Source organism: Pseudomonas sp. Sample_23 (genome assembly GCF_004307595.1).
In the GTDB taxonomy this organism is placed as follows: Bacteria; Pseudomonadota; Gammaproteobacteria; order Pseudomonadales; family Pseudomonadaceae; genus Aquipseudomonas; species Aquipseudomonas atacamensis.
Genome location: NZ_RCNX01000009.1, coordinates 1 through 115,343 on the forward strand (window position 1 = coordinate 1; position 115,343 = coordinate 115,343).

Here is a 115,343-nt window from a genome sequence, read left to right on the forward strand (position 1 = left end):
GCGCCAACGACCACCTCACCGTCGGCGTCAACCAGCACATCAAGATCGGCACCGGTCAGTTCATCGACGCCGGCCAGGAAATCCACCTGAGCAGCGGCATGAAAGTGGTGATGGAAGCGGGTGCGGAGCTGACCCTGGTCGGCGGCGGCAGCTTCATCAAGATCGACGCCGGCGGCGTGACCATGAGCGGGCCGGTGATCAACATGAATTCCGGCGGCAGCCCCGGCGTTGGTACGGGCGCCGCGCCATTGATGCCCGGCGTGCTGAAACAGGCGGATGCCGACAAGGCTGGCCAGGTCCTGACCCCGGCGCAAATCAACACCCTAAAACGTAACGCGCCGTTCTGTGAAGAATGCGAAAAATGCAAGGCAGGTGCCTGTGCCATCTGAACCAATCTCCCCCAAGGACTGGCTGGCGCAACAGCCGCTGCAAAGCGGCGAGCGCCTGTACCTGATCGTCAGCGCCGCCAGCGATGCCGACGCCCTGAAAACCCTGTACCTCACCGAACCCACCGCCCAGCTCATCCCGATCTGGGGCGGCACGCCCTACTCCACCTGGCAACCGGTGATGCCCTACCTCACCGAACTCAAAGCCAACTCCGCCTTCCTGCCATGGATCGCCGAAACCGACGCCCTCGACTGGGGCTGGCTGGCGGTATCGCGTTCAGAACCGAACGAAGTGTTCGAGCATCTGCGCAGCCTGACGCAGGTGAAAATGCCGGATGGCACCGAGGTGTTTTTCCGGTTTTGGGATGGGCGGCATATTCATCCGATTTTGCGGGGGCTTGGGGAGAAGGCTGGTGAAGTGCTGCCGGTGTTTGAGCGGTATCTGATCAATGGGCAGGCGCTGGAAGTGGGCACGCGGGTGGTGCCGAAGGTCAAGGACTGGCCGTGGTGGGAGGTGCCGAAGGGGTTGTTGGAAGAATTGATGGCAGAAAATCCATCAACCGTTATCGGCAACATGATGCAGTGGTTGCAGGAGGAACACGCCGATCTGTATTTCTCCTTTCCCGAATCGAACCTGAAACAAAAAGTGGCGCGCTTTGTTAAACGCACGCCACTCACGGAAGAAAACTTTACCGGGCTGTTGAAGGCCTATCTGGAAAAAGAGGTGGTGGTATGAGCGTTTTAATGGGCGGGATCGTTGGCGGTCTCACAGCAAAACAACCCGATGCTCAGGCCATCATCAACGACTTCAAGAAGTGCCTGAAGGATTACCGCGAGCATGCCGAAGCCTGGTACGGCGGCATTCTGGATGCGGAGCAGCAATTCAAAGTCGGTGACGAAGTTGGCACGGCTGACAAGGACAGCAAGAAGGAAAATACCCTTTATGCCAACTGTCCTGCGAACGGCAAGCTGGTGCTGATCCATAGTTTCGAGTCCGCGCGCTTTGTGCCGATCGGCAATACGCCAGTTCAACTGACACCGGTCGTCAATGCCCGCTTCATCGGCAAAAACGAAGTTGGCCCGACCATCAATAAAACCATTGACGCATCAGGGATTCTTGAAGTCTCAGGCCTTACTCCCAATCAGCAGTACAAAATCACCTTCTTCCCGAATCCTACGCGTGCCCAGATCGACAGTTTGTTCAATTCCTACCAAGGCGTGATCGGCGAGTTGGGCGGCTGGCTACAAACCGAATGGAGCACCAGCTTCCTCCCGCTCTGGCAAGCTCACACCGATGCCTCCCTTGGAGGTCGCGCCTTGCAGGAGCTGGAAGCGGCTTGGGAAGGGTTCATGAAAGCGATTATGGGATTGTGGGGCGATATCAAAAGTCTCTACGACCTCATCGCCCATCCTCGCGAAAACTACGAGAAGCTGAAAAACTTTTTCACTGAAGAACAGATCAAGAAAATTTACGACGCCTCTGCCGACGCTATTCACACTGCTTTATTGATCGCGAGCGATGAGCCGTTGATGTGGATATACGTCGCGGCCATCGTGGCCTGGGTGAAAATGCTGCCGCCGCAGACTTGTACCGAAGTGCTGGCGCAAATGTCGACAGAGTTCCTGCTCAACATTTTGATCGGCGTTGTCTTGACTGGTGGTCTTGGCTTGGCCGTACGCGTGGGTACAAAAGCCGTCAAAGGGGTACAAAGCAGCGGCAAAGTCATAAAGCTGATTGAAGACTTCACCGGCATGTTGATGAAAGTCAGCAAGTCCAAAGCGACGCCCCATACCGAAGCATCGAAGCCGTTGCTACTCAATGGTGATTCGAAATTCAATCCGGCACGCAAAGCGGATGTTTAGATCGCCGCTCCCAAACCTGCCGAAACCGCGACAGCTCCGAAGAGCAAGCCACCGATCACTGGCGGAAAAGCGGAATCCGATGCGCAGATTCAAACCCGTAAAAAAGATGAGCCAGCCTCACGGATCGAGCAGGTAGAGGCCGTCGACAACGCCCCCGAACAGCCGAAGAACCCAGCGAAAAAACCAGCACAATGCGTCGACGACACATGCTCAGACGGCGAACCAGTATCGATGGTGACCGGTGAAGAGTTACTGACGCTCACCGATGGGGAACTGGGTGGCCTGCTGCCTTTTGAGTGGACACGCCTATACCGAAGCAGTGCAGTCGAAATTGATAGCCGCCTCGGCTATGGCTGGAGTCATTCACTGTCTCATCGCTTGCAGATCGACGATGAGGGTGTGCTGTGGACGGACAACGAGAACCGGCAAACCCGTTTCCCGATGCCCACGGAACAGCGGCCGGCCATCACTAACAGTCTGGCTCAGGCAGCAATTTATCTAGGCAATGAACCCGGCGAACTCATTTTGACCCAGGCCGGGGCAAAAACACGCTTTTACCATTTCCGTGCCGGTCGACTGACCGCGATCAGCGATGCGTACGAAAATCGTCTGCACATCAGTTATGACTTCGTTGATCGTATCCAGCGCATAGATAACGGCGCAGGGCGCGCCCTTTTTCTGCGCTACGAAGACAGACACATCGTTGCTGTCGACCAACAGCAACAACGCCCCGAATACAATGAACGCGGCGAACGCCAAGACCCATGGCTGACGATTCATACCCTCGTCACCTACCGATACAACGCACTCAATCAACTGGTTTCTTCCACCAATGCGATGGGCGAAACCGAGCATTACCGCTACAACGATCAGCACGTCATCCTTGAGCGACAAATGGCCGGAGGGGCTAGCTTCTTCTGGGAGTGGGAGCGTGAAGGCAAGCTGTCCCGATGCGTACGTCATTGGGCCAATTACGCGCAGATGGAAGCACGTTACGAGTGGGATGATAAAGGCTCGGTCATTGTTCATAACGCTGACGGCAGTGAGCTGGTCTATGTGCATGACGAAAATGCACGCCTGGTCAGTGAGACCGCACCCGACGGTGGTGAGACGCAGAACGCTTATGACGATAACGGCCGATTGATCGCCGTTAAAGACCCGATGGGAGCGATCACCGAGTATCAGTACAGCGATGCCGGACGCTTGATTGCGGTGATCCCCCCGGAAGGTGTTCCGACGCGTTACAACTACTTCAACGGTCAACTTATTGATGTCCAGCGCGGCAAGGCCCGCTGGAAATACGAACGCAACCGCCAGGGCGATATTACCCAACAAACCGATCCTGACGGCAACGAGACCTTCTACAGCTATGACCGTCAGGGACGCTTGCTTGAGATCCGCCACCCCGACGGCAGTCGTCATCAACTGGGCTGGAACAACCTCGGCCAATTGCTGGAAGAACGCCTGCCGGACGGCGGTCAACGAAAATACCGCTACGATGCCCTCGGCCGGCAAATCACTCGCCAGGACGAATTCGGCGCGATCACCCAATATCAATGGGACGCCGTCGACCGCCTCACTCAGGTCACCCTGCCCGGCGGCGCCACACGTGCGTTTACCTACAACCCGTATGGCCGCGTCATCGCCGAACGCGACGAGCTCGGCCGGATCACCCGCTACGAATACGCCGACAACCTGCATCTGGTCAGCCGCCGCATCAACCCCGACGGCAGCCAACTGCGCTACCGCTACGACAACTCGCAACTCAACCTCACCGAGATCGAAAACGAGCGCGGCGAACGCTACCAACTCGATTACTACCCGAACGGCCTGATCCAGCAGGAAACCGGTTTCGATGGTCGACGCACCGCGTATGAGTACGACCTCAACGGCCAACTGCTGAAGAAAACCGAGTTCGGTGACGACGGTAGTGAACTGGTTACCGAATACCAGCGCGATGCCGCAGGCCGTTTGCTGGTCAAGACGCTGCCCGATGGCGAAGAGATTCATTACAGCTACGACGCACTCGGTCGCCTGGTAAACGTCGACGACGGCCATTGGCCGCTCGCTTATGAATACGACGTGCAAGATCGCTTGATCACCGAACATCAGGGCTGGGGCACCACGCGTTACGCTTACGACAAAGTCGGTCAGCTCAGCCACTGCCGTCTGCCCGATGGCTGCACGCTCGATTACCGTCATTTGTCCGGTGGACGGCTGAACAGCATCGACCTCAACGGCTCTCGCCTGACCAGCCACCAGTTCAACGCCGGTCGCGAGCAACAACGCCAACAAGGCTTGCTGCTTAGCCAATACCAATACGATGAACAGGGCCGACTAAAGGCCCACAGCGTCAGCCAACGGGACAAGCACCTGTTCCAGCGTCGCTACAACTACGATGCCAACGGCAACCTCGCCGGTATTAACGACAGCCGCAAAGGCAACCGCAGCTATCACTACGATCCACTCGACCGACTGATCAGCGTACGCGGCGCCATGCCAGAGAGCTTCGCTCACGACCCGGCAGGCAACCTCCTCGGACAAAATGACCTGCCCGTTGCGAACCTCGCAAACGTCAAAGGCAACCGCCTACTGATGCAAGGCGACCGCCATTACGATTACGACGCCTACGGCAACTTGATCCGCGAGCGTCGCGGAACCGGCCAAAAGCTCGTCACCGAATACCGCTACGACTGCCAACACCGCCTGATCGGCGTCAGCCTGCCGGGTGGCAGCACTGCAACCTACAAATACGACGCCTTCGGTCGCCGCTTCGAAAAAACCGTCGACGGCCACACCACTGAATTCCTCTGGCAAGGCGAGCGATTGATCGCCGAAAGCGCAGAAAATCGCTATCGCAGCTACATCTACGAGCCGGGCAGCTTCCGCCCGTTGGCGATGCTCGACGGCGAAGGCCCGCTAAAAGCGGCCCCGTTCTATTACCAACTCGACCACCTCGGCACACCGCAGGAACTCACCGACTACAGCGGCGAAATCATGTGGTCGGCAAAATACCGCGCCTACGGCAACCTCGCGGCGCTGGATGTCAGCGAAATTGATAACCCGTTGCGCTTCCAGGGTCAGTATTTCGACGCCGAGACAGGCTTACATTACAACCGCCACCGCTACTACAATCCGGGAACTGGACGGTTCTTGACGCCTGATCCGATCAAGCTTGCGGGTGGTTTGAATAGCTACCAATACGTGCCTAACCCTACGGGGTGGGTGGATCCGTTGGGGCTGGTGTGTAAACAGACAAACGGTGCCACTCCGAAAAAGCCTCCGCAAAAAACGACCCCGCCCGAGGTTGGCGAGACACTTAATTTTGAGCATTTCGAGCAAGCTCGCAATAAGGCACTTGAATGGCTTGAAAGCAATGGATTCAAAGCAGAAAAGCCAACCATTGGGAAGTTTGGTACGAATGCCGGGAAGGTTGTAGGCATGCAAACCGCTGACGGCAAGACTGGCTATCGAATCGAATATGATGAAAGAAGCGGCGCACATATAAACGTTTGGTCAGGAAAAAAGCCAGCACCACATTACCTTTTCAATGCAAGCGAAAAAACCGTATTAAAATTACTAAAGGCATTTAAAAAATGAGCTACTTCGACGAAGAACTTGAGAAAGAATTGTTAGAATCCAGCATTAACTACATGAAACTTGACAATGATGCACATGACAACGCCGTCTCACATATCAATAGAAATTTTCCGTTTATTGGATCAAAAATCGCTTGGAGCTCACTTCCCAACAGCACATCGCATTCAAAAAACACTATAAACAAAGCCATTGAAGAAATTTCAGAAAAAGCAAAAGATCTCAAAATAACTGAGATTACCTTTATCGGCGACTCGCTCACAGAGAATGCTTATAGATTCCACACCGCCGATCTTAAAAAAATAATAATGACATTTTCTGAAATACCGCAACACACCTATTTTTTCTCCGAGCAGTTTAGTTTGATAGGTTGCATAAGCAGCGAGGGCGAAATCAATTTTAGTGCGACCACTTAAACATGACACATAGCAGAAAAATAGGGAAAATCGATTTTCTATTGAAATAAATCCGCCCCCATTTGCGCCATTCAATCAGAGAAAACAAATATAAAAACAGGATATTCACACTCATCATCGAAGATACTCTGAAAGCACTCGCAAACATTGAATTTACCTTGATTTCTCTATAAAAAATGGGAAGTTACTATAGCGACAAACCGGTTAAAGAATATCAAAAACTTCAACCGAGCTCATTAACGATGATACGTCACTCAGCGACCAATCCAAGATCAAAAAATCATCAGCAAAAAATTTGCCCCAATTCCTGGTGAGGATTCACATGAATGACATAGAGCGTCATGTGGAGGGAATTGAATTCTGGAAGCCTTGAATGATTAGCTGTACGAAGAAATCTGCTGGGCCGCCTGATATGCGTGAAAAACACGTCACTGAAACCTTCAAGGCGACTGTCAACTTAAACTCTCCATTCAAGAATAATGAAAAACAGAAAACTTATGCTCAACGCATAATCACCAGATCAAATCTCTGCGACCACTCTCACGGATTAAATAATCAAAGGACTGTTATCTTGAAACACTTGAGCCGCACTCTCTCCTTGCTTCTAGCCTTTACCTTCTCCCTAAGCGCAAGCGCGCTGTCACTACGATCCGAACAACATCCCGACGGCACAACTGTCTTGTTGCTTACAAACGAAGCCAGTCCAGAACGGGCTCACAAGCTCAACCAAGACCCGGCGGTTCGCTCTGCACTCGTTGATTTTCTTGGCTACCAAACCGGAAGCTACACCAATGACAATACGATGATCGTGCAGCAGGTTCTTGAAGCGCTCGATTCGGAAATGGCGACGTTTGTTGATGGAGTGCCTCCCGGCAGAAAAATGATCACCGCCATGGACGACGGTAACAACGGATTCGAGCGCGGCGCATTGCTGCTGGACGACAAGGGGCAGTTGCTCGCCGTAGGACTGGTCAATGGCCATTGCTCCGTCAAGTCTCGTGACGAGCCATTGACTTGTAACGATGCTCCGGAAACCGTGCTGACCATTTTCCAGCCAGAAGGCGCTAGTGAGGGTGACGCCGACGCTTTGATCACTTGGAGTAAGCAACTGCCTCCTATGATGGCGCTGTGGGCGGAGAGTGACGATCCAGAACGCCGAGCCGCTGCGCAGAAGATTGCCCACGTTGAGTACATCGTGACTCAGCCGAAACAGGGAGCTTGGACTGCGGCTCAATTACCGTCCGATTTTCCAAAAGCGATGCTGCCGTTGCTTCCGCAGCGAGCTCACTTGATTGGCGCCGGCGCTCACGGTGTCTTTACGACACCGGGTATGGAGGGCACGTCAATTGACGGTGACTGGGACAAAATAGCCGGACGCCCTCAGCATGAATATGAGGTCATTCTCAGGACTTTTACCGAATACGCGGATGTTATCGACTTCTATCAGCAACATGCAAAGGACGCCGAAGTCAGCGGCAACGAGCGCAAAGCGCTCGTTGAAGGCCGCATCAATGGTGGTACCTATAAAGTAGAAATCACCAATAGAAAAGAAGCCGGCACAGTGATCACGTTTTCCGCTTGGCGGCAGGAGGTCTAATTCATCTCTGAAGACAGAGCGATCATGTGGTCGCTTTGTCTTCTGAGCAAAAGGGACTGAGTAAAAGAGGACAGTTTTCTTTCTTCAAACTGAATATAAATCTGTCCCCTTTTCTTACTCGCAATTAAAAGCAAAAAAACATGAAATTTGAAAAAATAATACGTCTCGGCGGAAAAGTAATTTTCGACGAACTATCCAACCTAATCGATTACGACATAGCACTCATCTCAGAGAACCTGAAAGAGGATCTCTTACAGGCAGCATTCCCAAACGAACAAATATTAGACATCGGATGGTATCCTGAATTTGACAAAAATGGTGCCTTTAGAATTTCATTAATTGCAGATCGAGATTGGGAATCTCCGATATACACCGACACCGCCAAAACCTGGAGCGACCTTGACAAAATCTTAGATCACACGCTGCATAAAGTTAAACAAATCTGATGCAGGCTTTACATATTAGGAGTATGGGGAAAGCAGTGGACCTGACATTGGCTAAGCCATAGGGTGTAGCGGCGCTGCCAATCGATGACAAAATTTGTTAGAGCAACCCACTACGCTAAAGCAGCGCAGCCGATGCCGATGCCGATGCCGATGCAATTAATTTGGGAAAAGCCTCAGACCTGTAGTACAAGGGAGTTTTCTTTCGGTAAAAAAATCTCGACAACCAAACCTATAACAGCGAAAGCAAAACCATGATATTTAAGTGCTCGGGCAACGCAGTCAATCCAAGTACCGTATCTTATAGAAGCTTGGGATTCGGAGAGGCGGTCACGATCAAGACTCAGCCCTACATACTGCAAATCAAACCCGGAGACTTTCCAAGAAAGTTCGAAATTATTGCAGATACGTTTATTTCGGAATGCAGGATTGACGATACCGTGCAAGGCTATGCGGACATCCCCGAGCTTGCGACAGTTGATTACCCGACTTTCAATGAACTTCTGAACATCCATTCAAACCTAGCAGCAAGTTTGATCGAAGATTATCTTTACTTCGAACTCTTCTATCATCTTTTTCAAAACCCAACCAACCTACAGCTGGTTATCAACAACATCAACAACGTATATACAGAAAAAGATTCAATAATAATCACGGGAGACACATATCCATTCAAATACTTCTAGCAGAAGGAAACTTGCTCGACGGCAGGCCCGCCGACTCATACCTCAACGGTCGACTGTTGAATAACACCGATCTGGCGACGAAGTCAGTGCGCTAATCACCGATTGCTAGTGATCTATTTGCCAGCTCTATTACGCGGCTAGTACCAAAAATATGCAGAGCCAGCCGCAAGAGCAATGTCCGCCATCGGGACAAAGGTCGATTCAACGCCGTTACGGAAACTACTGAAACGCAGAAAGTCTAGCTAACGTAAAAGGGCAACCGCCTGCTGATGCCCGGCGATCGCCACTACGATTACACGCTATCCGCCCCGGCCAACCGCACCTGCCTCTCCAACTCCACCTTCAACCCCGGCTCCAATTTCAACTGCCGTGCCAGTTCATCCAGATAGCTCTTCTCCATAAAATTCTCCTCATCCACCAGCATCACACTGGCGATGTACATCTCCGCCGCCATTTCCGGCGTGCTCGCCGCGCGGGCGACGTCGGTGGGGTCGAGGGGTTTGTTGAGTTCGGCGTGGAGCCAGTGTTGCAGTTCCTGATCGTTGTCGAGCTTTGTGAATTCGCCCTCGATCAGTTCGCGCTCGCGCTCGTCGATGTGGCCGTCGGCTTTGGCGGCGGCGACCAGGGCTTTGAGGATGGCCTGGCTGTGCTCCTCGACTTGCGCGGGTGGCAGGCGGTCGAGGGTTTGCGGTTCGCGTTGTGGTGCGCTGCCTTTTTGGGCGTTGTAGTTGCCGTAGGCCTTGTAAGCCAGTACGCCCAGCGCGGCGAGGCCGCCGTAGAGGGCGACTTTGCCGCCGACCTTGCGGACCTTTTTATTGCCGAGCAGCAGGCCCATCGCGCCTGCGGCCAATGCGCCGCCACCCGCGCCGGAGAGCAGACCGCCGAGGCCGCTGGAGCCAGACGAGCCACCGAGCAAGCCGCCAAGTCCGCTGGCAGCCGATTTGCTGGAAGCGCCGCCGTCCTTGTTCTGCAGCATTTCCTGCCCGGACTTGAGCAGTTGATCGAGCAATCCACGGGTGTTCATGTTCCGTCTCCAAACAAGGGTTATCCGGATCTAAGGCCCTCAGCCTAGTTCGAAAGTGCCCGGACCCGCCCCGCGAGTGTGCTTCGAGATGTTGCTCGCCACTCAAAAGGGCTCGTTCCGAGCGTTACCCAATGAAAAGGGGCGGGCCTTTCGACCTGCCCCCTTCTCCCCTCCTCTTTAAAACCGCGAAACACTCCGCATCGCATCCACCAGATAGCGCATGGCGATCCGGTCGCTTTCCGATAGCTCTCGATAACGTTCCACCAGTTTCAATTCCTCGGAATTGAGACGGCGTCTTCTGCGCCCGCCGCCCAAGCAAGGGAAGATGCCCAACATTTCGGTGATGCCTTGTATTTTTGCCATGGACGATGTCCTTCTCTATTGAGTCAAGAAACTGCTGAACCTCACATCGCCCTGCCTCTTCGAGCAGCGTCGTGTGCCCCGCCGGCACGAAGGCTTGTATCCGGTCTTGCTCATAGAATAGGAATTAAATCGGCGTTGAAAAGTGGTTTTTAGAGTAATTAATCGAAAAAAGCAGATATGCCCTCTAAATCAGAGGGCCCTGTCAGAAAAATTACAGACATGTCTTGTTTCATTGCCAGATGGCGCAACGCAAACAAGCGTTTTTGCCCGACAATCGAACCGATTAAGCTAGCGGGCATCTGTTTATAGTCCGTTGCGTTTGGCCGAAGGCATGACCGAACCGTAATTTCCGATCCGATACGTGCCAGGAACGGCGCGGGATTGCACACGACAGGTTGTATTTATGCACCGCAGGAATTTGCTCAAAGCGTCCATGGCCATTGCGGCCTATACCGGTCTTTCCGCGTCGGGTCTGTTGGCCGCTCGCGCCTGGGCGGCCAATGGTGGCGCCGCCGATGGCGAGGCCCAGGCTTTCGATTTCGAGGCGTTGAAGCGCCAGGCCAAGCAGCTCGCCGGCAATGCCTATCAGGATACGAAACAGGTGTTGCCGCCAACCCTGGCGACCATGACTCCGCAGAATTTCAACGCGATCCGCTACGACGGCGAGCATTCCTTGTGGAAGGAAAACAAAGGTCAGCTGGACGTGCAGTTTTTCCACGTCGGCATGGGTTTCCGTCAGCCGGTGCGCATGTACAGCGTTGATCCGAAGACGCGCATGGCGCGCGAGGTGCATTTCCGCCCGGCGCTGTTCAATTACGAGAACACTTCGGTCGACACCCAGCAGCTCAAGGGCGATCTGGGTTTTGCCGGCTTCAAACTGTTCAAGGCACCGGAGCTGGATCGGCATGATGTGGTGTCGTTTCTCGGCGCCAGCTATTTCCGTGCGGTCGATGCTACTGGCCAATATGGCCTCTCCGCGCGCGGCCTGGCCATTGATACCTACGCGAAGAAGCGCGAAGAGTTTCCCGACTTCACCAAGTTCTGGTTCGAGACGCCGGACAAGAACGCCACGCGTTTTGTGGTCTACGCCCTGCTCGACTCGCCGAGCGCGACCGGCGCCTATCGCTTCGACATCGATTGCCAGGCCGAGCGCGTGGTGATGGAAATCGACGCGCACATCAACGCACGCACCACTATCGAACAGTTGGGCGTTGCGCCAATGACGAGCATGTTCAGCTGCGGCACCCACGAACGGCGCATGTGCGACACCATTCACCCGCAGATTCACGACTCCGACCGTCTGGCCATGTGGCGCGGCAATGGCGAGTGGATCTGCCGTCCGTTGAACAACCCGGCGACGCTGCAATTCAACGCATTTGCCGACAAGGACCCGAAAGGTTTTGGCCTGGTGCAGACCGACCACGAATTCGCCAACTATCAGGACACCGTCGACTGGTACAGCAAGCGCCCGAGCCTGTGGGTAGAACCGACAACCGCCTGGGGCGAAGGCTCTATTGATCTGCTGGAAATTCCTACAACCGGCGAGACGCTGGATAACATCGTCGCGTTCTGGACGCCGAAGAAACCCGTGGCTGCCGGTGATTCGCTGAACTACGGGTACAAGCTGTACTGGAGCGCCCTGCCACCGGTCGGCACGCCACTGGCACGGGTGCACGCGACGCGTTCGGGCATGGGCGGCTTCACCGAAGGTTGGGCGCCGGGTGAGCATTACCCGCCAGTCTGGGCGCGGCGCTTTGCGGTGGACTTCACCGGTGGCGGCCTTGAGCGCCTGCCACAGGGCACCGGGATCGAGCCGGTGATTACCTGTTCCAACGGCAAGGTGCAGGACTTCAGCGTGCTGGTGCTGGATGACATCAAGGGTTATCGGATCCTGTTCGACTGGTATCCGACCAATGACAGTGTCGAGCCAGTGGAACTGCGCCTGTTCATTCGCACCAACGACCGCACGCTGAGCGAAACCTGGTTGTACCAGTACTTCCCGCCGGCGCCGGACAAGCGTAAATACCCTTGAGGTTCTAAGGCGGCGGTTCTGGCGTCATTCGCGAGCAGGCTCGCTCCCACAGGGGTCCGCATTCCTAATGTGGGAGCGAGCCTGCTCGCGAAGAGGCCCGCCTGGATAACGCAAACTTCTGCCGAATAGAAAAGCCCCGGCCATCACTGGTTCGGGGCTTTTGCTTTCCAGCCTTCAATCAATCGCGCAAATCCGATTCATGAATCGGCTGATCCCGATGGGTCGCGCGCTGATACTGCGCGGGCCACACTGCTTTGCGTCCGCCCAGATCATCGTCGGCATGCAGCGGCCAGTACGGATCGCGCAGCAGCTCTCGGGCGAGGAAAATGATATCGGCCTGACAGGTGCGCAGAATGTGCTCAGCCTGGGCAGGCTCGGTAATCATTCCGACAGTACCGGTGGCGATGCCTGACTCTTTGCGTACCCGCTCGGCAAAGCGCGTCTGATAACCCGGCCCGACCGGAATTTCCGCGTTTGCAGCTGTCCCTCCTGAAGACACGTCAATGAGATCGGCGCCCAGCGTGTGAAGGCGACGCGCCAGTTCCACGGTCTCATCCGGATTCCAGCCGTCTTCGACCCAATCAGTCGCCGAGACGCGGACAAACACCGGCAATTCCTCTGGCCATACCGCCCTCACCGCTTCAGTGACTTGCAGCACCAGACGGATACGATTCTCGAACGAACCACCGTACTGATCGCGGCGTTGATTGCTCAGCGGCGAGAGAAACTGATGCAGCAGATAGCCATGCGCGGCATGCACCTCGACCACGCTGAACCCCGCCGTCAGCGCGCGCTTGGCCGCGTCGACAAAGGCCTGGATCACTTCGGCGATCTGCCCCTCATCCAGCTGCTTCGGTTGAGTGTGTTGCGGATCGAAAGCAATCGGCGATGGCCCGACCGGGGTCCAGCCGCCATCCTCGGGTTTGACGCTGCCATGCTTGCCGATCCACGGCCGGTGGGTGCTGGCCTTGCGCCCGGCGTGGGCCAGCTGAATGCCGGCGACCGCGCCCTGGGCGGTGATGAAACGAGTGATGCGTTGCAGCGGTTCGATCTGTTCGTCGTTCCAGAGGCCAAGGTCTTCGGCGGTGATGCGCCCGTCGGCGGTCACCGCCGTGGCTTCGGTGAAAACCAGACCGGCACCGCCCACCGCGCGGCTGCCCAGGTGCACCAGGTGCCAGTCGTTGGCCAGGCCGTCGACGCTGGAGTACTGGCACATCGGCGACACGGCGATGCGGTTGGGCAGGGTCAGTTGGCGCAGGGTAAAGGGTTCAAGCAGCAGACTCATGGGGCACCTCTCGAATCAGTGGGCAGGCTCCAGGGTTCTGTTTGAAAAGTCGACGAGTGACAGAAAAAGGGTGTAGCACCCGCCCCCGCGGGCAAGAATTCGACAAGACGTCACAAGGCCAATCAAGCAGTGCTTAGAGCCTAGTCGACAACCGGAGATGACGGAGGGTTCAGAGTAATTCAGTGTGTGAAAGGACGCTTTCGCGAGCAGGCTCGCTCCCACAAGGCAGCACCGTACCTGTGGGAGCGAGCCTGCTCGCGAATGGCTTAACGCGGTTCGATATGAGCAATCATCAACTGCACAGTCTCGTTGCCACGAAACTCGTTGACGTCGAGCTTGTAAGCCAGTTCAACCCATTGAATCGTCGGGTTCGGCCACACATCGCGATCAATGCCAAACGCGATGCCATCGAGCTTCACCGAACCGCATTCGCTTTTCAGCACCACTTTCAAATGCCGTTCGCCAACCACGCGCTGCTCGACCAACTGGAACACGCCATGAAACAGCGGCTCCGGAAAGTGCTGACCCCATGGCCCGGCGTGGCGCAAGGCGCGGGCCAGTTCGAGGTGGAACTCTTCGACGGCCAGCGTGCCGTCCGACAACATTCGCCCAGTGAGGTCTTCTTCGCGAAGTTGCCTACGTACTTCAGCGTCGAATGCCTCGGCGAACAGCGGAAAATTCTCCTGCGGCAAGGTCAGACCAGCGGCCATCGCGTGGCCACCGTACTTGGCGATCAGGTTCGGATGCTGCGCCGCGACCACGCTCAGCGCATCGCGAATATGGAAGCCCTGCACCGAGCGACCGGAGCCCTTGAGCAGACCATCACCGGCATCGGCGAAGGCAATGGTCGGGCGGAAATAGCGCTCTTTCATCCGCGAGGCGAGGATGCCGATCACGCCCTGATGCCACTCCGGATCGAACAGGCACAGACCGAACGGCATCGACTCGACCGGCAGATCCTTGAGCTGCGCCAGCGCTTCACGCTGCATGCCCTGCTCGATGGATTTGCGATCCTGGTTCATGCCGTCCAGTTGCGCAGCCATTTCCCGCGCCAGATTGGCGTCGGCGGTGAGCAGGCATTCGATGCCCAGGCTCATGTCGTCCAGACGCCCGGCGGCGTTCAGGCGAGGGCCGACAATAAAACCCAAGTCGGTGGAAGTGATCCGCGCAGCCTCTCGCTTGGCGACTTCGAGAATCGCCTTGATCCCCGGCCGCGCCCGGCCGGCACGAATCCGCTCCAGCCCTTGATGCACGAGAATGCGGTTGTTGGCATCCAGCGGCACCACGTCGGCGACGCTGCCCAGCGCCACCAGATCGAGCAGTTCGCCGATGTTCGGTTGCGGTTTGCTCTCGTACCAGCCAAGGCTGCGCAGGCGTGCGCGCAAGGCCATCAACACATAAAAAATCACCCCGACGCCGGCCAGCGCTTTGCTCGGAAACTCGCAGCCCGGCTGGTTCGGATTGACCAGCGCATCGGCCTGCGGCAGTTCATCGCCGGGCAAGTGGTGGTCGGTGATCAATACCTTCAGTCCGGCGCGCTTGGCCGCCGCGACGCCTTCGACGCTGGAGATGCCGTTATCGACGGTGATCAATAGTTGCGGTTCACGGGTCAGCGCGACTTCGACGATTTCCGGCGTCAGGCCATAGCCGTATTCGAAACGGTTCGGCACCAGATAATCGACATGCGCAGCGCCCAGCAGGCGCAGGCCGAGCACACCGACGGTGCTGGCGGTGGCGCCGTCCGCATCGAAGTCGCCGACGATCAAAATGCGCTGGCGTTGCTCCAATGCCGTCACCAGCAGGTCAACCGCCGCATCGATGCCTTTGAGCTGCTGGAACGGGATCAAGCGCGCCAGACTTTTGTCCAGCTCCGCCTCCGACTGCACGCCCCGCGCCGCGTACAGGCGAGTCAGCAGTGGCGGCAGATCACCGAGGAAAGGCAACGTGGCAGGCAATTGACGAGGTTCGATACGCATGGGGCGACGGAGGCTTCTCTTTGATTCGTGGGAAATATCAGCGATCTCGCGACCTCAGCCGCGCTCACCTTGCAGCCATTGCAACTGGACTTCGTGCTGACCGCGGTCGTCGGTGACGAAGATCGTGCCTTCGCTGATCATCACGTCCCACTTGATGACGCGCGGCATGTCCTTGGCCAGGGTCTCCAGCACTTCCTGCGGGACGGCGGCGATGTTGACGTTTTTCAGGTTCTTGATCGCCGGGATCACCTTGGTTTCCCAGACACGCAGGCTGCCGTAGGCCAGCAGGCTGGTGCGTTCGGTGCGGCGCGAGCACCAGGTCAGGCGATCGGCATCCGGCTGGCCGACTTCGATCCAGTGCAGGACACGGTCGTCCAGGCTCTTTTCCCACAAGGCCGGTTCATCCACGTCTGACAGACCACGGCCGAACGACAGCTGCTCGTTGTACCAGAGCGCGTAGGCCAGCAGCCGCACAGTCATGCGTTCTTCGGTCTCCGAAGGATGACGGGCGATGGTCTGCTTGACGCTTTCGTAGACGCTGCGGTCGAGGTCGGTGAGGTTCAGTTCGAATTTGTAGGTAGTGGACGGCTGGGCCATGAACGGGCTTCTTGATACGAGGAAAGTCGGCAAGTCTAACCGATGCCACAGGCAATCATCGAATTGATGGCGATCCAGCTGCGGCGTCTGACAGCCGGCTATGTTAAAACCCTGTATCCGTTCAGCCTTGTCCTACAGGATTTCGCATGCCGTTCACCAGCAAACCGCTCTCGGGTCTAAAAGTCATTGAATTGGGTACGCTGATCGCCGGGCCGTTTGCCTCGCGCATTTGCGGCGAATTCGGCGCCGAGGTGATCAAGATCGAGTCGCCGGACGGCGGCGATCCCCTGCGCAAGTGGCGCAAATTGTACGAAGGCACCTCGTTGTGGTGGTTCGTCCAGGCGCGCAACAAGAAGTCGCTGACCCTCAATCTGAAACACCCGGACGGTTTGGCGATCCTGAACCAGCTGCTGGGCGAAGCCGACATCCTCATCGAGAATTTCCGCCCCGGCGTCCTGGAAAAACTTGGTCTGAGCTGGGAAACCCTGCACGCACTGAACCCGAAACTGGTGATGGTGCGCCTGTCCGGTTTTGGTCAGACCGGGCCGATGAAGGACCAGCCGGGTTTCGGCGCGGTCGGCGAATCCATGGGCGGCCTGCGGTACATCACCGGTTTCGAAGATCGGCCACCGGTGCGTACCGGGATTTCCATCGGTGATTCGATTGCCGCGCTGTGGGGCGTGATCGGTGCGCTGATGGCGCTGCGTCATCGCGAGGTCAATGGCGGGCTGGGCCAAGTGGTCGACGTTGCGCTGTATGAAGCTATCTTCGCGATGATGGAAAGCATGGTGCCGGAGTTCGACGTGTTCGGTTTCATCCGCGAGCGCAGCGGCAACATCATGCCGGGCATCACGCCCTCTTCGATCCACACCAGCGCCGACGGCAAGCATGTGCAGATCGGTGCCAATGGTGATGCGATCTTCAAACGCTTCATGCTCGTGATTGGCCGCGAAGATCTTGCCAACGACCCACTGCTGGCCAGTAATGACGGGCGTGACAGTCGCCGGGACGAGTTGTATGGCGTGATTGATCGCTGGGTCAATTCCTTACCACTGCAGACTGTTCTCGACTTGCTCAATCAGGCCGACGTACCGGTCAGCCGGATCTTCAGCGCCGAGGACATGTTCAACGATCCGCAATATCTGGCGCGAGAGATGTTCCTGCACGCCAAGCTGCCGGACGGCAAGGACTTCAAGATGCCCGGCATCGTGCCGAAACTTTCCGAAACCCCAGGTTCATCCGAATGGGTCGGGCCGCAGTTGGGCGAACACAATGCGCAGGTGCTTGGCGATCTGGGCTACGACGCGGCGCAAATCGCTCGGCTGCGCGAAGACGGGGCCATCTGAGCAGCGCCGGGCGCTTCGGTTTTTCAAGCAACAAGCCGCGCACTGGGCAAACGCCGGGCAAAAGAAACCCCGAGAAGTGGGGAGACGACTCGGGGTTAAACGGGGTCTGCTTCGAGACCCGTAGCAGCAAGCGACAAGCACCGGAGCACAATGCTTGATCTCGCTGTTATGGGGTCTGACTGACAGGGATGCGGGAAGGTTCCCACAAAAAATATTTCATCTTTACAGGGCCGGACGCTTATCCAGAGCTGCATTGCGCAACGCCGCAATCACGCAGGGTTCCAGCCGCCCTTCGGCGATCATCACGTCACGGTGCAGGCCGTCCACCACGTCGGTCAGCAAGCGCTTGTCGCTCAACTGGGCCTGATTGAATTCGCGTTCCACCACAATGGCGCCGCTGCTGTTCTTCAGCGTCACCAGACATTCACCATGGCTGCCGCGAGGGGTCAGCGTCACCTGATACGGGCTCAGAGCCTCACCGAGCAATAGACTGATACTTTCCATCTCGATCTCCACTCAATAGTCCGAAAACACAGTGCCTGGGGCGTGTTCACATTAAATGACCACCGGCCCGAGAAGAAAGTTCTGCCTGTCGCGTCCCGACCTTGCGGGTCCGCGTCTGACAGAGCATGCACGGCGAAGATGACAGAAAAATATTCGCCGGTTTCAGGCCTCGATGAGCTCCTGCGGGGTGATCAGATAACTGTCCAGCAGACCTCTCATCAACACCGCCGAAACCGGCGTTTGCAGCCGTCCCAGCAGGCGCAGGCGTTGCTGGCGGAGCAGCGGCTCCAGATCACTCATCAAACTCTGCGCGACCGAGCCCAGCAGAATCAGGGCACGCGCCTCATGGTGCGCCGCCAGGTGATGAATCAAAGCCAGCCCATCGCCACCCTTGAGCTGCGGATCGCAGATGGCGATATCGACCGCGCCGCGATGCCCCAGTGAACTCAAGGCTGACGCCAGCGAAGGCGCGGTCAATACATCGTAGATGCCGATGGCATTGAGCATTTGATGCAATGCCATCAGCTGGAACGGGTTGGGTTCAAGAATCAGGACTTTAAGCGAGCGCATGGGCGACCTCTGGAGCGATCATCGCGGACTCTCACCGCAGTTGTCGTTCACTCTAGGGCAGGCGTCTTAAGCCTCCCATCAGAAAAGTAGCCGCGTCTTGCAGGACATTTCCCTTCTTTACTGCAGACAGCGACACCCGCTCTCGGTCCTGCGCTGAGTGATATCGGTCCAGCCACCCAACAGGCCGCGCAATTTACCGTCACCGCTGTAAAACGGCACGGTCCACTGATAAACCTCGCGAGACCCGCCCTTGAACAGCAGCTGTCGTTTGCTGAAGCGCGACTTGCGGGTCTGCAACTGGGCGATGAATTCATCGTGGAGCATGCGCGCGGTGGTTTCCGGAAACGCATCGACTTCGATCAGCAGGCGCCCCTGCATCTGGTCCAAGCGCACCGACAGCGCTTCCTCGTAACTGCGATTGCAGATGATCAACCGCCCGTGCAGATCACGGACAAACACCGGATCCGGCATCGAATCGATCAGGGCGTGCTGAAAGGCCAGTTGATCGCCCAACTCCTTTTCCGCCGCGCAGCGCAACTTGATCACGGCCGCTAGGCGTCTGTTCCACACCAGCGACAGCATTCCGAAAACGCCGATTACCCCCATCGCCCAACATGCCCACTCGACCAGCCGTTCCCAGACGGAGGGCACGGGCGGCGGCGAAACGCCTGCCAGCCACTTGAGACGCATCGCCCGCAACTCCGCCGCAGGGAACGCTTCCAGCGCCTTGTTGAGAATGCTCAGTAGTTGCGGCATGCCTTTTCGTACAGCCAGATGATCGGCTTCCCACTTGCCCTCTACCAGGGCACCGACCTTGAGCATGCCTAACGGATAGAGCTGCGCGCCGATTTCGTTTTCGATGGTTGCGTAGGCTTCACCGCTCTCGACCAGCGCCCGCGCTTCGGCGTAGGTTTTCACCGAGCGTATTTCAATCGACGGATAATCGCGGCGAATCGCATCCTCCAGGGCATGACGGGCGGGCAGCACCAGAACGCGCTTGGCCAGTTGCTCGAAAGACTCCACCCGCGGGGTATTGGCATGTCCGACAAAAACCCAGCCTGCCCCTCCAAAAGCATGACTGAAATCGAGAAACGCCTTGCGATCATCACTCATGGCCAAGGTCGTACTGATGTCCGCGACTCCGCTTTGCAGGCGATCGAGCATATGGTCGGTAGAGAACGATTCCTGGTGCTCGAATTGCAGGCCGGTCATTGCGCTGACGCGCTTGAGCACATCGTTGTTCAGACCGCTCCACTGGCCATGTTCGTCCTGAAACAGGTACAACGGATATTGCACCGATGCCACCGTCACTCTGGGGTTGTCACGTATCCATTGCTGCTCGTGCGCATCCAGCTCGATAGCCTGGACACTGGCTGACGCATTGGCCTGATCGAGTGCCATTTGCGCTGCCATGCCGCTGTGTGTCCACCCCAGCACCGCCAACAAAAACAACCAGCCCAGTGCCGGTTTCAAACCTCTGTAAAACAGCATTGCCATTTCCTTCGTGATCGACTCACCCGTCCTTCGTGGGTGAAAACCCGAGCAGTGTGGCAGCAGAAACAAAAAAGCCCGTCAGGAGACGGGCTTCAAAATGTGACAGCTTTTACTGGCTTAGAGTGGCTTGCCGCGGTTGCCATGCTGGCTGACAAAGGCTTGCACGGCTTTCAGGTCGTTTGGCAGAACCGTGCAGCGCTCGTTTCGCTCAAACAAATCAGAAAGATGTGCAGGTAGTTCGAGCGCTTTTCCTACACCCGCTTTCTCCACTGCCTCAGGAAACTTGACCGGATGGGCAGTACCCAGAATGACCATCGGGATATCCAGGCTGCGACGGCATTCGCGCGCGGCTTTCACACCGATGGCAGTGTGCGGGTCGAGCACCTCACCGGTTTGCTCGTAGACGTCGGCGATGGTTTCGCAGGTCTGCGCATCGTCCACCGCCAGGGAATCGAACAGCTTGCGTGCTTCGGTCCAGCGCTCTTGCTCGACGCTGAAACTGCCGTCCTTTTTGAACGAGTCCATCAGGCCGGCAATCGCCGCACCGTTACGGCCGTGCAGGTCGAACAGCAGGCGCTCGAAGTTCGACGACACCATGATGTCCATCGACGGCGACAGCGTTGCGTGCAGGGTTTCCTTGACGTACTGGTTGCCGCTCATGAAGCGGTGCAGGATGTCGTTGCGGTTGGTCGCGACGATCAACTGGTTGATCGGCAGGCCCATGTTGCGCGCCAGGTAACCGGCGAAGATGTCGCCGAAGTTACCGGTCGGTACCGAGAACGACACCGAACGCGCCGGACCGCCCAACTGCAGGGACGCATGGAAGTAGTAAACGATCTGGGCCATGATCCGCGCCCAGTTGATCGAGTTCACCGCCACCAGACGCGTGCCTTTGAGGAAGCTCTGGTCGGCGAAGCTGTTCTTGACCATTTCCTGGCAGTCATCGAAGTTGCCTTCGATGGCGATGTTGTGGATGTTCTCGCCGAAGATCGTCGTCATCTGCCGACGCTGCACTTCCGATACACGCTGATGCGGGTGCAGGATGAAGATGTCGACATTTTCGCAGTGCTTGCAGCCTTCGATGGCCGCAGAACCGGTGTCACCAGAGGTGGCACCGACAATCACCACGCGCTCGCCGCGCTTTTCCAGCACGTAATCGAGCAGGCGACCGAGCAGTTGCAGGGCGAAGTCCTTGAACGCCAGGGTCGGGCCGTGGAACAGCTCAAGCACCCATTCATTACCGTTCAACTGACGCAGTGGCGCCACGGCGCTGTGCGCGAACACGCCGTAGGTTTCTTCGAGAATTTTCTTGAAATCGGCATCCGGAATGCTGCCGGTGACAAACGGGCGCATCACCCGGAAGGCCAGTTCGTGATACGGCAGGCCGGCCCAGGAAGCGATTTCTTCCTGAGTGAAACGTGGCAGGTTTTCCGGGACGTACAGACCGCCGTCGGTCGCCAGACCGGCCAGCAGGACCTCTTCGAAATTCAGGGCCGGGGCCTGGCCGCGAGTACTGATATATCGCATTTTTTTCAAACCTTCGGTTTGAGCTGCAAGCTGCAAGCTGCAAGTCGCAAGTAAAAGCCAGACTGCTTCTCTCTTGCCGCTTGCAGCTCGAAGCTTGCCGCTGCTTTTAGTTCAAATGTTCGACACGGATCCGTACAACCGGGCCGTCGACGCCAGCCAGTGCTTCCAGCGCGGTGATCGCATCGTTGATGCGCTGCTCGACCACGCGGTGGGTCAGCAGGATCATCGGCACCAGGCCGTCATGCTCTTCGACTTCCTTCTGCATGATCGATTCGATATTGATGCCGCGCTCCGACAGGATGCTCGCCACCTGCGCCAGTACGCCCGGATGATCCTTGGCGTGAATGCGCAGGTAGTAAGCGCTTTCGCAGGCTTCGATCGGCAGGATCGGATGCGCCGACAGCGAGTCCGGCTGGAAGGCCAGGTGCGGCACACGGTTTTCCGGGTCGGAAGTCATCGCGCGAACCACGTCGACCAGGTCGGCGATCACCGAGGAAGCGGTCGGCTCCATGCCAGCGCCGGCACCGTAGAACAGCGTCGAACCGGCGGCGTCGCCGTTGACCATCACTGCGTTCATCACGCCGTTGACGTTGGCGATCAGGCGATCGGCCGGAATCAGCGTCGGGTGCACGCGCAACTCGATGCCGGCGTCAGTGCTGCGCGCCACGCCGAGGTGCTTGATGCGATAGCCCAGCGCTTCGGCGTAGTTGACGTCGGCGGTGGTCAGTTTGGTGATGCCTTCGGTGTAAGCCTTGTCGAATTGCAGCGGAATGCCGAAGGCAATCGACGCCAGAATGGTCAGCTTGTGCGCGGCATCGATGCCTTCGACGTCGAAGGTCGGGTCGGCTTCGGCGTAACCCAGCGCTTGCGCTTCGGCGAGTACGTCTTCAAACGTACGGCCCTTCTCGCGCATTTCGGTGAGGATGAAGTTGCCGGTACCGTTGATGATCCCGGCAACCCAGTTGATGCGGTTGGCGGACAGGCCTTCGCGGATCGCCTTGATCACCGGAATGCCACCGGCCACCGCCGCTTCGAATGCCACGATCACGCCTTTCTCGCGTGCCTTGGCGAAAATCTCATTACCGTGAACGGCTATCAGCGCCTTGTTCGCGGTGACCACATGCTTGCCATTCTCGATGGCCTTGAGTACCAGCTCGCGGGCAACGGTGTAGCCGCCCATCAGCTCTATGACGATGTCGATCTCAGGGTTCGTGGCCACTTCGAAGACATCGTTGGTAATCGCAATACCGGTCGTCTGGAACTGAGGCTTTGGCGTGCGCGTGGCAATTTGTGCCACTTCGATTCCACGCCCGGCACGACGAGCAATTTCCTCGGCGTTGCGCTGAAGTACGTTGAAGGTACCGCCACCGACGGTCCCTAACCCACAGATGCCTACTTTGACCGGATTCACTGTGAACTCCCCATGAAACGGCCGACACAGGGTCGGCCGGAAAACAACCGCGTGCTCGCGGCTCTCTGTTGATGGCCCGGCGCTGTTGCCGCCGGACCACGATCGTCAACGGTTGCCCGTGACGATGCGAATTACTTCGCGCCCAGCGCCAGTTTGGCGACTTGTGGCGCCGGCTGGTAGCCCGGAATGACCTGGCCGTCGGCCAAAACGATGGCCGGTGTACCGTTCACGCCGATCGACTGACCGAGGGCGAATTGCTTGGAAACCGGGTTATCGCACTTGGCGGCCTTGATTTCCTTGCCATCGACCATTTTGTCCATGGCGGCTTTCTTGTCTTTCGAGCACCACACTGCTTGCAGCTGCTCGTCACCCGGCGAATTCAGGCCCTGGCGCGGGAACGCCACGTAGCGCACTTCAATGCCGCGCTTGTTCAGCTCCGGCACTTCGGCGTGCAGTTTATGGCAGTACGGACAGGTGGTGTCGGTGAACACGGTGATATGCGATTTGGTCTCGCCCACGGCCGGGTAGACCACGGTTTCGGCCACCGGGATGGCATTGATCAGTTTGGAAATGCCCAGGCGTTCGGTCTTCTCGGTCAGGTTGACCGGTTTGCCATTCGCCAGCTGGTACAGGTTGCCCTGCACGATGTACTGGCCATCGGCGCTGGCGTACAGCACGCGGCTGCCTTTGAGTTTGACTTCGTACATGCCAGGCAATGGGCTGGCACTGATGCTCTCGACCGGAACCTCGAGTTCGAGTTTTTCCAGGCTTTGACGAATGGCTTTGTCAGCCGCGTCGTCAGCGACGGCAAAGGTGCTCACCAACGCAATGGCGGCGGCGGCGAAAATCTGGGTCAGACGCATGAGTACTCCTGAGGGCGGGCCAATGAAACGGTCAGAACGCCCGTGCGAAACACCGGGTCATAACCGTCCATCGTGCAAACCGGCAAAGCCTAACACATAAGGTCACGAGGGCCGAATGCGCCTGTCGCCACACACTCATGTGCCACTGACCCACAACCACATGTGGCGGACACACATTATTGTGGCGAGGGGATTTATCCCCGCTGGGTTGCGAAGCAGCCCTAAGCCATCCACCGCGATCTTTCACTCAAAATCGAGCCAGCCGGGTTTGCGACTGCTGCGCAGCCGAACGGGGATAAATCCCCTCGCCACAGGTCAGTGTTTCAACATTATGGGATGTGTCAGCCGCGTGGGTGGTGCTTGGCATGCAAGTCCTGCAAGCGGGCGCGGGCGACATGGGTATAGATCTGCGTCGTAGACAGGTCGCTGTGGCCGAGCAGCATCTGCACCACGCGCAAGTCCGCGCCATGGTTGAGCAGGTGTGTGGCGAACGCGTGGCGCAAGGTGTGCGGCGACAGCGACTTGCTGATCCCGGCGACCTTGGCCTGATGCTTGATGCGATGCCAGAACGTCTGCCGGGTCATCTGCTCGCCGCGCTGGCTGGGGAACAGCACATCGCTGGGGCGGCCACCGAGCAACTCGCCACGACCATCACGCATATAACGCTCGACCCAGACAATCGCCTCCTCGCCCATCGGCACCAGACGCTCCTTGCTGCCCTTGCCCATCACCCGCAATACGCCTTGGCGCAGGTTGACCTGCTCCAGCGTCAGGCTGATCAGTTCGGTCACGCGCAGGCCACAGGCATACAGCACTTCCAGCATCGCGCGGTCGCGCTGGCCGATGGCGTCGCTCAGATCCGGCGCCTTGAGGAGCGCTTCGACATCGGCTTCCGACAGCGACTTGGGCAACGGCCGCCCCAGTTGCGGCATGTCGACGCGCAACGTCGGGTCGACGCTGATCAGTTTTTCCCGCAACAGATAGCGATAAAAGCCACGCACCCCGGAGAGAAATCTCGCGGTGGAGCGCGGCTTGTAGTTTTGCTCCAGCCGCCACGCGAGATGATCGAGGATCAATTCGCGGCCGGCATTGATCAGCTCGAGATTTTTCTCCTGCAACCAGCCGTTGAACAGCGCGAGGTCACTGCGATAGGCGTCGCGGGTGTTGTCGGACAGGCCTTTCTCCAGCCATAAAGCGTCGAGGAATTGATCAATCAGCGGATGGTCGATGGCAGGCATGGGTGCTCGGGGCAGGCAGTTTTTAACACTGCGCGCAAATAGACAGTGAACGACGGGAATGGCCGCTAGTCTTTCATAGCCAGCCAGATCAAGGAACAGGGAGCATCAATGAACGAGCAGCAAATTCTCTTGGCATTTGGCGGGATCGGCGCGGCGGCGCTGGGTTGTCAGTGGCTGGCATGGCGCCTGAAGCTGCCGGCCATTCTGTTTCTGCTGCTGACCGGCATTCTTGCAGGCCCGCTGCTGGGTTGGCTCGACCCGCAGGAAATGTTCGGCCCGCTGCTGATGCCACTGGTGTCGCTGGCGGTGGCGCTGATCCTGTTCGAGGGCAGCCTGACCCTGCACCTGTCGGAATGGAAAGAGATCGGCAGCGTCGTCCATCGCCTGGTGACCCTCGGTGCGATCTCGACCTGGATCGTCATCGCGGTCGCCACACATTTTCTGCTTGGCTTCGACTGGATGCTGGCGATTCTGTTTGGCAGCCTGACGCTGGTCACCGGTCCGACCGTGATCGTGCCGATGCTGCGGGTGGTGCGGCCAAAAGCTTCGATTGCCAACATCCTGCGCTGGGAAGGCATCGTCATCGATCCGATCGGCGCTCTGCTCGCCGTCGTGGTGTACAGCTTCATCATCGCCAGCGCTGAAGGGCATGGCCTCAAGCAAAGTCTTCTCACCTTCGGCGGGGTGATCCTCTGCGGCGCGGTGTTTGGTGTCGTCGGTGGTTGGCTGCTGGGGACGGTGATCCGACGTCAATGGCTGCCGGAATACCTGCATAACCTGGCCTCCCTGGCAGCCGTGCTGGCGATTTTCATCGGTGCCAACCAAGTGATGCATGAGTCCGGACTGCTGGCGGTGACGCTGATGGGCATGTGGCTGGCCAACATGAAAGGCGTGGACGTGCGGCACATCCTGCACTTCAAAGAAAACCTCAGCGTGTTGCTGATTTCCGGGCTGTTCATCCTGCTCGCGGCGCGCCTGGACCTGAACGCTTTGATCGGTCTGGGACCGCTGGTGTTGATTCTGCTGTTGGTGATCCAGCTGATCGCCCGTCCGTTGAATGTTTTGCTCAGCACCGCCGGTTCCAGTCTCAGCTGGCGCGAACGGGCGTTGCTGTGCTGGATCGCGCCGCGCGGGATCGTCGCTGCGGCTGTCTCGGCGATTTTCGCGATTCGCCTGGATGAATCCGGGCATGAAGGCGCCCTGCTCCTGGTGCCGCTGACCTTTGCGGTAATCATCGGCACCGTGGTTTTGCAAAGCGCAACGGCGCGACCGCTGGCACGGCTGTTAAAGGTCGCCGAACCGGCGCCGAGCGGTTTTCTGATCGTTGGAGCCAATGGCCCGGCCCGTGAATTGGGCAAGTCGCTGCAGCAACTGGGCAGTCGCGTGCTACTGACCGATTCGAGCTGGGAGAATATCCGCGCGGCACGCATGGAAGGCTTGCCGACTTATTTCGGCAACCCGGCGTCGCAGCATGCCGACGCGCATCTGGATCTGGTGGGGCTGGGGCATTTGCTGGCGCTGTCACCGTCGGGCGAGCTGAACACATTGGCGGCGATGCGCTTTCGTCATGACTTCGGTCATCAGCGCCTGTTCGGTCTGGCCAGCGGCCATGAAAGCCGCCGCAGCGACAAGCACCGCGCAAGCCTGGAACACCGGGGCAATCAATTGGGCAGTGAGGCACTGACCTATTCGAAACTGGCCGGCCAGATGGGCCAGGGAGCGGAGCTTTACAGCACGACATTGACGGACGGCTTCGGCTGGGAGGATTACCAAGCGCTGCACGGCAATCGCGCGACGCTGCTGTTCATGCGTGATGACAGCGGCTGGGTGCATGTGGTGACACCGGAAACGGCGTTGAAGCCGGGAGCTGGGTGGACGTTGCTGGCATTGATTCAACCGCAAGGTTCCGGCGCCTGACGGATCGATTCGCTAGCAGGCTCGCTCCCACTGTATTCCTGTGGGAGCGAGCCTGCTCGCGAAGGCCGCGACTGGGTCACGGACAGACTGAAGATCTTTGCAGCACAAATCCCGGGCAACAAAAAAGCAGCCCGTAGGCTGCTTTTTTCTGCATCGGAAGCTGGGCTTAAGCCAGTTTTTCCTTGATGCGTGCTGCTTTACCCGACAGGTCGCGCAGGTAGTACAGCTTGGCTTTACGTACGTCACCGCGACGTTTAACAGCCATGCTGTCGATCTGCGGGGAGTAGGTCTGGAAAGTACGTTCTACGCCAACACCGTTGGAGATTTTACGAACGGTGAACGCACTGTTCACGCCGCGGTTACGCTTGGCGATTACAACGCCTTCGAACGCTTGCAGACGGGAACGATCGCCTTCCTTCACTTTCACCTGAACGACAATAGTGTCGCCTGGGGCGAAGGTAGGGATTTCTTTGGTCATCTGCTCTGCTTCGAGTGCAAGGATGATTTTGTTGGTCATGCTGTGCTCCTAAGGTAAATCGTTCGATCTACCATCGATACGTTGTTAACTATCGTCCCGCTCGCGGATGTATTCCTCGAGCAGCTTCTTCTCTTCTCCAGAAAGCGAGCGGCTTTCCAGAAGATCGGCGCGTCGTTCATAGGTCCGACCAAGGGACTGCTGTAAACGCCAACGCCGGATATGCGCGTGATTGCCACTCAGCAACACGTCGGGAACACGCTGATCCGCATACACCTCCGGTCGGGTGTAGTGCGGGCAATCCAGCAGACCATCCGTAAAGGAATCTTCCTCAGCGGAATCCGCATGCCCTAAAGCTCCAGGCAGCAGTCGTGTAACCGCATCGATCAGGACCATGGCCGGCAGCTCGCCGCCAGACAGTACATAGTCGCCAATCGACCACTCTTCATCGACATGAGCCTCAATAAAGCGCTCGTCAATGCCTTCGTAGCGGCCGGCAATCAGGATCAATGCATCCGATTGTGCCAGCTCGCGTACCGCCGACTGAGTAAGTTGACGGCCTTGGGGGGACAGGTAAATCACCTTCGCCGCCTCCCCGGCTGCTGCCTTGGCCTGAGCCAGCGCATCTTCCAGGGGCTTGATCTTCATCACCATGCCCGGACCACCGCCAAACGGGCGATCGTCCACAGTGTGATGCCGATCCGTCGTGTAATCTCGCGGATTCCAACAGGTCAGCTGCAAGAGCCCCTGTTTGACCGCACGACTGGTGATGCCGTAATCGCCAATGGCGGAAAACATCTCGGGAAACAAACTGATCACTTCTACGCGCAAGTTAGCCACGTTCAGAAGTCCGCGTCCCAATCCACCTTCATCTCGCCCGCTTCCAGGTCGACGGCCAACACGCATTGCTCCGTATAGGGCAACAGGCGTTCGCGATCATCCAGGCTGCCAGCGCAAGGCTTGACGACCATTACATCATTGGCGCCGGTTTCCAGAAGATGATCGATTTTCCCGAGCAGTTGCCCAAGGGTGTCGATGACCTTCAGACCTTCCAGCTGGTACCAGTAGTACTCGCCTTCGGTCAATTCAGCGAACAGGTTGCGCGGCACGCAGATCTCATAACCGGCCAGAAGACGAGCTTCTTCACGATCATCGAGACCCTTGAGCTTGGCGACCAGGAACTTGTCGCTCCCGCGTCCACTGACCAGCTCGACCTGTTTGACATTGCCTTCGCGCTTGAGCGTCCAGGTTTTGTACTGCAACAGGTTTTCAGTCGGATCAGTAAAGGAATAAACCTTCACTTCGCCGCGAACGCCATGAACAGAATAAATTTTGCCAATAACGATCAAATCATCGGCAGGGGCTGGCGTCGCGTTCATATTGCTCAGGCCGCAGCCTTGGCAGATTCCTTCAACAACTGAGCAACGCGCTCAGAAGGTTGTGCACCAACGCTCAGCCAGTAGGCAACGCGCTCTTGGTTCACGGACAGACGGATTTCCTGACCACGGGCAACAGGGTTGAAGAAACCAACCTGTTCTTTGTGGGAGCCGTCACGCGGGTTACGCGAGTCGGTTACGGTCAGGTGGTAAAACGGGCGCTTTTTGGAGCCGCCAAGGGCAAGACGGATTGTTAGCATGTGAACATCGTTCCTGTAGTCGGTGCTGCAAATCTAAATGCACAGCGGGCATGGGTGCCCGAAAGGCCGCATATTCTAAGGAATATCCGGACTTTTGCAAATGACTTTTTCCGGCGCCCATGGCATGCCGTGCAGATTTGCATAGAGAGCCGTCGATAAAACGGCCAGTCAGCTCCCGCCGAGTGCGGGTTTGCTGTTGATCCTGCGTCCTTGCAGGGTCTGCGCCGGTGCGACGACCGGCGAAGTCTTTACATTTTCGGCATGCCGCCGCCGGGCAACATACCGCCCATGCCGCGCATCATTTTTGCCATACCGCCCTTGGCGGTGAATTTCTTCATCATCTTCTGCATCTGCTTGTGCTGCTTGATCAAGCGGCCGATGTCCTGCACCTGCGTGCCGGAACCCATGGCGATCCGGCGCTTGCGCGAACCGCTGATCAGCTCAGGGTCGCGGCGCTCGGCCGGGGTCATGGAATTGATGATGGCTTCCATCTGCTTGAACTGCTTCTCTGCGGCGTTCTGGGCATTGCCCATCTGCGACAGGTTGACGCCGCCGATGCTCGGCAGTTTGTCCATGAGCCCGCCGAGGCCGCCCATGTTCTTCATCTGTTGCAGCTGATCGCGGAAGTCTTCGAGGTCGAAGCCCTTGCCTTTCTTCAGCTTCTTGGCCAGTTTGTCGGCCTTGTCCTTGTCCAGCGTCGCTTCAGCTTGTTCGATCAGGCTGAGCACGTCGCCCATGCCGAGGATTCGCGAGGCGATACGCTCAGGGTGGAACGGATCGAGCGCTTCGCTCTTCTCGCCCATACCGATGAACTTGATCGGCTTGCCGGTGATGGCGCGCACCGACAGCGCGGCACCGCCACGGGCGTCGCCGTCGACCTTGGTCAGGATCACACCGGTCAGCGGCAGCGCATCGCCGAACGCCTTGGCCGTGTTGGCGGCGTCCTGACCGGTCATGGCGTCGACCACGAACAGGGTTTCGACCGGGTTGATCGCGGCGTGCAGCGCCTTGATCTCGCCCATCATCTCTTCGTCGATGTGCAGACGACCGGCGGTATCGACGATGACCACGTCGATGAATTTCAGTTTTGCTTCTTTAATAGCCGCATTGGCGATGTCGACCGGCTTCTGGCTCAGGTCGGACGGGAAGAACGTCACGCCGATGTCGTTGGCCAGGGTTTCCAGCTGCTTGATCGCCGCCGGACGATATATGTCCGCCGAAACAACCATGACCGACTTCTTCTTGCGCTCTTTAAGAAAGCGCGCCAGTTTGCCGGCGGTGGTGGTTTTACCCGCGCCCTGCAGACCGGCCATCAGAATCACGGCTGGCGGAACGGCACTCAGGTTGAGGTCTTCGTTGGCCGCACCCATCAGGCTTTCGAGTTCGGCCTGGACGATCTTCACGAATGCCTGGCCCGGCGTCAGGCTGCGCGACACCTCGGTGCCGACAGCGCGCTCCTTGACCGAATTGACGAAGTCCTTGACCACCGGCAATGCGACGTCAGCTTCGAGCAACGCCATGCGCACTTCACGCAGGGTGTCTTTGATATTGTCCTCGGTCAGCTTCGCCTTGCCGGTGACATGGCGCAGCGTCTGCGAGAGACGGTCGGTTAAGTTTTCAAACATTGCGCGATCCTTTCAGGCCCTGTACGAACCGGGATAATGGCGGCCCAGACCGGAATCAACATGTGCTCGGCGAGCCTGCGGCGTGGGCAGGTCGCGGATTATAGCGAAGACTGCGGCCGGCGGACACCTCGCCGTCAGCTTGGGGAGTCTTTCGTGCCGTGGCGGTTCTATGCCAAACTCAGCGCCTTTCGGGCTCGCCTAACAGGATTTATGCTCCCCTTGTCACCCAGTTTGCTGACCACCCTCGCCGCCGCCCTGCTCTATGCCGCTGCGACCGTCTATCAAAGCACCCGCCTGGCCACCGGCGCCAAGGCGAACAAGCGCCTGCTGGTCAGCCTCGGCGTCTTCGCCGTGCTCGCCCACGGCGCCAGCCTGCTTACACATCTATTGACCCCGATCGGCCTTGGCCTGGACTTTTTCAGTGCGTCCAGTCTGATCGCTGCTGCGGTAATCGCCCTGACCCTGCTCGCCTGTTCGCGGATCCCGGTGGAAAACCTGCTGGTGCTGCTGTTCCCGCTGGGCGCGATCACGGTATTGCTGGCGCAGTTCGCTCCGACCGGCACGGTGCAGATCATCGATGAAGAGCCTGGCATTCTCGCGCACATTCTATTGTCGATCCTCGCTTACGGCATGTTCACCATCGCCGTGTTCCAGGCGTTGCTGCTGCTGGTTCAGGACCATCAGCTCAAGCACAAGCACCCGTCCGGGCTGATCAAGAACTTCCCGCCCCTGCAAACCATGGAAAGCCTGCTGTTCGGCTTTCTCTGGGCCGGCTGGACGCTACTGTCGCTATCGCTGATTTCCGGCTGGCTGTTCGTCGAGAACCTGTTCGCTCAGCACTTGGTGCACAAGACCCTGCTGGCCTGCCTGGCATGGATCGTCTTCAGCGTGCTGTTGTGGGGCCGCAACCGTCTGGGCTGGCGCGGCCACAAGGCGATTCGCTGGACCCTCGCCGGTTTCTGCCTGCTGATGCTGGCGTACTTCGGCAGCAAACTGGTTCGTGAATACATTCTGCACATCTGACGGGCGGCATAAATGGACGGTTTGCCCATAGGGCCGATGCTCGCGGTATTTGTCCTGCTGATTTTATGGTCAGGGCTGTTTACCGCCGTCGAAATCGCGCAGCAGCACCTGCTTGCGCAACGTATCGCCTCGCGCGCCAGCGATAAACCGCTGGCGAAGCTGAGCTTCCCGCTCGACACCCTGATCCTCTGCAACACCCTGTGCCGCGCCCTCGCAGTGATCATCGCGACGTTGCTGGCGATTTTCCTCTGCGAAGAAAACGGCCCGTGGGCGGCGTGCCTGGGCGCCGGTGGCATCCTGTTGGTGTTCGCCGATTATTTCCCGCGCACCGTGGCTCGGCGCTATCCGGATGCCGTGCTGGCGTTCGGCAATGCCCTGCTGACCGTGCCGATGAAAATCGTCTACCCCTTTGCGTGGCTGTTCAGCCGGGTCAGCGCTTTGTTGATGACCCCGTTCACGCGCAAGGCTCAGGTGGTGCAACAGAGCGAGGACGAGTTGCCGGCCGATCACGATGAGGATCACGACCATCCGGTCCGCACCCACCCGGTGTCGGGCATTCATGCGCTGGACAACATCACGGTCAACGACATTCTGGTGCCGCGCAGTGACGTCGACGGCATCAACCTCGACGATTCGATCGAAGAGATCATCGAGCAACTGCGCGAGAACAAGCGCACGCGTCTACCGGTGTTTCACAGTGACATCAATCAGGTCGAAGCGGTGCTCAACACCCGCCAGATCGGCCATTTGCTGAGCAACGGCGGATTGACCCGCGAGGCACTGCTGGCCGCCAGCTACGAGCCTTACTTCGTCCCGGAAAGCACGCCGCTGCAACTGCAACTGCTGAACTTCCACAAGCAGCAACGCCGTCTCGGCATGGTCGTGGACGAGTACGGTGAAGTGCTGGGCATCGTCACCCTTGAAGACATTCTCGAAGAGATCGTCGGCGAATTCGAAAGCGAGCACAGCCTCGACAATCCGCACATCCATCCCCAAGCCGACGGGCGTATGGTGATCGATGGCGCCGCATCGATCCGCGACCTGAACAAGTGCCTGGGCTGGCACCTGCCGAGCGACGGGCCGAAGACGCTCAACGGCCTGGTCACCGAAGCGCTGGAAACCATTCCGGAAAGCGCGGTGTGCCTGAAGATCGGGCGTTATCGACTGGAAATCCTCGAGACCGAGGAGAACCGGGTGAGCAAGGTGCTGATCTGGCTGACCTCATCGGTGCCTGCTCTGGTGCCTGCTCGATAAAGCTGCATTGTTTGCGCTTGTTTGATCGTTAGCCCCCTTCCTATAATCGAGGCGCTTACCCAAGCGCCGTCGATCCCTGTGCCTACCCGGCACTGCCCGGATCCTGACTGTTTCCGCTGCAAACCGACGACTGTTCCCACTCGAAACAGCGCTCGCGCCCTACCCCACATCCCTGGGTGTTCGACCATAATAATTCGCTCCACTGGAGCTCATGACTGTCAGGGATCACCGCATGACGACCCATACCGCTTACAGCGAAACCGCGCCTGCCCAGCCGACCAATTCCGCCACCCGCGTGGCCACGGCAAGCTTCATCGGCACCGCCATCGAGTTCTACGACTTCTACGTTTACGCCACTGCTGCGGCGCTGGTGATCGGGCCGGTGTTCTTTCCGCAGACCTCCGGCACCGCGCAGATGCTTTCCGCTTTTCTCACTTTCGGCATTGCCTTCCTCGCCCGACCACTGGGTTCGGCACTGTTTGGCCACTTCGGCGACCGTATCGGCCGTAAATCGACGCTGGTCGCCTCACTGCTGTTGATGGGCGTGTGCACCACCTTGATTGGCGTGTTGCCGGGCTACGACAGCATTGGTGCCTGGGCGCCGATTCTGCTGTGTGTGCTGCGTTTCGGTCAGGGCCTGGGCCTTGGCGGCGAATGGGGTGGCGCAGCGCTGCTGGCCACGGAAAACGCACCGAAGGGCAAACGCGCCTGGTTCGGCATGTTCCCGCAGCTCGGGCCATCGATTGGTTTTCTTGCGGCCAACGGCCTGTTCCTGACCTTGGCCATGACCTTGGATGACGAACAGTTCCGCAGTTGGGGCTGGCGTATTCCGTTTCTGCTCAGTGCGGCGCTGGTGATGGTCGGCCTGTATGTGCGCCTGAAATTGCATGAAACGCCAGTGTTCGCCAATGCGATCGCCCGTCAGGAGCGAGTCAAGGTGCCGCTGGTCGAGTTGTTCAGCCAATACTGGGCGCCGACCCTGCTCGGGGCGGCGGCGATGGTGGTCTGCTATGCACTGTTCTATATCTCGACGGTGTTTTCCCTGAGCTATGGCGTATCGACGCTGGGTTACAGCCGCGAGACTTTCCTTGGCCTGCTGTGCTTTGCCGTGTTGTTCATGGCCGCCGCGACGCCTTTGTCGGCCTGGGCCAGCGACCGTTACGGGCGCAAACCGGTGCTGATCATCGGTGGCGTGCTGGCGATTCTGTCCGGATTTCTCATGGAGCCATTGCTAACGCAGGGCTCGACCTGGGGCGTGGCGCTGTTTCTGTGCATCGAGCTGTTTTTGATGGGCGTGACATTCGCACCGATGGGCGCGCTGTTGCCTGAGCTGTTTCCGACCCACGTGCGTTATACCGGCGCTTCAGCGGCGTACAACCTCGGCGGCATCGTCGGAGCCTCGGCGGCGCCGTTCTTTGCGCAGAAGCTGGTGGCGATGGGCGGGTTGAGCTATGTCGGCGGGTATGTGTCGGCGGCGGCGGTTTTGAGTCTGATTGCGGTGCTGTGCTTGAAGGAGACGCGCAATAACGATCTGAGTCGGGTTGCCTGACGGAAGGTAAAAAGCTTCGCGAGCAGGCTCGCTCCCACAGGGAAATGCATTCCAAATGTGGGAGCGAGCCTGCTCGCGAATGTATGCCGCAACTCGGTTTACAGCTCGACAACAACCGCCTGCGACGCACGGGTCGCCTTGGCACGTGCAGCCTCGATCGACTCATCACGGGCCAGCGCCACGCCCATGCGGCGCTGACCGTTCACTTCCGGCTTGCCGAACAGACGCAGCGCGGTGTCCGGCTCGCTCAACGCAGCGCCCAGGTTGGCAAATGCGGTCTGGGTCGACTGCCCTTCCACCAGAATCACTGCCGACGCCGACGGGCCGAACTGACGGATCAGCGGCACCGGCAGGCCGAGAATGGCGCGGGCATGCAGGGCGAATTGCGACAGGTCCTGGGAAATCAGCGTGACCAGACCGGTGTCATGCGGCCGTGGCGACACTTCGCTGAACCACACCTGATCACCTTTGATGAACAGCTCGACGCCGAACAGACCACGGCCACCCAGCGCTTCAGTGACTGCTTTGGCAACGCGCTCGGATTCAGCCAGAGCAATCGGGCTCATGGCCTGCGGCTGCCAGGATTCCTGATAGTCGCCCTTCTCCTGACGGTGCCCCACCGGTGCGCAGAACGTGGTGCCGCCAATGTGGCGCACGGTCAGCAGGGTGATTTCGTAGTCAAAGTCGATGAAGCCTTCGATGATCACCCGACCTTTGCCGGCGCGACCGCCCTCTTGCGCGTAATCCCAGGCTTTCTGTACGTCATCGGCGCTGCGCAGCAGGCTCTGGCCCTTGCCCGACGAACTCATCACCGGCTTGACCACGCAAGGGAAACCCAGGTCCTGAACGGCTTTGCTGTAGTCCTCGAAGGTGTCGGCGAAGTGGTACGGCGAGGTCGGCAGGTCCAGCTCTTCGGCAGCCAGACGACGAATACCTTCGCGGTTCATGGTCAGCTGCGCCGCACGCGCGGTCGGAATCACGGTGAAGCCTTCGGCTTCCAGCTCGACCAGCGTGGCGGTAGCGATGGCTTCGATTTCCGGCACGATGAAGTGCGGCTTCTCGGCTTCGATCACTGCACGCAGAGCAGCGCCGTCGAGCATGTTGATCACGTGGCTGCGATGGGCGACTTGCATGGCCGGCGCGTTGGCGTAGCGGTCGACGGCAATCACTTCAACGCCCAGGCGCTGCAGTTCGATTACCACTTCCTTGCCCAACTCACCACAGCCACACAGCAATACGCGGGTCGCGGTTGGCGACAATGGAGTTCCGATACGGGTCATCTCAGGTCCTCAAAGGAAGCGGATCATCGAGGAAAGCCACGCAGGTGCGCTTTCCATGGGGAGAAAGCGCGGCATTTTACATGAACCCGAGGGTTTGGCTTCAGCTGGCGACAGCCTGTTTGCGATCACGCCAGGCCATGATCAGCCAGACCGCGGTAACGCCGGCGAACTTGGAGGCCAGCGCGGTGATGATCACCGGCGGCGTCAAGGCGTCGATCATGCCGAAAAAGATGAAGGTATCCAGCGGAATGCTCAGCGCCGAACTGATCCACAGACGATCACGCAACGGCCGCTTGGTGATGCTGAACACCAGCCAGTCGATGCACTCGGAAACCGCGAACGCCGTGGCGCTGGCCAGCGCGATGGAAGGGTCGGACGTGATGTAGGAGAGCACCAGCGCCGCCAGCATCGCCACGATCGCGCCATGACCGAAGCGCGTTTGCACCATGTCGCGCAGCACGAACACCAGCCCGCCCCAGGCCGACCAGATGATGTCCAGGTGCGGTGCGGTGGAAAAGGCGAAGTTGATCAGCACGACGCTGCTGATGTAGGCGATGAGGAAGATCATGGAGGTGGCCTGTAAATGTGGCGCACAGGTTACTTGAGCGCTGGTATTGCGCCAATAGGTGCGGTGACAGGACCGACGTCTTCACGAGCAGGCTCGCTCCCACAGTGGAACGCATTTTCAAGGTGGGAGCGAGCCTGCTCGCGAAAGCGGTGGTTCAGACGCCTGACTTCGCGGGAATCATCCAGACCAATCCACTCGCCTTCGCCCGTTCATGACACAACCCCAGCACGACGCGGCGCTCGTCATTGTTCATGCGGCCCCAGCGGGTGATCTCCGCGACCGTGCGCTGGCACCCGGTGCAAACATCATCTTCGTCCAGCGCGCAGATATTCACGCAGGGAGAGGCGACTGGTCGTTCAACAGTCGTCATTGTTCCTGCTCGACCAGATCGCGGGCGTAACGCTGCGAGTTATGCACATAGTGCGCGGCGCTGGCTTCGAGCATATTCTTTTGCGCCTCGGTCAGTTCACGCACGACCTTGCCCGGCGAGCCCATCACCAGCGAACCGTCGGGAATTTCCTTGCCTTCGCCGATCAGCGAATTGGCGCCGATGATGCAGTTCTTGCCGATCTTCGCGCCGTTGAGAATCACTGCGTTGATACCGATCAGGCTGTAATCGCCGACCGTGCAACCGTGAAGCATCGCGTTGTGGCCGATGGTCACGCCGGTACCGATGGTCAGTGGATAGCCCATGTCGGTGTGCATCACCGTACCGTCCTGCACATTGCTGTTCTTGCCGACGAGGATCAGTTCGTTGTCGCCGCGCAACACAGCGTTGAACCAGACGTTGGCGCCCTCTTCCAGGCGAACCTTGCCCACCAGCACGGCATTGGGCGCGACCCAGCTCTGTGGATGGGTTTCGACACGGGCGTCGCCCAGGCGGTATTTCATTTTGTTTTCCTCAGGGCTCACGGCCGTTCGAACGACGGCTCAGGTATCGATAAAGCTTTTCGGCGGTCGGTGCAGGCTGATTTTGGCGTCATAGAGCAGGTTGATCAACTCGACGATCATGATCGCCGTCAGGCCCCAGATCTTGTACTCGCCGAAGCGATAGCTCGGCACATACCAACTGCGGCCCTGATAGTCGATGCGATGGGTATGCTCACGCGGGTCCTTGCGGAAGAATTCCAGCGGCACGCTGAAGACGGCGGCGATCTCGGCATCATTGGGCTGGTATTCGACAAAGTCGGGAATCACGCCGACATACGGCGTTACCTTGATGCCATGCAGGGAAATCAGCGGACTGAGCGGGCCGATGACTTCGACCAGGCCCGGTGGCAGGCCGATCTCTTCCTCGGCTTCGCGCAGCGCGGTGAATATGAGGTCCGGATCTTCCGGGTCGCGGCGCCCTCCGGGGAAGGCAACTTCGCCGCCATGGGTCGAAAGCCCGCTGGCGCGCAGGGTCAGGACCAGTTCCGGTTCGTCACTGCGGGTGATCGGCACCAGCACGGCGGCTTCGGGGAAACGTGCGTCGGTCTCCAGCGTACGCGGTGTGTGGTTGCTTACCCTATGCAGTAGCTCGTCCAGCATGAGTGTTCTCGATCGGTGCCTTGCTCCGCATCATGCACCAATCAAAGCGAGCGCCCAAGCCCCCGAAACCCGTCGTGTCGCGAAACGACAACTTGCCGACCGGCCCCGCTGCACGCCAAGATAGGCGCAGCATTCAGGAACCCGAGCATGAAATTTTGCAGCCACTGCGGTAACCCGGTCACCCAGCGCATTCCCGAAGGCGACTCGCGGCTGCGATTTGTCTGCGACAGCTGTCAGACCATTCACTACCAGAACCCCAATATCGTCGCCGGTTGCGTGCCGACCTGGGGGACGAAAGTGCTGCTCTGCCGCCGCGCCATCGAGCCGCGTCTCGGTTACTGGACGCTACCTGCCGGCTTCATGGAAAACGGCGAGACCATCGAGCAGGCCGCCATCCGCGAAACCGCCGAAGAAGCCTGCGCCCGGGTGCGCAACCTGAGCATCTACACGCTGATCGACGTGCCGCATATCAGCCAGGTGCATGTGTTCTTCCGCGCCGAACTGGCCGATCTGCAATACGCGGCCGGGCCGGAAAGCCTTGAAGTGCAGCTGTTCGAAGAAGCCGACATTCCCTGGGACGAGCTGGCTTTCCGCACGGTCGGGCGCACGCTGGAATGTTTCTTCGCCGATCGGCGCAGCGAGGTTTACCCGGTGCGTTCGGAGTCGATTCCGCCACTGGTGCAGCCGGCGATTACTTGAGCTTCGCGGCACCCTGCCGATAACCACACCTGCATCTATCACTATGTGTCTGCGTCATTCTTGGGGAATCGTTTCAATGCGTTGCTTGCTTGCCCTGTTGTGCCTGTCGTTCGTCAGCGTTTCGCAAGCGTCATTCGTGACCACCGTGACGCCCTCGAACACTCCGCTGATCGAAAAAGTCCTGGTACTGAAATCGGCCCACCAACTGCAGTTGATTGCCGACGGCAAGCCGCTGAAGACCTATCGCATCTCCTTGGGCAAGGGTGCAAAGAAAGGCCCGAAACTGATCGAGGGCGACAAACGCACACCCGAAGGTTTCTATTGGATCGACTGGCGCAAGACCAGCGAGAAATTCAACCTGTCGATGCACATCTCCTACCCGAACATCAGCGATGCCGCCCGCGCACGCCGTGAAGGTGTCGAGCCCGGCGGGATGATCATGATCCACGGCACCCCGGATTCGGCAGACAATCCGGAGCAGTTGTTCCATACCCTCGACTGGACCGACGGCTGCATCGCCATGCGCAACGTCGACATGCGTGAAGTGTGGAATCTGGTACCGGACGGCACGATGATCGAGATTCGTCCGTAACCTCGACCGCTGGTCACCGCAAAAAAATAAATCAAAAGATCGCAGCCTGCGACAGCGCCTACAGGGGTGATACCACTCTTAACTGTAGAAGCTGTCGCAGGCTGCGATCTTTTGCTTTTTATAGGCCATCACTAATACCACTTTAAACACTCCCCCCTGAAACCCGCCAATCCATTGGGTCAGACGCCATTTCATCGCGTTGACATGGTATTCAAGTGGTATTAGCTTCCGTCGCACAAGCGAGCCACAACAATCCTATACTCGCGACGGAAACGACCTACATGAACGACCTTCAAACCCTACGCCCCGATGACTCCCAGCCGACGCCGCTGTACTTGCAACTGGCGCGCAATCTGGAAGCGGCGATTCATGCCGGGCAGTGGAAGGCCGAACAGGCGATGCCGTCCGAGCGCAACCTCAGCGACCAGCTCGGCATCTCCCGGGTCACCGCACGCAAGGCTTTGGAAGTTTTGCTTGAGCAAGGCCTGATCCGCCGCCTGCAAGGCTCGGGCACGTTCATCACCCCACGCCTGGAACAACCGCTGTCGCGTCTGTCCGGCTTCAGCGAAATGCTGCGCTTGAAAGGTTTCGTGCCGAGCTCGAAATGGCTGGAGCGGGAGATCACCCTGCCAACTCACGAAGAACTGATCCGCCTCGGCCTGTCGCCGAACGACAAGGTGGCGCGCATGAAGCGCCTGCGCAAAGCCGATGACACGGTCATGGCGATCGAAATGAGCACCCTGCCCGCGTCGATCATGCCCAGGCCGCAAGCGGTGGGCGATTCGCTTTACGAATACCTCGACGGCATCGGCAAACCGATCGTCCGCGCCCTTCAGCACATCCAGGCAATCAACGCCTCGGACGAATTCGCCGCGCTGGTCGGCATCGCCCCCGGCACCGCCATGCTGCTGATGACCCGGGTCGGCTATCTGGAAGACAACACGCCGATCGAAGTCACCGACACCTATTGCCGCAACGACTACTACGACTTTGTTGCAGAGCTGCGCCGCTGAGCGCAACCCCAAGCGAGAACGAAAATGTCCGAAGACAACATCCTCACCGCCAGCGGCTGGGTTCGCGGCCGGCTGATTCACGAACACGGCAAGATCGTGTCGATCGAAGGCGTGCCCTGCGATCCGGCGGCTAACGATCTACCCTATCTGCTGCCGGGTTTCATCGACCTGCATGTGCACGGCGGCGGTGGCAAAGACATTATGGAAGGCGCCGAAGCCTTCGAAACCATCAGCAAAACCCACGTGCGCTTTGGCACCACCTCGCTGTTGGCCACGACCATGACCGCGCCGAGTGCGGAGATTTCCAGCGTCTTGAAAGAGGTAGGAGAATTCTGCAAACAGCGTCCGAAAGGCGCCGCGCGAGTGCTTGGCGTACACCTTGAAGGCCCTTACATCAACCCGGGAAAACTCGGCGCTCAACCGAACTTCGCCCACACCGCGTTGATGGCAGAAGTCGAAGAATATCTGGCGCTGGCACCGATCCGCGTCATCACCATTGCCCCGGAAATCGCCGGTCACGATGCATTGATTCGCGAGCTGAGCAGCCGTGGCATCCGCATGCAGATCGGCCACACCCTCGGCAGCTACGAGGAAGGCGTCGCCGCGCTGGCTGCCGGTGCCAGCAGTTTCACCCACCTCTACAACGCCATGAGCCCGCTGCATCACCGCGAGCCGGGCATCGTCGGCGCAGCACTGGCCCACGCCAAATACGCCGAGCTGATTCCCGATCTGCTGCACGTACACCCCGGCGCCATTCGCGTAGCCCTGCGTTCTATCCCGTGCCTGTATTGCGTCACCGATTCGACCGCCGCCGCCGGCATGCCCGACGGTGAATACAAGCTTGGCAGCCACACCGTGACCAAATGCCTGGGCGGCGTGCGTCTGCCCGACGGCACGCTGGCCGGCAGCACCCTGACCATGGATCAGGCCCTGCGCAATCTGGTCAAGATCGGTCTGCCGATCGCCGAAGCCTCGCAGCGTCTGTCGCAATTTCCCGCCGACTACCTCGGCATCACCGAACGCGGGCGCCTTGCCCCCGGCGCCTGGGCCGACTGCGTGCGGCTCGATCGCTCACTCACACTGACCGCCGTCATGGTCGAAGGAGAAGACATTGACTTCAAAAATGCTTGAGGAGGCGCTGTCCTCGTTCGAGGCCGTGCAAGCCCAACTGCAACAGCTCGACGCGCCGATGATCGAGATCGCCGGGCGCCTGCGCCGTCAGCCGCCGCAAGTGGCGATGACCGTCGCCCGTGGCAGCTCCGACCACGCGGCGAGCTACTTCGCCTACCTGACCATGCAGCAACTGGGCGTGCCGGTGGCCTCGTTGCCGATGTCGGTGGTGACCATGCAGCAGGCGCCACTGAAAGTCAGCGGTCAGGTCGCCTTTGCGTTTTCGCAGTCGGGGCAGAGCCCGGATCTGGTCAACAGCCTGCGCCTGTTGCGCAAGCGTGGCGCGCTGAGCGTGTCGATGGTTAACGCTGCCGATTCGCCACTCGAAGCGGCCTGTGAATTCAGCCTGCCGCTGCTTGCCGGGACTGAAAGCAGCGTCGCTGCGACCAAAAGCTTTATCGCCACCCTCAGCGCCAGCGCGCGTTTGATCGCGCACTGGAAAGAGGACCGCGAATTGCTGCAAGCCCACGATGCCCTGCCAGAAGGCCTGCGCGAAGCGGCGAAACAGGACTGGAGCGTGGCCATCGAAGCCCTGCGCGATTGCGAGCGCCTGATGGTGATCGGCCGTGGCGCCGGTTTCGCCATTGCCCAGGAAGCGGCGCTGAAGTTCAAGGAAACCTCGGCGATTCAGGCCGAAGCGTTCAGCAGCGCCGAAGTCCGTCACGGCCCGATGGCGCTGATCGACGAACACTATCCGCTGCTGGTTTTCGCCCCGCGCGGTGCCGAGCAGGCCGGCCTGCTGAGCCTGGCGGCGGAAATGCGCCAGCGCGGCGCCCGGGTCTTGCTCGCCGCGCCGGATGACGTCAGCGAACGCGACCTGACCCTGACTCGCGCCGAACACCCGGCCCTCGATCCGATTCTGGCGATCCAGAGCTTTTACGTGATGGCCGCAGGCCTGGCCGTGGCGCGGGGCATGGACCCGGATCAGCCGCGCCATTTGAGCAAAGTGACCCGCACGCACTGATAGCGGCTAAAGGACGTAACTCCATGTAGGAGCTGCCGAAGGCTGCGATCTTTTGATCTCGACCCATAAAAACAAGATCAAAAGATCGCAGCCTTCGGCAGCTACTACAGGGGACATCGAACCGAGATTCAACTGATGAGACCCAGCCATGCCCGACAACAATAAAGAGCTGACCCTCAGCGCCCCGCTCAGCGGCCCGGTGCTGACGCTCGCCAACGTCCCGGACGCGGTGTTCGCCAGTGGCGCGATGGGCGACGGCATCGCCATCGACCCGCTCAACGACACGCTGTATTCGCCCTGCGCCGGCGTGGTCATCCACGTTGCGCGCAGCAGCCACGCGGTGACGGTTCGCGCCGACAACGGTGCGGAAATCCTCCTGCATTTGGGCCTCGACACCGTTGAGCTGAACGGTGAAGGTTTCGCCATGCTGGTCAAGGAACGCGATCGCGTCAGCCTCGGTCAGCCGCTGCTGCGCTATGACCTGGACAAGGTCGGCCAGCACTGCAAAAGCCTGGTCAGCCTGTTGATCCTGACCAACAGCGCGGATTTTCAGGTACGGCCGATCACCCTCAAAACAGTGAAAGTCGGCGAGCCGCTGCTGCACATCATCGCGCGCAATGTTGTCGCGGCGAATACCGATACAAGCGGCGGGCCTGAGGTTCGTGGTCAAGTGCAGGTCGCTCATCGCGGCGGCTTGCATGCGCGCCCCGCTGCGCTGATCCGCCAGACCGCCCAGGGGTTCAGCAGCCACTCACAACTGCATTTCAACGGCAAATCGGCGCCGTGCAACAGTCTGATCGGTTTGATGGGGCTGGCGATTGGTGAGCAGGATGAGGTGCAGGTCAGTTGTCAGGGACCGGACGCCGATGCCGCGCTGCAAGCCTTGCTCAGCGCATTGGCCACGGCGCTGCCGGACGATCATCACGGGCAAGCGCCGACCACCACAGCCGCGCTGAAACGCCCGGCCGAGGCTGGCGTGTTGCACGGTGTTTGCGCGGCGCCGGGGCTGGTCGCCGGGCCGTTGTTTCGCTTGAACGCGATCACCTTGCCGGCGGATACGGGCCATCACGATCCAGTGCAACAGCAGCAGACGCTTGAAGCGGCATTGAACGCGGTGCGCAGCGAAATCGTCGCCACCCTCGCCCAGGCGAAAAAGCACAAGAACGCCGACGAAGAAGCGATCTTCGCCGCACACATGGCGCTGCTCGAAGACCCCGCCCTGCTCGACGCCGCGCAGCAATTCATCGCACAAGGCACCGCAGCGACCCACGCCTGGAGCCAGTCGATCGACACCCAGTGCGACATGCTCCAAGGCACCGGCAGTCCGCTGCTGGCCGAACGGGCCAACGATTTGCGCGACCTCAAGCAACGCGTGCTGCGCGCCCTGCTTGGCGAGGCCTGGCAATACCAGGTGCCGGCCGGCGCCATCGTTGCCGCCCATGAACTGACGCCATCGGATCTGCTGCAACTCAGCGCGCAAGGTGTCGCCGGGTTGTGCATGGCCGAAGGCGGCGCGACCTCCCACGTAGCGATTCTGGCGCGCGGCAAAGGTCTGCCGTGCATCGTCGCTTTGGGCGCGCAATTGCTAGAGCAACCGCAAGATCAGGCCGTGGTGCTCGACGCTGACGGCGGGCGCCTCGAATTGACGCCAAACGCCGAGCGCCTGAGCGAAGTGCAACAGGCACAAATCGAGCGTCGGCAGCGTCGCGACAGCCAACAGGCCAAAGCCCATCTACCTGCAGAAACCCGCAATGGCGTGCACATCGAAGTGGTCGCCAATGTCGCCTCGAGCAACGAAGCGGCAGACGCATTTGCCAACGGTGCTGATGGTGTAGGCCTGTTGCGCACCGAGTTTCTCTTCGTTGATCGCCAGACGGCACCGGACGTCGAAGAACAGCGCAGCGCCTATCAAGCGGTGATCGATGCCATGGGCGACAAGCCGGTGATCATCCGCACCATCGACGTCGGTGGCGACAAGCAACTCGACTACCTGCCACTGCCGGCCGAAGCCAACCCGGTGCTCGGTCTGCGCGGCATTCGGCTGGCCCAGGCGCGCCCGGAAATTCTCGATCAGCAACTGCGCGCGCTGCTGCAGGTCAAGCCGTTGTCGCGTTGTCGGATTCTGTTGCCGATGGTCACCGAGGTCGACGAATTGCTGCACATCCGCCAGCGCGTCGATGCCTTGCGCCTTGAGCTCGGCATTACCGAGCGCCCGGAAATCGGCGTGATGATCGAAGTCCCCGCCGCCGCGCTGCAAGCCGAACAACTGGCCGAACACGCCGACTTTCTCTCGATCGGCACCAACGATCTGTCGCAATACACCCTGGCCATGGACCGCGACCACGCCGGGCTGGCGGCACGGGTCGATGCCCTGCACCCGGCGTTGCTGCGTCTGATCGCCATGACCTGCGAAGGCGCGGCGGTGCACAAGCGCTGGGTCGGTGTCTGCGGCGCCCTCGCCTCCGACCCGCTGGCCACGCCGGTGCTGATCGGCCTCGGCGTCACCGAACTGTCGGTGAGCCCGGTGCAGATCGGTGAAATCAAGGACCGCGTACGTCAGTTGCATGAAGCCGAATGTCAGCGCCTGAGCCGCGACTTGCTCAAGCTCTCCAGCGCCGCCGCCGTTCGCCACGCCTGTCATCAACATTGGCCTCTGCGCTAACAAAAACAAAAAGGACAAACGCCATGTACCAACTCTTCATCGAAGGCCTGCAACGCCTGGGCCGCGCGTTGATGCTGCCGATCGCGATCCTGCCGATTGCCGGCCTGCTGCTGCGCCTGGGCGACACGGACCTGTTGAACATCGCGATCATTCACGATGCCGGACAAGTGATCTTCGCCAACCTGGCGATGATCTTTGCCATCGGCATCGCCGTCGGTTTTGCCAAGGACAACAACGGCACCGCCGGCCTGGCCGGGGTGATCGGTTATCTGGTGATGATCTCCACGCTCAAGGTGCTCGACTCGACGATCAACATGGGCATGCTCGCCGGGATCGTCAGCGGCCTGATGGCCGGCGCGCTGTACAACCGGTTCAAGGACATCAAGCTGCCGGAGTATCTGGCGTTCTTCGGTGGCCGGCGTTTTGTGCCGATCGTCACCGGGTTCGCGGCGGTGGGTCTGGGCGTGCTGTTCGGCTATATCTGGCCGCCGATCCAGCAGGGCATCAACGCGTTCGGCGCGCTGATGATGGAAAGCGGCAGCATCGGCGCCTTCGTCTTCGGCGTGTTCAACCGCCTGCTGATCGTCACCGGCCTGCACCACATCCTCAACAACATGGCGTGGTTCGTCTTCGGCAACTTCACCGACCCGACCACGGGCGCCTTGGTGACCGGCGATCTGTCGCGGTATTTTGCCGGCGATCCGAAGGGCGGCCAGTTCATGACCGGCATGTTCCCGATGATGATCTTCGGCCTGCCCGCCGCCTGCCTGGCGATGTACCGCAACGCCCTGCCAGAGCGGCGCAAGGTGATGGGCGGGATCTTCCTGTCGATGGCGCTGACCTCGTTTCTCACCGGTGTGACCGAGCCAATCGAATTTGCCTTCATGTTTCTCGCGCCGCTGCTGTTCCTCCTGCACGCGCTGCTGACCGGGCTGTCGATGGCGATCACCAACGGCTTGAACATTCATCTGGGCTTCACCTTTTCCGGTGGTTTCATCGACATGATTCTCGGCTGGGGCAAGTCGACCAATGGCTGGCTGGTGGTGCCGGTCGGGCTGGCTTATGCGGTCATCTATTACCTGGTCTTCGACTTCTGTATCCGCCGCTTCAATCTAAAGACGCCGGGGCGCGAAGACATCGCCAGCGCCGAAAAAGCCGTGCTCTCGGAAACCGAACGCGCCAGTGCGTATATCAAAGCCTTGGGCGGCGCAGAGAATCTGCTCACCGTCGGTGCGTGCACGACCCGACTGCGCCTGGAGATGGTCGACCGCAACAAGGCTTCGGACGCTGAGCTGAAAGCGTTGGGCGCGATGGCGGTGGTGCGCCCGGGCAAGGGCGGCAGTTTGCAGGTCGTGGTCGGGCCGCTTGCTGACAGCATTGCCGATGAGATTCGCTTGGCCATGCCTGCGCTGGGCCGAACAGCGTTGGTGGAAACCGCAGTGGTTGCCGATGAGCCGAAGAGCGTTGCGCTTACCCGCAACGAGGCACAGCAATGGCTGGATGCACTGGGCGGTCGCGACAATGTGCTGCAACTCGATTGCATCGCCATGACCCGCATTCGCCTGCAACTGGCCGATGCCAAGGCATTGTCCGATGCGCAGCTCAAAGCGCTCGGCTGCCTGGGTGTCAGCCAGTTGGACGGCGGCGTCTGGCATTTGCTGGTGGGGGACAAGGCCGCGAGTTTGAGCGGGGCGATCGAGACATTGCTGAGTCGCGGGGAGGTCAGCGCGCAGGTTTGATCTGCGCCGGTGGCGGGAGGGCTGGAGCGGGCGGGGAAAATCCGGCTCGCGCACGATACATGGATACCACCCTCCTCCACGCCCCGCTCGCCATGCTGGCCCTTCATCCCCAGCATGGAAATCGTGCCTATGAGCACCCCCAACGCACCTACACCCGATGAGATCAAAAACGATCTCAACCAGATCGGCCGTCTGCTCTTCAACACCGAAACCCCGCTGCTGCCCGAGCACAAACCGAGCACCGAGCAGGCCCATCTCAAACGCCTCGAAGAGCAGCTGAAAACCTATCGCGACAGCTACCTGCAACGCAGCCGCACGCTCTATCAGGCGCTGGCAACCAGCGACCTGCAAAGCGAGGCAGGCAAGCAACTGATCGCCACGCTGAAGGTGCGCCTCAGCACGCAACTGATCAACATGGATCTGCGTGACCAGATCGACGGCAAACCGGCGAAAACCTTCCTTAAATACGACGCCGGTTTCACCGCGCTCGAGTACGAGGCGCAACAAGCCGTCAAGGATCGCCTGTTGCACCCGCAGGCTGGTGAACTGATGAAGAAACTGGCGCTGGGCCCGCTGTTGCGTCCGGCCATGTATGCGTTGCAGTTCACTTATCAGCAAACCACCGTCGAGCTCGCCGGGGCCTTTGTTGTTACGCAAAACGACACCCCGAAAGTCAGCGATCTGCTGACCGACCAGAGCGCGGGTTTCGTCGTGTTGTTCACACCCGCCAGGGGCCTGGAGCTGTTCAATTCCCTGGCTGATCTCGACGCCCATCTGCTCGAGACCATGAAGCACAGCATCAGCCGTGACGAGTTGATGCAGCTGCTGCCCAGCCGCTACCACGATGTCGGTACAGCAGGAATCTGGCCATTGCAGTTGGCGCCCATCGACAGCCAACCGCTGTTCGAACACATCTACGATGCCTTGATCGAAAAACGCACCCTGGATATCGAATATGCACTGAGTTTCGCCGCTAACCCGCAGCAGGATCCCGCTCGCTTGATCGCCGAGCTGGAGCGCGCCATCGGCGCTGCGCTGCCGGATCTCACTCCGCGTCTGGCCCTTCAGGCACAAGCGCTGTTCGAACGGCACCTGCGCAACAGCGCCCCGGACTGGTACCGCAGCGCCGACGCCGCCAAGCGGGCCGAACTGGCGCTGCACCTGGGCAACTACAATCAGGCCCGGCAAAACCTGCTTGACCTGATGGGCCCGGCGGTCAGTCTGATGGCCGTGGCCCGCCAGCAATGGCTGGAGCATCTGAGTGATGATCTGCAAATCGACGATCTGCAACCGGACAACCTGCAAATCACCACCGACCGGCGGGTACCGGGATACGGCGTATATGTGCACAAGCGCAACCTGCTCGAGCTGACCCTGCGCGGCCCGCACACCGGCGATGAGTTGCCAGGCTCGGAGTTTCTCAGCCACACCCGGCTGACTTACAACGACCTGCCGTTATCCGACGAGTACGCGGACGTGACGCCCGCCTGGGTGATCAAGCAGGCACTGGAGCTGGAACCGCGCGTCGACTTCGCACGTTTGCAAACGCAGATGCAGGCAAGCTCCGCAATCAAACCTGCGATTGAGCAAATGCTCGATCAGCGCATCGTCGCGCTCGCCCATACCGCAGCGCTGCAAGGGCACCTGCTCGACAGCGACCTGCAAATGATCCAGCGCCTGCGCAGCGGCAGCGATTCACAGTTGCGCGCCGCCACGCTGTGCTTGCACGGTGCGCAACTCCAAGACCTTTGGGTGCTGCGTCAGAACGATCAGACCGGTGCGCTCAAACGCGTTCTGCTATGCACGCCACAAGCCCCACGCGATCGCCAGTTCGAGGCCTTTGACAGTGAGCGCGAATGTCAGGCCCATGTGTTGTCGTGGGCCAAGCAGAGTGACGCAGCCCAAACCATGGCCGGTTACCTGGTCAGCCGCGCACCGATGCGCTTTCGTCCTGCTCTGCGCAAAGTCTTGTCGGGGCTGAGCTTCAAACCGGAAGCAGCGGAGCACCAGAAGGTGACTTTCGATCACCTCGGCAACCATCTCGATTGCCTCAAAGCGATGGCTGAACACGTGCTTGCCACACGCATCGATGATTATGATTTCAGTACACCGGTGTGGTATCGCTCGACCACTGCGGCCAATCGCCGACAACTGACGACGCTGAGCGACGACGCCGAGGGCGCACTGCTCGCATTCAATCAACATCCGCTGTCGGGCGGGCGTTTCCAGACATTTGACGCCTACGTGCACGAGCAAGCGAAGCTCAGCCTGAACCGCTTGCTCAAACGTCCGGCCAATGACGTCGATCCTGACACCGTCTGGGCCTACTCGCCAAAATCGATCGTGCCCTCATGGACACCAAAGCCGTTGACCTATACCCGGCTGTATCGCGACGGCTATGCCGACGGCGTGGGTTTTCTCGAGCAGAAATTCTCACGCTCGGCGCGCTTCAGAGGTCCGCAAGGCATCGATATCAGCAGCCTGACCGCGCAGAATGTCGCGCGCTCGGTCACAGGGGTGTGGATCGGCCAACGCTATACCGACAAAGTCAAAAAGGAGCTGCAGAATTCCCAGAGCGAAGGCTACGCGTTCCGCCGCAACGCGACGCTGGCGATCACTCAGCGCCAGATGCAAAGCGCCGCGCTGGAATGCCAGCTGCAAGGACATATCGCCAGCAGCGACCTGCAATGGCTCCAGCAAAGCATCACCAGCATGGATCAAACGTCGGGGCAGACGCGGACGAAGTACCCGATCCACCGGTTGATGATCGACGGCGAATGGGTGATCGATACCTGGCTGTTCAGCCATGGCAGTAATCCGGTTCTGCTGTATACGCCGGACGCGCCGGACGGCGTGCGTTTTCGTGAAGCGCGCCTGTTCAATTATCTGCTGCTGCAATCGGGCATGGTCGAGTACTTCACCTCGCGCGTGGGTATCAGCGCCCAGACCCGGGTCCGCACGCAACTGGACAACATCCGCAAGAAGCTGCCCAAAGACCTCAACAAAACCACCCCCAGCCCCGCCCGCTACGACTCGATGCGACCGGCTGACGCCGTCAGCGACCTGCTCACCGCGCTCTATGACATGAAGCTGCAACGGCGGATCGACAACGTCCACGCGACCACCACCAGTCGTATCGAAATGATCGCCGGCCTGATCTGGACGAGCGTTGAGTGGGTCGCGGCCATCGCCACCGCGCCCTTCCCGCTGTTGAGCCTGAGCACCGGCCTGTTGCTGGCCTTCAAGGACGCGATGCTCGCCCTGCATGCCTATCGTCAGGGCAACAACAACGAAGCGTTCCGGCACTTGCTCGGTTATCTGTTCAACAGTGCCGGCGCGGTGCTGACGGATCTGCGTCCGGCGCTACGGTCACTCAAGCCCGTCCGGCGTCCGTTGCGTCAGGCTGTCGCAACTGCCGGCGATGAGCAACAGAGTGCTCTGGCATTGGTCGATCAAATGGCCACTGAACCCGTCTGGGATGATATGCAAGCGGTCGCTTTCAGAGGACAGTCGTATTACGCCAGTAACAACCCGGACGCGCTGGGCCGTTATTTGCTCTACCGCCCGGATCCGAATGGCTCCGGACTGCTTTCGACCGGCATTCTGACCGTGCGTAACTCCGACGGGGTGATGGTGCGTAGCGGCCTGTCCGGCGGGGCACCGAAATACGAAGCTGTACCCGATACACCCGGTCCGCACAAAGATTATGGAGTCGCGATCGACTACCGCGAGCGCGTCGAAACGTTGCTGGTGCCGCAATCGCGCGAGGCATTGCTGCAACTGAGCGACATGGGTATCCCGCGGCAGACCATCATGGCCCGGGTGGTCGATCAGTTGAGCGATGTACGCACAGCCTATCTGGAACAGGTCGAAAAACTCACCAAAGATGCCACGCGCCATTTTGCCCGGCTCGCACCGCTGCCCGCCCGTGCCGAAGTGCCGGCGGTTGCCGCCAATACCTCATTCGCACAGTTGATCGGCAGCGATGCATTCGCCGCAAAAAACCTGGTGATCGGTGCACAACCTGGTTCGATCGCCAGCAAACAGTTATTGATCGAGCATCTCGACGTCCTCGTGGCGAACGGCTACAAGCATCTCTTTCTCGAATACCTGCCGGGTGACGTGTTTCATCTCAAACTGGAAAAGCTCAACAGGAACGGCTCCTGGTTTCATATCAACAAACACCTGAAGGCGCTCGACAAAGCCATGGGGTATGCGCCGGACGCAGCTTTTTCTTACCTGGCGCTGGTGCGCAGGGCCCGGGAAAAAGGCATGAGCATCCATGCGCTAGACGGCTCGGCCAGCTATAAACTCGAAGGGATCATGGTGATGTCCGAGGTCTCGCCGCTGACCCCGCGAAACAACTCCATCAGAAACTTCTATTCGCACAAGGCGCTTGCCAGTGATGTGGCCGACGTCGGCGAAGAGCGCTGGATTGCCCTGACCGAACAGTCGCGCATGACCACGTTCGACAACACGCCGGGCCTGGCCGACCTGCACGAGGCCGTAGCCATACGTGTTGAAGACATCGACCTGTACCAACCCGCACGCATAAGCAGGGATACACCCGGCGCCATCGCCGGCGATGCGACTGCGCAAGGTGATTTCCTGGTACAGATGCCGAGCACCTACAAGGCACCTCTACCCGTCTCCAGGCCGCCCGCCGCAGCTAGCGCCGTTGATCACTTCAGCGATTTCGATGTGGCTTTGCCGCTGCGTGACGATATTGCTGAAATGTTGCATAAGCCCTACTCCATGGACTCGAATTACACCCCGACGATCTCCAGTGAAAGAACGGCCTACGAGGCTTTCATCGCCCAGCGCAAGCGCCTGGAAAAAACCGCCAGAGACGCTTTCACCGACTACGTCCCTCCCGATGCGCCGATCCTGCCGGTGCTCACCTCCGATTGCACATTCGAGGCTTTTCTGCGGCAACTGGCCGACGGACGCTTGAATCTGCTGATCGGCGAAGCCCATGCCGATGTAGCGAGCAAAGCGCTGCTGAAAAAGCACATGAAAGCGCTCAAGAAAGCAGGCTATGACACGTTGTATGTCGAGCACCTGTTCACCGATCTGCACCAGGCCGATCTCGACATTTTTTTTGCGAACCCAACGTATGCCGCACAGGCTGAAGGCGTACCTGCATCGTCAGGACCGAGGGCACATGATGGCTTACGGTGGGAGCGATACCTACACGGAGCTCTACCAGGCAGCAGCCAAATACAACATCCGCATCAGAGCGATCGATTGCACAGCGTCCTACCACCTCAAGGGCCTGCATGACAAAGCAGTCTCGCGAAACGAGATGTTCAGCTATTTTGCAACCCAAGTGATCGAGGCTGATCAACTGGCCAACGGCCCGCATAAATGGGTGGCCCTCATCGGCAGTGCGCACACCAATTACAACCTCGGCGTGCCAGGTCTGGCCGATACACTTTCAGCCGTCAGCCTGCACGTGCGCGACACCGCCCCCGAGCTGGCCAGGGATATTCATCGCGGTACATGGGAATTTGTCAGCGGCCAGCACGAGACCAACGTGAGGGCCTTGAGCAGCGACTTTGTGATGGAGGTGGCCGTCCCCGGCACGAAAAAGCCTGCTGCGCCTCCGTCTGTCAGTCGCAGCAGACTGACTAGACAGGGCCAATTCCTGATCGAAAATGCAGATACCCGCAAAGCCAGTGTGGTGCATAGATCCAGGTCCGGCGAGATCGTTGAGACGCCGATTCAGATCAATGACAAAGGTCTGTTCTTCATTGATCGCTGGGGGAAAAAAGATCAGAGCTTCAAATACCTGCAAACCTTGGTCGACATGCTTGTAACGGACGTCAAGCTGACACAGGTGACGTGACATCCACGCGATTGCACGTCGTGGAAAACCACCGGGCTCGACGGCCCGGTGGTTTTTTTCACGCCTACGGATCAACCCGATCCAGCGCACGGTTCACCGCCAGCTCAGCGAGCATGATGATCTGCTGAATCGCCAGCGCCGTATTGCGCTGCGGTCGCCCCAACTGATCGGCGAAATCACTGGCCAGAGTGTTGGCTGAAGCGAGGGATTCACAGGCATGGGCCAGCAGGGTTTCGGTGTCGACGTCGGGCTGGATCAGAAACAGGGTGCCGGGCGGGCGCGCCTTGCTCGGCTGTGGGCACAGGTAAAAATCCAGAGCACGCTTGATCGCTTCGCGGTTTTTCGCGAGGTCGTCGGCGCGGATGGTTTGTTCGAGGGGGGTGGGTTCGTATGGTGGATCGGGAACGATTTTATCCACAATGCTTCTCCTGCTGATGCTGATGGGCAGCCATCGATCGCCGGATCTCACGCGGCGAATAGGTGGCAGCTATGTGCGAGGTGAGATCCACCGGAGCAGGCAACCGGCCAGACCGAAGTCTGCCCGCACACAGCCGCCATAAAGCAGGCAGCAGATTGAGCTGGCGCCAATTATCGTGGTGCTGGCGCCAGTTGCAAGCTATCCGGGGATCTCACTCCCGATCGCTGATTCGCAGCGACGGGAAAAGACTAGAGATCGCACGTCCGACGGACAACCTGAAAACCTTGTGGGAAGGTTCTGGTCATTGGGTACCGGATTTAAACAATCTCTAGTTCTCGAGAGCATGGATGGGCCTCATCGCGAGCAGGCTCACTCCTACAGTTGTGATCGGGTCATTCAGTGAGAAACGGGTCGGCTGACAGGCCGCCTTCGCGAGCAGGCTCGCTCCCACAGGTTGATCGGGTGCATTCAGTGCAAAACAGGTCGGCTGACAGGCCGCCTTCGCGAGCAGGCTCGCTCCCACAGGTTGATCGGGTGCATTCAGTGCAAAACAGGTCGGCTGACAGGCCGCCTTCGCGAGCAAGCTCGCTCCCACAAAAGCAACAGCAAAGCAGCGCAGCTGCCCGCGGCGAAGCCGCCCCACTCAACAATGAGCGCAAGCTCGAGTGCTTTTGATCTTGATCCACCGGCGACGTCGGAAGGCTGAGTGGAGGGATTGATCCGGGGGTGGGAGCGCAGCGACCGTCTGGCGCAGCCAGACACAGCGGAAGGAGGTGCAGCGAAGCAAACCGTAGCCGCTGCGCCCGGATCAGTCCCGGAGCGAAGGGACCCGAGCCTGCGAGGGCCGAACGTAGGAGCTAGCGTTTTTTGCTTACTTTTTTTGGCGCTTGTAAAAAAGTAAGTCGCCGTCAGGCGAAACCGCCAGCCGCAGCACCCGAAGCAACGGATATTCACTCAATCAGCCAGCATGCTCGCCTGTAGGGGCGCCTTCGCGAGCAGGCTCGCTCCCACAGTGAAAATGCGCCCGCCCAAAAATCAGCGGCAACAAAAAACCCGCAGACAATCACTCATCTGCGGGTCTCCCGTTCCAGCAGCCAAGAAGATCAGAAATCCTCCAGCCGCCACACCTCATAAGCCGGCGTCTCATACGGATGACTGAGCTTCAACGCCGCCACAACAGCCACGATCAACTCATCCGCCACGACAAGCTCAACCTTCCATTCCTCAACCCGCTCGACCTGCCCCGCCTGACCAATAAACGGCTGACTGCCGTCCAACGGTCGAAACTGGCCCAGGCCAAGCACCTGCCACGCACAGTGGTCATAGTCACCGATCCGCCCACCACCGGCAGCGAACACAGCCCCTTTGACCACCTCGACATGACTGTCAGGAACAAAAAACGCCAACTTGTACACGACGATCAGTTAACCCACACGCGAGCATTACGGAACATGCGCATCCACGGCGCGTCTTCGTTCCAGTCTTCCGAACGCCACGAGTTCTGCACCGCACGGAACACACGCTCCGGGTGCGGCATCATGATCGTCACACGGCCGTCACGGCTGGTGAGGCCGGTGATCCCGCGCGGCGAGCCGTTCGGGTTGGCCGGGTAGGCTTCGGTGACCTTGCCGTGGTTGTCGACAAAACGCATCGCCACGCAACCGGACAGATCGGCTTCCAGCAGTGCTTCTTCGCTGGCGAACTCGGCATGCCCTTCACCGTGGGCGATGGCGATCGGCATGCGCGAACCGGCCATGCCCTGCAGGAAGATCGAGTTCGATTCCTGGATCTGCACCATCGCCACCCGCGCTTCGAACTGCTCGGAGCGGTTGCGCACGAAGTGCGGCCAGAACTCGCTGCCCGGGATCAGCTCGTGCAGGTTGGACATCATCTGGCAACCGTTGCACACGCCCAGCGTGAAACTGTCGTTACGCTCGAAGAAGCCCTGGAACGCATCGCGGGCGCGGCTGTTGAACAGCGCCGATTTGGCCCAGCCTTCACCGGCGCCGAGCACGTCGCCGTAGGAGAAACCACCGCAGGCCACCAGGCCTTTGAACTCGTTGAGGTCGACACGACCGGCGAGGATATCGCTCATGTGCACGTCGATCGCGCTGAAACCGGCACGGTCGAACGCGGCGGCCATTTCCACCTGACCGTTGACGCCCTGCTCACGCAGCACGGCAACCTGTGGGCGGATGCCTTTCTTGATGTAAGGCGCGGCGATGTCCTGATTGACGTCGTAGCTGAGCTTGACGCTCAGGCCCGGGTTGTCTTCTTCCAGCAGCGCGTCGAATTCCTGCTCGGCGCAGTCGGCGTTGTCACGCAGACGCTGGATCTGGTAGCTGGTCTCGGCCCACTGACGTTGCAGCAGACGACGCTGGCCTTCGAACACGGTGTCACCGTTGAAGGTGATGTTGATCTGGCCATTGTTGATCGGCTGACCGATCACCGACACGCAGTCGCCCAGGCCAGCCGCGCTGAATTGCGCGAGGATGTCCGGGGTGGCGTCCTGACGAACCTGGATCACTGCGCCGAGTTCTTCGTTGAACAGGATCGCGGCGATTTCCGAAGCGGATTCGGCAACGCTGTCCAGGTTCAGGCTCAGACCGCAGTGGCCGGCGAAGGCCATTTCCACCACGGAGGTCAGCAGACCACCGTCGGAACGGTCGTGGTAAGCCAGCAGGTGACCGTCGGCGTTGAGGCCCTGAATCACCGCAAAGAAGGCCTTCAGGTCTTCGGCGTCATCGACGTCCGGTGCATGCTGGCCGAGTTTGCCGTGGACTTGCGCGAGGATCGATGCACCCATGCGGTTCTGCCCGCGACCGAGGTCGATCAGGATCAGGTCGGTGGTGCCCTTGTCCATGCGCAGTTCCGGAGTCAGGGTCTGACGGATGTCAGCCACTGGCGCGAAACCGGTAACGATCAGCGACATCGGCGAGGTGACGGTCTTGTCTTCGCCGTTGTCGTTCCAGCGCGTGGCCATGGACATCGAGTCCTTGCCCACCGGAATGGTGATGCCCAGCTCAGGGCACAGCTCCATGCCGACCGCTTTCACGGTGTCGTACAGACGCGCGTCTTCGCCCGGGTGGCCGGCCGCCGACATCCAGTTCGCCGACAGTTTGATGTCGGAGAGCTTGTTGATGCGCGAGGCAGCAATGTTGGTGATGGTTTCGCCGATGGCCATGCGGCCCGAGGCCGGCGCGTCCAGCAGAGCCAGCGGAGTACGCTCGCCCATCGCCATCGCTTCACCGGTGTAGACGTCGAAACTGGTGGCGGTGACGGCAACGTCGGCCACCGGCACTTGCCACGGGCCAACCATCTGGTCACGGGCAACGAGGCCAGTGATGGTGCGGTCGCCGATGGTGATCAGGAAGCTTTTGCTGGCCACGGCCGGATGATGCAGAACGCGCTCGATGGACTCGCTGATGTCGAGGTTCGACGGATCGAAGTCATCGCCCAGCTCGGCTTCGCGAACCACCGAACGGTGCATGCGCGGCGCCTTGCCCAGCAACACTTCCAGCGGCATGTCCACCGGGTTGTTGCCGAAATGGCTGTCGGTTACGGTCAGTTGCGGTTCGGCAGTCGCTTCCCCGACTACGGCAAACGGGCAACGCTCGCGTTCGCAGATCGCCTGGAAGCGCTCGAAGTCTTCCGGGCCGACTGCCAGCACGTAACGTTCCTGGGATTCGTTCGACCAGATTTCGTGCGGGGCCATGCCCGGCTCGTCATTAGGGATGTTGCGCAGTTCGAAACGGCCACCGCGGTCGCCGTCGTTGACCAGTTCCGGGAAGGCGTTGGACAGACCGCCCGCGCCGACGTCGTGGATGAAGCTGATCGGGTTCTTGTCGCCCAGTTGCCAGCAACGGTCGATGACTTCCTGGCAGCGACGCTCCATTTCAGGGTTTTCACGCTGCACGGAAGCAAAATCCAGATCCGCCGAGCTGGTGCCGGTGGCCATCGACGAAGCCGCGCCGCCACCGAGACCGATCAACATCGCCGGGCCGCCGAGCACGATCAGCTTGGAGCCGACGACGATCTCGCCCTTCTTGACGTGTTCTTCGCGGATGTTGCCCATGCCGCCAGCGAGCATGATCGGCTTGTGGTAACCACGCACTTCGTCACCGTGCGGAGTGGTGATCGACTGTTCGAAGGTACGGAAATAGCCGGTCAGCGCCGGACGACCGAATTCGTTGTTGAACGCAGCGCCGCCGAGCGGGCCTTCGATCATGATGTCCAGCGCGGTGACGATGCGCTCAGGCTTGCCGTACGGCACTTCCCACGGCTGTTCGAAGCCAGGGATCTGCAGGTTCGATACGGTGAAACCGGTCAGGCCAGCCTTTGGCTTGGCGCCGCGACCGGTTGCACCTTCGTCACGGATCTCGCCACCGGAACCGGTGGATGCGCCCGGGAACGGCGCAATCGCGGTCGGGTGGTTGTGGGTTTCAACCTTCATCAGAATGTGCACCGGCTCCTGCACCGCGCCGTACTGGCGGGTTTCAGGGTTCGGGAAGAAGCGGCCGGCGACGTTGCCGACGATCACCGAAGCGTTGTCCTTGTAAGCGGACAGCACGCCTTCGCTGTGCATCTGATAGGTGTTCTTGATCATGCCGAACAGGCTTTTTTCCTGGCTCTGGCCGTCAATGTCCCAACTGGCGTTGAAGATCTTGTGGCGGCAGTGCTCGGAGTTGGCCTGGGCGAACATCATCAATTCGATGTCGTGCGGGTTGCGCTTCAGACCGTTGAAGGCGTTGACCAGATAGTCGATCTCGTCTTCGGCCAGGGCCAGGCCCAGCTCGGTGTTGGCCTTTTCCAGCGCGGCGCGGCCGCCACCGAGGATGTCGATGGCCGTCAGCGGCTTCGGCTCGGCATGGCTGAACAGACCGGCGGCCTGCTCGAGGTTGGCCAGCACGATCTGGGTCATGCGGTCATGCAGCGCGTCCGAAATCAGCTGGGCTTCGGCTTCGCTGAACTGCCCTGCAACATAGAAGGCGATACCGCGTTCCAGGCGCTGGATCTTGCTCAGGCCGCAGTTGCGGGCGATGTCGCTGGCCTTGCTCGACCACGGCGAGATGGTGCCGAAACGCGGCAACACCAGAAACAGACGGCCGGTAGGCTCTTGAACCGGAACACTTGGGCCGTACTTCAGAAGGCGCGCTAGCACCTGCTGTTCGTCGCCGGTCAGGACGCCGGTGACTTCGGCGAAGTGAGCGAATTCAGCATACAGGCCACTGACAGCTGGAACCTTCTGGCTCAGTTGCTCAAGGAGTTTGCTGTGGCGAAAGGCAGAAAGGGCAGGAGCGCCGCGCAGGATCAACATCTTCGGGACAGCCTCGGGAAGGGGTGTGCTTTGAGGCCGTGCATTCTAGCCTAAACCGACCTCAACATCACCCGAAACGCTACGCACGGTTGCACTCGGGTAGCAATATGTGTTTCTGCCTTCGGGGTCAGGTAAATCAAGCGTTTCAGCATGGCTTATTTTTACTGTAACAAAATGCCCTGAAGGCCCGTATTCAAGGGATTTCGTTCGATTTTGTGATCGCTAGCAGACTAGTCCTACGCTGTCGAGATATGGCGCCCGTGGCCGTTTGCGTATACTGCGCAGATGTTTTTCCCAACGGCTTTGCGTCCGCGATACGCCAAATGGCTGATCGCAACCGGACTCTTCCTGATGCTCGGTGGCTGTGTTGATAAACCCAACACACTCGAGCGCGTAAAGGAGGACGGTGTGCTGCGCGTGGTTACCCGCAACAGCCCCGCCACCTACTTTCAGGATCGCAGCGGTGAAACCGGCTTCGAATACGAGCTGGTGAAGCGTTTCGCCGACGATTTGGGCGTCGAATTGAAGATCGAGACCGCCGACAACCTCGATGACCTGTTCAACCAGGTCGGCAAGCCGAACGGCCCGGTGCTCGCGGCCGCCGGTCTGGTCAGCAGCGATGAACGCAAGAAGCAGGTGCGGTTCTCCCACTCCTACCTCGAAGTCACCCCGCAGATCATCTACCGCAACGGCCAGTCGCGCCCCACCGATCCGGCGGATCTGGTCGGCAAGAAGATCACCGTGCTCAAGGGCAGCACCCACGCCGAGCAACTGGCCGCGCTGAAACAGAAATATCCCGGCATCGAATACGAAGAATCCGACGCGGTTGAAGTGGTCGATCTGCTGCGCATGGTCGATGAGGGCCAGATCGACCTGACACTGGTCGACTCCAACGAAGTGGCGATGAATCAGGTGTACTTCACCAATATCCGCGTGGCCTTCGACCTCGGCGATGCGCGCAGCCAGAGCTGGGCGGTCGGCCCGGGCGAAGACAACAGCCTGCTCAATGAAATCAACGCCTATCTGGACAAGGTGCAGAAGAACGGCACCCTGCAACGCCTGAAGGACCGCTACTACGGCCACGTTGATGTCCTCGGCTACATGGGCGCCACCACCTTCGCCCAGCACTTGCAGCAGCGTCTGCCGAAATACGAACAGCACTTCAAGAACTACGCGAAGAAAGAGAAAGTCGACTGGCGCCTGCTGGCCGCCATCGGCTATCAGGAATCCCTGTGGCAGCCGACGGTGACCTCGAAAACCGGCGTACGCGGTTTGATGATGCTGACCCAGAACACCGCGCAGGCGATGGGCGTGTCCAACCGCCTCGACCCCAAGCAGAGCATCATGGGCGGCGCCAAGTACCTGGCTTATATGAAGGATCAGCTGGACGATTCGATCCAGGAACCGGATCGCACCTGGTTCGCCTTGGCGGCGTACAACGTCGGCAGCGGCCATCTGGATGACGCGCGCAAACTGGCGGCGAAGGAAGGCTTGAATCCGGACAAGTGGCTGGACGTGAAAAAGATCCTGCCGCGTCTGTCGCAGAAACAGTGGTACAGCAAGACCCGTTACGGCTACGCCCGCGGTGGCGAGCCGGTGCATTTTGTGGCGAACATCCGTCGCTACTACGACATCCTGACCTGGGTGACCCAGCCGCAGCTTGAAGGCGATCAGGTGGCTGAAGGCAACCTGCATGTGCCGGCGATCGACAAGTCGAAACCCGCGCAAGAACCTGCCCCGCTTTAACCCACACCTCAAATCCAACTGTGGGAGCGAGCCTGCTCGCGAAAGCGTCGTGTCAGTCGACATAATCTTTGACTGATACATCGTTTTCGCGAGCAGGCTCGCTCCCACAGGGGTTTTGTGTAGCTGCTCAGGATTTGGCAGCAGCCAGAATCAGCGCTTTCATTTCCGATACGGCAGACTTGAAGCCAACGAACAACGCATGCGCCACCAGCGCATGGCCGATGTTCAGCTCGTTGATGCCTTTGATCGCCGCCACGGCTTCAACGTTGTGGTAATGCAAGCCGTGACCGGCGTTAACGATCAAGCCTTGGGCCAGACCAAACGCAACGCCATCCGCCACACGCTTCAATTCCTCGGCCACTTCAGTCGGGGTTTCGGCATCGGCGTAACGACCGGTGTGCAGCTCGATAGCAGGCGCACCGACGCGCTTGGAAGCCGCAATCTGCCGCTCGTCAGCATCGATGAACAGCGACACTTCGCTGCCGATTTTCGACAAGCGCTCGACCGCAGCCCTGATGCGCTCCTCCTGCCCCGCTACATCCAGACCGCCTTCGGTGGTCAGCTCCTGACGGGTTTCCGGGACCAGGCAGATGTGCGCCGGGCGAATGCGCTCGGCGAACGCCATCATTTCTTCGGTGACGCCCATTTCGAAGTTCATGCGGGTTTGCAGCACATCCTTGAGCAGCAACACGTCGCGCTCCTGGATGTGACGGCGGTCTTCGCGCAGGTGCACGGTGATGCCATCGGCGCCCGCCTCTTCTGCATCCAGCGCCGCCTTGACCGGATCCGGGTAGCGCGTGCCACGGGCCTGACGCAGGGTGGCGACGTGGTCGATGTTCACGCCGAGAAGAATGCGATTGCTGCTGGTCACGGATGCGCTCCTGAATTGAGAGGTTCGGCGCACAGCATATCAGGGCTTGCGAAACAGCTCGCGACTGACAAGCGGACGCCCGCCCAAATGCACTGCCAGGGCCTGGCGCATCAGACGCTTGGCCGCCGACAGCGCACCGGGCGCCGACCAGTCGGCTTCGGCCATGGCCAGCAGTTCGGTACCGTTGAACAAGCCTGGTTGCAGCAGATACACCCTTTCGAGACCGGCATCGACTTGCAGGCGATAGAGACCGTCAGGCGCGACAGGCTCGCCGTGGATGTCGGTATTCATGGAGAAGCCGTAGCCGAGATCATCCAGCAGACGCCATTCGAAGGAGCGCAGCAACGGTTCCAGCGGCCGACCTTCGGCCAGCGCCAGCAAGGTCGCGGCGTAATGATCAAATACTGCAGGATGCGGATCCTCGGCAGGCAACAGGCGGATCAACAATTCGTTGAGGTAGAGACCGCTGAACAGCGCCTCGCCATTGAGCCACGCAGAGGTGCCAGAACTCTCCATGCGCCCGACATTCTTCAGCTCGCCCTTGCCACGGAACTCGACCTCCAGCGCCACGAACGGCCGTGCCAGCGTCCCGGCCTTGCCCCGCGCACTGCGCAACACCGCCCGCAGCCGACCTTGCGGCGTGAGGAAATCGACCAGTGCGCTGGTTTCGCGATAGGCGCGCGAATGCAGGACGTAGGCGGGTTGGGCGGGAGGCGGGTTTTGCGACATTGAGTTCTCGATGAAGAAACGCGGTTTTACATACAACCCAAAACCACTGTGGGAGCGAGCCTGCTCGCGAAAGCGGAGTGACAGTCAACATCAATGCTGAATGTTACATCCTCTTCGCGAGCAGGCTCGCTCCCACAGTGAGTAGCGGTGTTTTCGAGATCGCTACTTACAGGTCGCCATAGCCCAGCGAACGCAGCGCGCGCTCGTCATCGGACCAGCCGCCCTTCACCTTGACCCACAGGTTGAGCATGATCTTGGAGTCGAACAGCAGCTCCATGTCCTTGCGCGCTTCGGTGCCGATGCGCTTGATGCGCTCGCCCTTGTCGCCAATGATGATTTTCTTCTGGCCGTCACGCTCGACGAGAATCAGCGCGTGGATGTGCAATGTCTTGCCCTGCTGCTTGAATTCTTCGATTTCGACGGTGATCTGGTACGGCAGCTCGGCGCCCATCTGGCGCATGATTTTCTCGCGCACCAGTTCGGCGGCAAGGAAACGGCTGCTGCGGTCGGTGATCTGGTCTTCCGGGAAGAAGTGATCATTCTCCGGCAAGTGATCGGCGATGACCTTTTCCAGCGCTTCGAGGTTGTGCCCGTGCTGCGCGGAAATCGGGATGATCTGCGCGTTCGGCAGCTGTTCCTGCAACCAGCTCAGGTGCGGCATCAACTCGGCTTTGTCTTCGATGCGATCGGTCTTGTTCAGCGCGACGATCAGCGGGCCAGTTACATACTGCACACGCTCGAGCACCATCTGGTCTTCGTCGGTCCACTTGGTGCGGTCGACGACGAAGATCACCACATCGACGTCTTTCAACGCCGCCGAAGCGGTTTTGTTCATGTAACGGTTCAGGGCCTTTTCGCCACCCTTGTGCATGCCCGGAGTGTCGACGTAGATCGCCTGGACGTCGCCCTCGGTCTTGATCCCGAGCATGTTGTGGCGGGTAGTCTGCGGCTTGCGCGAAGTGATCGCGAGCTTCTGGCCAAGGATGTGGTTGAGCAACGTCGACTTGCCGACGTTGGGACGGCCGACGATGGCAACGTAGCCACAGCGAGTTGCGTTTGTATCAGTCATTGCCATTCTCCACGCCCAGGGCAATCAGTGCTGCGGCGGCCGCTACCTGTTCGGCAATACGACGGCTCACACCCTGACCTCGGCTTTTTTCATTCAGTAAGACCACTTCGCATTCGACGAAGAAGGTTCGGCAGTGCGGTTCGCCCTGGATATCCACCACTTCGTAGCGTGGCAGTTCGCAACCGCGCGATTGCAGGTGTTCCTGCAAGCGGGTTTTCGGATCCTTGTTGGTGTCGACCAGCGTCAGGCCTTCGAATTCGCCGGCCAGCCAGGCCAGCACGCGCTCGCGGGCGACGTCCATGCCGGCATCGAGGTAGATCGCACCGATCAGAGCTTCGAGGGCATCGGCGAGAATCGATTCACGGCGGAAACCACCGCTCTTCAGTTCACCCGAACCCAGGCGCAGATAATCGCCGAGGTCGAAACCGCGAGCCAGTACGGCCAGGGTCTCACCTTTTACCAGCCGTGCGCGCAAACGCGACAACTGGCCTTCGCGGGCCAGCGGGAAGCGATCGAACAGCGCCTCGCCAGCGACGAAGTTGAGGATGGCATCACCGAGGAACTCCAGACGCTCGTTGTTGCGCCCGGCAAAACTGCGGTGCGTGAGGGCCAGCAGCATCAGCTCCTGGTCCTTGAAGGTGTAACCGAGCTGGCGCTCGAGACGGCTAAGAGAAACGCTCACGGTTTACCCACGCTGAGTTCGTGGCTGGTTTCCACTGCCATCGCCGGGGTACGGCGCAGGCCTGGGACAATTAACGCTGTGTTCAAAAAATAAATCCTGGCGATTGCGAAGCCGATTGTGCCGGCTCCAGAAATGCATTCGGCGCTGTGGTCAACAGCGCCGTGTTTGATTACTTGATCAGGCCAACCCGCGAGAAATTCGGCAGGTGGCTGAGTTTCGGCTCCGGCCAGCTCATCCAGACCGCGAAGGCCTTGCCGACAATATTCTTGTCGGGAACCATGCCCAGCAGATCCTTGGGAATGTTCGGATCATCCCAGTAGCGGCTGTCGTTCGAATTGTCGCGGTTGTCGCCCATCATGAAGTAGTGCCCGGCAGGCACTGTCCACGAACGGTCCGGGGTGGCGCGGTAGCGGCTCATTTCCTTACGGATCAGGTGTTCGGCTGCGCCGAGTTTTTCCTGATAGAGCTCCGCGCTGCCCAGCGAACCCGCCTCGGCGCCGACCATCTTCTCGGCAATCGATTCGCCGTTGACGAACAGACGCTTGTCGGCGGTGTAACGCACCGTGTCACCCGGCAGGCCGACCACACGCTTGATGTAGTTGACGTTCGGGTCGCTCGGGTAGCGGAACACCATCACATCGCCGCGCTGCGGGTCACCGACTTCGATGATCTTCTTGTCGATCACCGGCAGACGAATGCCGTAGGAAAACTTGTTCACCAGAATGAAGTCGCCGACATCCAGGGTCGGTTTCATCGAGCCGGACGGGATCTGGAACGGCTCCACCAGGAACGAACGCAGCACCAGCACGATGAACAGCACCGGAAAGAACGACTTGCCGTATTCGACCAGCAGCGGCTCTTTGTTCAGCTTCTCGACCACCACAGGCTCGGGCTGGCTGACACTGCCTTGATAAGAGGCAATGGCAGCACGCCGACGCGGTGCCAGGAACAGCAGATCAAGCAACGCCAACAGGCCGCAGACGAACACGGCGATGACCAGCAACAGCGGGAAATTTAGCGACATAGGACCTGATTATTCCAACCTGAGCACGGCGAGGAAGGCTTCCTGTGGAATTTCCACGTTGCCGACCTGTTTCATGCGTTTCTTACCGGCCTTCTGCTTCTCGAGCAGTTTCTTCTTACGACTGACGTCACCGCCGTAGCATTTGGCCAATACGTTCTTTCTGAGCGCCTTGACGGTTGTCCGGGCCACGATCTGACCACCGATGGCGGCCTGGATCGCCACGTCGAACATCTGACGAGGAATCAGTTCTTTCATCTTCTCGGTCAACTGGCGACCTTTGAAGTGCGAATTGTCACGGTGCACGATCAATGCCAGGGCATCGACCTTGTCGCCGTTGATCAGCACGTCCAGTTTCACCAGATTAGCCGATTGGTAACGATCGAAATGGTAGTCCAGCGAAGCATAGCCGCGGCTGGTGGATTTGAGACGGTCGAAGAAGTCCAGGACCACTTCGTTCATCGGCAGGTCGTAGGTCACTTGCACCTGATTGCCGAGGAACAGCATGTCGACCTGAACACCGCGTTTCTCGATGCACAGGGTGATCACGTTGCCCAGGTGTTCCTGCGGTACGAGGATATTGGCGCGCACGATTGGCTCGCGCATGTCCTCGATCGCCGACACATCCGGAAGCTTCGACGGGTTGTCGACGTAAATCGTTTCACCGGTTTTCAACACCAGTTCGAAAATTACTGTCGGCGCGGTGGTGATCAGGTCCAGGTCGTATTCGCGCTCGAGGCGCTCCTGGATGATTTCCATGTGCAGCATGCCGAGGAAGCCGCAACGGAAGCCGAAGCCCAGGGCGTCGGAGCTTTCCGGGGTGTACTGCAGCGACGAGTCGTTCAGGGTCAGCTTCTGCAGCGCTTCGCGGAAATCCTCGAAGTCGTCGGAACTGACCGGGAACAGACCGGCGTAAACCTGTGGCTGAATGCGTTTGAAGCCCGGCAGCACCGGAACGTCCGGCGTGGAGCTCAGGGTCAGGGTGTCACCGACCGGCGCACCGTGAATGTCCTTGATGCTGGCGATGATGAAGCCCACTTCGCCGGCCTTCAGATCAACGGTGGCGGTGTGCTTCGGGTTGAACACGCCGACGCTGTCGACCAGGTGCACCTTGCCGGTGGACTTGACCAGAATCTTGTCGCCCTTCTTCACACGGCCGTGGCGCACGCGTACCAGGGAAACAACGCCCAGGTAGTTGTCGAACCAGGAGTCGATGATCAACGCTTGCAGCGGATCTTCGATGTTGCCGGTCGGCGCAGGAATGGTGTGCACCAGACGCTCGAGCACTTCGTCGACACCCAGGCCGGTCTTGGCGCTGCAGGTGACGGCGTCGGTGGCGTCGATGCCGATGATCTTCTCGATCTCGTCCTTGACGCGATCCGGCTCGGCCTGGGGCAGGTCGATCTTGTTCAGGACCGGCATGACCTCCAGGCCCTGCTCGATGGCGGTGTAGCAGTTGGCCACGGACTGGGCTTCGACGCCCTGCCCCGCATCGACCACCAGCAAGGCGCCTTCGCACGCGGCCAGGGAACGGCTGACTTCATAGGTGAAGTCGACGTGGCCCGGGGTGTCAATGAAGTTCAGCTGGTAGGTGATGCCGTCTTTGGCTTTGTAATAGAGGGTAACGCTGTGGGCCTTGATGGTGATCCCGCGTTCACGCTCAAGATCCATGGAATCCAGTACCTGGGCTTCCATTTCACGCTCGGCCAGGCCGCCGCACATCTGGATGAAACGGTCAGCCAGCGTCGACTTGCCATGGTCAATGTGGGCGATGATGGAGAAATTGCGGATATGACTCAAATCACTCACGGATCAACACTCAAAAAGGCTGCAGGCTTGGCCCGCCGAAAAATAGCCGGGAATTGTACCTGATACACGGCGCAAGCGTCACGTTCGCCTGTCACCCGGATCGCATGCAAAAACGCCCCGGTCTGGCGACCGAGGCGTTTTCAGGGTTCAAGCGCTCAATGAAAGCTTGTTCATCAGCCCGCGCGTCTGAGCAGCCAGACACCCGCCAGCGCACACACGCCGGCCGGCACCAGCACCGCAAACAGCGGCGAGAAACCGAACACCAGACTCGATGGCCCCAGCAGATCCTGGACGATGCGGAAGGTGAAGCCCACCAGCACGCCGGTGAAAACACGCTGACCGAGGGTCACCGAACGCAGTGGACCGAAGATGAACGAGATCGCCATCAGCACCAGCGCGGCGGTCACCAGCGGCTGCAACACCTTGACCCAAAATGCCAGCCAGTAGCGGCCATTGCTCAGGCCCTGCTCAGCCAGATAGTGGATGTAGCCCCACAGACCGCTGATCGACAGCGATTCCGGCGCCATGACCACGGTGCTGAGCAGTTGCGGGCTCAACGCCACGTCCCACTCCTCGCTCGGGGCATTGACGACCTCAGTGCTGCGCTCGTGGAACAGCGTGGTGGCAACGTCGGTGAGCTGCCACTTGCTGCCGTCAAACTCGGCCTTTTTGGCGAAGCTGGAGCTGAGCAGATGGCGTTCCTTGTCGAAGTGATAGCGCGTCACGCCGTACAACAGACCGTTCGGTTGAACGGCGTTGATGTGGATGAATTCCTCACCCTGACGGTGCCACATACCGTGTTTGGCGCTTTGCGCATCGCCGCTGCCCTGGGCCAGCGAGCGATTGGCCTGTGCCATGCTTTCGGTGGCCGGGGCGACGTATTCGCCAATCAGCACGCCGGCGAGCATCAGCACCAGCATCGGTTTCATGACGGCCCAGACGATACGGCCGATCGACACGCCAGCAGCGCGCATGACTGTCAGCTCACTGCTGCTGGCCAGACTGCCGAGACCGATCAGGCAGCCGATCAATGCCGCCATCGGCAGCATTTCATACAGACGGCGCGGTGCGGTGAGCAATACAAAACCGAGCACGTCGACCAAGGTGTAGGTGTCGCTGACGTCGCCCATTTCATCGATGAAGGCGAAAAGCGTTGCCAGGCCGAGGATGATCGCCAGCACGGCGATGATCGCCATGAACACGCTGCTGCCGATATAGCGGTCGAGTTTAACCACGGGCCACCTCCAGCGCAGCACTGCGACGGCTGGCCAGCTTCAGGCGCAGCGGCTCCCAATAAAGCAGGCCGAGGCCGATCACCAGGAAGATCGCGTGTACCCACCACAGGCCGAGGGCTGGCGGAATCTTGCCTTTTTCAAGGGCGCCGCGAGCGGCAATCAGGATGGTCAGGTAAGCCATATAAAGAAGAATCGCCGGCAGCAGCTTGAGGAAACGCCCCTGACGCGGATTCACCCGCGACAGCGGCACCGCCATCAGGGTCACGATGAATACCAGCAAAGGCAGGGACATGCGCCATTGCAGCTCGGTTTTTGAACGGATGTCATCACTGCCCCACAGGGACGAGGTCGGCATCGCATCGCGATCGGTGACTTCTTCGCTGACGTCCGGCTTGGGCAGCAGCACGCCGTAGGTTTCGTAATGAATGGCGCGGTAATCGGCTTGCCCCGGGCTGCCGTCATAGCGATAGCCGTTGTCGAGGATCAGGTAGCGATTGCCATCGGGGCGGATTTCCTGACGGCCCGACTCGGCCACCAGTACGGAAATCCCGCGATCCTTCTTATCGGCGCCGAGGTTCTTCTGCGAAATGAACACGCTACCGAGATTGACGCGGTCGTCGCTCAGGGTTTCGGTGTAAGTCACTCGAGTACCGTCACGCAAGGCCTGGAAGCGGCCCGGTTCGAGGGTATCGAACTCGGTCAGCGCGTCCTGCTTGTTCAGCAGCAGCTGAAACTGGTTGGCGCCCTGCGGAGCAAGGCCGAGGCTCAGCCACGCCACCACCAGTGCCACCAGCGTTGCCGGAAACAGGGTCATGCGAAACAGCTTCTGCTGGCTCATGCCGGTGGCCGAGAGCACGGTCATTTCGCTTTCGAGGTACAGCCGACCGTAGGCCAGCAGGATCCCGAGGAACAGGCCCAGCGGCAGAATCAGTTGCAGGAAACCCGGCAGACGAAAGCCCATGATCAGGAACAGCGAGCCCGGATCGAGCTGACCGGCCGCAGCCTGCGCCAGGTATTTGATGAAGCGACCGCTCATGATGATGACCAGCAGCACGGCACTTACGGCGCTGAGGGTCAACAGGACTTCGCGGGACAGATAACGGAAGACGATCAAACCAGACACTCCAGGGTTGTCAGGCTAAGGCGGCCAAACAAGCAAACACATCGACCGGCCCGCCATGCAGAGCGGTCGAAAAAAGATGCGGCATTATCCTGTGATTGGGTGCGCCTGTCACTGCGCACACTCATCCATCTCTGTAATCCTTTGCTGAGGGTTGTCAGGCGCGGGGAGCGAGGTTCAAACTGCGGCCCTTGTCGCAGGCTTTGGCCTGCGCCTCTTCTATCTATAAGCAGGCGACTGCGGACAACGTCGAGCGCCTGCGTGTTGACCATTCATTCAGGGATCCGGACATGGAACTGGTTGTAAAAAGCGTTAGCCCAGAAACGTTGAAAACCGCCACCCTGGTGGTTGCCGTCGGCGAAGGCCGCAAACTCGGTGTCGCCGCCAGACTGGTCGACGAGTCGAGCGGTGGCGCGATCAGCGCCGTGCTCAAGCGTGGCGACCTGGCCGGCAAGGTCGGTCAGAGCCTGCTGCTGCACAGCCTGCCGAACCTGAAAGCCGAGCGCGTGTTGCTGGTCGGTGTGGGCAAGGACGAAGAATTGGGCGACCGTCCGTTCCGCAAAATCGTTGCCGGCATCCTCAACACCCTCAAAGGCCTGGGCGGCGGTGACGCCGTGCTGGCGCTGGATGAAGTCATCGTCAAAGGTCGCGACAGCTACGGCAAGACTCGCCTGCTGGCAGAAACCCTGGTCGACGGCGGCTACACCTTCGACCAGTTCAAGAGCCAGAAAGCCGAACCGCGCGCCCTGAAGAAAATCACCCTGCTGACCATCAAGGCTGCGCAAGCCGAAGTGCAGCGTGCCGTGAACCACGCCACCGCCATCGCCAACGGCATGGCGTTCACCCGCGATCTGGGCAACCTGCCACCGAACATCTGCCACCCGACCTTCATGGGCGAACAAGCCAAGAATCTGGGCAAAGAGTTCAAGGATCTGAAAGTCGAAGTGCTCGACGAGAAGAAGATCAAATCCCTCGGCATGGGCTCGTTCTACGCTGTGGGCCAGGGCAGCGCCCAGCCGCCGCGCCTGATCGTCATGCAATACAACGGCGGCAAGAAATCCGAGAAGCCATACGCGCTGGTCGGCAAGGGCATCACCTTCGACACCGGCGGCATCAGCCTGAAGCCGGGCGCCGGCATGGACGAGATGAAATACGACATGGGCGGCGCTGCCTCCGTGTTCGGTACCTTGCGTGCTGTGCTTGAGCTGAAACTGCCGATCAATCTGGTGTGCATCCTCGCCTGCGCCGAAAACATGCCGAGCGGCAATGCTTCGCGGCCGGGCGATATCGTCACTACCATGAGCGGCCAGACCGTGGAAATCCTCAACACCGACGCTGAAGGCCGTCTGGTGCTGTGCGATGCGCTGACCTACGCCGAGCGCTTCAAGCCACAAGCGGTGATCGACATCGCCACCCTGACCGGTGCTTGCGTAGTTGCCTTGGGCGCGCACACGTCCGGCCTGCTGGGCAACAACGACGAGCTGATCGACCAACTGCTCAGCGCCGGCAAGGCAGCCGACGACCGCGCCTGGCAACTGCCGCTGTTCGATGAGTATCAAGAGCAGCTGGACAGCCCGTTCGCCGACATCGCCAACATTGGCGGGCCGAAGGCAGGCACCATCACTGCCGCCTGCTTCCTGTCGCGCTTCACCAAGAACCTCAACTGGGCGCACCTGGACATCGCCGGCACGGCATGGACCAGCGGCGGCAAGGACAAAGGCGCCACCGGCCGTCCGGTTCCACTGCTGACCCAGTACCTGCTCGATCGCGCCAAGGCCTGAAACCGCTGAAAGGTGGCGTCACTCTCGGGTGACGCCACTTGCCGCTCTGGAACCGCAATGACCAAAGTCGACTTCTATATCCTGCCCAGCGCCGATCCTTCAGCGCGCCTGGATTTCGCCTGCAAGCTCACCGAGAAAGCCTGGCGCATGGGCCACCGCATCTACCTGCATTGCAGCGATGCGGCCCAGCGCGACGATCTCGATGCGCGTCTGTGGGTATTCAAGGGTGAAAGCTTCGTGCCCCACGGCCCGGCCGACAGCGAACCGGACGGTTTGATCGTGCTGGGACTCGGGCAAGACTGCGGTGAGCATCAGGATCTGCTGGTCAATCTCGACCTGAAAGTCCCGGCCTTCGCCAGCAAATTCGCCCGCGTGGCGGAAGTGGTGGTGGAAGATCCGACCATCCGAGCGGCGGCGCGGGAGAGTTTCCGTTTCTACCGCGAACAGGGCTATTCTCTGCAAGACCACCGTTTACAGCGACTCTGAGCACTCCAATGGACACTCCGAAACCGCAACAGAAGTCCGCACATCTGCTGGACGATCTTGAATCGATCCGCCAGTTGCTCGGCGATGACAACCTGCAACCGCCGCTCTTGACCGATACGGTCGATGACGGCGAACAGGAACAGATTCCGATGCTGTTCGATTCCGTCGGCAATCCGCCGGCGGCCGTCGAGCCGCCACCAGCGCCACCAGCGCCGCCGGCTGCCGCACCGGTCGATAAAGGCCCGGATGCCTTGCTGCACCTGGACAGCGAACTGCGCGCCGCCGCGCAATTGATCATGCAAGACGTGATCGACGACTTCGCCCCGCACATCGAGACCGAAATCAAACGCCGCCTCGATGCGCGGATGGAGCGGCTGCTCAGCCAGTACGAGTAAGCCGCTAGTGCAGGAGCTGCCGAAGGCTGCGATCTTTTGACTTTGCTTTCACAAAAAACAAGATCAAAAGATCGCAGCCTTCGGCAGCTCCTGCATTTAGATCTCCGCCAGACCTCCCCCGCTCGCCCTCGGCACCATGCCCCGCTATACTTCCCGGCTTTTCCTGAATAAATGCCAATAGGGTCCCGCCGCGCATGGATAAGACCTACCAGCCGCACGCCATTGAAACTTCCTGGTACAAGACCTGGGAGTCCGAGAACTACTTCGCCCCGCAAGGCGCGGGCGAGTCCTACACCATCATGATCCCGCCGCCGAACGTCACCGGCAGCCTGCACATGGGTCACGGCTTCAACAACGCGATCATGGACGCGTTGATCCGTTTCCGCCGCATGCAGGGTCGCGACACCCTGTGGCAGCCGGGCACCGACCACGCCGGTATCGCCACGCAGATGCTGGTGGAGCGTCAGCTCGAAGCCCAGGGCCAGAATCGTCACGATCTGGGCCGGGAAAAATTCCTCGAAAAAGTCTGGGAATGGAAAGATCAGTCCGGCGGCAACATCAGCCGGCAGATCCGCCGCCTCGGCTCGTCCGTCGACTGGAGCCGCGAGCGCTTCACCATGGACGACGGCCTCTCGGAAGCGGTCAAGGAAGCCTTCGTGCGCCTGCATGAAGACGGCCTGATCTACCGCGGCAAGCGCCTGGTCAACTGGGACACCAAACTGCACACGGCGATTTCTGACCTCGAAGTGGAAAACCACGAAGAGAAAGGTTTCCTGTGGAACCTGAAATACCCATTGGCCGATGGCGTTAAAACCGCCGAGGGCAATGACTTCCTGATCGTCGCCACCACCCGTCCGGAAACCATTCTCGGCGACTCCGCCGTCGCGGTTAACCCGAACGACGAGCGCTACAAAGCGCTGATCGGCAAATTCGTCGAGCTGCCACTGGTTGGCCGGCGCATCCCGATCATCGCCGACGATTACTGCGACCCTGAATTCGGCACCGGCTGCGTGAAAATCACCCCGGCCCACGATTTCAACGACTACGAAGTCGGCAAGCGCCACAACCTGCCGCTGCTGAACATCTTCGACAAGAACGCCAACGTGCTGCCTGCCGCGCAGGTGTTCAACCTTGACGGCACGCTGAACGAGAGCATCGACGGCAAGATTCCGGCCGAGTTCGCCGGGCTGGAGCGTTTCGAGGCGCGCAAGCAGATCGTCGCCGCGTTCGACGCTGCCGGCCTGCTGGTGAGCGTCAACGATCACAACCTGAAAACGCCGAAAGGCGATCGCTCCGGCACGGTCATCGAGCCGTGGCTGACCGACCAATGGTACGTATCGACCAAGCCTCTGGCCGAGCCGGCGATTGCTGCCGTTGAAGACGGTCGCATCCAGTTCGTGCCCAAGCAGTACGAAAACATGTACTTCTCGTGGATGCGCGACATCCAGGACTGGTGCATCAGCCGTCAGCTGTGGTGGGGCCACCGGATTCCGGCCTGGTACGACGAGTCGGGCAAGGTCTACGTCGGTCGCGACGAAGCCGAAGTGCGTGCCAAGCACAACCTCGGCCCGGACGTTGCGCTGCAACAGGACAACGACGTACTCGACACCTGGTTCAGTTCCGGCCTGTGGACGTTCTCGACCCTGGGCTGGCCTGAGCAGACCGAGTTCCTGAAGAAATTCCACTCCACCGACGTGCTGGTCACCGGTTTCGACATCATTTTCTTCTGGGTTGCCCGGATGATCATGATGACCATGCACCTGATGAAGAACGAAGACGGCACGCCGCAGGTTCCGTTCAAGACTGTCTACGTACACGGTCTGGTACGCGACGGCCAGGGCCAGAAGATGTCCAAGTCCAAGGGCAACGTCCTTGACCCGCTGGACATCATCGACGGCATCGACCTGGAAACCCTGGTGCAGAAGCGCACCTCGGGCCTGATGCAACCGAAACTGGCGAAGAAGATCGAGAAAGCCACCCGCGAAGAATTCGCCAATGGCATCGAAAGCTACGGTACCGACGCCCTGCGCTTCACCTTCTGCTCGCTGGCCTCGACCGGTCGCGACATCAAGTTCGACATGGGTCGCGTCGAAGGCTATCGCAACTTCTGCAATAAGATCTGGAACGCCGCGCGTTACGTTCTGGACAAAGGCGAAGACTGCGGCCAGAACGGCGAAGCCTACGAGCTGTCGCTGGCTGATCGCTGGATCATTTCGCAGTTGCAACGCACCGAAGCCGAAGTGACCCGCCAACTGGATCAGTTCCGTTTCGACCTCGCCGCGCAAGCGCTGTACGAGTTCATCTGGAACCAATACTGCGACTGGTATCTGGAACTGTCCAAGCCTGTGCTGTGGGACGAGAACGCGCCGGTCGAACGTCAGCGCGGTACTCGCCGGACGCTGGTGCGCGTGCTGGAAGTGGCGCTGCGTCTGGCGCATCCGTTCATGCCGTTCATCACTGAAGAAATCTGGCAGCGTATCGCGCCGCTGGCCGGTATTCAGGGCAAAACGATCATGCTGCAGCCTTGGCCGGTGGCCAACGAAGAGCGCATCGATCCGGCGGCGGAAAACGACATCGAATGGCTCAAGGAACTGATGCTCGGCACGCGCAACATTCGTGGCGAGATGAACATCGGCCCGGGCAAGCCACTGCCGATCTTCCTGAAGAACGTCAGCGCTGAAGACCAGCGCCGCTTGTCCGAGAACGAAGCGCTGCTGAAGAAGCTGGCGCGCCTGGAATCGATCACCGTACTCGCCGCTGGCGAAGAAGCACCGCTGTCCGCCACCGCATTGGTGGGCGAGATGGAAGTGCTGGTGCCAATGGCCGGTCTGATCGACAAGGGCGCGGAACTGGCGCGTCTGGACAAGGAAATCCTGCGTCTGCAGGGCGAAGTCCAGCGGGTTGGCGGCAAGCTCTCCAACGCAGGATTCGTCGACAAGGCCCCGGCCGAAGTCATCGAGAAGGAACGCGCCAAACTGGCCGAGGCCGAACAGGCCCTGGGCAAACTGGCCGAGCAGCACGCGCGGATTGCCAGTCTGTAACGGCAAATCGCACTGAAGAAGGGAGGCCCAGGTGGCCTCCCTTTTTTATTCCTGCAAAACCTCGAGTCCCCTGTGGGAGCGAGCCTGCTCGCGAAAGCGGCGTGTCAGCCGACAAATCTGTCAGATGTAAAACCGCGTTCGCGAGCAGGCTCGCTCCCACAGTTTGAACGGTGTTGCCTTCAGATGTGGGACAATGCCCGCCACTTTCAGCCATACCCGAATCGACCACGCCCATGACCACCCCCCGCACACCCAAACCTGCGCGCAAGAAGCCTGACGCCGCGTCCCCGAGCAAAGCCGTCGAGCCGCGCGACAAGGCCAGCCTGCATCCGCGCAATCGCCATCAGGGTCGTTACGACTTTCCGGCACTGATCAAGACCACGCCGGAACTGGCCAAGTACGTGATCACCAACCCGTACGGCAAGGAAAGCATCGACTTCGCCAGCCCCGACGCGGTGCGGGTGTTCAATCGGGCGCTGCTCAAGGCGTTCTATGGCATTCAGCATTGGGACATCCCGGCCGACTATCTGTGCCCTCCGGTTCCGGGGCGTGCCGACTATGTGCACTTTCTCGCCGACCTGCTGGCGAGCATGAACGACGGTAAGGTGCCGCGCGGCGCGATCGTCAATGTGCTGGACATCGGCATGGGCGCCAACTGCGTTTATCCGCTGATCGGCAACAGCGAATATCGCTGGCACTTCCTCGGCTCGGAGATCGACCCGACAGCCGTGGCGGCGGCGCGAGCCATTGTTCAGTCCAACGATCTGAGCAAGGTGATCCAACTGCGCCAGCAGGAAAACCGCAAGCACATCCTCATCGGCTTGCTGGAGCCGGGCGAGCGTTTCGACCTGACCATGTGCAACCCGCCGTTCCACGCCTCGATGGAAGAAGCGACCAAGGGCAGCGAGCGCAAGTGGCGCGCCTTGGGCAAGGCCGACCCGAAACGCAAGCTGCCGGTGCTGAACTTCGGCGGGCAATCGGCGGAGCTGTGGTGTGAAGGCGGTGAAGCGCGCTTCGTGACGCAGTTGATTGCCGAGAGCGCGAACTTCCAGCACAAGGTGTTGTGGTTCAGCACCCTGGTGTCGAAGGCCTCGAACCTGCCGGCCATCGAGACGGCACTGAAGAAGGCCGGCGTGCTGGAAAGCCAGGTCGTGGAGATGTCGCAGGGGCAGAAGCAGAGCCGCTTTGTCGCCTGGACCTTCCAGACCAAGTCCGAGCAGCAGATCTGGCGGCGTGAGCGCTGGGTGCGCTAAGACACAGCAGATCCCCCTGTGGGAGCGAGCCTGCTCGCGAAGGCAGCGTGTCAGTCAGCTTCAATATCGACTGACCCACCGCTTTCGCGAGCAGGCTCGCTCCCACATTTGCCCGCGACTTGACCGTCAAATCGCAGACACAAAAAAACCGTGCCCCGGATCACTCCGAAGCACGGTTTTTTTTATCGCTGCGTCTTACTTGTTCACAGCGTCGGTCAGGCCTTTGGCCACAACCAGCTTGATCACTTTCTTTGCAGGGATTTCGATGGCAGCGCCAGTCGAAGGGTTACGGCCGGTGCGGGCAGGACGCTCGGTCACTTTCAGCTTGCCGATACCTGGCAAGGTGATTTCGCCGCCGTTTTCCAGCTGATCGGCAACGATTTGGCCCAGTTGGTCCAGAGCGTTACGCGCGGTGGTTTTCGGCGCGTCGATAGCTTCAGCGATGTCGGCGATCAGTTGGTCTTTAGTAAGAGCCATGTAGTGTTCCTTCCCTATCAAATTCATATGGATTGCAGAGTGCAGTGTCAGCCATCGAGCCCGATCTTCTGGATCTGGCACCCTCGGCGATAACCACGACGAGTCGGGTTATAGATGCCGAAATCAGGGTTTGGTTCGACCTGACAAATGCTGAATGCACGCTTAACGCAGTGACTTCGCGTAAGACCGGGCAAAACTAGCACAGCGACAAGGAAATATCCGCCTCTAGCTACCCATTTGGTCAGCTTTATTGCGCTAAATCGGTAAAAAACCGCTTAAGGCCGGGCGCGCGCCCCGGTTTTGCCCTGCAACCCGCGCCAAAACCAGTGGTTGCGGTACACTGAGCGCTTTTTCGGGGGAGCCTGCCCTCCTCCCTTCCAACAGCCGAGAAGCCCATGCCGATCCGCCATTGCATCGTCCACCTGATCGACAAAAAACCCGACGGCACGCCCGCAGTTCTGCACGCCCGTGACTCTGAACTGGCCGAGTCCGCCGCCATCGAAAACATGCTCGCCGACCTCAATGAAAGCTACAACGCCAAACAGGGCAAAGCCTGGGGCCTGTTCCATCCGGAATCGGGCGCGTTCCCCTTCAGCGGCTGGTTGAAGGAGTACATGGACGGCGGCCGTGACTTCACCGCGTTCAGTAAAGTGGCGGTCGAGCATCTGCAGAAGCTGATGGAAGAATCCAACCTGTCGGTGGGCGGCCACGTGCTGTTCGCCCACTATCAGCAAGGCATGACCGACTATCTGGCGATCGCCCTGCTGCACCACAGCGAAGGCGTGGCGGTGACCGACGAGCTCGACGTAACTCCTTCGCGCCATCTCGACCTTGGCCAATTGCATCTGGCCGCGCGGATCAACGTTTCCGAGTGGCAGAACAACAAACAGTCCAAACAGTACATTTCGTTCATCAAGGGCAAGAATGGCAAGAAGGTCTCGGAGTACTTCCGCGACTTCATCGGCTGCCAGGAAGGCGTCGACGGCCCCGGCGAGACGCGCACACTGCTCAAGGCCTTCAGCGACTTTGTCGAGAGCGAAGACCTGCCGGAAGACTCGGCCCGCGAGAAAACCAAAACTCTGGTCGACTATGCCAGCAGCCAGGCCAAGCTCGGCGAACCGATGGGCCTTGAGGAGCTGTCGGAGCTGATCGACGAAGAACGCCCGAAGGCCTTCTACGATCACATTCGCAACAAGGACTACGGCCTGTCGCCGGAGATCCCGGCAGACAAACGCACCCTCAACCAATTCCGCCGCTTCACCGGCCGCGCCGAAGGTCTGTCGATCAGCTTCGAAGCGCACCTGCTGGGTTCGAAGATCGAGTACGACGAAGAGAACGGCACTCTGATCATCAAAGGCCTGCCGACTTCGCTGACCGACCAGCTGAAGCGGCGTAACTGATGCTCGGCAATGTGCTGAAAAAAGTCGCCCTGGTGCTGCTGGTGGTCGTGGTTTACCAGAACTGGGGCAAGATCGAGCGGGTGTTCAACCCCGCGCAAATGGTTTCTGAGCAGACGCGGGCGCAAGCCAATGTCGTGCTTTATGCCACCGACTGGTGCGGCTACTGCAAACAGACCAAACGCTTTCTCGACAGCAAGGGCATACCGTTCAAGGAGTACGACATCGAGAAGGATGCCGATGCGCGCAAGGCGTATGAGGCATTGGGTGGACGCGGGATTCCGCTGATTGATGTGAACGGTACGTTGATTCGCGGGTTTGATCCGGAAGAAATCCTCGCTGCCCTCAAATAATCCATTGTGGGAGCGAGCCTGCTCGCGAAAGCGCTGCATCAGCCAACGACATGTTGAATGATCCATCGTCTTCGCGAGCAGGCTCGCTCCCACAGGTTTTGCAGCTGACTCGATAAATCAGCGCGCCTCGATACGGAACCCAAAGCGCGGAAAGTGCACATGCACCACGCCGCCACGTTCGTCTTCACGGCGAATGATCAGCTCTTCACTGCCAGCAAACAGCAGCTCGCCCACCACCGGATCAACGCCGTAATCGATAGCGGCAATTGCCACTTGCTGGCCCGCCTTGAAGCCGTTCGGATCAACGAACCGCTCATCCGGCAATGCCGCTGGCGTCGCGTTATGCGCGACCTCCAGTGCCTCGGCGGAAGACATCTCGCTCGCCGCGCCATGGCCGAACCCCAGCACCCGACCCAGCCACGCCGCGACCGCCGGATATTCATCCACCAGCGGCGCCGTCACGTGCGTCGCCTTGAGGAACCACAGCGGATGCGCCAGGGCGAAGTCGGCAATCGATGGCTCGCCGAAGAGGAAGTCGCCCTGCTCGCGCTGCAACTGCTGCTCCAGTCGCGCCATGATCGTCGGCCACTGATGTTTGGCCTGCTCGGCGGACAGACGCGTGGCGCTGCCACCGCTGAACAAACCGGCGCGGTCGGCCAGGAATGCCTTGATCGCTTCCGGAGGCAATTTGCCGAAACGTACCGCCACCGATTCCGGCTGGAATACCAGGCTTACGGCGTGCTGGAACACCACCGAATCGGCCCACGCCGCAAAACTGGCGCAGGTCATTTCCTGACCCTCGGGGAAGAACGCCGGCAGGGCTTTTTCCTGTTCCAGGCGTCGAGCGATCAGTGCGGTGTCGCAATAGATGTCAGCACCGATCTGCAACACAGGGGTCTTGCGGTAGCCACCGGTCAACGCGGTCAGATCCGGCTTTGGCATCACCGGGGAAATATGCACCGAACGCCAGGACAGGCCTTTGAAGCCCAGCAGCAGGCGGGCCTTCTCGGCGAATGGAGAGGTCGGGTAATGGTGCAGAATCAACTCGGACATGCTCGGCTCCGCCGCTCAGATAGTGAGCCCGCAGCTTAGCGTGCATTTGATTAGCAGCCTACAGATCTGCCTGATGGGAGCCAATCAGTCAGATTGATAAGACGCGACGAGGCATTCCTTGGCGCTTTTGCGCAGCTTTTTGATCAGCCGTTCCTGGCGCAAAGCATCGCTTTTGTCGCGGCACAGTTCGGTGTAGACCAGCGCCATCGCCGGGCTGGAGAGAAAGAACCGCGCGCCCTTGCCGCTCTGATGCTTGGCGAAACGCCGCACCGGGTCGTCGCTGATTCCGCAGTACAACGAGCCATTGGCGGCACGCACGAGGTAGACGAACCAGGATTTGCTCACTGGCTCGGCAGCATCGACGGATTGTTCGCTAAGACTGGTCACTTGGGTGATCTGAACGTGTAGGAAAACAGGCGGCGATCTTATCAGCGCCCGGCCTGAAAAGCCTTCAGTCCCTTGCGCGCCTGGGCGCGGACGGCGTTGCGCACCAGCGGCGTCCAGCCCAGCAACAGGCCTTTGAAACCCAACGCCTGGCGCGACCAGCGCCACAGATCGAAGTGGTCGTGATGCTCGCAGATCTTGCCGTCACGGAACACGAATCGCGCCTGGATATCGTTGATGACGATGTTGCCGGTCTGGCTGAACAGGTAGGTCGCGACCCAGTGTGCTCCGCCGCTGCGTTCGTCGGCGCGGACGTTGTCGAAGGTCAGGGAGAAATCCTTGGCGCGGGTAGTCAGCATGCGCCACATGTCGCCGGCATCGCGCCCGCGCAACTCGCCGAAGGCCGGATCGCTGAATACCACATCATCGGTGTAGCAGACGGCCATGGCTTCGGCGTCAAGGCGCTGAAAGGCTTGGTAGAAGCGGGTGATCAGGGCGCTGTGGGCTTCGCTCAAGGCAGTCTCCAAAAAATAGGTACAGATTGCCAGCACCATAATCTGCCGCGCGCAGAAACACTATCGGCAATACGCAAAACCCTTGTGGGAGCGAGCCTGCTCGCGAAGGCAATTCAACATTCAACATCCATGTTGACTGAAACACCGCTTTCGCGAGCAGGCTCGCTCCCACATTTGCAACCAGTGCATTCAGATCTTTTCGCTTTGCACCTGCACATACAGCGCCCGGCCGGCACCCAGCCCGGCGAGGATTGCACCGGCGCCGATAATGCCGAAAATCCAGCCCAACGCACTCCAGCCGCCGGTCCAGTCATGCACCACGCCCACGGCGAAAGGCCCCATGGACGCCAGGGTGTAGCCAAAACCCTGCGACATGCTCGACAGGTTCGCCGCGACATGGGAATCGCGCGAGCGCAGGACGATCAGGGTCAGGGCCAGACTGAACGTACCGCCCTGCCCGAGGCCGAGCAGAATCGCCCAGCCCCACAGACCTTCGATCGGTGCGTACAGGCAGCCGAACAGGCCGGCCAGGGTCAGCGCCATGACCACGACGATCGCCAGACGCTGATCCTTGCCACGGGTCGCCAGCCACGGCGCGGCCAGCGAACTGGCCAGCTGAATGATCACCGAACCGGACAGCACCAATCCGGCCTGAGTCGGTGTCAGCCCGCGACCGATGAGGATCGACGGCAACCAGCCAAACACGATGTAGGCCAGCGACGATTGCAGGCCCATGTACAAGGTCACCTGCCAGGCCAGCGGATCACGCAGCAACCCGCGCACGCGGTAGGCTACGTTGTGTGCGCCATGTTTGGAGCCGACTTGTGGCAGCCAGAAAACCGCCGCCACCAATGCCGGAATCACCCAGAAGCCCAGGCCCATCGCCCAGCTGTTGCCGAAGTGTTCACTCAGCGGCACGGTCGAACCCGCCGCCATCGCTGCGCCCAGGCACAGCGCCATGGTGTAGACGCCGGTCATGGTCCCGGCGTGTTTGGCGAAGTCGCGCTTGACGATGCCCGGCAGCAGCACGCCGACGATGCCGATGCTGGCGCCGCCAAGGACGCTGCCGGCGAACAGCCCGATCTCGCCGAAATTGCTGCGCAGGATGATGCCGCCGGCCAGTGTCAGCAGAATCCCCAACACCACGCGCTCAGCACCAAACCGCCGCGCCAGAATCGGCGCCAGCGGTGCGAACAAGCCCAGGCACAGCACCGGCAACGTGGTCAGTAATCCCGCCTGCGCCGCAGACAGCCCGAGGCTTCTGGAGACCTCGCTAAGCAATGGCGCCATGCTCGACAACGCCGGGCGCAGGTTCAGCGCCACCAGAATCAACCCGAGCAGCAGCAACCATGGACGTTTCACCAACGGATGGCTTTGCTGGACCTGCTCGTCATCAGCCTCGGCATCGATCAGCAGCTCTTCAAGTTCGGGGGTGCGTTTCGACGCTGTGGATAACTCACTGCGGGACATGGTCTTCTCGGTTTCAAGGTTCATTGATCAACTGCCTCGACAAGGCTTTGGCCCGTTCCGGGTCGCGTTGCTCGACCGCATCGAGCAAGTCGATGTGCAGATCGAACACTTCCTGACGGCGCGGGGAGATATTCAGGGTCTGGCGCAATTGCGCGCCGACGATGCTGGAGAAGTAGCGATACAACTCGCTGAGGGTCGGGTTGTGCGCGGCGTCGACCAGTCGGCGATGGAACACCAGATCGCAGGCGATATAGGCGTCGAGATCGCCGTGGTAATGGCTGCCGCTGGTGCCGAGCGCTTCACGCAGCGCCGCCAGATCCTCATCGGTACGACGCAACGCCGCCAGGCCGATGGCCTCGACTTCAAGGATGTGCCGGGTCTCCCTGGCCTGCTCCAGCGAACAACGCGATAGCGCTTTAAGTGTGTCGAGCGGGTCGACCAGCGCACGAAGATAACTGCCGTCGCCTTGGCGAATTTCGATCAATCCCGAAAACGCCAGAACACGCATTGCCTCACGCACCGTGTTGCGGCTGATGCCCAGCTCGGCGCACAGCTCAGGCTCGGTCGGCAGACGCTCGCCGACCTGCCACGCACCGCTGTTGATGCGCTGACGCAGTTGATCCAAAGCCTGATCGACCAGGGATCGCTTGATCAAAGGGGAAATTTCGGACATGAGCTTCGCCTTTTCATCCAATCATAGGATGAATTTTCCGACATGTTAGTCAGACCCATGTAGGACGGCAACCACCTAGGGTCAATCGGAGACACATGGAGCGGCATTTTCGATTAGTCAAAATTACCCTTTAAGGGTAATTTCAGGGACAGGGTTTTGGCTTCTTATGGAAAAGAACACACCCCATTACGACTTGGCGGTGATCAAGTCTGAAGTGAGGCGACTGGGTCAAAATGCTTTCACCAAAACTTCAGTAAGGTCAGCTGAGAAGCTCGGCTTCAATGTCAGCGAAATGCAGGAGATTGTTTTCGAGCTACAAACCAGGATGTTGTACAAATCGATGACTACTTATGAGGATCATCGAATCTGGCAAGACGTGTATCACATCAATTCACGAGATCAGGAGATTTACATCAAGGTGACATACCGCCCCGGCGGCAGCCCACCGGTGATCTCCTTCAAGGAGAACAACCCATGAAAACCCAGCAATGTGTCAGCTGCGGTGCACGTGAGGGAATGAGGCATTTTCAGGGGCGCGGCGAAACCCTGAAAGTCAAAGGCATGGAGCGGCGTGTGGATGATCTTTCTGGCTGGGAGTGCCAGAACTGCGGTGAGGTCGAATGGGACGCCGATACCGATAGCGCGGAACGTTATTGCGACGCAGGTGATGAGTTGGTCATCGCTGCCAGGAAAATGATTGGCGACGAGATGAAGCGGATTCGCCGCAAATTGCATCTGACGCAAAAAGAGACGGTGCAACTGCTATCTGGGGGTGGGCATAACGCATTCTCTCGCTACGAGCGCGGCGAAATCTTGCCGCCCAAGGCACTCATACTGCTGATGCGTTTATTGGATCGTTACCCATATTTGCTAACCGATGCAAAGACTCTCGGCGAAGGTGCAGATTTGAGAGGTTTCGAGCACATCGTCCACAAAGAACATGAATCCCTTTCGGTTTCCTGACACCGAAAAAACAACCCGGCACATGGCCGGGTTGGTTTCACTCATCAACCATCAATGCAAAATCTGACTCAAGAACAACTTCGTCCGATCATTCTGCGGATTGTCGAAGAAATCGTTCGGCGCCGCCTGTTCAACGATTTCGCCCTTGTCCATGAAGATCACGCGGTTGGCCACGGTGCGGGCGAAGCCCATTTCGTGGGTCACGCAGAGCATGGTCATACCGTCTTCGGCCAGACCGATCATGGTGTCCAGAACCTCTTTCACCATTTCCGGATCGAGCGCTGAAGTCGGCTCGTCAAACAGCATGATTTTCGGTTTCATGCACAGGGCGCGGGCGATCGCCACACGCTGTTGCTGACCGCCGGACAGTTGCCCCGGGTACTTGTGCGCCTGCTCCGGAATGCGTACGCGCTCCAGGTAATGCATGGCGATTTCTTCGGCCTTGCGCTTGGGCATTTTGCGCACCCACATCGGCGCCAGCGTGCAGTTCTGCAGAATGGTCAGGTGCGGGAACAGGTTGAAGTGCTGGAACACCATGCCGACTTCGCGACGGATCGCTTCGATCTGCTTGAGGTCGTTGGTCAGTTCCACGCCATCGACGACGATGCGCCCCTGCTGGTGTTCTTCCAGACGATTCAGGCAACGGATCGTGGTCGATTTACCGGAACCCGACGGGCCACACAGAACGATGCGCTCGCCCTGTTTGACGTTGAGGTTGATGTCCTTGAGTACGTGAAACTGGCCGTACCACTTGTTCACGCCCTGCATCTGGATAATGCCTTCCGGACCCACAGGCTTTTTGATTGCTTCGCTCATTTACAGAGAACTCCTAACGCTTGTGGCCAGTGTCGAGCTTGCGTTCCAGATGCATGGAATAGCGCGACATACCAAAACAGAAAATCCAGAACACCAGGGCGGCGAACACGTAGCCTTCGGTGGCCATGCCCAGCCATTTCGGGTCGGCGGCGGCTTGCTTGACGCTGTTGAGCAGGTCGAACAGGCCGATGATGATCACCAGGCTGGTGTCCTTGAACAGCGCAATGAACGTGTTGACGATGCCCGGGATCACCAGCTTCAGCGCTTGCGGCAGAATCACCAGGCCCATCGAACGCCAGTAACCGAGGCCCATCGCCGCGGCCGCTTCGTACTGCCCTTTGGGAATCGCTTGCAGACCGCCACGCACCACTTCGGCGACGTACGCCGACTGGAACAGGATCACGCCGATCAGCGCCCGCAGCAGCTTGTCGAAGTTCATGCCTTCGGGCAGGAACAGCGGCAGCATTACCGAGGACATGAACAGCACCGTGATCAACGGCACGCCGCGCCAGAACTCGATGAAAGTCACGCAGACCACACGAATCGCCGGCATGTTCGAACGTCGTCCCAGCGCCAGCACGATGCCCAGCGGCAATGCTCCGGCGATGCCGACGGTGGCGATCACCAGGGTCAGCATCAGGCCGCCCCACTGGCTGGTCGGCACGGTGGTCAGACCGAAACCGCCGTGCAACAAGATGAAGGCGATGATCGGGTACAGCACCAGGAAGCTCAGGCCGTACACCGCTTTACGCGGCACGCGCGAGATGAACAGCGGTGCTGCGCCAATGACCGCCAGCCACACGGTCAGATCAACGCGCCAGCGCAGTTCGGTCGGGTAATAGCCGTACATGAACTGGCCGAAGCGCTGCTGAATGAACACCCAGCAGGCGCCTTCCTTGGTGCAGTCGGCGCGAGTGGTGCCGACCCAGTTGGCATCGACGATCGCCCAGCTGAGGATCGGTGGCACGACCAGGTAGATCAGGTAGAACGCGAACAGCGTCAGCAGGGTGTTGAGCCAGCTGGAGAACATGTTCGCGCGCATCCACGCCACCACGCCGATGCTGCTGTTCGGTGGAGGCATGTCGGGTTTGAAAGTATGAGTACTCATGCGCTTTTCCTTACCGCTCGATCAGCGCAATGCGCTTGTTGTACCAGTTCATCAGCAGGGAAATGCTGATACTGATCGCCAGGTACACGCTCATGGTGATGGCAATCACTTCGATGGCCTGCCCGGTCTGGTTGAGCACGGTGCCGGCGAACAGCGAAACCATTTCCGGGTAACCGATACCGGCGGCCAGCGAAGAGTTCTTCGCCAGGTTCAGGTATTGGCTGGTCAGCGGCGGAATGATCACGCGCAGGGCTTGCGGGATGATCACCTTGCGCAGGGTCGGGCCGTTGCGCAGGCCGAGGGAACGCGCGGCTTCGGTCTGGCCGTGGCTGACCGACTTGATCCCGGAACGCACGATCTCGGCGATGAACGCTGCGGTGTACACGGTGAGCGCCAGGGTCAATGCCAGCAGTTCCGGGATCAACACCCAGCCGCCGACGAAGTTGAAGCCCTTGAGCTCGGGCATTTCCCAGTGCAGCGGAGCGCCGAAGATCAGCGCGCACAGGGTCGGGATCACCAGCGCAATTGCCAGGCCGGTCCAGAACTTGTGGAACGGTACGCCGGTTTCTTCGAAACGCTTGTTGGCCCAGCGGCACATCAGCACGATGCCGACAATGGCCAGGACGATGCTGATCACGAACGCCCAGAAGCCGTCGGCAGCGAGTGCGGCCGGCATGTTCAGGCCACGGCTGCTGACGAAGAAGGTGTCGCCGAAGTTGTGGCTGTTGCGCGGCCCCGGCATGGTCAGGAACACCGCGAAGTACCAGAACAGGATCTGCAGCAGCGGCGGAATGTTGCGGAATACTTCCACATACACCGTCGCCAGTTTGGCGATGATCCAGTTCTGCGACAGCCGCGCCACGCCAACGATGAAACCGAGAATCGTCGCCAGGATCACGCCGATAAAGGTCACCAACAGGGTGTTGAGCAGGCCGATGACAAACACCCGCGCGTAACTGTCCGCTTCGGTGTAGTCGATCAGGGTTTGAGCGATGCCGAATCCGGCACTGCGCTCCAGAAAGCTGAAGCCGGAGGTGATGCCCCGGTGCTGAAGGTTGGTTTGCGTATTGTCGAACAGGTACCAGCCAAGCGAGACCACCGCCACAACGGTGATGATCTGGAATAGCCACGCACGCACTCGTGGATCGCTGAGGCTGAGCCTCTGCTTTGGTGCGCCGATTGAATTTTGCATGAAGTGCCCCGGAAGAAATGGAACAAGAACATCACCCGGCGGTTGGCCCGCCGGGCGATAGAACCATTAGCGCACTGGTGGTGCGTACTGAATGCCGCCGTTGTTCCACAGGGCGTTCAGGCCACGGTCGATTTCCAGCGGAGTGCTCTTGCCGAGGTTTTTCTCGAAGATTTCGCCGTAGTTGCCGACTTGCTTGACGATCTGCACAACCCAGTCTTTCGGCAGTTTCAGGTCTTTGCCGTACTCGCCGTCAGCGCCGAGCATACGGGCCACGTCCGGGTTCTTGGTGGACTTGGCTTCAGCTTCGACATTCTTCGAAGTGATGCCGGCTTCTTCGGCATTGAGCAGCGCATAGCCGACCCAACGCACGATCGCCAGCCACTCGTCGTCGCCGTTACGTACGACCGGGCCCAATGGTTCCTTGGAAATGGTTTCCGGCAGCACCACGTAGTCCTTCGGCGAGGCCAGCTTGCTGCGCTGGGCGAACAGCTGGGACTTGTCGGAGGTCAGCACGTCGCAACGACCGGATTCCAGCGACTTGGCGCTTTCATCGGAGGTGTCGAAGGTGATCGGGGTGTATTTCAGACCGTTGCCACGGAAGTAGTCGGAAACGTTCAGTTCGGTGGTGGTACCGGCCTGGATGCAGATGGTCGCGCCGTCGAGCTCTTTGGCACTTTTCACGCCCAGCTTGTTGTTCACCAGGAAGCCGATGCCGTCGTAGTAGGTGATGAAGCCCGGGAATTTCAGGCCCATGCCCGCGTCACGGGAACTGGTCATGGTGGTGTTGCGCGACAGGATGTCGATCTCGCCGGATTGCAGCGCGGTGAAGCGCTCCTTGGCGTTCAACTGGCTGAACTTGACCTTGTTGGCGTCGCCGAAAACGGCTGCGGCCACAGCGCGGCAGACGTCAGCATCGATGCCGAGAATCTTGCCGGTCGCATCCGGTACCGAGAAGCCCGGCAGACCGTCGCTCACGCCACACTGCACGAAACCTTTTTTCTGTACCGCATCCAGGGTTGCACCCGCCTGAGCGAACCCGCTGACGCCGAGTACTGCTGCAGCAGTCACGACCGCCAGAGTGGATTTCAACATCTTCATTCAAACCTCCAGTTTTGCTCTTGTTGTGTCGGAGCTTGAGTCCTGTCGCACCCTTTTGAGGCGTTGTTGACCCGTGTTGGCTTTTTTTGGGGTCAACCGACGTAAGACCTTCGCTATGAGTCTAGTAGGAGAAAATCCACATCATGGATCACTCACTTCTCACCAATCGGCCGAACGGGCTGTAGCCCTTTCACGTTCGCTAAGCCCGTAGCGGCCATTGGCGAACATCCATCACCGGATTCGTTGCTATCCCATCGCGCGACTGACACTGATAGTGTTACCGCCGCGCAACGGATGCTTCGTACGCAAAGCTCCATAGCAAACGCCGTACCACACCGCTTGCGAAAGTGATTGCGCGACACGTCAATAGCTAAACTTGTAACCTTGCGACATCTTGTTAACGGATCAACCGGGCGCGCCCTTCAATCACGCACTCAATGAGAGCGCCCGCACATTTTTGGAGCAGACATGACCGAGCCCTTGATTCTTCAGCCTGTTAAGCCCGCAGACGCCTGCGTGATCTGGCTGCACGGCCTCGGCGCCGACCGTTACGACTTCCTGCCGGTGGCCGAGGCGTTGCAGGAAAGTCTGTTGAGCACGCGCTTTGTGCTGCCGCAGGCACCGACCCGTCCAGTGACGATAAATGGCGGATATGCCATGCCCAGCTGGTACGACATCAAGGCCATGAGCCCGGCCCGGGCGATCGATCGCGACGAACTGGAAGCTTCGGCAGAGCGCATCATCGAGCTGATCGAAAACCAGCGCGCCAGCGGAATAGACGCCTCGCGGATTTTCCTTGCCGGGTTTTCGCAAGGCGGCGCGGTGGTATTGCATACCGCGTTCCTTAAATGGCAGGGACCGCTGGGCGGGGTGCTGGCGTTGTCGACGTACGCACCGACATTCAGCGATGAACTAGAGTTATCCGCCAGTCAGCAGCGTATTCCGGTGCTGTGTCTGCACGGTCAGTTCGATGGCGTGGTGCAGAACTCGATGGGGCGCACTGCCTATGAGCATTTGGTGAAGCATGGTGTCACCGTGACATGGCAGGAATACCCAATGGAGCACGAAGTGTTACCTGAAGAGATTCGCGACGTCGGCGTCTGGCTGAGCGAACGCCTGCGCTGATTTGCGAGCAATGTCCGCCCATTGATCCCTCCTACTACGCCGCGCCCGATTCTTGCATTACACTGGCCGGCGTACATTCCTTAACCAACTGATGAGATGACCGTGCTCAAAGCACTCAAGAAGATGTTCGGTAAAAGCGAGGCTGAGCAGCTCGCGCCAGTTCCCAGTGCGCCGTCGCACGCCCCCGGTCATCGCACCGATGCCCCGCAGGCCGACCGCCCCGCTCCCGCAGCCGCACCGAAGCCAGAAGAAATACCCGCTGCGCCAGCGCCAATTGCCGTAGAGCCTGCACCCAGCGAAGCGCCGAAACCGGCCAGGCCACGTCGCGAACCGAAGCCCAAGGCACCGGTCATTCCGTGGAAACTCGAAGACTTCGTCGTCGAGCCGCAGGAAGGCAAAACCCGCTTTCACGATTTCAAGCTTGCTCCGGAACTGATGCACGCCATCCAGGACCTGGGCTTTCCGTACTGCACGCCGATCCAGGCGCAGGTGCTGGGTTTCACCCTCGCCGGCAAAGACGCCATTGGCCGCGCGCAGACCGGCACCGGCAAGACCGCCGCGTTCCTGATCTCGATCATCACCCAGTTGCTGCAGACGCCGCCGCCGAAAGAGCGCTACATGGGCGAACCGCGCGCGCTGATCATCGCGCCGACCCGTGAGCTGGTGGTGCAGATCGCCAAGGACGCCGCTGACCTGACCAAGTACACCGGCCTCAACGTCATGACCTTCGTCGGCGGCATGGACTTCGACAAACAGCTCAAGCACCTCGAAGCGCGGCATTGCGACATCCTCGTCGCCACGCCTGGCCGCTTGCTCGACTTCAACCAGCGCGGCGATGTGCACCTGGACATGGTTGAAGTGATGGTGCTGGACGAAGCCGACCGCATGCTCGACATGGGTTTCATCCCGCAGGTACGGCAGATCATTCGCCAGACCCCGCCGAAGTCCGAACGCCAGACTTTGCTGTTCTCCGCAACCTTCACCGAAGACGTGATGAATCTGGCCAAGCAATGGACCACCGACCCGGCCATCGTCGAAATCGAAATCACCAACGTCGCCAACGAGAACGTCGAGCAGCACATCTACGCCGTGGCCGCTGCCGACAAATACAAACTGCTCTATAACCTCGTCAACGACAACGGTTGGGAGCGGGTCATCGTGTTTGCCAACCGCAAGGACGAAGTACGCCGCATCGAAGAGCGTCTGGTGCGTGACGGCATCAACGCCGCGCAGCTGTCCGGCGACGTACCGCAGCACAAGCGCATCAAGACTCTGGAAGGTTTCCGCGAAGGCAAGATTCGCGTGCTGGTGGCCACCGATGTCGCCGGTCGCGGCATCCACATCGACGGCATCAGCCACGTGATCAACTTCACCCTGCCGGAAGTGCCGGACGACTACGTGCACCGCATCGGCCGTACCGGTCGCGCAGGCGCTGACGGTGTGTCGATCAGCTTTGCCGGCGAGGACGATTCCTACCAGTTGCCGTCGATCGAAGAAAAACTTGGTCGCAAGATCAGCTGCGAAACCCCGCCGACGCATCTGCTGCGTGCGGTTGAGCGCAAGCGTCCGCAGTAAGCCCCGCTATATGAGAAAGCGCAGCCGGCAACGGACTGCGCTTTTTTTATGCCCGATGGTTGCTCGCCAGAACTAAAAGTCCATAATGGAAAAATAAGTTTAGTTTCGGAGCGCGAAATGTCCAGTACGCCCTATGTGATCGATCAAGCCCAGGCCCATGAGCTATTGGCGCGTATCGATGTTCCGCAAATCCTGCGCAAGCTGTTCCGCGATCTGGCGGCCGGTAACGCCGTGCAGCCGGCGCAGCAATTGGTCGAGTTCCCGCAGGGCGCCGGCGACTTCATCAATTATCTGGGCGTGCTGGCCGAGGATGGCGTGTACGGAGTGAAGACTTCGCCGTACATCGTCCGTGAGCAGGGTGCGCTGGTGACGGCATGGACATTGTTGATGTCGATGAAAACCGGCCAGCCGCTGCTGCTCTGTGATGCCGGCGAACTGACCACCGTGCGCACCGCCGCGACCACGGCAGTGGCGGTCGACGCCCTCGCCCCGTTGGACGCCCAGCGACTGGCAATCATCGGCAGCGGCAAGGTCGCTCAGGCGCATCTGCATTACGCCAAGGCGCTGCGCGACTGGCAGAGCATCAGCCTGTATTCGCCATCGCTGCTGGAAGATGCGGAAACACAGACTGTGTTGAAGTCCATCGCGCCGTCACTGAAGAGTGCCGACAGCCGCGAGACCGCCATCTCCGATGCTGACGTGATCATGCTCTGCACCTCGTCTGCCGGGCCGGTGATCGATCCGGCGCAACTGCACAAACCGGCGCTGATCACCTCGATCAGCACCAACGCCCCGCGCGCCCATGAAGTACCGCCGCAAAGCCTCAACGACATGCAGGTGTTCTGCGACTATCGTCTGACCACGCCGGGTTCGGCAGGTGAGATGCTGATTGCCGCCGAACAGCATGGCTGGAGCAAGGATTCGATTGTTGGCGACCTCGCCGACTTGCTCAGCGAAAAAGTGCAGCGCCCGGATTACCAGCGGCATGTGTTTTTCCGTTCGATCGGTCTGGGCCTGGAAGACATTGCCCTCGCCAATGCGGTTTATCACTTAACCCACTAACGCCAAAAATCCCTGTGGAAGCGAGCCTGCTCGCGAATGCGGTCTGACATTCACCGAAGATGTCGACTGATACACCGCTTTCGCGAGCAGGCTCGCTCCCACAAGGGACTAGCGAACGCCTTGATATTGCGTACCCACTGGAGACCTACATGAACCACGCAGATTTCATCATCATCGGCGGCGGGATTGCCGGCGCTTCTACCGGGTTCTGGCTGGCGCCGCACGGCAAAGTGATCGTGCTCGAGCGTGAAACCCATCCCGGCTATCACTCCACCGGTCGCTCCGCCGCGCTGTACACCGCCGCCTACGGCACCGCACAGGTCCGCGCACTGACTCAGGCGAGCCGCGCGTTTCTCGACAGTCCTCCGAGCGGTTTTTGCGAGCACCCACTGCTGACCCCGCGCGGCGAAATGACCGTCGACTTCATCGGTGATCCCGCCGAACTGAACAACCAATACCTCAGCGCCAAAGCCACGGTGCCGCAGATGCAACTGCTCAGCGCCGACGAAGCCTGCGCGCGCCTGCCGATCCTGCGCCGGGAAAAAGTCCACGGCGCGATCTACGATCCATCGGCCTGCGACATCGACACCGACGCGCTGCATCAAGGCTACCTGCGCGGCATTCGGCGCAATCACGGCGAAGTCCGCACCGATTGCGAGGTGCTCGGCTTGAGCCGCGATGCCGATGGCCTGTGGATCGTGCAGACCAACGGCGAGACATTCAGCGCACCGGTGCTCATCAACGCCGCCGGTGCCTGGGCCGACAAGATCGCTGCCCTGGCCGGCGCGCAGCCGCTGGGTCTGCAACCGAAACGCCGCGCCGCATTTATCTTTGCCGGCCCGGAAGGCGTGGACACTCATCACTGGCCGATGCTGGTCAGCCTCGACGAATCCTTCTACATGAAGCCCGACGCCGGCATGTTTCTCGGCTCGCCGGCCAACGCCGATCCGGTCGAACCACACGATGTGCAGCCGGAAGAACTCGACATCGCCATGGGCATTTATCAGATCGAAGAGGCCACCACGCTGACCATCCGCCGCCCGACCCGCACTTGGGCCGGTCTGCGCAGTTTCGTTGTCGACGGTGATCTGCTCAGCGGCTTCGATCCGCAAGTTCCGGGGCTGTTCTGGGTCGCCGCGCAGGGTGGTTACGGCATCCAGACGTCGCCAGCGATGGGCCAGGCCAGTGCGGCGCTGGTGCGCGGCGAGCCGTTTCCCGAGCACCTGCATGAATTCGGTCTGGACAGCGCCATGCTCTCCCCGGCCCGACTGGCTTGATCGCATCGACTCGTCGAAAAGATTGCGGCACACTCGCAGCGCCCCGGCACAAGGGGCGCTGACGCTGCCTGGAGCTCCACTGTCATGACTGCCCCCGAATTCGATCCGGCGCTGGATAACTTCCGCGCCATCGCCGACGCCATCGCCACGCTGTTCTTCCCCCACGCCGAGGTGGTGCTGCACGACCTGCGCACGCAGAAGGTCGACTACATCGCCAACAACCTGTCCAAGCGCGAGATCGGCGACGACTCGTCGCTGGAAGACATGCTCAGCGAGGATGTCAGCGACAGGAACATCGGCCCGTACGAAAAGCTCAACTGGGACGGTCAGAAAATTCGCAGCCTGAGTACCGTGCTGCGTGACAGCGAAGGTCGTCCGCTGGCGGTGCTGTGCATCAATCTGAATATTTCCCTGTTCGAGAACGCCAAGGCGGCGCTGGACCTGTTCCTGTCACCGAGCAAACTGATTCCGCAGCCGGACTCGCTGTTCCGTGATGACTGGCAGGAGCGCATCAACACTTTCCTCCACGCCTGGCTGCGCGAGCGGCAGTTGAGCCTGAACCTGCTGACCCGCGATCACAAACGCGAGCTGGTGCTGGCGCTGCACGCCGAGGGCGCGTTCAAGGGCAAGAGCGCCTCGAACTACGTGGCCAATGTGCTGAACATGGGGCGGGCGACGGTGTACAAGCATTTGAAGGAATTGAAAGGCTGAAGATTTGCTTCGCTAGCGCTGGCCTCTTCGCGAGCAGGCTCGCTCCCACATTTGGAATGCGTTACCCCTGTGGGAGCGAGCCTGCTCGCGAAAGCGCTTGATCAATCGCCGTAGATATCGGTCTTGAAATACTTCTCGGAAATCTTCTGGTACTCGCCATTCGCGCGAATCCCGTCGATGGCGCTGTTCAACTGGCTGACCAGTTCACCGTTGCCCTTGCGCACGGCAATCCCCGCGCCCTCGCCGACGTACTTCGGATCCTTCAGCTCCGGCCCGACAAACGCGTAACCCTTGCCACGCGGCATCGACAGGAAGTCATTGAGCGGAATGGTGTCGGCAAAAATCGCATCAAGGCGCCCCGCCGCCAGGTCCATGTAGATCTCTTCGTTGTTGCCGTAGCGCTTGACGTTGATGCCCTTGGGTTCGAACACCTCGGTGGCGTAACGATCAGTGGTGGTCGCGCGCTGCACGCCGACGTTCTTGCCTTTGAGGCTGGCGTACTGATCATCCACCGTAGCGCCTTCCTTCATGACCAGACGCGAAGAAGTGAAGTAATACTTGTGGCTGAAATCCACCGACTTCTTGCGATCTTCATTGATGGTCATCGACGACAGCGCCATGTCGATCTTCTTCACTTTCAGCGAAGGAATCAGCCCGTCGAACTCACCTTCAACCCACACGCACTTGACCTTCATCTGCGCACACAGGGCATTGCCGATGTCGTAGTCAAAACCGACGATTTCACCTTTATCGGTTTTCGACGCGAACGGCGGGTAAGCCGCTTCGATACCGATGCGCAGGGTTTTCTCGGCGGCAAAGACGCTGGCGGTGGCCAACAGGCTGAGGGCCAGACCGGTGATGAGGGGGAGTTTCTTCATGTTCGTTCTCTCGCGGGTTGTTGTTGGTTTGGCGAAGAAGAGCAGCTACAAGCGGCAAGCTGATAGCTGCAAGACAGAAGTTTTTTTATACTTGGAAATCCATACTGGACTCTCAGGTACAAATCGTCAATCGGGTAGAGAAGGAAGGATTTTCGGTGTCGCAGATGATGACTTCGCGAGCAGGCTCGCTCCCACAGGGGAACGCATTCCAATTGTGGGAGCGAGCCTGCTCGCGAAGACTGACTGGAGGGCGCTACAGGAATTACTTCTTCCAGCGATCGGCGGCGGCATGATCACTGTCCCGCCCTTCGACCCAACGTGGTCCATCGCTGGTATTTTCTTTCTTCCAGAACGGCGCGCGGGTTTTCAGGTAGTCCATGACGAAGGCGCAGGCATCGAACGCGGCCTGGCGATGGGCGCTGGCGGCGCCGACGAAGACGATCGGTTCGCCCGGTTCCAGCGCGCCAATGCGATGCAGCACTTCCAGTTTCAACAGCGGCCAGCGCTGCTCGGCTTCGACAGCGATCTTGCCGAGGGCCTTTTCGGTCATGCCCGGATAGTGTTCGAGGAACATCCCGGCCACGTCGAGCCCGTCGTTGAAGTCGCGCATATAACCGACAAAGCTCACCACCGCGCCCACACCGACATTGGCCGCGTGCATCGCATTGACTTCAGCGCCCGGATCGAACGGCGTGGCCTGCACGCGAATCGCCATGTTCAGCCTCCGGTCACGGTGGGGAAAAACGCCACTTCATCACCATCGACAACTGGCTCGTCGAGCTGGCAGAGGTCTTCGTTGCGTGCGCACATCAGGTTCTGCTCGCTCAGCACTTCGGCGCCATCACGTTCTGCCAACAGTGCCCGAACGTCATCGACGGTGGCGAAATCGCCTTCAACCGCAACCGAATCCACGCCCAGCGCTTCACGGTAGCGGGCAAAAAATTTCACCGTCAGTTTCATGGCTGCTCCGCCTGGAAGTGGCCGCTCTTGCCGCCGACTTTCTCCAGCAGCCGCACGCTTTCGATGGTCATGCCACGGTCGACAGCTTTGCACATGTCGTAAATGGTCAGGGCGGCGACGCTGGCGGCGGTCAGCGCTTCCATCTCGACACCGGTCTGCCCGGACAACTTGCAGCGGGCGACGATACGCACGCTGTCCTCACCCTCGGCGCTGAGTTCGACTTTGACGCCAGTCAGCATCAGCGGATGGCACAGGGGAATGAGATCGCTGGTTTTCTTCGCCGCCTGAATCCCGGCAATGCGCGCCACGGCGAACACATCGCCCTTGGGGTGGCCGCCGCTGACGATCATCTGCAGGGTTTCAGGGAGCATGCGCACCAGCGCTTGAGCCGTCGCTTCACGGAACGTCACGGCTTTTTCAGTGACGTCTACCATGTTGGCGCGACCTTGGGAATCGAGATGAGTCAGCACGGGATTACTCCTGATCAGGGGCGTGGATTGTAAACCTGTGGGTCAGATATCCGCATCACTGATTATGAAATCACCGTTGCCCCCTGTGGGAGCGAGCCTGCTCGCGAAAGCGGATTCAGATTCACTATAGATGTCGACTGATACGCCGCATTCGCGAGCAGGCTCGCTCCCACAGGAGATATGCATTTATCCATAAAAAAACCGGGCGGCCGATTGGCCGCCCGGTTCTGGGTGAGAGGTTACAGATGCGATTCGGCGTATTCGGCCAGGATCGAGCGAGGCACCCCTTGCAGGGTGATGTGCACACCGTTGGGGAAATCCTTGAAGCGTTCGGTCAGGTAGGTCAGCCCGGAGCTGGTCGCGGACAGGTACGGGGTGTCGATCTGCGCCAGGTTGCCCAGGCACACCACTTTGGAACCGGCGCCGGCACGGGTGATGATGGTTTTCATCTGGTGCGGCGTGAGGTTCTGGCATTCGTCGATCAGGATCAGGCTCTGCTGGAAGCTGCGACCGCGAATGTAGTTGAGCGATTTGAACTGCAACGGCACTTTGCTGAGGATGTAGTCGACGCTGCCATGGGTGTTTTCGTCATCCATGTGCAAGGCTTCGAGGTTGTCGGTGATGGCGCCCAGCCAAGGCTCCATTTTCTCCGCTTCGGTGCCGGGCAGGAAACCGATTTCCTGGTCCAGGCCCTGCACGCTGCGGGTGGCGATGATGCGGCGGTAACGCTTGCTAACCATGGTCTGCTCGATCGCAGCGGCCAGCGCCAGAATGGTCTTACCGGAACCGGCGGCGCCAGACAGGTTGACCAGATGAATGTCCGGGTCAAGCAACGCATACAGCGCCAGACTCTGATAGATGTCGCGCGGCTTCAGGCCCCAGGCCTCCTGATGCAGCAGCGGTTCCTGGTGCAGGTCGAGGATCAGCAGGCGGTCTTCCTGGATTTCCTTGATCCAGCCGACAAAGCCCTGCTCGTCGATGATGAACTCGTTGATGTGCACGGCCGGCAGGTTGTCGATCAGTTGCACCTGATGCCAGGTGCGGCCGTGGTCCTGACGGGTTTCGACCTTGCTCACGCGGTCCCAGAAGGAGCCAGTCATGTTGTGGTAGCCGTTGGGCAGCAGGGACACGTCATCGACCAACTGGTCGGTGCTGTAGTCCTCGGCGTCGATGCCACAGGCGCGCGCCTTGAGGCGCATGTTGATGTCTTTGGTGACCAGCACCACCGGTTTTTGCGGATCGCGGGTATGCAGATCAATCAGTTGGTTGATGATTTTGTTGTCGTTCAGGTGCTCGGGCAGAATCAGGTTCGACTCGGCCTGTTTGCTCATCAGAATTGACAGCAAGCCTTTCGGCCCGCCCTTGCCGCGCTGGATCGGCACACCCAGTTCGACGTCCTCGGGGGACGCATCGCCCAGCGTCTTGTCGATCAGGCGGATCGCCTGACGGCATTCGGCGGCCACGCTGTGATGGCCGCTCTTGAGCTTGTCCAGCTCTTCCAGCACGGTCATCGGGATGGCGACGTGGTGTTCTTCGAAATTCAGCAGGGCATTTGGATCGTGAATCAATACGTTGGTATCGAGTACATACAGGATTGGCTGGTTGGAGGAAGGGCTGCGTCCGTGATCATCCATACTCGGTCACCTTTGTGGGAGCCATTCGACGCAATACCTTGACAGTGCTGCGCCTCGAGGTGACTGCCGAATTCATCCACGAGGGCCTGGATGAGCTGCACACAATAGGAGTCTGGGAAGACGCCACCTGTGTTGCAGGTTTCGGCGGTCTGTCTTCGTAATACTCCAAAACCGATGACATAAAAAAGCACTTTGACGGTTTTTTTAAGTTTATTTTGCAGAGTGACGAAAAGCCCTTGGCGGACTCCCCGTACCCCGCTAAAGTCGGAAGTCCGCCTGCATCGAATTCCTCCTGAAAATTACCCCAAGCCCAATGTTTCCGGGCTTTTTGTCGTTTCTCAACGAAACGCGTCCTGACAGTCTTCCCAGCCAATGCCGCTCTGCGCAGTCTGGGTGATCAGCCACGGCAGCGACGTCTTCACCGCATCCTGTTTCATGTTGAAATTGATCACCCCGTGCCGCCACAGCAGCATCAGGGTCAACACTCGCTGCGCGCTGGCCGGCCCCTTGAGCTTGCCGGCACCGTCCTGGGCATCGATGTCCCACAGTGCCACTTGCAGGCCCTGGCTATTGAAAAAACCTTGCGCGTCACTGCGGCGCTGGCCATCCGGCGGACGGAATAGCGGCACGTAGTTTTCCGGCAGTTTGTTCTTCACCAGATCGGCGCTGCGCCGTACCGAATCCTGCCAGTCCTGCCAATGGCTGTGGGAGCGGAACTCCCAGCCCTGCACGCCCACGCACTGCCGGGAGAAACTCGCCTGCAGACTGCTGACCGAACGGCCGGCGAGTCGTGCCTGAATATCCTTGCCCAGGACAAAGAATGTCCCGCTCAGGTTCGATTTGCGCAGGTACTCGGCCAGCCAGTCGGTGTTGTCCGGTTGCACGTTGGCGGCGCTGTCGAACGTCAGCAGAAACAGCCGGTCGTGCATGTCGTCGCCGTTGCGCTCGTAGTCGCCGAAACGATCGAATTCGTTACTGGTTTGCGGCGACAGCGCCGCCTTGCGCATCAGCTCGTCGAGGTACTGCAGATGGAAGATCCGGCTCGGCTCGGCCCATTTGGTGTAATAGCTGTCGTCGCTGACCACGAACTTGGCCGCCTGCTCGCGCAGGGTCGGCAGGTCTTCGACGAGGAAGCAGAACGAGGCGTCCTGATCGCAGCTTTGCTGGGCGTGGTTGTAGTTGGCGAGCAAGCGCTGCCAGAGGCGCTGGCGCAGCTGATTGACCGCATCGATATTGACCGTGCGCAGGCCCAGGCGCTGGGCCAGTGCCGCCTCGTCGATGGACTCGGTGCCGAGCAGGCCGCGAGCGAACATGAGGATTTCCGCCCGCGACGCGACGTCGAACAGGGTCGGATTGCTGAGCTGCTCCGGCCAGGTCGTGCGATCCAGCGTCGCCGCGTCGCCGGGCGCCGCCATGGCGCCGAAGCTCAGCAGCCACGCGGTGAATATAAGAACAATGCGCAAAGGGATGTCTCCATAACAAAACCCGCGCGGCACTATAGCTGATGTGCAAGATTCAAGGTCGTCACCCTCACCCCAGCCCTCTCCCAGAGGGAGAGGGAGCTGACCGAGCGGTTCTTTCGATATCCGTCTACCTGAGCTATCGAGTCGAACTCAAATTTGAATCCAGCGAACATCGGCCCCCTCTCCCTCTGGGAGAGGGCTGGGGTGAGGGTAAAATCCACCAACCGTCGCAAATCCCGGCACTTGCACCGACCTATAACCCCCATAGCTGGAGTCAACAAGAACAACCCCCTAGAATCGCCCCCACGATTAAAGGAGACGACTTCATGCTGATGGTGATTTCCCCCGCCAAGACCCTCGACTACGAAACACCGCCGGCGACCCAGCGCTTCACCCAGCCGCAGTACCTCGACCATTCCCAGGAATTGATCCAGCAGTTGCGCGAGCTGAGTCCGGCGCAGATCAGCGAGTTGATGCACGTGTCCGACAAGATCGGTGGCCTCAACGCCGCGCGTTTCGGCAGCTGGACACCCGCCTTCACCCCAGAGAACGCCAAGCAGGCGCTGCTCGCCTTCAAGGGTGATGTGTACACCGGCCTCGACGCGCAATCCTTCAGCGAGGCGCAATTCGATTACGCGCAAAAGCACCTGCGCATGCTCTCTGGCCTTTATGGCCTGCTGCGGCCGCTGGACCTGATGCAACCCTATCGCCTGGAAATGGGCACCAAACTGGCCAACGCCCGTGGCAAGGATCTGTATGCGTTCTGGGGCACGCGCATCAGCGAGTGGCTGAACGAAGCGCTGGCCGAGCAAGGCGATGACGTACTGCTCAACCTTGCATCCAACGAATACTTTTCCGCGGTCAAGCGCAGCGCGTTGAAGGCGCGGATCATCAACACCGAGTTCAAGGATCAGAAGAACGGTCAGTACAAGATCATCAGTTTCTACGCGAAGAAAGCGCGCGGTCTGATGAGCCGTTTTGTTATCCAGGAACGCATCAACGACCCGGCTCAGCTCAAGCAATTCGATGTACAGGGTTATCGCTACAGCGCCGAGCAGTCGAAACCCGACAACCTGGTGTTTTTGCGCGACCACGCCCCGGAATAAAGCATGCCCTTTGCACGACTCTTTTCGTCAGGAGTCGTGCAGTCCGCCCGAAGTCAAAATCCCCCCGCGACATATCGCCAAATTCATGGCGCCAATAAAACCACACTCTATTTTCTAATTTTAGTTTCACTCGACACTGAAGTTTTTTTTCAGTAGTGGCACCTAAATTTTTTACCCGTAGTGGCACAAAACTATCGGCCCCGGTTTCGCCCCGATAATTAAAGGGCGAAATCGTTAGTGCTATCAATTTGCACCCAGTGCCATCTTCATCAATATTTCAAAAAATTTCGGCTGGCACGATGAGCGGGCTGGAACTATGTCCAAATGCGTTGCTCATACCACCGGTAACGATTCTCGCCGAGTTTGTACGAGATAACTTACGCAGAGCTGATAGCCATGTAACCAAGTTGTCACAGCAACTTGCCTGAGTGACTAACTAGTCTCAAAACAATCGAAGGACAGGAGATACGCACCATTAATATCCCCTACAAAGGCCAAGGCCGCGCCCCTATAAACGTGCTCGCCTGAGCACCTAACTGCTTGATTTACCGGCTCCCTACCGGACGTCGAGCAGGCTACACGACTGCACTAGAGTCTTCCCGCACGGAAGATCGGCTGCATAACAGGGCAAGTCATAACAACAAGGCCTAGTTGCGCACATCTTGAGTGCACTTATTAGACACTCGGAACTTTGTATGCCTGCACACGGCATTGTTGCGCCTGTAAGCCGCACTTCCGAGTGCACTAGTGACCGCTGAACACCATTAACTCCGGCCTCTAAGGCCTGATATATACAGAGGTAATTGCGATGCGCATCAGCATATTTGGTTTGGGTTACGTTGGCGCAGTATGTGCCGGTTGCCTGTCTGCACGGGGCCATGACGTAGTTGGCGTCGATGTTGCCAAAGACAAGATCGACATGATTAACGCCGGCAAATCGCCGATTGTAGAACCGGGCTTGGGCGAACTGCTGCAACAGGGAGTCCAGACCGCTCGTCTGCGCGGTACGACCAACTTCGCCGAGGCGATTCGTGATACCGACCTGTCGATGATCTGCGTCGGCACGCCGAGCAAAAAGAACGGCGACCTGGAACTGAACTACATCGAGGCCGTGTGCCGCGAGATCGGTTTTGTCCTGCGTGAAAAAACCACCCGTCACACCATCGTCGTGCGCAGCACAGTGTTGCCAGGCACCGTGGCCAACGTGGTCATCCCGATTCTGGAAGACTGCTCGGGCAAGAAGGCTGGCGTCGATTTTGGCGTAGCGGTCAACCCGGAATTCCTCCGCGAATCCACCGCCATTGCCGACTACGATCACCCACCGATGACCGTAATCGGCGAGTTCGATACCGCCTCGGGCGACGTTCTGCAATCGCTGTACGAAGAACTCGACGCACCGATCATCCGCAAGGACATCGCCGTTGCCGAGATGATCAAGTACACCTGCAACGTCTGGCACGCGACCAAAGTGACCTTCGCCAACGAGATCGGCAACATCGCCAAAGCGGTCGGCGTCGATGGTCGTGAAGTGATGGACGTAGTCTGCCAGGACAAGACCCTGAACCTGTCCCAGTACTACATGCGCCCGGGCTTCGCCTTCGGCGGTTCGTGCCTACCCAAAGACGTACGTGCGCTGACCTACCGCGCCGGTTCCCTGGACGTCGAGGCGCCGCTGCTCAACTCGCTGATGCGCAGTAACGAATCGCAAGTGCAGAACGCTTTCGACATCGTTGAAAGCCATGAAAAACGCAAAGTCGCCCTGCTCGGTCTGAGCTTCAAGGCCGGCACCGACGACCTGCGCGAAAGCCCGCTGGTCGAACTGGCGGAAATGCTGATCGGCAAGGGTTACGACCTGAGCATCTACGACAGCAACGTCGAATACGCCCGTGTCCACGGTGCGAACAAGGACTACATCGAATCGAAGATTCCGCACGTATCGTCCCTGCTCAACTCCGACTTCGACTCGGTGATCGACAACTCCGACGTGATCATCCTCGGCAACCGCGACGAGAAATTCCGTTCGCTGGCCCAGGAAGCGCCGCACGGCAAGCAAGTCATCGACCTGGTGGGCTTCATGGCCAAGCCCACCAGCGCCGGTAGCCGCACCGAAGGCATTTGCTGGTAAGGCAAGCCTCAAGCTTCAAGCCGCAAGCAAAGGCAACACGCTTGCGGCTTGAAGCCTCCATCACCTTCGGATGACGGTTATGACCAAGCTCAAACATTTTTTTCTGCACTCAGCCGGCTGGCTTTTTTATCTCAGTCTGCTGATGGGCCTGGCCTTGATGCTGCCCACGTCCACATTCGACTCCGAGTCGAAGGACTTCATTTTCCTGATTGGCGCCGTGGGTATCTGGCGCTACTCGATGGGTGCAACGCACTTTGTGCGCGGCATGATTTTTCTCTACATCGTTTACCCGCACTTGCGTCGCAAAGTACGCAAGCTGGGTAAAGCGGCCGATCCGTCGCATGTGTTTCTGATGGTCACCAGCTTTCGTATTGACGCGCTGACCACCGCGCAGGTCTACAGCTCGGTGATCCGCGAAGCCATCGACTGCGAACTGCCGACCACCATTGTCTGCTCGATCGTGGAAATGTCCGACGAGCTGCTGGTCAAGGCGCTGTGGGCGCGGATGAATCCGCCGGAGCGGGTCAAGCTCGACTTCGTGCGTATTCCCGGTACCGGCAAGCGCGATGGTCTGGCCTTCGGTTTCCGCGCGATCTCCCGTCACCTGCCGGACGACCGTGCCGTGGTGGCCGTGATCGACGGCGACACCGTGCTCGGCGAAGGCGTCGTGCGCAAGACCGTGCCGTGGTTCCAGCTGTTCGGCAATGTCGGCGGCCTGACCACCAACGAGTTCTGCGAAGTGCGCGGCGGCTACATCATGAGCGAATGGCACAAGCTGCGTTTCGCCCAGCGCCACATCAACATGTGCTCGATGGCCCTGTCCAAGCGCGTACTGACCATGACCGGTCGGATGTCGGTGTTCAAAGCCTCCGTGGTGACCAATCCGGAATTCATCGCCGACGTTGAAAGCGACTCGCTGCAACACTGGCGTCTGGGCCGCTTCAAGTTCCTGACCGGCGACGACAAGTCGAGCTGGTTCAGCCTGATGCGCCTGGGTTACGACACCTTCTACGTGCCGGACGCCGCGATCAACACCGTTGAGCATCCGCCGGAAAAGAGCTTCATCAAGGCCAGCCGCAAGCTGATGTTCCGCTGGTACGGCAACAACCTGCGCCAGAACTCTCGTGCACTGGGTCTGGGTATCCGTCGCCTCGGCGCGTTCACCTCGGTGGTGCTGTTCGACCAGCGCGTGTCGATGTGGACTTCGCTGCTCGGCCTGACCGTCGCACTGATCGCCAGCTTCAAGTACGGCACCGCATTCATCCTCGTGTACCTGCTGTGGATCGGCATCACCCGCCTGATCCTGACGCTGTTGCTGTCGTGTTCCGGCCACCGCATCGGCCCTGCTTACCCGGCGATTCTGTATTACAACCAGATCGTTGGCGCCTTGGTGAAGATCTACGTGTTCTTCCGCCTCGACCAACAATCCTGGACTCGCCAGCCCACATCCCTGACCCGTGATCTCGCCAGCTTTCAACGTTGGTTCAACACCTGGTCGTCTCGGACCATGACCTTCTCCGCCGGCAGCATTTTTGTCGCCGTGCTGCTGATGATGGTCTGACCCGCTCCTATTGAATTAACAAGGAAATCGCCCCTATGAATACCGCCGTCAACGTCAACGTAGTGCATGAATCCGAAGCCCAGCGCCAGCACGCTCGCGTGAAAATCCCGGCCAAGCTGCGTTTCTTCGGCCCTGACCGGACGCCGCTCGAAGCGCGGGTCCTCGATCTGTCGGCTGGCGGACTGGCGTTCAACGCCGGGCAGATGCCGCTGACCATCGGCGAGGTGTACAAGGCGCGTCTGCAATTTGTCATCGACAACCTCGGCCTGGCCATGGACGTTGAACTGCAGGTGCGTTCTTTCGATCGCGCCACCGGCCGCGCCGGCTGCCAGTTCCAGAACCTCGAACCGCAGGACATTTCCACCCTGCGCCACCTGATCACTTCGCACCTGGCCGGCGACATCGTCAGCATCGGCGAAGTGCTGGCGACCCTGCAGCGCGACAACTTCACCAAGGCGCGCAAGAACAAGACCAACGACACCGGCATGACCCCGTTCGGCCGCCTGAAAGCCGTGACCTTCAGCGCCGGTATTTTCGCCGTTGGCCTGGTCGCTGCCGGCTTCATCTTCAAGTCGGTGTACGGCATGTACTTCGTCAGCCACGCCCAGGCCGGTCTGGTCAGCGTGCCAGGGATGAACATCACCATGCCGCGCGACGGCACCGTACAAAGCCTGGTCAAGTCCGACGGCGTTGCCGCCAAAGGCGCACCGCTGGCGACCTTCAGCACCAGCATGCTCGACGTACTCAAGGGCCATCTGGCCGAAGACCAACTGGCCCCGGCCAAGGTCGAAGAACTGTTCGGCAAGCAAATGACCGGCACCCTGACTTCGCCGTGCGACTGCACCGTGGCCCAGCAACTGGTGGCTGACGGGCAGTACGCGAGCAAGGGCGACGTGATCTTCCAACTGGTGCCGCGCAACACCCAGGCCAACGTTGAAGCACGCTTCTCCTATCGCCAGTTCGGCGACGTGCGTCCGGGCACACCGGTGAGCTTCCAGATCGCCGGCGAAGACAAGACCCGCACCGGCAAGATCGTCAGCAGCACCAGCCTGAAGAGCGCCGACCTGTCCTCCGACATCCGCGTACAGATCCAGCCTGACGAGCCGCTCGACAGCAGCCTGGCCGGCCGCCCGGTGGAAGTGAACAGCGACCGTGGCCCGAACCTGAACTGGCTGATCGACAAAGCCATGGCTGCCGGTCTTTAAGTCGAGGACATGCCTGTGACTACGCATAACTTGAACACACCGCCGACCCTGGGGGAGCGAGCCTGCTCGCGAAAGGGCCAGCGCGGTTTGTCTGAAGTACCGAGTCGACTGCTTCGCGAGCAGGCTCGCTCCCACATGGGATTGATGGTGTGCTCGCTGGCACTAGCAGTTTCTCTAGCCGGTTGCGCCGGGCTGCCCGATCAGCGTCTGGCCAACGAAGCGCTCAAGCGTGGCGACACCGCCACCGCTGCGCAGAATTACCAGCAACTGGCCGATCTGGGTTACAGCGAGGCGCAAGTAGGCCTGGCTGATATCCAGGTCGACAGCCGCGACCCGGCGCAGATGAAACAGGCCGAAGCGACTTACCGCGCAGCGGCCAGCGTGTCGCCGCGTGCCCAGGCACGTCTGGGTCGTCTGCTGGTGGCCAAGCCGGGCTCCACCGAAGCCGAGCACCACGAAGCCGAAACGCTGCTGAAAAAAGCCGCCGCCAATGGCGAAGGCAACACGTTGATCCCGCTGGCGATGCTGTATCTGCAATACCCGCACAGCTTCCCCAACATCAACACTCAGCAGCAGATCGATCAATGGCGCAAGTCGGGCTACCCGGAAGCGGGTCTGGCGCAGGTGCTGCTGTATCGCACCCAGGGCACCTACGACCAGCATCTGGATGACGTGGAAAAAATCTGCAAGGCCGCGCTCAACACCACCGACATCTGCTACGTCGAACTCGCCACCGTTTACCAGAAACGTGGCCAGCCGGAGCAACAGGCCGAGCTGATCAAGCAGATGCAGGCCGGTTACAGCCGTGGCACCGTCACCGCGCAGCGTGTCGACTCCGTAGCCCGCGTGCTGGCCGATTCGACCTTGGGCAAGACCGACGAAAAAACTGCGCAGGCGCTGCTCGAGCCGATCGCTCCGGGCTACCCGGCGTCGTGGGTCACCCTCGCGCAATTGCTTTACGACTTCCCCGAACTGGGCGACGTCGACCAGATGATGAAGTACCTGGACAACGGCCGCGCTGCCGACCAGCCGCGCGCCGAACTGCTGCTGGGCAAGGTCTACTACGAAGGCAAACTGGTCCCGGCCGACGCGAAAGTCGCCGAGGAACATTTCCAGAAAGCCGTCGGCCGCGAAGTCGCCGCCGATTACTACCTCGGCCAGATCTACCGTCGTGGCTACCTGGGCAAGGTCTATCCGCAGAAGGCTCTGGACCATCTGCTGACAGCTGCGCGCAACGGCCAGAACAGTGCCGACTTCGCCATCGCCCAGTTGTTCTCCCAAGGCAAGGGCACCAAGCCCGATCCGCTGAATGCCTACGTGTTCAGCCAACTGGCCAAGGCGCAGAACACCCCGCAAGCCGATGAGCTGGCGGCGACCCTCGAGGCGCAACTGCCGCCCGAGCGCCTGCCCGAAGCCCGCCGCCTGTTGCAACAGGAACAGGCCAGCCGTGGCGCCCTGAACTCGAACACGCTGCAACTGCACGCCCTGCAAGAAGAAGACGGCGAGGAAAAACTATGAAGCTGAACCCATTCGTGAAGGCCGGTATTGGCCTCACCTTCGCGCTGCTCTGGTCTTGCCCGACACTGGCTGCGATGACTGAAAGCAAGAACTTCGGTCTGGAAGTGAAACTCACCGGCCAGTCCGAAGACGACCGTGACCTCGGCACTGCCGGCGGCGGCGATGTCAACGGCGTGGGCCTCGACCTGCGTCCGTGGATCTACGGCGAAAGCGGCGCGTGGAGCGCCTATGCGATGGGTCAGGCGGTGACCTCGACCGACATCATCGAGACCGACACCCTGCAGCAATCGGACGGCGAACAGGCCACCGACAACAGTGATCGCAAAACCAAGAAGAACTACCTGGCGATGCGCGAGTTCTGGGTCGGCTACAGCGGCCTCACCCCGTACCCGGGCGAGATGCTCAAGTTCGGTCGCCAGCGTCTGCGCAATGACGACGGCCAATGGCGCGACACCAACATCGAAGCGCTGAACTGGACCTTCGACACCACCCTGCTGCGGGCCAACGCCGGTGTCGCCGAGCGCTTCAGCGAATACCGCACCGACTTGAAAGAGTTGTCGCCGAAAGACAAGGATCGCCTGCACGCCTACGCCGACGCTGCTTACCAGTGGACACCGGGCCAGTGGGTCGGCATTCGCGGCCACCACACTCACGATGACGGCAAACTCGATTACGCCGAGCCGGGCGTCCCGCGCGATTCGCTGGACAAGACCGAGAACGGCGACATCAGCTGGATCGGCCTGACTGCCGACAGCGACGCCTACAACTGGCGCAACACCAACACCGTCAACTACTGGGGCAGCATCACCGGCATGAGCGGCGACCGCGACACGGTCAATGCGCTGAACGCCGACGGCACGCGCCCGACACAAGCCAAGCGCAGCGATGACATCAGCGGCTGGGCAGCCGACGTCGGCGTACGTCTGCGCCTCGATCCGCAGTGGCAAGTCGGCGGTGCCTACGCCCGCGCCAGTGCCGATTACGAGCAGAACGGTCTGGAGAGCAACCGCTCCAACTACACCGGTACCCGCTCGCGCGTGCACCGTTTCGGCGAAGCGTTCCGTGGCGAAATGAACAATTTGCAGACCGCCACCCTGTTCGGTTCGTGGATGGTCAACGACGAGTACGACGCCAGCCTGATCTACCACAAGTTCTGGCGTGTCGACGGCAACAAGCCGGTCGGCAGCAACGGCATCAATGCGGTGGAAAACAACACCGACGACGTCACCGGCGCAATCCTCTCCAGCACATCCTTGCCGCTTGAAGATGGCAACAAGGACCTGGGTCAGGAAATGGACCTGGTCGTCACCAAGTACTTCAAGCAAGGCCTGTTGCCGGCGGCGTTGAGCCAGTCGATCGACGAGCCTTCGGCACTGGTGCGTTTCCGTGGCGGTGTATTCAAACCGGGCGATGCCTACGGCAGCCAGGTTGATTCCTACATGCACCGCGCATTCATTGACGTGATCTGGCGCTTCTGATGCAAACCGCCAAGGGAGTGCCCGACATGATCAGCACCAGAACAGGCTCACTCAGCCTGCTGGCCGGCGCGATGCTGCTGGCCAGCGCCGGCGCCTTCGCCAATGTTGAACCGGCGAAACCTGCGACCGTGGCCAAAGAACTGCAACAGGCCAAGACCTACACCGTCAGCAGCGCGCCGACCGACGCACTGAAACTGGCCAAGCCGACACTGCCCGACCTCTCCGGCTTCACCGCCGAAGCCGCTGCCGCGAAGATCGTGCGCAGCAAGCCGGGCAAGATCAGCGTGCGCCGGATGATGCAGGAAAACGCCCTGAAGGACTTCATCGGCGGCGATAACAAGATGGCCGAATGGGTGGTGCGTCAGCACGGCATCCCGCAGGCCATCTTCATCGACGACGGCTACATGAACCTCAAGGATCTGGCGAAAAAACTGCCCAAGCAGTATTTCAGCGAGACGTCCCCGGGCGTGTACCTGGCCAAATTGCCGATCGTGGTCGGCGAGAAAGGCATCCTCGAAATCGATGGTCAGACCCAGGAACTGCGCCTGTCCCAAGAGGCCGGTTCGTTCCTGGTCAACGACGGCAAACTGTTTGTGCGTGACACCAAAGTCACCGGCTGGCGCGAGAAGGACAACGGCCCGGCGACCTTCCGTTCGCCGAAGGAATTCCGTCCGTTCCTGCTCGCCTGGGGCGGCACCGAGACCTACATCGTCAACAGCAAGATGGCCAGTTTCGGTTACGCCAACAGTAAGTCGTACGGGGTGAGTATTTCCCAGTACACGCCGAACATGGCCAAAGTCCTCAAGCGCCCGGAACCGACCGGCTGGATCGTCGGCTCCGAGTTCTCGGACATGTGGTACGGCTTCTACTGCTACGAAACCAGCGACTTTGTGGTCAAGGGCAACACCTACAAAGACAACATCGTCTACGGCATCGACCCGCATGACCGCTCGCACCGTCTGATCATTGCCGAGAACACCGTTCACGGCACGAAGAAGAAGCACGGGATCATTATTTCCCGTGAGGTCAACGACAGCTTCATCTTCAACAACAAGAGTTTCGACAACAAGTTGTCGGGCCTGGTGATCGACCGTAACAGCGTCAACAACATCATTGCCTACAACGAGATCTACAAGAACCACACCGACGGCATCACGCTCTACGAGTCTGCCGACAACCTGCTGTGGGGCAACAAGGTCATCAGCAATACCCGTCACGGCATTCGTATCCGTAACAGCGTGAACATCCGCCTCTACGAAAACGTTGCCATGACCAACGGCCTGACCGGTATCTACGGCCACATCAAGGACCTGACCGACACCGACCGTGACATCAAGCTCGACCCGTTCGACGCGCAGGTTTCGCTGATCGTCGTCGGCGGCGAGCTGGCGGCCAATGGCAGCGGCCCGCTGTCGATCGACTCGCCGCTGAGTGTCGAGCTGTATCGCGTGTCGATGCTGGCGCCGACCAAGTCCAGCGGGATCAGCTTCAACGGCATCCTCGGCGAGCGCCAGGATGAAATTCTCGATCTGTTGGTGCGCCAGCAGAAAGCCGTGCTGATCGACCCTGTCGAACGCCAGACCGAATTGCAGGACTGAGGATAATTTTTATGCACCCACATATGATCAAACTGCTCAGCCTCTCGGCCCTGACCCTCGGCATTCTCGCTGCCGGCAACGCTCGCGCCGACGCTGAAGGCGCAAGCGTCACGCCACCGAAGTTCACCGCCGAGCCGTGCTGCAACCTGTGCCCGGCGGCACATGACGCGAAGAACTACACCACGCGTTATCAGCAGAACTTCACCACCCTGGTACAGGCCCAGGGCGACTGGCTGTTCCGTACCCAGGAAGACCTGCGCACCGAGTTCAACACCACGCCGGCCGGCTACAAGCGCCTGCAACAGTTGCACGATGCGTTCAAGAGCAAAGGCGTTGAGCTGGTGATCGTCTACCAGCCGACCCGTGGCCTGGTGAACCGCAACAAGCTCAACCCGCAGGAAAAAGCCGCGTTCGATTACGAGAAAGCGCTGGGCAACTACAAGACCATGCTCAGCCGTTTCGCCAAGATGGGCTACGTGGTGCCGGACCTGTCGCCACTGACCAACGAATCGCTGCCGGACACCCTGCCCGCCCACGATTTCTACTTCCGTGGCGACCAACACTGGACACCTTACGGTGCCCAGCGCACGGCAAAAATCGTCGCCGAAAAGGTCAAGCAGATCCCGGCCTTCGCCGACATTCCCAAGCGTGAATTCGAGACCAAGCGCTCCGGACGCATGGGCAAGACCGGCACTCTGCACAACATGGCCGGGCAACTGTGCGGCACCAGCTACGCGATCCAGTACATGGACCAGTTCACCACCGAGCCGAAAGGCGAGGCTGGTGACGGCGACCTGTTCGGCGATTCCGGCAATCCGCAGATCACCCTGGTCGGTACATCGCACAGCGGCAAGAACTACAACTTTGCCGGTTTCCTCGAAGAAGCCATCGGCGCCGACATCCTCAACGTGGCCTTCCCCGGCGGCGGTTTCGAAGGTTCGATGCTGCAGTACCTGGGCAGCGAAGAATTCCAGAAGACCCCGCCGAAAATTCTCATCTGGGAATTCTCGCCGCTGTATCGCCTCGATCAGGAAACCATCTATCGCCAGATGATGGCGCTGCTCGATAACGGTTGCGAAGGCAAAGACGCGCAGATGTCCGCCAGTGCCACGCTGAAGCCGGGCAGCAAGCAAGAACTGCTGGTCAACAGCAAGAACCTGAACCTGCAGAACGCCAACCATCAGGTCGACATCCGCTTCGCCGACACCTCGGTGAAAACCCTGCAAGCCACCCTCTGGTACATGAACGGTCGCCACGAGGACATCAAGATCGAGAAACCGGAAACCTCCGACACCGACGGTCGTTTCGCCTTTGAGCTGCGCACGGACGAAGACTGGGCCTCGCAAAACCTGCTGGCGGTCGAAGTCCAGGGTCCTGAAGCCGGACCTGACGCCGCGCCACAAAAAGTCGAAGCGAAAATCTGCAAACGCAACGTATTCCCGGGCGCTGGTCAACAGACCGCGCAGCTCGGGCAATGAGGTCTGCTATGCGAAATCCGAAACTGAAAAACCTGTTGGCACCGACACTCCTGAGCCTGGCGATGTTCGCCGGGGCAACTCAGGCTGCCGCGCCATTGCGTCCACCGCAGGGCTACTTCGCCCCGGTGGATAAATTCAAGACCGGCGACAACAGCGATGGCTGCGACGCGATGCCGGCGCCGTACACCGGTCCGCTGCAATTTCGCAGCAAATACGAAGGTTCGGACAAGGCCCGCGCGACGCTGAACGTGCAGTCGGAAAAAGCCTTTCGCGACACCACCAAAGACATCACCACGCTGGAACGCGGCACCGCCAAGCGCGTCATGCAGTTCATGCGCGACGGTCGCCCGGAACAGCTCGAATGCACGCTCGACTGGCTGACCGCGTGGGCCAAGGCTGACGCGTTGATGTCCAAAGACTTCAACCACACCGGCAAGTCGATGCGCAAATGGGCGCTGGGCAGCATGGCCTCGTCGTACATTCGCCTGAAGTTTTCCGACTCGCATCCGCTGGCCCAGCATCAGCAGGAAGCGCAGTTGATCGAAGCCTGGTTCAGCAAAATGGCTGATCAGGTGGTCAGCGACTGGGACAACCTGCCGCTGGAAAAAACCAACAACCACTCGTACTGGGCCGCCTGGTCGGTGATGGCGACCGCCGTCGCCACCAACCGCCGCGACCTGTTTGATTGGGCGGTGAAGGAATACAAGGTTGGCGTCAACCAGGTCGACGCCGACGGCTTCCTGCCTAACGAACTCAAGCGCCAGCAACGCGCCCTCGCCTATCACAACTACGCCCTGCCGCCGCTGGCGATGATCGCCAGTTTCGCCCAGGTCAACGGTGTCGATCTGCGTCAGGAAAACAACGGCGCGCTCAAGCGTCTCGGTGATCGGGTGTTGGCCGGCGTGAAGGACCCTGACGAGTTCGAAGAAAAGAACGGCAAAAAGCAGGACATGACCGACCTGAAAGAGGACATGAAATTCGCCTGGCTCGAACCGTTCTGCACGCTCTACACCTGCGCGCCGGATGTGATCGAGAAAAAACGCGACATGCAACCGTTCAAGACCTTCCGCCTCGGCGGGGACCTGACCAAGATTTACGACCCGTCCCACGAAAAGGGCAACAAGGGTTCCTGAAAGGCGAAGAGCAAAAGCCCCTCACCCTAGCCCTCTCCCAGGGGGAGAGGGAACTGATTGAGGTGGCTGTGCGAACTGCGGCAAAAGAAATACCGAGTCGATCTCTAGTCTTCAAGCCGATGGAGATCAGGCTCCCTCTCCCTCCGGGAGAGGGCGGGGGGTGAGGGGCGCGGTCTGACGGCCAGCTCCGACCTCAAGCGAACACTGTGTCACCCCTCCACTATCACGGGGGGTTTGGGGGGGCTTCGGCCCTTGACTGTTGATTCAAACATGGAGAGATCGGGATGGTATTTTCATCCAACGTGTTCCTGTTTCTGTTCTTGCCGATCTTTCTCGGCTTGTACTACCTGAGCGGGCAACGCTATCGCAACCTGCTGCTGCTGATCGCCAGCTACGTGTTCTACGCCTGGTGGCGAGTGGACTTCCTCGCGCTGTTCGCAGCGGTCACGCTGTGGAACTACTGGATCGGCCTCAAGGTCGGTGCTGCCGGCGTGCGAACCAAACCGGCGCAGCGCTGGCTGCTGCTCGGCGTGGCCGTCGACCTGTGCATTCTGGGCTACTTCAAGTACGCCAACTTCGGTGTCGACAGCATCAACGAGATCATGACTTCGTTCGGTCTCGAGCCGTTCATCCTCACCCACGTGCTGCTGCCGATCGGTATTTCGTTCTACATCTTCGAATCGATCAGCTACATCATCGACGTGTACCGTGGCGACACTCCGGCCACGCGCAACCTGATCGACTTCGCAGCATTCGTGGCGATCTTCCCGCACCTGATTGCCGGCCCGGTCCTGCGTTTTCGCGACCTCGCCGATCAGTTCAACAACCGCACGCACACCCTCGACAAATTCTCCGAGGGCTGCACGCGGTTCATGCAGGGTTTCATCAAGAAGGTCTTCATCGCCGACACCCTCGCCGTGGTCGCCGACCATTGCTTCGCCCTGCAGAACCCGACCACGGGTGATGCCTGGCTCGGTGCGCTGGCGTACACCGCGCAGCTGTATTTCGACTTCTCCGGTTACAGCGACATGGCCATCGGTCTGGGCTTGATGATGGGTTTCCGCTTCATGGAAAACTTCAAGCAGCCGTACATCAGCCAGTCGATCACCGAGTTCTGGCGCCGCTGGCACATCAGCCTGTCCACCTGGCTGCGTGACTACCTGTACATCACCCTCGGCGGTAACCGTAAAGGCACGCTGATGACCTATCGCAACCTGTTCCTGACCATGCTGCTCGGTGGTCTGTGGCACGGCGCGAACATCACTTACATCATCTGGGGCGCCTGGCACGGCATGTGGCTGGCGATCGAAAAAATGCTCGGCCTGAACACATCGCCGCGCAGCCTCAACCCGATCCGTTGGGCACTGACCTTCCTGCTGGTAGTGATGGGCTGGGTGATCTTCCGTGCCGAGAACCTGCACGTTGCCGGGCGCATGTACGGCGCGATGTTCAGCTTCGGCGACTGGTCGCTGTCGGAACTCAATCAAGCCAGCCTCACCGGTCTGCAAGTGGCGACTCTGGTGGTGGCTTACGTGACCCTGGCGTTCTTCGGCCTGCGTGATCTGTACACCAATCAGCCGCCAGCCAAGACCAAACCGGAAGTCAACGTCGAGGCCGATGGTCCTGCCACGGCGACGCCGGGAATGATCAAGGCAGCACCTGGGGAAAATCCGGCGAGCATCCACGAACCTGGCTACACCGTCGGCGTCGAAGCCCAGGTGCAACCGGCCTACTGGACCGCTGACTGGTCGCGCTACGTGATGCGCGGGCTGATCCTGCTGCTGTTCATCGCCTCGATTCTCAAACTCTCGGCGCAAAGCTTCTCGCCGTTCCTTTACTTCCAGTTCTGAGGGATCTGACATGACCCGCTCATTACGCATCTTCTACATCGCCCTGTTCCTGGTGACGCTGTTGGTCCTCGGTCTGTGGTCGATTCGCAGCTTCTTCGGCTTCAGCACCAACGCCGACGCGACGGTGCTCAATGGCCGCTGGACCAAGGCGGTGGAAACCCACTACGACGATGAATTCCCGATCAAGCGTCTGGGCACCAACCTCTGGGCCGCGCTGGATTTCAAACTGTTCAACGAAGGTCGTCCGGGCGTTGTGCTCGGCCGCGACCAGTGGTTGTACAGCGATGAGGAATTCAACCCGATCGTCAACGAACAGCAGAACCTGCAAGGCAACTACGCGCTGGTCGAAGGCGTGCGCCAGACCCTGAAAGAGAAAGGCGTGAAACTGGTGATGGCGATCGTCCCGGCCAAGGTGCGTCTGTATCCGGAGCATCTGGATGAAGTGAAGCCTTCGAGCATTCACCAGAACCTGTATCAGGATTTCCACGCCCGTGTCGCGGCCGACAAGATCCTCGCCCCTGACCTGCTCGGCCCGCTGCAACAGGCCAAGCAGAACGGTCAGCAAGTGTTCCTGCGCACCGACACCCACTGGACGCCGGAAGGCGCCGAGATCGCCGCCAACACGTTGGCGAAAACCATTGCCGAGAAATTCCCGCTGAGCGGCGAGCCACAGCGCTTCGTCACCACGCCAGCAGAGAAGGTCACGCACAAGGGCGATCTGCGTCTGTTCCTGCCGCTCGATCCGCTGTTCGAAAACATGATGCCGGCGCCTGAGCCACTGCTCAAACGCAACACCGTAGCCGCCGAGCAGCCTGCCGGTGACGACGCCCTGTTCGCCAACAGCGAAGTACCGGTCGCGCTGATCGGCACCAGCTACAGCGCCAACCCCAACTGGAACTTCGTGGGTGCGCTCAAACAAGCGCTGCACAGCGACGTCGTCAACTACGCCGAAGACGGCCATGGCCCGATTCTGCCGATGCTCAGCTACCTGAAAAGCGATGACTTCAAGAACAGCCCGCCACAAGTGCTGATCTGGGAGTTTCCTGAACGATATCTGCCTGTGAACAACGAAATCGGCGACGCCGACCCGCAGTGGGTCGCAGAGCTCAAACAAGCCGGCGCCCGCCAACAAAACGTAGCCATCAACACTAAATCCGAGACGCCCGATCGGGCGCAAAACTGAAAGAGAGGTACACCATGACTTTCACTACTACTCCTCGTCGTCTCGCTAAAAGCTTCGCACTGGTTGCTGGCCTCAGCGTACTTTCCGTCCCAGCCTTCGCCGGTGGCGACGCCGCGCTGTACGGCCCGACCGCTCCGAAAGGCTCGACCTTCGTGCGTGTCTACAACGCCAGCAACGCTGAAGTCAGCGCGACTGTCGGCAGCACCAACCTGAGCGACATCGCGCCATTGGCCAGCAGCGATTTCAGCTTCATGCCGGGCGGCGACTACAGCGCCAAGGTCGGCAGCCAGACCCTGCCGGTCAAGCTTGCCGGTGACCACTACTACACCCTGGTCAACAACGCTTCCGGCGCGCCACAACTGATCGAAGAGCCGCCGTTCAAGAACAAGCAGAAATCCCTGGTTCGTGTACAGAACCTCAGCGACAAGCCGCTGACCCTGAAAACCGCCGACGGCAAGACCGAAGTGGTGCCGAACGTGGCAGCCAAGGGCCGTGGCGAACGTGAAATCAACCCAGTGAAAGTCAGCCTGGCGCTGTACGAAGGCGACAAAAAAGTCGGCGACGTGAAACCAGTCGCCCTGGAGCGCGGTGAGGCAGCGGTGCTGTACGTCACCGGCAACGGCAGCAACCTGTCGCCAGTCTGGGTGAAACGCCCGGTGTCGACTCGCTAATCCTTTTGTGAACTGACGCAGTACCCCTTGTGGGAGCGAGCCTGCTCG

General features: G+C 59.7%; 97 protein-coding genes and 1 pseudogene. 49 read left to right on the forward strand and 49 right to left on the reverse strand.

Annotated features, from left to right (window positions below; genetic code table 11):
* The 7 genes and pseudogenes from D8U82_RS01515 to D8U82_RS01540 form a co-directional block, all read left to right on the forward strand.
* Window positions 1-389 (forward strand): annotated as a pseudogene (locus D8U82_RS01515) (DUF2345 domain-containing protein); the annotation flags it as partial.
* A complete protein-coding gene (locus D8U82_RS01520) occupies window positions 379-1,122 on the forward strand; it encodes a DUF4123 domain-containing protein (protein WP_130901551.1) in 744 nt (247 codons plus the stop codon). The pseudogene D8U82_RS01515 and the gene D8U82_RS01520, both read left to right, overlap by 11 nt.
* Window positions 1,119-2,249, forward strand: a complete 1,131-nt coding sequence (locus tag D8U82_RS28350) for a hypothetical protein (RefSeq protein WP_241668030.1) — start codon at window positions 1,119-1,121, stop codon at window positions 2,247-2,249. Before D8U82_RS01520 ends, D8U82_RS28350 begins: the two co-directional genes overlap by 4 nt.
* 234 nt (window positions 2,250-2,483) lie before the next feature.
* The gene (locus D8U82_RS01525) at window positions 2,484-5,849 is read left to right on the forward strand and encodes an RHS repeat-associated core domain-containing protein (protein ID WP_241668033.1); all 3,366 of its coding nucleotides are present in this window, start codon (window positions 2,484-2,486) and stop codon (window positions 5,847-5,849) included.
* Complete coding sequence (locus tag D8U82_RS01530; RefSeq protein WP_122700361.1) at window positions 5,846-6,262, forward strand: hypothetical protein; 417 nt, start codon at window positions 5,846-5,848, stop codon at window positions 6,260-6,262. Before D8U82_RS01525 ends, D8U82_RS01530 begins: the two co-directional genes overlap by 4 nt.
* A gap of 373 nt (window positions 6,263-6,635) precedes the next feature.
* Window positions 6,636-7,859 carry a hypothetical protein gene (locus tag D8U82_RS01535; RefSeq protein WP_232245492.1) on the forward strand — a complete coding sequence of 408 codons (1,224 nt, stop codon included), beginning with the start codon at window positions 6,636-6,638 and terminating at the stop codon, window positions 7,857-7,859.
* Between the two features lie 140 nt (window positions 7,860-7,999).
* Window positions 8,000-8,305: a hypothetical protein gene (locus D8U82_RS01540; protein ID WP_125927647.1), complete on the forward strand. Its 306-nt coding sequence runs from the start codon at window positions 8,000-8,002 to the stop codon at window positions 8,303-8,305.
* A gap of 975 nt (window positions 8,306-9,280) precedes the next feature.
* Here D8U82_RS01540 and D8U82_RS01550 read toward each other — a convergent pair.
* Together D8U82_RS01550 and D8U82_RS01555 are read right to left on the reverse strand one after the other, a co-directional pair.
* Window positions 9,281-10,012: a tellurite resistance TerB family protein gene (locus D8U82_RS01550; RefSeq protein WP_130888421.1), complete on the reverse strand. Its 732-nt coding sequence runs from the start codon at window positions 10,010-10,012 to the stop codon at window positions 9,281-9,283.
* A 177-nt stretch (window positions 10,013-10,189) separates the two neighbouring features.
* Complete coding sequence (locus D8U82_RS01555; protein ID WP_016771524.1) at window positions 10,190-10,375, reverse strand: hypothetical protein; 186 nt, start codon at window positions 10,373-10,375, stop codon at window positions 10,190-10,192.
* Between the two features lie 403 nt (window positions 10,376-10,778).
* On the opposite strand from D8U82_RS01555, the gene D8U82_RS01560 reads away from it, so the two are divergent.
* Window positions 10,779-12,407 (forward strand): glucan biosynthesis protein D, encoded by a 1,629-nt coding sequence (locus D8U82_RS01560; RefSeq protein ID WP_071174494.1) that lies wholly within the window; start codon window positions 10,779-10,781, stop codon window positions 12,405-12,407.
* Window positions 12,408-12,585: 178 nt separating this feature from the next.
* On the opposite strand, the gene D8U82_RS01565 is transcribed toward D8U82_RS01560, so the two are convergent.
* The 3 genes from D8U82_RS01565 to D8U82_RS01575 form a co-directional block, all read right to left on the reverse strand.
* Window positions 12,586-13,692 carry an NADH:flavin oxidoreductase/NADH oxidase gene (locus D8U82_RS01565; protein WP_039759093.1) on the reverse strand — a complete coding sequence of 369 codons (1,107 nt, stop codon included), beginning with the start codon at window positions 13,690-13,692 and terminating at the stop codon, window positions 12,586-12,588.
* A 266-nt stretch (window positions 13,693-13,958) separates the two neighbouring features.
* Window positions 13,959-15,668, reverse strand: coding sequence for a single-stranded-DNA-specific exonuclease RecJ (recJ, locus tag D8U82_RS01570; protein WP_016771527.1), 1,710 nt, complete (start codon window positions 15,666-15,668; stop codon window positions 13,959-13,961).
* A 54-nt stretch (window positions 15,669-15,722) separates the two neighbouring features.
* On the reverse strand, window positions 15,723-16,265 hold the full coding sequence (locus D8U82_RS01575; RefSeq protein ID WP_007908961.1) for a YaeQ family protein: 543 nt from the start codon (window positions 16,263-16,265) through the stop codon (window positions 15,723-15,725).
* 146 nt (window positions 16,266-16,411) lie between these two features.
* Here D8U82_RS01575 and D8U82_RS01580 point away from each other — a divergent pair, with 146 nt between their 5' ends.
* Window positions 16,412-17,611, forward strand: coding sequence for a CaiB/BaiF CoA-transferase family protein (locus D8U82_RS01580; RefSeq protein WP_130901534.1), 1,200 nt, complete (start codon window positions 16,412-16,414; stop codon window positions 17,609-17,611).
* Window positions 17,612-17,833: 222 nt separating this feature from the next.
* Here the strand turns inward: D8U82_RS01580 and D8U82_RS01585 are convergent, their stop codons facing one another.
* The 7 genes from D8U82_RS01585 to xerD all read right to left on the reverse strand — a co-directional run bounded on the left by D8U82_RS01585 (window position 17,834) and on the right by xerD (window position 25,218).
* Entirely contained in the window at window positions 17,834-18,115 is a 282-nt protein-coding gene (locus D8U82_RS01585; protein WP_016771530.1) for a DUF3509 domain-containing protein, read from the reverse strand.
* A gap of 162 nt (window positions 18,116-18,277) precedes the next feature.
* The gene (locus D8U82_RS01590) at window positions 18,278-18,685 is read right to left on the reverse strand and encodes a response regulator (protein WP_016771531.1); all 408 of its coding nucleotides are present in this window, start codon (window positions 18,683-18,685) and stop codon (window positions 18,278-18,280) included.
* Window positions 18,686-18,802: 117 nt separating this feature from the next.
* Window positions 18,803-20,176 (reverse strand): transporter substrate-binding domain-containing protein, encoded by a 1,374-nt coding sequence (locus D8U82_RS01595; RefSeq protein WP_122706120.1) that lies wholly within the window; start codon window positions 20,174-20,176, stop codon window positions 18,803-18,805.
* A 120-nt stretch (window positions 20,177-20,296) separates the two neighbouring features.
* Window positions 20,297-21,706 carry a threonine synthase gene (gene thrC / locus D8U82_RS01600; protein WP_024011723.1) on the reverse strand — a complete coding sequence of 470 codons (1,410 nt, stop codon included), beginning with the start codon at window positions 21,704-21,706 and terminating at the stop codon, window positions 20,297-20,299.
* 106 nt (window positions 21,707-21,812) lie between these two features.
* The gene (locus D8U82_RS01605; RefSeq protein ID WP_024011722.1) at window positions 21,813-23,117 is read right to left on the reverse strand and encodes a homoserine dehydrogenase; all 1,305 of its coding nucleotides are present in this window, start codon (window positions 23,115-23,117) and stop codon (window positions 21,813-21,815) included.
* Window positions 23,118-23,248: 131 nt separating this feature from the next.
* The gene (gene dsbC / locus D8U82_RS01610; RefSeq protein WP_016771534.1) at window positions 23,249-23,980 is read right to left on the reverse strand and encodes a bifunctional protein-disulfide isomerase/oxidoreductase DsbC; all 732 of its coding nucleotides are present in this window, start codon (window positions 23,978-23,980) and stop codon (window positions 23,249-23,251) included.
* A gap of 341 nt (window positions 23,981-24,321) precedes the next feature.
* Entirely contained in the window at window positions 24,322-25,218 is an 897-nt protein-coding gene (xerD, locus tag D8U82_RS01615) for a site-specific tyrosine recombinase XerD (protein WP_016771535.1), read from the reverse strand.
* Between the two features lie 108 nt (window positions 25,219-25,326).
* On the opposite strand from xerD, the gene D8U82_RS01620 reads away from it, so the two are divergent.
* Window positions 25,327-27,135 (forward strand): sodium:proton antiporter, encoded by a 1,809-nt coding sequence (locus D8U82_RS01620; RefSeq protein WP_130901535.1) that lies wholly within the window; start codon window positions 25,327-25,329, stop codon window positions 27,133-27,135.
* A gap of 166 nt (window positions 27,136-27,301) precedes the next feature.
* Here the strand turns inward: D8U82_RS01620 and rplS are convergent, their stop codons facing one another.
* The 5 genes from rplS to ffh form a co-directional block, all read right to left on the reverse strand.
* The gene (rplS, locus tag D8U82_RS01625; protein ID WP_003175895.1) at window positions 27,302-27,652 is read right to left on the reverse strand and encodes a 50S ribosomal protein L19; all 351 of its coding nucleotides are present in this window, start codon (window positions 27,650-27,652) and stop codon (window positions 27,302-27,304) included.
* A 45-nt stretch (window positions 27,653-27,697) separates the two neighbouring features.
* The gene (gene trmD, locus D8U82_RS01630; RefSeq protein ID WP_038860625.1) at window positions 27,698-28,450 is read right to left on the reverse strand and encodes a tRNA (guanosine(37)-N1)-methyltransferase TrmD; all 753 of its coding nucleotides are present in this window, start codon (window positions 28,448-28,450) and stop codon (window positions 27,698-27,700) included.
* A 2-nt stretch (window positions 28,451-28,452) separates the two neighbouring features.
* Complete coding sequence (gene rimM / locus D8U82_RS01635) at window positions 28,453-28,989, reverse strand: ribosome maturation factor RimM (protein WP_016771538.1); 537 nt, start codon at window positions 28,987-28,989, stop codon at window positions 28,453-28,455.
* A gap of 5 nt (window positions 28,990-28,994) precedes the next feature.
* On the reverse strand, window positions 28,995-29,246 hold the full coding sequence (gene rpsP, locus D8U82_RS01640) for a 30S ribosomal protein S16 (RefSeq protein ID WP_003185073.1): 252 nt from the start codon (window positions 29,244-29,246) through the stop codon (window positions 28,995-28,997).
* 248 nt (window positions 29,247-29,494) lie between these two features.
* Window positions 29,495-30,871, reverse strand: a complete 1,377-nt coding sequence (gene ffh / locus D8U82_RS01645) for a signal recognition particle protein (protein WP_007967791.1) — start codon at window positions 30,869-30,871, stop codon at window positions 29,495-29,497.
* Window positions 30,872-31,081: 210 nt separating this feature from the next.
* Between ffh and ccsA the strand changes: the two genes are divergently transcribed.
* From ccsA to D8U82_RS01665, 3 genes are all read left to right on the forward strand, one after another.
* Window positions 31,082-31,894, forward strand: coding sequence for a cytochrome c biogenesis protein CcsA (gene ccsA, locus D8U82_RS01650; protein ID WP_016771539.1), 813 nt, complete (start codon window positions 31,082-31,084; stop codon window positions 31,892-31,894).
* A 12-nt stretch (window positions 31,895-31,906) separates the two neighbouring features.
* Window positions 31,907-33,148 (forward strand): CNNM domain-containing protein, encoded by a 1,242-nt coding sequence (locus D8U82_RS01655; RefSeq protein ID WP_130901536.1) that lies wholly within the window; start codon window positions 31,907-31,909, stop codon window positions 33,146-33,148.
* 232 nt (window positions 33,149-33,380) lie between these two features.
* Entirely contained in the window at window positions 33,381-34,697 is a 1,317-nt protein-coding gene (locus tag D8U82_RS01665; RefSeq protein ID WP_130901537.1) for an MFS transporter, read from the forward strand.
* Window positions 34,698-34,795: 98 nt separating this feature from the next.
* On the opposite strand, the gene purT is transcribed toward D8U82_RS01665, so the two are convergent.
* From purT to D8U82_RS01690, 5 genes are all read right to left on the reverse strand, one after another.
* Window positions 34,796-35,977, reverse strand: a complete 1,182-nt coding sequence (gene purT, locus D8U82_RS01670; RefSeq protein ID WP_024011715.1) for a formate-dependent phosphoribosylglycinamide formyltransferase — start codon at window positions 35,975-35,977, stop codon at window positions 34,796-34,798.
* A 100-nt stretch (window positions 35,978-36,077) separates the two neighbouring features.
* Window positions 36,078-36,545, reverse strand: a complete 468-nt coding sequence (locus D8U82_RS01675; RefSeq protein ID WP_016771544.1) for a VUT family protein — start codon at window positions 36,543-36,545, stop codon at window positions 36,078-36,080.
* Window positions 36,546-36,699: 154 nt separating this feature from the next.
* Window positions 36,700-36,915 carry a DUF1289 domain-containing protein gene (locus D8U82_RS01680; RefSeq protein ID WP_039759143.1) on the reverse strand — a complete coding sequence of 72 codons (216 nt, stop codon included), beginning with the start codon at window positions 36,913-36,915 and terminating at the stop codon, window positions 36,700-36,702.
* Window positions 36,912-37,436, reverse strand: a complete 525-nt coding sequence (locus D8U82_RS01685) for a gamma carbonic anhydrase family protein (protein ID WP_130888428.1) — start codon at window positions 37,434-37,436, stop codon at window positions 36,912-36,914. Before D8U82_RS01685 ends, D8U82_RS01680 begins: the two co-directional genes overlap by 4 nt.
* Before the next feature lie 39 nt (window positions 37,437-37,475).
* The gene (locus D8U82_RS01690) at window positions 37,476-38,075 is read right to left on the reverse strand and encodes a CoA pyrophosphatase (RefSeq protein ID WP_016771547.1); all 600 of its coding nucleotides are present in this window, start codon (window positions 38,073-38,075) and stop codon (window positions 37,476-37,478) included.
* Window positions 38,076-38,222: 147 nt separating this feature from the next.
* Between D8U82_RS01690 and D8U82_RS01695 the strand changes: the two genes are divergently transcribed.
* The 9 genes from D8U82_RS01695 (at window position 38,223) to D8U82_RS28355 (ending at window position 52,762) form a co-directional block, all read left to right on the forward strand.
* Entirely contained in the window at window positions 38,223-38,774 is a 552-nt protein-coding gene (locus D8U82_RS01695) for an NUDIX hydrolase (protein ID WP_016771548.1), read from the forward strand.
* Between the two features lie 76 nt (window positions 38,775-38,850).
* Window positions 38,851-39,366: a L,D-transpeptidase family protein gene (locus D8U82_RS01700; RefSeq protein WP_130901538.1), complete on the forward strand. Its 516-nt coding sequence runs from the start codon at window positions 38,851-38,853 to the stop codon at window positions 39,364-39,366.
* 281 nt (window positions 39,367-39,647) lie between these two features.
* Window positions 39,648-40,379 carry a GntR family transcriptional regulator gene (locus D8U82_RS01705; protein WP_016771550.1) on the forward strand — a complete coding sequence of 244 codons (732 nt, stop codon included), beginning with the start codon at window positions 39,648-39,650 and terminating at the stop codon, window positions 40,377-40,379.
* Window positions 40,380-40,403: 24 nt separating this feature from the next.
* On the forward strand, window positions 40,404-41,510 hold the full coding sequence (gene nagA / locus D8U82_RS01710; protein ID WP_130888429.1) for an N-acetylglucosamine-6-phosphate deacetylase: 1,107 nt from the start codon (window positions 40,404-40,406) through the stop codon (window positions 41,508-41,510).
* On the forward strand, window positions 41,491-42,513 hold the full coding sequence (locus tag D8U82_RS01715) for an SIS domain-containing protein (RefSeq protein ID WP_122610742.1): 1,023 nt from the start codon (window positions 41,491-41,493) through the stop codon (window positions 42,511-42,513). The genes nagA and D8U82_RS01715 overlap by 20 nt, the downstream gene beginning before the upstream one ends.
* 148 nt (window positions 42,514-42,661) lie before the next feature.
* The gene (gene ptsP / locus D8U82_RS01725; RefSeq protein ID WP_130901539.1) at window positions 42,662-45,175 is read left to right on the forward strand and encodes a phosphoenolpyruvate--protein phosphotransferase; all 2,514 of its coding nucleotides are present in this window, start codon (window positions 42,662-42,664) and stop codon (window positions 45,173-45,175) included.
* A gap of 23 nt (window positions 45,176-45,198) precedes the next feature.
* On the forward strand, window positions 45,199-46,914 hold the full coding sequence (gene nagE / locus D8U82_RS01730) for an N-acetylglucosamine-specific PTS transporter subunit IIBC (RefSeq protein ID WP_016771556.1): 1,716 nt from the start codon (window positions 45,199-45,201) through the stop codon (window positions 46,912-46,914).
* A 129-nt stretch (window positions 46,915-47,043) separates the two neighbouring features.
* Complete coding sequence (locus D8U82_RS01735; RefSeq protein ID WP_241668031.1) at window positions 47,044-52,197, forward strand: toxin; 5,154 nt, start codon at window positions 47,044-47,046, stop codon at window positions 52,195-52,197.
* Window positions 52,198-52,219: 22 nt separating this feature from the next.
* The gene (locus D8U82_RS28355; protein ID WP_241668032.1) at window positions 52,220-52,762 is read left to right on the forward strand and encodes a hypothetical protein; all 543 of its coding nucleotides are present in this window, start codon (window positions 52,220-52,222) and stop codon (window positions 52,760-52,762) included.
* Window positions 52,763-52,826: 64 nt separating this feature from the next.
* On the opposite strand, the gene D8U82_RS01740 is transcribed toward D8U82_RS28355, so the two are convergent.
* The 3 genes from D8U82_RS01740 to purL form a co-directional block, all read right to left on the reverse strand.
* Window positions 52,827-53,180: a DUF6124 family protein gene (locus D8U82_RS01740; protein WP_016771557.1), complete on the reverse strand. Its 354-nt coding sequence runs from the start codon at window positions 53,178-53,180 to the stop codon at window positions 52,827-52,829.
* A gap of 1,103 nt (window positions 53,181-54,283) precedes the next feature.
* On the reverse strand, window positions 54,284-54,595 hold the full coding sequence (locus D8U82_RS01745) for a YqfO family protein (RefSeq protein WP_016771558.1): 312 nt from the start codon (window positions 54,593-54,595) through the stop codon (window positions 54,284-54,286).
* 5 nt (window positions 54,596-54,600) lie between these two features.
* Window positions 54,601-58,497, reverse strand: a complete 3,897-nt coding sequence (gene purL, locus D8U82_RS01750; protein ID WP_073473626.1) for a phosphoribosylformylglycinamidine synthase — start codon at window positions 58,495-58,497, stop codon at window positions 54,601-54,603.
* A 285-nt stretch (window positions 58,498-58,782) separates the two neighbouring features.
* On the opposite strand from purL, the gene mltF reads away from it, so the two are divergent.
* The gene (gene mltF / locus D8U82_RS01755) at window positions 58,783-60,243 is read left to right on the forward strand and encodes a membrane-bound lytic murein transglycosylase MltF (protein ID WP_081932530.1); all 1,461 of its coding nucleotides are present in this window, start codon (window positions 58,783-58,785) and stop codon (window positions 60,241-60,243) included.
* Window positions 60,244-60,370: 127 nt separating this feature from the next.
* On the opposite strand, the gene pdxJ is transcribed toward mltF, so the two are convergent.
* The 8 genes from pdxJ to lptF all read right to left on the reverse strand — a co-directional run bounded on the left by pdxJ (window position 60,371) and on the right by lptF (window position 68,773).
* A complete protein-coding gene (pdxJ, locus tag D8U82_RS01760; protein WP_076566005.1) occupies window positions 60,371-61,114 on the reverse strand; it encodes a pyridoxine 5'-phosphate synthase in 744 nt (247 codons plus the stop codon).
* 39 nt (window positions 61,115-61,153) lie between these two features.
* Window positions 61,154-61,843: a DNA repair protein RecO gene (recO, locus tag D8U82_RS01765; protein WP_110600235.1), complete on the reverse strand. Its 690-nt coding sequence runs from the start codon at window positions 61,841-61,843 to the stop codon at window positions 61,154-61,156.
* Between the two features lie 166 nt (window positions 61,844-62,009).
* Window positions 62,010-62,912: a GTPase Era gene (gene era, locus D8U82_RS01770; protein WP_016771562.1), complete on the reverse strand. Its 903-nt coding sequence runs from the start codon at window positions 62,910-62,912 to the stop codon at window positions 62,010-62,012.
* The gene (gene rnc, locus D8U82_RS01775; RefSeq protein ID WP_024011703.1) at window positions 62,905-63,594 is read right to left on the reverse strand and encodes a ribonuclease III; all 690 of its coding nucleotides are present in this window, start codon (window positions 63,592-63,594) and stop codon (window positions 62,905-62,907) included. The genes era and rnc overlap by 8 nt, the downstream gene beginning before the upstream one ends.
* 169 nt (window positions 63,595-63,763) lie before the next feature.
* Window positions 63,764-64,618 carry a signal peptidase I gene (gene lepB, locus D8U82_RS01780; RefSeq protein WP_016771563.1) on the reverse strand — a complete coding sequence of 285 codons (855 nt, stop codon included), beginning with the start codon at window positions 64,616-64,618 and terminating at the stop codon, window positions 63,764-63,766.
* A gap of 9 nt (window positions 64,619-64,627) precedes the next feature.
* Complete coding sequence (lepA, locus tag D8U82_RS01785) at window positions 64,628-66,424, reverse strand: translation elongation factor 4 (RefSeq protein WP_016771564.1); 1,797 nt, start codon at window positions 66,422-66,424, stop codon at window positions 64,628-64,630.
* A 173-nt stretch (window positions 66,425-66,597) separates the two neighbouring features.
* Complete coding sequence (lptG, locus tag D8U82_RS01790; protein ID WP_016771565.1) at window positions 66,598-67,659, reverse strand: LPS export ABC transporter permease LptG; 1,062 nt, start codon at window positions 67,657-67,659, stop codon at window positions 66,598-66,600.
* Window positions 67,652-68,773, reverse strand: coding sequence for an LPS export ABC transporter permease LptF (gene lptF, locus D8U82_RS01795; protein ID WP_016771566.1), 1,122 nt, complete (start codon window positions 68,771-68,773; stop codon window positions 67,652-67,654). Before lptF ends, lptG begins: the two co-directional genes overlap by 8 nt.
* Window positions 68,774-69,069: 296 nt before the next feature.
* Here lptF and D8U82_RS01800 point away from each other — a divergent pair, with 296 nt between their 5' ends.
* The 5 genes from D8U82_RS01800 (at window position 69,070) to rlmF (ending at window position 75,735) form a co-directional block, all read left to right on the forward strand.
* On the forward strand, window positions 69,070-70,560 hold the full coding sequence (locus D8U82_RS01800; RefSeq protein WP_039759172.1) for a leucyl aminopeptidase: 1,491 nt from the start codon (window positions 69,070-69,072) through the stop codon (window positions 70,558-70,560).
* A gap of 57 nt (window positions 70,561-70,617) precedes the next feature.
* Window positions 70,618-71,046 (forward strand): DNA polymerase III subunit chi, encoded by a 429-nt coding sequence (locus D8U82_RS01805; RefSeq protein WP_130901540.1) that lies wholly within the window; start codon window positions 70,618-70,620, stop codon window positions 71,044-71,046.
* Between the two features lie 8 nt (window positions 71,047-71,054).
* On the forward strand, window positions 71,055-71,441 hold the full coding sequence (locus D8U82_RS01810; protein ID WP_130901541.1) for a DNA polymerase III subunit chi: 387 nt from the start codon (window positions 71,055-71,057) through the stop codon (window positions 71,439-71,441).
* A 194-nt stretch (window positions 71,442-71,635) separates the two neighbouring features.
* A complete protein-coding gene (locus tag D8U82_RS01815; RefSeq protein WP_130887707.1) occupies window positions 71,636-74,482 on the forward strand; it encodes a valine--tRNA ligase in 2,847 nt (948 codons plus the stop codon).
* Between the two features lie 233 nt (window positions 74,483-74,715).
* The gene (rlmF, locus tag D8U82_RS01825; RefSeq protein WP_130887706.1) at window positions 74,716-75,735 is read left to right on the forward strand and encodes a 23S rRNA (adenine(1618)-N(6))-methyltransferase RlmF; all 1,020 of its coding nucleotides are present in this window, start codon (window positions 74,716-74,718) and stop codon (window positions 75,733-75,735) included.
* A 195-nt stretch (window positions 75,736-75,930) separates the two neighbouring features.
* On the opposite strand, the gene D8U82_RS01830 is transcribed toward rlmF, so the two are convergent.
* Window positions 75,931-76,212 (reverse strand): HU family DNA-binding protein, encoded by a 282-nt coding sequence (locus D8U82_RS01830; protein ID WP_003221909.1) that lies wholly within the window; start codon window positions 76,210-76,212, stop codon window positions 75,931-75,933.
* Window positions 76,213-76,607: 395 nt separating this feature from the next.
* Here D8U82_RS01830 and yejK point away from each other — a divergent pair, with 395 nt between their 5' ends.
* Both yejK and D8U82_RS01840 read left to right on the forward strand, forming a co-directional pair.
* Window positions 76,608-77,612 (forward strand): nucleoid-associated protein YejK, encoded by a 1,005-nt coding sequence (gene yejK, locus D8U82_RS01835; protein WP_016771572.1) that lies wholly within the window; start codon window positions 76,608-76,610, stop codon window positions 77,610-77,612.
* Window positions 77,612-77,962: a glutaredoxin family protein gene (locus D8U82_RS01840; RefSeq protein WP_130887705.1), complete on the forward strand. Its 351-nt coding sequence runs from the start codon at window positions 77,612-77,614 to the stop codon at window positions 77,960-77,962. Before yejK ends, D8U82_RS01840 begins: the two co-directional genes overlap by 1 nt.
* Before the next feature lie 117 nt (window positions 77,963-78,079).
* Here D8U82_RS01840 and D8U82_RS01845 read toward each other — a convergent pair whose 3' ends face one another.
* From D8U82_RS01845 to D8U82_RS01870, 5 genes are all read right to left on the reverse strand, one after another.
* Window positions 78,080-79,015, reverse strand: a complete 936-nt coding sequence (locus D8U82_RS01845) for a glutathione S-transferase family protein (protein WP_123443484.1) — start codon at window positions 79,013-79,015, stop codon at window positions 78,080-78,082.
* Between the two features lie 84 nt (window positions 79,016-79,099).
* Window positions 79,100-79,402 (reverse strand): GIY-YIG nuclease family protein, encoded by a 303-nt coding sequence (locus D8U82_RS01850; protein WP_073473642.1) that lies wholly within the window; start codon window positions 79,400-79,402, stop codon window positions 79,100-79,102.
* A 41-nt stretch (window positions 79,403-79,443) separates the two neighbouring features.
* On the reverse strand, window positions 79,444-79,914 hold the full coding sequence (locus D8U82_RS01855; RefSeq protein ID WP_130887704.1) for a nuclear transport factor 2 family protein: 471 nt from the start codon (window positions 79,912-79,914) through the stop codon (window positions 79,444-79,446).
* A gap of 189 nt (window positions 79,915-80,103) precedes the next feature.
* The gene (locus D8U82_RS01865) at window positions 80,104-81,408 is read right to left on the reverse strand and encodes a CynX/NimT family MFS transporter (protein ID WP_130887702.1); all 1,305 of its coding nucleotides are present in this window, start codon (window positions 81,406-81,408) and stop codon (window positions 80,104-80,106) included.
* Entirely contained in the window at window positions 81,398-82,057 is a 660-nt protein-coding gene (locus tag D8U82_RS01870) for a FadR/GntR family transcriptional regulator (RefSeq protein WP_130901542.1), read from the reverse strand. The genes D8U82_RS01865 and D8U82_RS01870 overlap by 11 nt, the downstream gene beginning before the upstream one ends.
* Window positions 82,058-82,223: 166 nt before the next feature.
* Between D8U82_RS01870 and D8U82_RS01875 the strand changes: the two genes are divergently transcribed.
* Together D8U82_RS01875 and D8U82_RS01880 are read left to right on the forward strand one after the other, a co-directional pair.
* Window positions 82,224-82,535, forward strand: coding sequence for a type II toxin-antitoxin system MqsR family toxin (locus D8U82_RS01875; protein WP_123443480.1), 312 nt, complete (start codon window positions 82,224-82,226; stop codon window positions 82,533-82,535).
* On the forward strand, window positions 82,532-83,020 hold the full coding sequence (locus D8U82_RS01880) for a type II toxin-antitoxin system MqsA family antitoxin (RefSeq protein ID WP_122601891.1): 489 nt from the start codon (window positions 82,532-82,534) through the stop codon (window positions 83,018-83,020). Before D8U82_RS01875 ends, D8U82_RS01880 begins: the two co-directional genes overlap by 4 nt.
* 51 nt (window positions 83,021-83,071) lie before the next feature.
* On the opposite strand, the gene D8U82_RS01885 is transcribed toward D8U82_RS01880, so the two are convergent.
* From D8U82_RS01885 to D8U82_RS01900, 4 genes are all read right to left on the reverse strand, one after another.
* Complete coding sequence (locus D8U82_RS01885; protein WP_016771581.1) at window positions 83,072-83,836, reverse strand: amino acid ABC transporter ATP-binding protein; 765 nt, start codon at window positions 83,834-83,836, stop codon at window positions 83,072-83,074.
* A gap of 13 nt (window positions 83,837-83,849) precedes the next feature.
* Window positions 83,850-84,944, reverse strand: a complete 1,095-nt coding sequence (locus tag D8U82_RS01890; protein ID WP_024011693.1) for an amino acid ABC transporter permease — start codon at window positions 84,942-84,944, stop codon at window positions 83,850-83,852.
* 10 nt (window positions 84,945-84,954) lie between these two features.
* Window positions 84,955-86,136 (reverse strand): amino acid ABC transporter permease, encoded by a 1,182-nt coding sequence (locus D8U82_RS01895; RefSeq protein ID WP_071174462.1) that lies wholly within the window; start codon window positions 86,134-86,136, stop codon window positions 84,955-84,957.
* Window positions 86,137-86,202: 66 nt separating this feature from the next.
* A complete protein-coding gene (locus D8U82_RS01900) occupies window positions 86,203-87,234 on the reverse strand; it encodes an amino acid ABC transporter substrate-binding protein (RefSeq protein ID WP_016771583.1) in 1,032 nt (343 codons plus the stop codon).
* Window positions 87,235-87,702: 468 nt separating this feature from the next.
* On the opposite strand from D8U82_RS01900, the gene D8U82_RS01905 reads away from it, so the two are divergent.
* From D8U82_RS01905 to D8U82_RS01925, 5 genes are all read left to right on the forward strand, one after another.
* The gene (locus tag D8U82_RS01905) at window positions 87,703-88,359 is read left to right on the forward strand and encodes an alpha/beta fold hydrolase (protein WP_122747670.1); all 657 of its coding nucleotides are present in this window, start codon (window positions 87,703-87,705) and stop codon (window positions 88,357-88,359) included.
* Between the two features lie 96 nt (window positions 88,360-88,455).
* Window positions 88,456-89,934 (forward strand): ATP-dependent RNA helicase RhlB, encoded by a 1,479-nt coding sequence (gene rhlB / locus D8U82_RS01910; RefSeq protein WP_016771585.1) that lies wholly within the window; start codon window positions 88,456-88,458, stop codon window positions 89,932-89,934.
* 117 nt (window positions 89,935-90,051) lie between these two features.
* The gene (locus D8U82_RS01915) at window positions 90,052-90,996 is read left to right on the forward strand and encodes an ornithine cyclodeaminase family protein (protein WP_130887539.1); all 945 of its coding nucleotides are present in this window, start codon (window positions 90,052-90,054) and stop codon (window positions 90,994-90,996) included.
* Between the two features lie 149 nt (window positions 90,997-91,145).
* Window positions 91,146-92,273, forward strand: coding sequence for an FAD-binding oxidoreductase (locus tag D8U82_RS01920; RefSeq protein WP_130901543.1), 1,128 nt, complete (start codon window positions 91,146-91,148; stop codon window positions 92,271-92,273).
* Between the two features lie 84 nt (window positions 92,274-92,357).
* Entirely contained in the window at window positions 92,358-92,984 is a 627-nt protein-coding gene (locus D8U82_RS01925; RefSeq protein ID WP_122610760.1) for a transcriptional regulator, read from the forward strand.
* 101 nt (window positions 92,985-93,085) lie between these two features.
* Here D8U82_RS01925 and D8U82_RS01930 read toward each other — a convergent pair whose 3' ends face one another.
* From D8U82_RS01930 to D8U82_RS01955, 6 genes are all read right to left on the reverse strand, one after another.
* On the reverse strand, window positions 93,086-93,862 hold the full coding sequence (locus D8U82_RS01930) for an ABC transporter substrate-binding protein (protein ID WP_125927512.1): 777 nt from the start codon (window positions 93,860-93,862) through the stop codon (window positions 93,086-93,088).
* Between the two features lie 262 nt (window positions 93,863-94,124).
* The gene (moaE, locus tag D8U82_RS01935) at window positions 94,125-94,577 is read right to left on the reverse strand and encodes a molybdopterin synthase catalytic subunit MoaE (protein ID WP_130901544.1); all 453 of its coding nucleotides are present in this window, start codon (window positions 94,575-94,577) and stop codon (window positions 94,125-94,127) included.
* 2 nt (window positions 94,578-94,579) lie between these two features.
* Window positions 94,580-94,822 (reverse strand): MoaD/ThiS family protein, encoded by a 243-nt coding sequence (locus D8U82_RS01940; protein ID WP_024011686.1) that lies wholly within the window; start codon window positions 94,820-94,822, stop codon window positions 94,580-94,582.
* Window positions 94,819-95,292, reverse strand: coding sequence for a cyclic pyranopterin monophosphate synthase MoaC (moaC, locus tag D8U82_RS01945; protein WP_008080206.1), 474 nt, complete (start codon window positions 95,290-95,292; stop codon window positions 94,819-94,821). The genes D8U82_RS01940 and moaC overlap by 4 nt, the downstream gene beginning before the upstream one ends.
* Before the next feature lie 239 nt (window positions 95,293-95,531).
* Window positions 95,532-96,926: a PhoH family protein gene (locus D8U82_RS01950; protein ID WP_024011685.1), complete on the reverse strand. Its 1,395-nt coding sequence runs from the start codon at window positions 96,924-96,926 to the stop codon at window positions 95,532-95,534.
* A 338-nt stretch (window positions 96,927-97,264) separates the two neighbouring features.
* On the reverse strand, window positions 97,265-98,389 hold the full coding sequence (locus D8U82_RS01955; RefSeq protein ID WP_130887018.1) for a polysaccharide deacetylase family protein: 1,125 nt from the start codon (window positions 98,387-98,389) through the stop codon (window positions 97,265-97,267).
* 326 nt (window positions 98,390-98,715) lie between these two features.
* Here D8U82_RS01955 and yaaA point away from each other — a divergent pair, with 326 nt between their 5' ends.
* The 12 genes from yaaA (at window position 98,716) to D8U82_RS02015 (ending at window position 115,295) form a co-directional block, all read left to right on the forward strand.
* Window positions 98,716-99,495: a peroxide stress protein YaaA gene (gene yaaA, locus D8U82_RS01960; protein ID WP_016771594.1), complete on the forward strand. Its 780-nt coding sequence runs from the start codon at window positions 98,716-98,718 to the stop codon at window positions 99,493-99,495.
* Window positions 99,496-100,303: 808 nt separating this feature from the next.
* Entirely contained in the window at window positions 100,304-101,620 is a 1,317-nt protein-coding gene (locus D8U82_RS01965; RefSeq protein ID WP_130901545.1) for a UDP-glucose/GDP-mannose dehydrogenase family protein, read from the forward strand.
* A gap of 79 nt (window positions 101,621-101,699) precedes the next feature.
* Window positions 101,700-103,181 carry a mannuronan synthase gene (gene alg8 / locus D8U82_RS01970; protein ID WP_177434096.1) on the forward strand — a complete coding sequence of 494 codons (1,482 nt, stop codon included), beginning with the start codon at window positions 101,700-101,702 and terminating at the stop codon, window positions 103,179-103,181.
* Between the two features lie 35 nt (window positions 103,182-103,216).
* Window positions 103,217-104,386, forward strand: coding sequence for an alginate biosynthesis protein Alg44 (locus tag D8U82_RS01975; RefSeq protein WP_024011680.1), 1,170 nt, complete (start codon window positions 103,217-103,219; stop codon window positions 104,384-104,386).
* Window positions 104,387-104,395: 9 nt separating this feature from the next.
* On the forward strand, window positions 104,396-105,904 hold the full coding sequence (gene algK, locus D8U82_RS01980) for an alginate biosynthesis TPR repeat lipoprotein AlgK (protein WP_177434097.1): 1,509 nt from the start codon (window positions 104,396-104,398) through the stop codon (window positions 105,902-105,904).
* Window positions 105,901-107,382 carry an alginate export family protein gene (locus tag D8U82_RS01985; RefSeq protein ID WP_130901548.1) on the forward strand — a complete coding sequence of 494 codons (1,482 nt, stop codon included), beginning with the start codon at window positions 105,901-105,903 and terminating at the stop codon, window positions 107,380-107,382. Before algK ends, D8U82_RS01985 begins: the two co-directional genes overlap by 4 nt.
* A 26-nt stretch (window positions 107,383-107,408) precedes the next feature.
* Window positions 107,409-108,980 carry a mannuronan 5-epimerase AlgG gene (gene algG, locus D8U82_RS01990; protein WP_051600606.1) on the forward strand — a complete coding sequence of 524 codons (1,572 nt, stop codon included), beginning with the start codon at window positions 107,409-107,411 and terminating at the stop codon, window positions 108,978-108,980.
* An 11-nt stretch (window positions 108,981-108,991) separates the two neighbouring features.
* On the forward strand, window positions 108,992-110,458 hold the full coding sequence (locus D8U82_RS01995) for an alginate O-acetyltransferase (protein ID WP_130887019.1): 1,467 nt from the start codon (window positions 108,992-108,994) through the stop codon (window positions 110,456-110,458).
* An 8-nt stretch (window positions 110,459-110,466) separates the two neighbouring features.
* Window positions 110,467-111,591 (forward strand): mannuronate-specific alginate lyase, encoded by a 1,125-nt coding sequence (locus tag D8U82_RS02000; protein WP_130901549.1) that lies wholly within the window; start codon window positions 110,467-110,469, stop codon window positions 111,589-111,591.
* A gap of 284 nt (window positions 111,592-111,875) precedes the next feature.
* On the forward strand, window positions 111,876-113,441 hold the full coding sequence (locus D8U82_RS02005) for an MBOAT family protein (RefSeq protein WP_024011674.1): 1,566 nt from the start codon (window positions 111,876-111,878) through the stop codon (window positions 113,439-113,441).
* A gap of 10 nt (window positions 113,442-113,451) precedes the next feature.
* Window positions 113,452-114,624, forward strand: a complete 1,173-nt coding sequence (locus tag D8U82_RS02010; protein ID WP_016771604.1) for an alginate O-acetyltransferase — start codon at window positions 113,452-113,454, stop codon at window positions 114,622-114,624.
* A 14-nt stretch (window positions 114,625-114,638) separates the two neighbouring features.
* Entirely contained in the window at window positions 114,639-115,295 is a 657-nt protein-coding gene (locus D8U82_RS02015; protein ID WP_016771605.1) for an alginate O-acetyltransferase AlgF, read from the forward strand.
* Window positions 115,296-115,343 lie beyond the last annotated feature (48 nt).

Bases quoted from the DNA above. Each gene is read 5' to 3' on its own strand.
- algK (WP_177434097.1), top strand. From the start codon at position 104,396: ATGCCTGTGACTACGCATAACTTGAACACACCGCCGACCCTGGGGGAG.
- rlmF (WP_130887706.1), top strand. From the start codon at position 74,716: ATGACCACCCCCCGCACACCCAAACCTGCGCGCAAGAAGCCTGACGCC.
- D8U82_RS01560 (WP_071174494.1), top strand. From the start codon at position 10,779: ATGCACCGCAGGAATTTGCTCAAAGCGTCCATGGCCATTGCGGCCTAT.
- D8U82_RS01575 (WP_007908961.1), bottom strand. From the start codon at position 16,265: ATGGCCCAGCCGTCCACTACCTACAAATTCGAACTGAACCTCACCGAC.
- D8U82_RS01800 (WP_039759172.1), top strand. From the start codon at position 69,070: ATGGAACTGGTTGTAAAAAGCGTTAGCCCAGAAACGTTGAAAACCGCC.
- D8U82_RS01940 (WP_024011686.1), bottom strand. From the start codon at position 94,822: ATGAAACTGACGGTGAAATTTTTTGCCCGCTACCGTGAAGCGCTGGGC.
- D8U82_RS01865 (WP_130887702.1), bottom strand. From the start codon at position 81,408: ATGAACCTTGAAACCGAGAAGACCATGTCCCGCAGTGAGTTATCCACA.
- D8U82_RS01735 (WP_241668031.1), top strand. From the start codon at position 47,044: ATGAGCACCCCCAACGCACCTACACCCGATGAGATCAAAAACGATCTC.
- D8U82_RS01540 (WP_125927647.1), top strand. From the start codon at position 8,000: ATGAAATTTGAAAAAATAATACGTCTCGGCGGAAAAGTAATTTTCGAC.
- D8U82_RS01845 (WP_123443484.1), bottom strand. From the start codon at position 79,015: ATGTCCGAGTTGATTCTGCACCATTACCCGACCTCTCCATTCGCCGAG.
- D8U82_RS01685 (WP_130888428.1), bottom strand. From the start codon at position 37,436: ATGAAATACCGCCTGGGCGACGCCCGTGTCGAAACCCATCCACAGAGC.
- D8U82_RS01985 (WP_130901548.1), top strand. From the start codon at position 105,901: ATGAAGCTGAACCCATTCGTGAAGGCCGGTATTGGCCTCACCTTCGCG.
- D8U82_RS01655 (WP_130901536.1), top strand. From the start codon at position 31,907: ATGGACGGTTTGCCCATAGGGCCGATGCTCGCGGTATTTGTCCTGCTG.
- mltF (WP_081932530.1), top strand. From the start codon at position 58,783: ATGTTTTTCCCAACGGCTTTGCGTCCGCGATACGCCAAATGGCTGATC.
- xerD (WP_016771535.1), bottom strand. From the start codon at position 25,218: ATGCCTGCCATCGACCATCCGCTGATTGATCAATTCCTCGACGCTTTA.
- D8U82_RS01690 (WP_016771547.1), bottom strand. From the start codon at position 38,075: ATGCTGGACGAGCTACTGCATAGGGTAAGCAACCACACACCGCGTACG.
- D8U82_RS01595 (WP_122706120.1), bottom strand. From the start codon at position 20,176: ATGCTGTTTTACAGAGGTTTGAAACCGGCACTGGGCTGGTTGTTTTTG.
- D8U82_RS28350 (WP_241668030.1), top strand. From the start codon at position 1,119: ATGAGCGTTTTAATGGGCGGGATCGTTGGCGGTCTCACAGCAAAACAA.
- thrC (WP_024011723.1), bottom strand. From the start codon at position 21,706: ATGCGATATATCAGTACTCGCGGCCAGGCCCCGGCCCTGAATTTCGAA.
- yejK (WP_016771572.1), top strand. From the start codon at position 76,608: ATGCCGATCCGCCATTGCATCGTCCACCTGATCGACAAAAAACCCGAC.
- D8U82_RS01700 (WP_130901538.1), top strand. From the start codon at position 38,851: ATGCGTTGCTTGCTTGCCCTGTTGTGCCTGTCGTTCGTCAGCGTTTCG.
- D8U82_RS01805 (WP_130901540.1), top strand. From the start codon at position 70,618: ATGACCAAAGTCGACTTCTATATCCTGCCCAGCGCCGATCCTTCAGCG.
- purT (WP_024011715.1), bottom strand. From the start codon at position 35,977: ATGACCCGTATCGGAACTCCATTGTCGCCAACCGCGACCCGCGTATTG.
- ptsP (WP_130901539.1), top strand. From the start codon at position 42,662: ATGCCCGACAACAATAAAGAGCTGACCCTCAGCGCCCCGCTCAGCGGC.
- D8U82_RS02005 (WP_024011674.1), top strand. From the start codon at position 111,876: ATGGTATTTTCATCCAACGTGTTCCTGTTTCTGTTCTTGCCGATCTTT.
- D8U82_RS01830 (WP_003221909.1), bottom strand. From the start codon at position 76,212: ATGGCTCTTACTAAAGACCAACTGATCGCCGACATCGCTGAAGCTATC.
- D8U82_RS01665 (WP_130901537.1), top strand. From the start codon at position 33,381: ATGACGACCCATACCGCTTACAGCGAAACCGCGCCTGCCCAGCCGACC.
- rpsP (WP_003185073.1), bottom strand. From the start codon at position 29,246: ATGCTAACAATCCGTCTTGCCCTTGGCGGCTCCAAAAAGCGCCCGTTT.
- D8U82_RS01590 (WP_016771531.1), bottom strand. From the start codon at position 18,685: ATGCGCTCGCTTAAAGTCCTGATTCTTGAACCCAACCCGTTCCAGCTG.
- moaE (WP_130901544.1), bottom strand. From the start codon at position 94,577: ATGGCGATTCGCGTGCAGGCCACGCCGTTCGATCCGGGCGCTGAAGTC.
- D8U82_RS02000 (WP_130901549.1), top strand. From the start codon at position 110,467: ATGCGAAATCCGAAACTGAAAAACCTGTTGGCACCGACACTCCTGAGC.
- D8U82_RS01695 (WP_016771548.1), top strand. From the start codon at position 38,223: ATGAAATTTTGCAGCCACTGCGGTAACCCGGTCACCCAGCGCATTCCC.
- D8U82_RS01680 (WP_039759143.1), bottom strand. From the start codon at position 36,915: ATGACGACTGTTGAACGACCAGTCGCCTCTCCCTGCGTGAATATCTGC.
- algG (WP_051600606.1), top strand. From the start codon at position 107,409: ATGATCAGCACCAGAACAGGCTCACTCAGCCTGCTGGCCGGCGCGATG.
- D8U82_RS02010 (WP_016771604.1), top strand. From the start codon at position 113,452: ATGACCCGCTCATTACGCATCTTCTACATCGCCCTGTTCCTGGTGACG.
- D8U82_RS01895 (WP_071174462.1), bottom strand. From the start codon at position 86,136: ATGCAAAATTCAATCGGCGCACCAAAGCAGAGGCTCAGCCTCAGCGAT.
- recJ (WP_016771527.1), bottom strand. From the start codon at position 15,668: ATGCGTATCGAACCTCGTCAATTGCCTGCCACGTTGCCTTTCCTCGGT.
- D8U82_RS01870 (WP_130901542.1), bottom strand. From the start codon at position 82,057: ATGTCCGAAATTTCCCCTTTGATCAAGCGATCCCTGGTCGATCAGGCT.
- D8U82_RS01875 (WP_123443480.1), top strand. From the start codon at position 82,224: ATGGAAAAGAACACACCCCATTACGACTTGGCGGTGATCAAGTCTGAA.
- D8U82_RS01530 (WP_122700361.1), top strand. From the start codon at position 5,846: ATGAGCTACTTCGACGAAGAACTTGAGAAAGAATTGTTAGAATCCAGC.
- D8U82_RS01565 (WP_039759093.1), bottom strand. From the start codon at position 13,692: ATGAGTCTGCTGCTTGAACCCTTTACCCTGCGCCAACTGACCCTGCCC.
- yaaA (WP_016771594.1), top strand. From the start codon at position 98,716: ATGCTGATGGTGATTTCCCCCGCCAAGACCCTCGACTACGAAACACCG.
- ccsA (WP_016771539.1), top strand. From the start codon at position 31,082: ATGCTCCCCTTGTCACCCAGTTTGCTGACCACCCTCGCCGCCGCCCTG.
- D8U82_RS01815 (WP_130887707.1), top strand. From the start codon at position 71,636: ATGGATAAGACCTACCAGCCGCACGCCATTGAAACTTCCTGGTACAAG.
- recO (WP_110600235.1), bottom strand. From the start codon at position 61,843: ATGTCGCAAAACCCGCCTCCCGCCCAACCCGCCTACGTCCTGCATTCG.
- era (WP_016771562.1), bottom strand. From the start codon at position 62,912: ATGACTGATACAAACGCAACTCGCTGTGGCTACGTTGCCATCGTCGGC.
- D8U82_RS28355 (WP_241668032.1), top strand. From the start codon at position 52,220: ATGTTCAGCTATTTTGCAACCCAAGTGATCGAGGCTGATCAACTGGCC.
- D8U82_RS01580 (WP_130901534.1), top strand. From the start codon at position 16,412: ATGCCGTTCACCAGCAAACCGCTCTCGGGTCTAAAAGTCATTGAATTG.
- D8U82_RS01950 (WP_024011685.1), bottom strand. From the start codon at position 96,926: ATGGATGATCACGGACGCAGCCCTTCCTCCAACCAGCCAATCCTGTAT.
- D8U82_RS01535 (WP_232245492.1), top strand. From the start codon at position 6,636: ATGATTAGCTGTACGAAGAAATCTGCTGGGCCGCCTGATATGCGTGAA.
- D8U82_RS01620 (WP_130901535.1), top strand. From the start codon at position 25,327: ATGAACGAGCAGCAAATTCTCTTGGCATTTGGCGGGATCGGCGCGGCG.
- D8U82_RS01890 (WP_024011693.1), bottom strand. From the start codon at position 84,944: ATGAGTACTCATACTTTCAAACCCGACATGCCTCCACCGAACAGCAGC.
- purL (WP_073473626.1), bottom strand. From the start codon at position 58,497: ATGTTGATCCTGCGCGGCGCTCCTGCCCTTTCTGCCTTTCGCCACAGC.
- D8U82_RS01880 (WP_122601891.1), top strand. From the start codon at position 82,532: ATGAAAACCCAGCAATGTGTCAGCTGCGGTGCACGTGAGGGAATGAGG.
- nagE (WP_016771556.1), top strand. From the start codon at position 45,199: ATGTACCAACTCTTCATCGAAGGCCTGCAACGCCTGGGCCGCGCGTTG.
- rplS (WP_003175895.1), bottom strand. From the start codon at position 27,652: ATGACCAACAAAATCATCCTTGCACTCGAAGCAGAGCAGATGACCAAA.
- alg8 (WP_177434096.1), top strand. From the start codon at position 101,700: ATGACCAAGCTCAAACATTTTTTTCTGCACTCAGCCGGCTGGCTTTTT.
- rimM (WP_016771538.1), bottom strand. From the start codon at position 28,989: ATGAACGCGACGCCAGCCCCTGCCGATGATTTGATCGTTATTGGCAAA.
- lepB (WP_016771563.1), bottom strand. From the start codon at position 64,618: ATGTCGCTAAATTTCCCGCTGTTGCTGGTCATCGCCGTGTTCGTCTGC.
- D8U82_RS01975 (WP_024011680.1), top strand. From the start codon at position 103,217: ATGAATACCGCCGTCAACGTCAACGTAGTGCATGAATCCGAAGCCCAG.
- D8U82_RS01920 (WP_130901543.1), top strand. From the start codon at position 91,146: ATGAACCACGCAGATTTCATCATCATCGGCGGCGGGATTGCCGGCGCT.
- D8U82_RS01930 (WP_125927512.1), bottom strand. From the start codon at position 93,862: ATGAAGAAACTCCCCCTCATCACCGGTCTGGCCCTCAGCCTGTTGGCC.
- D8U82_RS01905 (WP_122747670.1), top strand. From the start codon at position 87,703: ATGACCGAGCCCTTGATTCTTCAGCCTGTTAAGCCCGCAGACGCCTGC.
- D8U82_RS01965 (WP_130901545.1), top strand. From the start codon at position 100,304: ATGCGCATCAGCATATTTGGTTTGGGTTACGTTGGCGCAGTATGTGCC.
- rhlB (WP_016771585.1), top strand. From the start codon at position 88,456: ATGACCGTGCTCAAAGCACTCAAGAAGATGTTCGGTAAAAGCGAGGCT.
- D8U82_RS01925 (WP_122610760.1), top strand. From the start codon at position 92,358: ATGACTGCCCCCGAATTCGATCCGGCGCTGGATAACTTCCGCGCCATC.
- D8U82_RS01900 (WP_016771583.1), bottom strand. From the start codon at position 87,234: ATGAAGATGTTGAAATCCACTCTGGCGGTCGTGACTGCTGCAGCAGTA.
- D8U82_RS01840 (WP_130887705.1), top strand. From the start codon at position 77,612: ATGCTCGGCAATGTGCTGAAAAAAGTCGCCCTGGTGCTGCTGGTGGTC.
- D8U82_RS01705 (WP_016771550.1), top strand. From the start codon at position 39,648: ATGAACGACCTTCAAACCCTACGCCCCGATGACTCCCAGCCGACGCCG.
- ffh (WP_007967791.1), bottom strand. From the start codon at position 30,871: ATGTTTGAAAACTTAACCGACCGTCTCTCGCAGACGCTGCGCCATGTC.
- nagA (WP_130888429.1), top strand. From the start codon at position 40,404: ATGTCCGAAGACAACATCCTCACCGCCAGCGGCTGGGTTCGCGGCCGG.
- D8U82_RS02015 (WP_016771605.1), top strand. From the start codon at position 114,639: ATGACTTTCACTACTACTCCTCGTCGTCTCGCTAAAAGCTTCGCACTG.
- D8U82_RS01915 (WP_130887539.1), top strand. From the start codon at position 90,052: ATGTCCAGTACGCCCTATGTGATCGATCAAGCCCAGGCCCATGAGCTA.
- D8U82_RS01995 (WP_130887019.1), top strand. From the start codon at position 108,992: ATGCACCCACATATGATCAAACTGCTCAGCCTCTCGGCCCTGACCCTC.
- D8U82_RS01810 (WP_130901541.1), top strand. From the start codon at position 71,055: ATGGACACTCCGAAACCGCAACAGAAGTCCGCACATCTGCTGGACGAT.
- D8U82_RS01585 (WP_016771530.1), bottom strand. From the start codon at position 18,115: ATGGAAAGTATCAGTCTATTGCTCGGTGAGGCTCTGAGCCCGTATCAG.
- D8U82_RS01550 (WP_130888421.1), bottom strand. From the start codon at position 10,012: ATGAACACCCGTGGATTGCTCGATCAACTGCTCAAGTCCGGGCAGGAA.
- D8U82_RS01885 (WP_016771581.1), bottom strand. From the start codon at position 83,836: ATGAGCGAAGCAATCAAAAAGCCTGTGGGTCCGGAAGGCATTATCCAG.
- dsbC (WP_016771534.1), bottom strand. From the start codon at position 23,980: ATGCGTCTGACCCAGATTTTCGCCGCCGCCGCCATTGCGTTGGTGAGC.
- D8U82_RS01675 (WP_016771544.1), bottom strand. From the start codon at position 36,545: ATGATCTTCCTCATCGCCTACATCAGCAGCGTCGTGCTGATCAACTTC.
- D8U82_RS01555 (WP_016771524.1), bottom strand. From the start codon at position 10,375: ATGGCAAAAATACAAGGCATCACCGAAATGTTGGGCATCTTCCCTTGC.